A 99,156-nucleotide genomic window follows, 5' to 3' on the forward strand; every position below is an offset into this window, starting at 1 on the left:
ATCATCAAGATATAGGAATCGGAGACGGCGTTTTGGTCTGAGATTTAATTTAATCGCTGGCATTTACAACTATGAACTTGCTTTAGGCTATCATCAAGTAGCTGAATAAGACTTTTGCAGGAGGTCTAGAGAAGACTGCTCACGAATAATATCGCTCTTGGAGGGAGTCTGGCAAAAGTCTTACAGTCTCTAAACTCTAGCTCTCTTATGGGGTAAGCCTTCAAGCTATTGCTAACTAACAGAAACCCGAAATTTGAGTTTTTATTAGAAAAAAAGTTAGCGTTCCCTTGTCAAGCAAGAGTTTCAGAATCTGGATTCGGTCAGGGATTTCCGAAAGTTCCAGAAGAGCGATAATCAGTTTTTAATAACCAGATTTAGTATTACTTAGCCAAGAAAATCCTCGATCGCCTGTGCCGTCTCTTCCGGTGCTTCTTCCGGTAAAAAATGACCACTGGCGATCGCCTGTCCCGTGACTTGATTAGCTCGCTGCTGCCAAAGAGCGATCACATCGTATTGACGTGCAATGAAACCCTTTTTTCCCCAGAGAACCAAGAGGGGGGAGGAAATTTTTCGGTCTAAATCCTGACGATCATGGTCTAAATCGATGGTAGCGGCAGCCCGATAATCGGCACAGGTGGCGGTTATCGTGCTTAAATCTCGAAAACAACGCCGATATTCCCCCAAAGCTTCCTCTGTAAAAGCGCCAAAATCTCGCCCCCAACTTTGCAAGCAATGGTGCAGATAATAATCGGGATTAGCGGCGATCAGGGTTTCGGGAAAAGGGGAGGGCTGAATCAAGAAAAACCAATGATAGTAGGCAGTGGCAAAAGTTTGATCAGTAGCCTCGTACATCGCCAGCGTTGGGGCTATATCGAGTAAAACGAGTTTTTTGACCTTTTCGGGAAAATCAAGGGCGAGACGGTGGGAAACTCGCGCCCCTCGATCATGGCCGATCAGATAAAACTCCTGATAACCCAATTTTTCCATCAGCAACACCTGATCGAGGGCCATCACCCGCTTGCAATAATTGCTAGAATCCTCTAGGGGTAAGGGTTTATCGCTATCCCCGTAGCCGCGCAGATCCGTGGCGATCACCGTAAAATTAGCCGCTAATCGGGGGGCTATTTTATGCCACATTTGATGGGTTTGGGGATAACCATGGAGCAAAAGCAGCGGAAAACCGCGCCCACCTTTGACACCATTGATAGTAATGCCATTAACTTCTAGCTGAAATTTCCGAAAATTTGTCAGCATTTTTGCTTCCTGTCACCTTAGGGAGAGATAATTGCATCATCCGGCAAAAGTGACCCAATCAGTAAAGTTTTTTCACTATAGCCGCTCAAGCCGCTGCTTTTCTGGTAGATTAAAACCATTAGGTTGCTCAAAAACCAGCGAGTTAAGCAGTAATTTGATTATGATCTCGATTATCTATTCCGATGAATTTCTCGATCACGATACAGGTATTTACCATCCCGAAAAAGCGGCGCGTTTAACGGCAATTGTCGAGGCTTTAAAACAAACAGAATGGCAGTCAAAACTAACATGGCATTTACCCACACCGCTCGAAATTCGTGACGAAGTAATTCCTTTGATCAAACAAGTTCATAATCAAGATTATGTTGATAGATTGCGGCGAATTTGTCAACGGGGCGGGGGAAGATTGGATGCAGATACTCCCGTTTCTGCCCGTAGTTACGATGTGGCGTTACTAGCGGTTAGTGGCTGGTTAGATGGAGTCGATCGAGTTTTATCCACCGGCGATCCTGCCTTTATTTTAGCCCGTCCTCCCGGACATCATGCCACTTCTAATTATGGCATGGGTTTCTGTCTGTTTTCTAATGCTGCTATTGCCGCCTATTATGCTTTGGAAAACAAAAGAGTGCAAAAAGTAGCGATTCTTGATTGGGACGTACATCACGGCAATGGCACCCAGGATATAGTCGAAAATCATCCCCAGATTGCCTATTGTTCCCTCCATCAATTCCCCTTTTATCCCGGCACGGGAGAAGCGAGAGAAAAAGGTGAGTTTAATAATGTTTTGAATATTCCCTTATCGGCGGGAAGTACGATTAAAGATTATCAAGAACATTTTGAGGGGCAAGTCATACCTTTTCTGAAAGATTTTCAACCGGATTTAGTGATTGTTAGTGCTGGATATGATGCCAATCAAGCGGATCCTCTGGCGGGCATTTGTTTACACCCACAGGATTATGGAATTTTAACCAAATACCTCTTAACTCTCAATAAACCGCTGCTTTTCGGCTTAGAAGGTGGTTATGATTTAGAAACTTTAGCGGCCTCCGTCGTCGCCACCTTAGAAGCTTTGCTCTGATCCTATTCCGGGTAATCATTACATTTCTTTAAAAAGATTGCTAACAAAGCGATCTAATGCGGTAAGGTAAACGATCGATAGAAAAAACCCTTGACCTAGTTGCCTTTTAAGATTATGAACTCCCTTGCGCCACACCTCAAAGCCAAAGCTCTGAAACCCAATAGTCGTCGTCCTGCCAAAGAATTGTGTAGCGAGTGCGGACTTTGTGACACTTATTACATTCACTATGTTAAAGAAGCTTGTGCTTTTCTTAATCAACAAATCGCCGATTTAGAAGCAGCAGCACACGGCAAAAGTCGCGACTTAAATCAGGAAAATGATCTCTATTTTGGTGTTCATCAAGAGATGATGGCTGCCAAGAAAAAACAAGCTATCCCCGGGGCGCAATGGACAGGAATCGTCAGCACAATTGCCTGTGAAATGCTCGATCGTGGTTTAGTAGAAGGGGTGGTTTGTGTGCAGAATACCGCCGAGGATCGCTTTCAACCGCAACCGATTCTCGCCCGTACCACTGAAGAAATTCTCGCCGCTAAAGTTAATAAACCGACTCTTTCTCCTAATTTATCAGTCCTAGAAGAAATTGAAAAATCGGGCATGAAACGGTTATTAGTTATCGGAGTTGGTTGTCAAATTCAAGCCCTAAGAGCAGTAGAAAAAAAATTAGGCTTAGAAAAGTTATATGTCTTAGGAACTCCCTGCGTCGATAATGTCACCCGCTCAGGACTACAAAAGTTTTTAGAAACCACCAGTCGTTCCCCAGAAACTGTGGTTCACTACGAATTTATGCAGGATTTTCGGGTACACTTTCAACACGAAGACGGCTCCATCGAAATGGTTCCCTTTTTTGGCTTAAAGACTAATAAGTTAAAAGATGTTTTTGCCCCTTCCTGTATGACTTGTTTTGATTATGTTAACTCCCTTGCCGATTTAGTTGTCGGCTATATGGGCGCACCTTTTGGCTGGCAATGGATTGTCGTTCGTAATGATACGGGCAAGGAAATGTTAGAGTTAGTTAAAGATCAATTAAATACCCAAGATGTTATGTCTAGTGGTGATAGAAAACAGGCGGTACAAAATAGCATTCCTGCCTATGATAAAGGTGTAACCTTGCCGATGTGGGCGGCAAAAATGATGGGAGTAGTAATTGAAAAAATCGGGCCTAAAGGTTTAGAATATGCTCGCTTTTCCATCGATTCTCACTTTACCCGTAATTACCTTTATGTTAAACGTAATTATCCTGAAAAATTAGCGAACCATGTTCCTGAATATGCTAAAAAGATTGTGGAACAGTATAAATTGCCCGATTAATTATTCACTTGCTTGGGCGGGGTAATAGAGAAAAATTACCCCGCTTTCTTAAGATTTTTAGCTGATTTGTACCTTTCTTAAAAATAATATAATAATGCTAATATTGTTGAAGGAAGATGTTACAGAGGTTCAATAAGCATCTTTTCGATGAATACTACTCAATATGATAATAAGCATTTCCTTATCTTGAATTCTATAAATGATGCGATAATCCCCTATTCTAATTCGGTAGGTGTCATCATATCCTTTGAGTTTCTTGACTCCGCTAGGACGAGGTGTATCGGTAAGTAGTCTAATGGCAGTAATTAAGCGTTCGCGTTGTTGTTTGGGTAAGTTGTTTAGTTGTTTTTGAACTGGTTTCGGAATAATAACTCTGTAGTTCACCCTTGGGTTGCCTCATATTCTTCGAGGGTTAGATAGTCTCCTGCTTGATAAGCTGATTCAGAAGCGATTATGTTAGCTTGCTCTTCTTCTGTAATTTCTATTTCAGTATGTCGTTCTTTGATAAAGAGTAAAAAGTCAAGTAATTGAGTCAAAAGGGTGTCAGGTGTCTGCTCGATTTCTTTAATTAGTTGTTCTTTGAGTGTCATAGCTTTATCAGTTATCAGTTATCAGTTATCAGTGAGCAGTTATCAGTGATTAATTCAATTATAGTCCATCATTCAATCATTCCAATCACTGTCAATGGTGGTGGTGGGTTACTGGACTAGGTAATAGGTGTAGGGGTAATTCATGAATTACCCCTACAATAACGTTTGTCTGAATGTTGTTAAATTTTCTCTTGACAAAGGCGACTTGACAGGATATTATATTCATAATGGAAAATCCGTGCGCCTACAGACCCTATTTTCAAGTCTCAATAATCGCTTAGATAGCGATAATTTTTTTAAGGATTGATAACCATGAACCATCAAAGAGAGTTTTATGTTGTCATTGAACGAGATGAGGATGGGTATTATGTTGGGGAAGTTCCTCAACTTCGGGGTTGTTACAGTCAAGGGGAAACGATTGATGAATTGATGAAGAATATCAGGGAAGTGATTGAACTTTGCTTGGAAGATGACAATCCTGAAGATGTATCGGAGTTTGTTGGAATTGAAAAGGTGTCTATCTGATGCCAAAATTACCGGTAGTAACAGGTGATGAAGTTATCAAAGCTTTAACGAGAATAGGGTTTCAATCTATCCGACAAAAAGGAAGTCATTTGCGCTTAAAACATGAAGATGGAAGAGTTGTCACCGTACCGGTTCATCGGGGGAAAACTGTCGGGAAAGGATTACTCTTAAAAATTTTACGCGATGCTGAACTGACACAGGAAGAATTTATTCGTCTGCTGTAATTTCAATCTTGATTTAAGCTTAATGTCCCCTGGCTAAATATAATACAAAAAATCTTAGTCCCTTTTGACTAGAAACCTACTTGACAAAGGCGACTTGACATGATACTATATTCATAATGGAAAACCCGTGCGCCTACAGACCCTCTTTCCATGAATTTTCAAGGTCTAGTTTATTCGCCATAATGGGTTTTGGTACGATGAATATAGATTAACTTCTGTTCATCATTAATGGTGTAAAGTATTCTATCTTGATAACTTAAGCGAATTGAATAGAAACCCGTTAAATCTCCTACTAATTTTTTGCCACTATAGGGAGAAATACTCAGGGTATCTTGGATAATTGATTTCAGTTTTTTCTTAAGTTTAGGGGTTAGCTTATCAACATCTTTTTTAGCTTCTTTGGTAAATCTGACTTCATAAACCATTAATCAATGTCTCCCAACACTTCCTCAAGAGAATAGGTTTCATTTTCATTAATTTGCTGTAGAGATAGTTGTAAGCTTTCTCTTAAGTCGGGAATAGATAGTAATTCGATGGTTTCTTGTAAACTTTCATAGTTTTTTTGGGAAATCAAAATTACAGAATCTTCCTGATTCTCAATGGCATAAATTTTGTTATCTTCTGTAACCGATTTAACGAGACTTGGTAAATCGGTTTGAGCATCGGCGATTTTAATTTTTTTGATCATAATTAATCCTTTTTTTGATGATGAAATAATAAAAATTATTGTAGGGATTTAACAATCTCTCCTAATCACAGTCCAGACAGCATCCTCCTATAATTATCCATCATTGTAGTTCATCATTCAATCATTCCAATCACAGTCAATGGTGGTGGGTTACGACGGATTGTTAGCTTGAAGTTAAAGCAGAAATTTTTGCCGTCTAACGCACCCTACGTTTGTCTGGATGTTGTTAAATTTTCTCTTGACAAAGGCGACTTGACAGGATATTATATTCATAATGGAAAATCCGTGCGCCTACAAGCCCTCTTTTCCAACAGTCTTAACTATGATTGATGTGATTATTTGATTGACTATGATTGGTTCATTCAAGGCTCTCTTGGGTTTGGTGGGTAAATCAGTTATCAGTTATCAGTTATCAGTAATCAGTGATTAATTCAATTATAGTTCATCATTCAATCATTCCAATCACAGTCAATGGTGGTGGTGCGTTACGACGGATTGTTAGCTTGAAGTTAAAGCAGAAATTTTGGCCGTCTAACGCACCCTACGTTTGTCTGGATGTTGTTAAATTTTCTCTTGACAAAGGCGACTTGACAGGATATTATATTCATAATGGAAAATCCGTGCGCCTACAGACCCTCTTTTCCAACGGTCTTAACTATGATTGATGTGATTATTTGATTGACTATGATTGGTTCATTCAAGGCTCTCTTGGATTTGGTGGGTAAATCAGTTATCAGTTATCAGTTATCAGTGATTAATTCAATTATAGTCCATCATTTAATCATTCCAATTATAGTCAATGGTGGTGCGTTACGACGGATTGTTAGCTTGAAGTTAAAGCAGAAATTTTGGCCGTCTAACGCACCCTACGTTTTTCTAAGTTGTGATTTGAATGATTGAGTGAATGCTATGATTGTGTTGTATTTGGCAAGTCTTTATCAATGATCAATTATAGTCTATCCCATAATCCCATAAATCACAGTTAAGGCGATGGATGTTGCTGTTGTCGCATTATTTGTAAGTTTTCCCGAATTGTAACAGTATTAGGGTGATTCTCCCCTAAAGCTTGGGTAGCAATATTAATCGCTTCTAGATAGCGAGGTTCTGCTTCTGTGTACCTGCCTTGGGATTCGTACAATCCTGCTAAATTATTGAGGGAAGTTGCCACATCGGGATGATTGTCTCCTAAGAGTTGTTTTCTCAAATCTAATGCTTCTACAAGGAGAGGTTCTGCTTCTGTGTACCTGCCTTGGGAACGGTATAATTCTGCTAAATTGTTGAGGGAACTTGCCACAGAGGGATGATTGTCTCCTAAGAGTCGTTTTCTCGAATCTAATGCTTGTAGATAGAGAGGTTCTGCTTCTGTGTACCTGCCTTGGGAATCGTACAATGCTGCTAAATTGTTGAGGGAACTTGCCACATCGGGATGATTGTCTCCTAAGAGTTGTTTATGCAAATCTAATGCTTGTAGATAGAGAGGTTCCGCTTCTGTGTACCTGCCTTGGGAACGGTATAATTCTGCTAAATTGTTGAGGGAAGTTGCCACATGGGGATGATTGTCTCCTAAGAGTTGTTTTTTCAAATCTAATGCTTCTACAAGGAGAGGTTCCGCTTCTGTGTACCTGCCTTGGGAAAGGTACAATCCTGCTAAATTGTTGAGGGAACTTGCCACAGAGGGATGATTGTCTCCTAAGTGGGTTCGAGTTGCGGTTAAACAATCTTGATAGTAGGGTTCAGCAGTAGCATACAATCCTTGTCCTTGATAATACCGAGCTAAACCTGTATAGGACCAAAATAAATCCTCATCAGCAATATATTCTGAATATTCCTTGACAGATGCTTGCAGATGGGGAAGGAAAGGTTTAAATTCTTCAACTTTTTTCAGAGTCGGATTATATGGCATTTCCGCCGATTTCTTCGCCATAATCTCACAATAACGGCGTTTTGCGGGTTCTGCGTGGGGTGATGCTTCTAACTTATCCCGAAAGTAGCGACGCAACAGGGGATGAATTTCGTGCCAACCATCACGATTATCCTGAACTAAGCTCAGGTGAACTAAGCTATCGGTTAACCATTCCTCCACTGTATCCCCATCTTCATCGGGAAATAAATCCAGAATCATTTCTTTGGGAAAGGGCGCAAGAGCGAATAAACTGAGGTAAAGTGCCAAAATTTGGGCTTCTGGTGCGCTGTTCAATTCGTCCCAACTGAGATTAAAGGCAGCTTTTAACCCTCTTTCCGCAGTCATTTCCCCATGAAACTTGGGATTTTTCTCTAAGATTGGCTCATCTAAGCCGTTTTCGGCTAATTTATCGCGTATTTTGCTAATTTTCCAATCCTGTCGTCGTTTTAGCAACCTTGCCACCAATTCTAACCCTAAGGGTAAATAACCCAAATCCTGACATAATAATTTAGCTGCCTCAATTTGTGTGTCAATTCTGTTATCTGCTCTGTTATCTGCAAGGTAGGAACGCAATAAATCAAGTGCATCTTCTTCTTTTAGCACTTTTACCCGAAAAGTTGTAATTGTCGCTGATAAATATTCTTTGCGAGTGGTAATTAAAACCTGAAAGCGTTTCTCTTCTTGCGGTGGTAAATAATCCCTAATTTGCTGATAATCCCGCACATCATCAAAAATAATTAGGACATTTCCCGCTAACCAGTTTTGCCAGCAATAACGAATTTTTTCCTCTAATTCTCCCTCGTCTGGTAAAGTTAATTTGAGATATAACCGCGCAAAATCTAAAATGGAAGTACCGATATCAACGGGTTGGCGAGTTGCCACATTTAGCCAACATATACCCCCGGGATAGGCTTTTTCCTGCCATTGTTGCCAGCCAAACTGTCGGGCTAGTTCGGTTTTACCTATGCCTCCCATTCCCGTTAAGGTAGATATAGCAAGCGTTTGGGATTGTTGTAATTGAGTTTTTAAGTCAATTAATTCCTGATCCCTACCAACAAATTTAGGGATATTACTATTAGATAAATTGTGAGGATGTTGTTTAACCTGTTCCTGAACAGGCGGCTGCAGTCAGGTTTTATTGATGTTTATAGTTTCTGCTTGATAAACGTCACCAATCTCACCCTGATTCTGTAAATTTTGACCTCCAGAATTAGTCTGGTTCATACTACTATTATCCTGAATTTTTAAGGATTGAATTTCTGTTGCTAAACCCTTGACTTGTTCGGCGAAATCTGCTTCATCATTCATGGCAACTTTTAAATAATCTGCTACTTTTTCTAGATCAGTTTTTGAACCTTTGTCAGCAGCTTGTAAAGCTTTTTCAGCATTAGGATTAGCTTTAAGTTTATTCCAGATGATTTGCCGCAAAGTATTAATTTTTTCTAGAGCAGCTTCGGTAAATTTTTCTACAGTAGTCTGAAATACCAAAGCAACAATTGTCGCCACTGTTATCGGTTCCATAGATAAAATTGGGGTGATGAGGGTTAACTTACTTAACTGGTTTTTGGGGGTTAAGTTGCCAGCAATTAAACAACTCTTACCCCCATCATAGAACTTGTAATTTCATTTAGGCGGGTACTTCAATTTTACCCTGTCCAGCTAATCCAAAAGCGGCATGAACCACTTGTAGGGCCCTGACTCCATCTTCCTGATTCACCACACAACTGATTTTTATATCAGAAGTAGCAATCATCAAAATATTAATTTTCTCCTTTGCTAAAGCTTCAAAAAAGCGTGCTGCTACCCCCGGTTGTCCTTCCATTCCTGAACCAACAATGCTCACTTTGGCCACATCATTATTAACCACCACTTCCTGTAAACCCAAACTTTCCGATAGTTCTAAAAGGATTTTTTGGGCGGAATTAGCATCAGCTTGGGGTAAAGTAAAAGCGATATCCCGTCGGGGAATACCATCGACAATGCGACAGCGTTGGGATTGAATAATCATATCGACACTGACATTTTTTGCCGCTAAAACCGAGAAAATTCTCGCCGCCATCCCGGGGCGATCCGGGACGTTACGAATAGCCATTTGTGCCTGATTATTATCTAGGGCCACTCCCCTGACTGGGACTAAATTTTTAGGGATTTCGCGATTAGCAACTTTAGCAGAATACTCCACTTGAAAAGCATCACAAAGGACTTTAATTGCTTTTTCTCCGTCCGCTTCATCGATGACACAACTGACTTTTACTTCAGAAGTGGAGATCATTTCGATATTAATTGCCGCTGCGGCCAAAGTGCTAAATATTTGGGCAGCAATTCCCGGCCGGCCGATCATACCGGCGCCGGTAATGGCGATTTTAGCGGCCCCGGATTCGATAATCACTTCCGCTTCCTCTGTATTCGTGGGATGGGAACGTAAAACCGGTGCGATCGCTTCGGCCACGGATTGGGCTTTTTTCAAGGCATTTCCCATCACCGTAAAGGCGATATCGTTGCTGTCACCCTCGTGAATCGATTGAATAATTAAATCTACGTCCACCTGTTGATGGGCAATTTCCCCGAATAAACGGGCAGCAATACCGGGACGATCCGGAACCCGTAAAAGGGCGATTTTCGCCTGATTGCCCTCAAATTCCACCGCATCCACTGCTTTTGTCAATTCCAATCCTTGCAGGGTGCGCGGTTTCGGTGCCGGGGATGTCACCCAAGTACCAGGCTCATCAGTCCAACTGGAGCGGACAACCAGGGGAACCCCGAAATTTTTAGCGATTTCCACCGCTCGCGGGTGGAGAACTTTCGCCCCTAAACTGGCTAATTCGAGCATCTCATCGCAGGTAATTTCGTCTAAAAGACGCGCTTCGGGGACTAAACGGGGGTCAGTGGTGAGAATACCGGGTACATCGGTGTAAATTTCGCAAAAATCGGCTTTTAAGGCGGCTGCTAGGGCCACGGCCGAGGTATCGGAACCACCGCGCCCTAGGGTGGTAATCTCTAATTGATCACTATCGCTGACACCTTGAAAACCAGCGACCACAACTACTTTACCCTCCGATAGATGCCGGGAGAGGCGATCGGTTTTAATTTCTAAAATACGGGCCCGACTATGTTCGGATTCCGTGACAATTCCCACTTGAGCGCCGGTTAGGGAGATGGCCGGTTGTCCGATTTCCTCTAGGGCCATACTCATCAAGGCGATCGTCACCTGTTCCCCCGTGGATAATAACATATCCATCTCCCGGCGCGAGGGTTCGGCGGCGATTTGTTTGGCTAAATTGACCAATCCATCGGTGGTTTTCCCCATGGCAGAAACGACCACCACCACGGTGTTTCCTGCTATTACCGTATTTTTGACCCGTTGAGCGACCGATTGAATGCGTTCCACGGAACCTACCGATGTACCACCGTATTTTTGGACAATTACAGCCATAGTTGTCAGCGCTAGAGACTTTCTATACTTTGTTCAATCTCCAACTTATCAAACTTCCTTAACGATAAGTGGTTTTGGTTAACATTCCTTATGTTTTATCGGACGTGATCTCAGTTTGGAGCTTTTGACTGGGAAAATATCCCGCGATTGAAACATCCGGACTCGGATAAGCTGCCGACTATCTAAATTAACCTGAGTTCGGGTTAAGCAGATGGAGGTAAAAGCCAATCAAGACGAAGGCTAGGTTTTTTGGGTCGGTGACAATAAGCAATTAGTCCAGACAGAAGGTTAACCCCAAAATTCCCAGGGGAAGGATGCCTGGAATGTTCAATTTGGGAGATATTATACTAAATCCGTTGAGTATAGGCTACATATCAGGACAGGCAAAAGAGGGAATAAATAATCAGTCTTTAATAACCAGATTTAGTATTATTGAATTTATCGTTAATTATGTCAATAATCGAGCGTTTACGAGATAAAAAAGTGATGCAATTCAGACTTAAATTGGCGGTTTATCGATTACTCTACTTAAATCTTCTGTAAAACTTGGCCATAGACAAAATCGGCCAACTGTACCCCTCCACACTTTTCTATAGGGATTTAGTTCGATCATAAAATAGCAACAGATCAAGAGATTACAGGTCAAATATGCCGAAATTTGTTATCTGGGGTAGTTATTGTGAAAACCTGCTGGAAAAACGCGCACCCTATCGTCAAGCGCATCTAGAGGGGTTAAATCTGGAGAAATAACGGACAATTCTCATTAATATCGCATTAAAGGCAGATTTAAGCCAAGTTTTTGCAATTTATCAGGCAGCCAGTCAGAAGTGCGTGAATTAGACGATGGGGGTTCAGTTGTCATTATTCTTCAGTTGTAAACATCGAAAAAATGCTTACAGCGGACTATAATATAAGTCCATCCCCTCTAGATTGATCCCTAAAGAGTGAAAAAATGGTAGATAACCAAATTGATTTACGCTGGTGGCTACTGAGCAACTTGGCAAGTATTCCATCTTTGTCAATTATTTACAGAATATCGGTAATATTCACTTTTATTATCCTCATTTTTTTAGCTTTTTCTCCTCTTATATTCCCAAGAACTCCCACGAGTAAGCTCCAGAAGTTTTTATCGTCAAATCTAATATTTATTATATCTTTAGTTACTTTTATTTTAGCAGCACGCTGGCCAGGTTTCTTGTCACCAATGCTAGACCCAGACGAGGGTCTGTTTATCGCAGGTGCAATGAAACTGTTGAAAGACCCAGTTTTCTGGCGTGCGGTAGATGCCGGTTCATCTGGACCGCTCAATGTCTATCCTCTGACTCTACCAGCTTTTTTCGGGTTCAGAATTGAATATGCTAGTAGTCGTATTCTCGGCTTAATCATGATAACTGCTGCTATTGTTTGTCTTTATTATGCTTTATCCACTCTCTACGATAAGAGCCTTTCTCGTCTAGCAATAGTTCCCGTTGTTACCACTGTGGCCTTAATGAAAGAATCAGGCTATGTGCATTATACAAGTGAACATTTTTCAATTGCCATATTAAGTGTGGCTTTGTTAATTGTTTGTAAATATTATGCTGGTAATTCATCTAATCCTAATCGGCTGATATTTGCCTTGGGTTTTATCCTCGGACTTACTCCCTTTGCCAAAATGCAGTCAGTTCCTATAGCTTTCTCAATTGCTTGTATATTTTTGCACATACTCTGGCTAAAAAGCAGCGGAAGAGGTCAATTTATCAGGAGTCTTGCTGCTTTCTTTCTTGGGGTAATATTGTTCTCAGCTTTAGTCGTATTATATCTAATAATTTTCTCAATATATGATGCTTTCTGGACATCTTATATAGAACAGAATTTATTGATTTATTCTACCCATGGTTTGGAAGGAAATCTAACGCAAGTAAGCTTTTTGGCAAAAATTAACATATTTCTGGATATGTTAGTAAAAGTGCAAGATACACAGATGTTATTTTTATTAACAGCAATTGCATTGATAGTAGGAATACCATTTTTAATAATAAAGCGCTTTTTCTTAAGCCCAGATCAAGAGCAGTCTAACACATTTTGTTTTGTCTATTACAGTTTAGTTATTTTGGCTGCGTCGAGTTATTCAGTTATTAGACCAGGTAACAGTTTTCCTCATTATTTACTGTTTCTAATTATACCTAGTGGATTTCTCATCGGCGTGTTTTTAGGTGAACTTGCCAAAGTTTTACAAGTGTCAAAATTCACTCGTTCACACTTAAAATTATCTCTTTTAATAGGGGTAGTTTTTATTACAGTTGCTAGTAGTTTTTTACAATTTACTATAACAATAATATCAGATAACTTTTACCTGGATAATCGTAGAAGATTTGCTAAAAATTATCTCAGTCCAATTGCTAAAACTATTCTAAATTATGCTTCTCCTGGTGAATCTATGGCTGTTTGGGGGGTGGAACCAGAGTTATATGTTGACACAGGCCTGGTACAAGCAATAAGAGATAGTGTTTCTTTTTGGCAAATCCTACCAGGTTCACTGCAAGAATATTTTTTAAAAAGATATGCAGACGATCTTATTAATTCTAATGCTAATTTATTTGTTGATGCTGTGGCTCCAAAAATGACTAGATTTAAAGATAGAGAAACCTACGGACACGAAGTTTTTCCTGAAATTGCTAGGGTTATCAAGGAAAATTATTGGCTAGTTGATGAAGTTCAAGGAGTTCGTATTTATCTTAAAAAATAATCCTACGCTGCCTTTCCTCTTGTTCTTAGTTAGGGGCTGCTGAAAAAGTTTGTTGGTGGGGTTAAGAGTCAGGAGTCAGGAGTCAGTAGCCAGTCGTTTCAGGCTTTGTTGTCCTCTTTTTTTTGTACCAGTTTGTGTAGTTAAATAAGGATAATACAAGGTTTTTGAAGGTCTTAATCCTATTTTCGCAGCATGAACATCGGATTTTAGCAGGTCAAAAGCCTTATTTTAAAAGGGTTTTACCATTATTCAGCAAGACCTAGTTAAACAACCACTGAAGTGGTTACTACTAACCCGGAAGCTTGTAAACTGGATTTGATAACCGAATAAATATAGAATCTTTTCGCTAATTGTCTTGGAGAGATGGGTTAGTTATAATGACAAGTCTAGGATTTTCTGACGGAACTCTACTGCATAAGATTTCATTCGTTGTGCAATTTGGCTATCGTTAACGTTATACTTCATATTTATGAAAAAGGCTAGAATTTAACGAATAATCTCTTTTAACCAAAGGTTTACGGGTCATTAAAGGAGAGTTTACCAGTCATTAATCCTTGAACTCTAGGGTAGTAAAGGCATCTTCATCACTACAGTATGAGTAACGCTACCTTTACAGAAAATTTTAATACTTTTACTGGTTCGGGATTCGCCCCGATTCCGAGTCTAGGTCAGCTAGATTCCGACCTTTGGATTATTTCCGGTCTTTCCGATGGCAGCATGACCTATGGGGACACCCGTACTTCTTTAGGAGATTTTGCCAGAGGACAGACATCTAACCCTGTCACCACTGGGGGAGTTTATGCTTTCAGCGTCGCTTCGGGAAATAATGCTTTTGGGGTACAACCCACAGGAGATGATTTTACCCCCGGCGCTATCACCCTACGCTTACAGAATGTCACTAATAGCTTAGTGGATTCGATTACTCTTTCCTATATCATCCGCTTTCGCAACGACCAAAATCGGGCCAATTCTCTCAATTTTTCCTATTCTAGGGACGGAAATATTTTTACTGCTGTTAGCAGTTTAGACTTTATCACCCCGGGTAATCTGGACAGTTCCGGTTGGCAGTCGGTAACTCGTTCTATTACCCTTTCTGGATTAAGTATCGCCGCTAATAGTAATTTTTTTCTGCGTTGGACAGGAGATGATGTTAGTGGTAGCGGTAATCGCGATGAATACGCAATTGATGATATTGCCGTGACTGGTTTAGCCGCTTTCAGTACATTTGTTCTGCCCAATCCTACCCTCGTAAAAATCCATGAAATTCAAGGCACGGGTTTAGTCAGTCCAATTTTAAATCAATTGGTGACTGTAGAGGCGATCGTGGTGGGAGATTTCCAGGGTAATGCGGGATTAAGTGGTTTTTATCTCCAGGAGGAAGATAGCGACAGCGATAGTAATCCTCTGACTTCCGAAGGTTTATTTATTTTTGAAGGCAATATCCCGATTATTAACGTTACTATCGGCGATAAAGTTAGAATTACAGGAACAGTTAGTGAATTTGGTAACGCGGGGGTATCCTTAACCCAACTGAGCAGCATCACGGAAGCGTTAATTATTTCTAATAATAATCCCTTACCCACGGCCGCCACTATTAGTAATCTCTCGAACGCGAATGCTCAACCGCAAGTTTTAGAAGCTTTTGAGGGAATGCGGACAACTTTCTCCGAAAATCTCTCTTTAACCGAATATTTCCAACTTGGTCGTTTTGGTAGCGTGGTTTTATCCTCCGGGGGACGTTTACAGCAACCCACTAACGTTACCAATCCGGGGACAGATGCCAATACTTTACAAGCGAGTAATAATCTGCGACGAATTACCCTAGATGATGGTAGTAATCTCACTTTCCCGACCACTTTATTCGGACGTGTTGGCAATCCCCTCAGTACCAGTAACATTTTACGGGCCGGGGACACAGTAACGGGATTAACCGGAGTTTTAGACCAACGTTTCGGAGTCTATCGCGTCCAGAATAACCAGGGTGTTGACTTCCAAGCGGTCAATAATCGCTCAGAAACCCCCATTAATGTGGGGGGTAGGCTAAAAATTGCCAGTTATAACGTCCTTAATTACTTTACCACCATCGCCGATGGCACTAATAATGCCCGGGGTGCCAATAGTATCAACGAATTTCAGCGTCAAGAGGAGAAATTAGTCACGGCGCTTATCGGTCTTGATGCCGATGTTTTCGGGTTGATAGAATTGGAAAATAACGGCGATGGGGCGATATCTAAGCTTGTTAACGCTTTAAATGCCGTTGCAGGTGCAGGAACCTACGCTTTTATCCCCACAGGTACAATTGGCACTGATGCGATTAAGGTGGGATTGATTTATCGACCCGCTAAAGTGACCCCTGTAGGTGATTTTAAGATCTTAGACAGTAGCGTTGATCCTCGTTTCGATGATACTCGCAATCGTCCCGCCTTAGCACAAGCCTTCCAAGAAGTCAATACCGGTGCCAAATTTAATTTAGTCGTCAATCACCTAAAATCAAAAGGTCAATCGGGTTTAACTAATACAAGTGATCCTAACTTCGATCGAGGGGATGGTCAAGGTTTCTGGAATGCCAGTCGCACCAATGCGGCCTTAGCTTTAAGGGATTGGATAGCCACAGACCCCACCAATAGCGGTGATAGGGATTATTTAATTATCGGAGATCTCAATGCCTACGCCCAAGAAGACCCAATTCGAGCGCTCGAATCCGCCGGATATACAAACTTAGTCAATCAATTTGGGGGTATTAACGCTTATTCCTACGTTTTCGATGGACAAGCTGGTTATCTCGACCACGCTCTCGCTAATGCTAGTTTAGCCTCCCAGGTAACGGGAGTGACGGAATGGCACATTAACGCTGATGAACCTAGTGTTTTTGACTACGATGACAATATCGTTGACCCCGGGGAAAATCCCTCCAATCCTCCCTTAAACCCCTCTGCACTCTACCAAGTTAACCCCTATCGTACCAGCGATCATGATCCCGTTTTAATTGGTTTAGATTTAAGCACACCTCAACCCTTTAAACTGCAATTATTCCATTTTTCCGACAACGAAGGCGGAATTTCAGCCCTTGATGATGCCCCGCGCATGAGTGCGGTGTTAAATGCTTTGCGACAGCAGGACATCGATAACGATGGTGTAGCAGGTTTTGCCAATACCCTCACCCTTGCGTCTGGAGATGCCTACATTCCGGGGCTATTTTTTGGGGCCAGCGAACAGGTATTCGGGGCAGTTGGCCGCGGCGATATCCAGATTCTCAACAATTTGGGAGTACAAGCGAACGCTTTTGGTAATCATGAATTTGACCAAGGTACAGCAGTTGTCCGTAATCTAATTCTTGCCAATGGCAACTATCCGGGTACAAATTTCCCCTATCTCAGTTCTAATCTTAATTTTGCCCCCGATACCAACTTAGCCAGTTTAGTGACTGCCGATGGTCAGGAAGCGAGTACCATTGCTAATAAAATCGCTAAGAGTACGGTGATTACTCTGCCCGATGGCGAGAAAATTGGCATTGTTGGGGCAACTACCCCGATTTTACGCTCAATTTCCAGTCCGGGTAACGTGGGAGTTTCTCCTGCTAATCCAAATGACCTTGATGCTTTAGCGGCCATTATTCAAGCTTCCGTCGATGCACTTTTGGCCGCTAATCCGGGGATGAATAAGGTCGTGTTGTTAGCCCATATGCAACAATTATCGATCGAACAGGCCCTAGCGGAACGTTTACGCAATGTCGATATTATCGTTGCTGGTGGTTCCCATACTCGTTTAACCGACGAAAATGACCGTTTACGCGCCGGAGACACCTTCCAGGGCGTTTACCCCATTGTTAAAACTAACCCAGAGGGAAAACCGGTAGCGGTAGTTAATACCGATGCCAATTATAAATACGTCGGACGCTTAGTTCTCGATTTTGATAGCAGTGGTCATATCATTCCCGAAAGCTACAATCCCAATATTAGCGGTGCTTACGCCACCGATGCCCAAGGAGTGACGGAAGTGGGGGGAACAGGATTAGAAGACCCCGAAATTCGGGGGATTACCAATGCCCTCAGAGGGGTTATTAACGCTCAAGAAGGCAATTTCTTCGGTTTTACGCGAGTTTTCCTCAACGGTCAACGGTCGGGGACAGGATTAGATGGAGTTCGCCAACAGGAAACCAACCTCGGCAATATTACCGCCGATGCTAACCTAGCTGAGGCCAAAAAAACCGATGCTAACGTGGTTATTTCCCTGAAAAATGGCGGTGGTATTCGCAATAGCATTGGCAGTATCATCGTTCCCACCGGTACGGAAGCAGTACGGGTAGCACCAGAAGAAGTACCCGGAGTGAAACCGGCCGGGGGAATTTCGGAAGTAGCGATTAAAAATGCCCTCAGTTTTAATAATTCCCTCAGTCTCACCACTGTCACCGCTAGTGAATTAAAGGGGATTTTGGAGTACGGCCTGGCGGCTAGTACAAACGACCCTGCTAATTCCCAAGGACGTTTCCCGCAAGTGGGAGGAATGGCCTTCAGTTTCCACCTTGATGACCCCGCCGGCAGTCGGATAAAATCTTTGGTAATCAAGGATGAAAACGGCACAGTTATCGATGTGGTGGTGCAAAATGGCGCAATTGTCGGTGATGCTAATCGTAGCTTCCGCATGGTGACGCTTTCTTTTCTTCTTGATGGCGGAGATGGTTATACCATTCCCCAGCGCAATCGCGTCAATTTGCTAGGCAGTACACCCAACTTCACTGGAAATGCAACTTTTGCCCCCGATGGTACGGAACAGGACGCTTTTGCGGAGTATTTACGGGCGAATTTCTTCAATCAACCCTTTTTAGGGGAAGATGTGAGCAGAGAATTTGATACCCGTCTGCAAAACCTCAATTTCCGCAGCGATGAAGTTTTGCGTTCCACTCGTTCGGGTACGGCCAGCATTGATAATCTAGTGGGTACTAGCGGTGATGATGTCTTAGTCGGGTTTCAAGGTCGCGACACCCTAACTGGTTTAGGTGGTAATGATTTCTTTGTTTATGTCAGTTTGAGCGATCGCAGTGATACTATCACTGATTTTACCGTCGGCAGCGACAAAATTGTTCTCACGCAACTGCTTAATAGTTTGAATTACACCGGCAGTAATCCCATTGCTGATGGTTATATCACTTTTACTGCTCGTGGTAGTAGTACGGTTCTCAATATCGATACTGATGGTTTTGGAACTGCCGCAAGTCCTTTATCTTTTGCCCTACTCAATAACGTCAGCGTAGCGCAATTGAATAACGTCAATAATTTCCTGTTCTAGTTTTTTTTGGTGGGCTATCAATGCCCACCAAAGTTTTTTTTAAGGAGTAATTTCCATGAATAAAGTTGCTGTAATCACAGGTTTAGCCCTAGCATATTTTGCTGTCAATGTCAATAGTTTACAAGCGGCAAATATTACCTACAATTTTCAGGGTGCAATAACTTCTGGAAGTCTGACGGGGACTTATTCCGGTTGGGCCAGTTTTGATGATGCGGGGATTACAGGCGTAGGTTCTGAATCTACCCCCTTGACCAATATTAGTTTTACTCTCCTCGACCATAGCTTTAATCTCGCTTCGGCCGATGCCAACCCTGTGGCTAATTATTTCGATGGGACTTTTCTTGGCATCGATTATAGTGTCACCTCTACTAATGCCTTCTTTCCTATCGCTAATTTTGCCCTGACTAGCGGATTGTTTAACCTCAGTGAAGCGGCTTTTACCTATACTCCTCGCTTGGGTGCTGGAGGACAAGGTAGCCTAACTTTTAGCAAAGTTCCTGAACCTTCTATGCTTATCGGTTTAATTACTTTAGGAGGAATCGGTCTTGTCCTCCGCAAAAGTCCCTAACTAATTTGAGACTTCCTTAGCTAAAAACGCCTACCTCAAACTAATGAGTAGGCGCAGTTTATCGATTACTCTACCTAAACTTTCTGTAAAACTTTGGCATAGACAAAATCAGCCAACTGTGTACCAGACCAGAAACCGTGGTCACCGTCCCATTGGAAGTGAACCCCCAGATAAACACGGCTGCGTCCATTTTCCAAAGCTGCCGAACTAAAACTATTATAGGTGCGTTTAATCCCCTCGGCGTTAGGATCGTCCGTGTCGGCGGTAAAAGTGACGTTATCAGTACCAAAGAAATTACGCATAATCCCAGCGTGGGCTGCCCCAAAAGTGGCATGACCAGAAACATAGGCAGGGAAAGGGGGACTAAAACGCTGACCGGCGGTATTAATTGATAGGGGTTGCCAATTGGGATCAGCTTCGGTTAAAAGATTACCATCTTGATCGGCCAGACGGATCGCTGTTTCCGGTCGCCAGAGATTAATCGGTAGCCGGTACTTAGCATCCCAAGCGACAATAGCGGCATCACCCATGACTAAACCCACTAGGGCAAATAAACGCGCTGTTTCCAGTAGAGATAAATTTCTTTGTTGGGCGACAATTTGGGTAATGCGGAACAGATGGCCGGGGGGTTTATAGGTTCCATCCACATCATTCGCCCAGAAAAAGGCAATTCTAGTCTGTGCAGCAGTACGCGCAGAGGAATTGGCCGCCCCTAACAGTTTGACTTCGTTAAACTGGGCCGCATATTCAGGGCTACGGAGAAGGTCGATTTTATTAGCATAGTTACCCGGAAAGGGCGGCCGAAATTGACTCCCAGAAGTCATGACAAAGGGAGTCACGTCTGGCCATTGGGGGGCGACTGCATCCCCGGATCCTGTTGGTCGCCAATCCCCCGGCTGATTACCCGGTTTATACAGGGGAGGTTGGTCAGAACCGTCATTCTGACGCAGGGTGAGAATGGAATCGGCCACGGCCTGCCCAAACGTTTTACCTTTGGTATCGGCATCGGACATCTTAACCACGTTTAATCTTTGCAGGGATGTATCCAAAGCAGTATTAAAAGTCATGGTCAGATTGACATAAATCCGGCTAAGAATACGATGGGCCGCATAAACCGCCGCTATTTCAGGAGAAGTACCGGGATCAGGCTTTAACTTTAAATTGCTAGGATAGGGACTGTATAAATTCCCCGAAAGGGCATTAATGGCGTTAAACATCGCCACCTGTAACATCGCCCCCGCCCGGGCAATCGGTGTCGGACCGCCACCAATTTTCCGAATAGTTTCTAAAAAAACGTCATTCCACTCGATAATTACGTTCATATCGTTACCTCCTTTAATATCGCAACTTTGACTTAACAGCCCCAGTCTATTCAATAAGTTCAACAGTAACCATAGAAGTTTAGGCTATTAACAAGAAGTTAAGTGACGTAAATCCCACTTTAAAGCACTGGCAATTTGTCAACTACTTTTTACAAAAATTAACTATTGCAGTTATTACTTATCAGATTTGACTGTTCAGTTCACTTATGACTGTTTACTGATAACCGAAAACCCCCCTACTTCCCACTTTTCTATAGCGATTTAGTCTGATTGACGATTCGATCGTAAAATAGCAACAGATCAAGAGAGTACAGGTCAAATATGCCGAAATTTGTTGTCTGGGGTAGTTATTGTGAAAACGTGGTGGAAAAACGCGCACCCTATCGTCAAGCGCATCTAGAGGGATTAAATCAACAGAAAGAACGGGGAATTCTCGTTACTATCGGACCAACGGCAGATTTAAGCCAAGTTTTCGCAATTTATCAGGCAGCCAGCGAGTCAGAAGTGCGAGAATTAATCGAAGCGGATCCCTACTGGCAAAATGGCATCTGGACAGAGTACCAAGTCAAAGAATGGATTCAAGCCATCTAAGGGGGCTATCAGCTATATTTTTCTATAAGGGTGTTGTCATAAAATTTTCCAACTACGCAACTAATCAAACTCATCTCCGGTCAAGTCTGAGGATATTGTCAAGGATAAACCGGAGTTATCCCTTATCGATTCCAGCTGACAGCTGATAGCTTGCCTACTTTTTGCTTATTGCCATGGTTTACATCAAAAAGGTCGAACTCTCACACTTCAAATCCTTCGGGGGAACAACTCCTATACCCTTTTTACCGGGGTTTACGGTGGTTTCTGGTCCAAATGGTTCGGGAAAGTCGAATATCCTCGACGCACTGTTATTTTGCTTGGGATTAGCTACTTCCAAGGGAATGCGGGCCGAAAGATTACCGGATTTAGTCAATCATAGCTATAACAGTCAACGTCATAGCTCGGAAGCGAGTGTTTCGGTGACTTTTGATATTGCCGATATTCCTGACGCAACCGATAGGGATTGGACGGTTTCCCGACGCTTAAAAGTGGCTAAGGGTGGCAGCTATACTTCTACCTACTATATCAATGGGGAAACCTGTACGGTTAGCGAACTTCACGACCAATTAAACCGTTTACGCATCTATCCCGAAGGGTACAACGTGGTGTTACAGGGAGACGTAACCCGAATTATCAGCATGAATGCTAAGGAAAGACGGGAAATTATCGACGAATTGGCAGGAGTAGCCGAATTTGACCGCAAAATTGAGAAAACTAAGGAGAATATCGATTCGGTTAAAGAAAGGGAAGAACGCTGCCAAATTATTGCCACAGAATTGCAAAAATCTCTGGAAAAATTAGCACTCGATCGCATTAAAGCCGAAAAATACCAAAAACTCAAGGCCCAAGTCCAAGAAAAACAACAATGGGAAATTGTCCTCCATTGGCAAAATCTCCAGCAGCGCTGCCAGCAAGTACAAGGACAAATTCAAGCTGGGGAAAGGGAAAAACAGGTTTTAACGGAGACTATCGCCAATTTATCCGAACAAATCGCCCAAAATAGTCAAGAATTAGAGAAACTCAATCAACAGGTCAAAGCTTTTGGGGAAGATGAACACCTGTCCCTGACTTCCCGATTAGCGAGTCAACAGGCCAAACGACAACAACAGCAACAAAGACAAAAAGAGTTAGAAAACCTCGAAAAAGAATCTCAGGCACAGAAAACCAGACTTTCAGAGGAAATTAATCGCTATAATCTCGAATTAAACCAGATTACTGCTGAAAAAAGCCGTTTAGAAACTGAAATTTTACCCAGTCTCCTACGGACAACCCAAACCGCAAGGGAAACCCTAGAAACCCATCGTCTGCAAGCAAGTAGTCTCGCGGAAGCGTCAGAAGCTTGGGTAAAAGAACAAAGTGACCTTTCCCGCAATATTACCCGTCTTCAGGAACAATTAAACCCCTACCGTAGCCAACGGGCCCAATTGACCGAAAGATGCGATCGATTGCAAACTAATATAGTAGAAGCTGGTCAACGTCTGCAAGAATTAGAGCAAGTTATTAGCACAAAAACCGAAGAAAGTCAAGAAATATTACAAAAAATTAATCAAGCGGAACCCGATATCCAAAATTTAGCCCAAAAACTCACCATTGCCGAACAAAATCACGTTATCAGTCAGGACACCCAAAAACGTCTGCTCAAGGAACAACGGGACAAACAGAGAGAATTAGATAAACTGGAAGCGACTAAGCAAGCGCAACAGGAGGCCCAGGGAACCTATGCCACTCAAATATTATTACAGTCAGATTTGCCCGGAATCTGCGGATTAGTGGCACAATTGGGCGAAGTAGAGGAACGTTATCAAATTGCTCTTGAAATCGCCGCCGGAGGTCGTTTAGGTCATGTAGTCGTCCAAGATGATAGTGTTGCGGCTGCCGGAATTGCCTTACTAAAACAGCGTCGCATCGGTCGGGCCACTTTTTTACCCCTGAATAAAATTCGTCCCCCCCGTCCCCAAGATATTTCCTCTCTGCGTCATGCGCGGGGTTATCTGGATTTAGCGGTGAATTTGGTTAAGTTTCAATCCCAGTATCGGGAGGTTTTTAACTATATTTTTGGCAGTACGGTGGTTTTCGAGGATATAGATTCTGCCCGTTATTATATCAATCAATATCGCATTGTTACTTTGGATGGCGAGTTATTAGAGATGACTGGCGCTATGACCGGAGGCAGCCAACCGACGCGATCGGGGCTGCGTTTTGGTAAAATTTCTGCCAAGGAGTCTAGTGAAGCGGAATCTCTACGGGAAAGATTAGCAGAAATCGATCGCATTCTGACCCGCAACGAAGAAAAAATTACCCAAGTTAATCATCTTATCAGTCAGTTAACCCAACAGTTAACCGAAACCCGTCAAAGTCATCGGGAAAATCAATTATCTCTACAACAATTAAACAAGGATTTACAACGTTTAACCACAGAAAAAGAGGATTTAACCCGTCAATTATCGGGTCAGCAAGAGGAAATTACTATTTCTCGTCAACGGTTAGAAGTATTAACCAGAGAAATTCCTGAGTTAGAGTTATCCTTACAGCAAGAACAGGAGAAATTAACTGCTTTAGAGGCCAATCATACCCATAGCGAATGGCAACAGGTACAGGGAATAATTCGCGCTCAAGAATTGCAGTTACAAACCCAAGAAAATCACCTCGCGACAGTCCGCGAACAGTTAAAAGACCTACAAAATCAACAGATCAGACTAGAGGAAAAAAGTCAAGAGTCTGCGGATAGAATTACCGAGATTGAGAAAATAATCACCGATGCAGTTAATCAGAGAAATATCGGTAATCTAGAGATAGAAAAACTTGATCACAATATTTTAGAAATCAATCAAGCTTTACAGCAATTATCCCGACAACTAGGGGAAACCAAGCAAAAAAGAGACCAATTAGAGACAGTTTTGCGACAACAACAAAACCAACAACAACAGGCCATCTGGCAATCGGAAAAGTTAGTCAACAATCAAGAGGAAAGACAAGCATTACTAACCACTTTACAGACAGAAATTAGTCAATTAGAAAGCGACTTACCAAATCCCTTGCCCGAAATTCCCGAAAGCGAGAGAGATTTCGAGAAAATTCAAAGCGATATTCGACAGTTACAAAAGAAATTGGAAGCTTTAGAACCTGTGAATATGTTAGCTTTAGAAGAATACCAAAAAACTAAAGAGAGATTAGATGAACTATCAGAAAAACTGCAAACTCTAGAAGGAGAAAGAACCGAACTACTTTTGCGGATAGAAAACTTTACCACCCTCAGATTTAATGCTTTTCAGGAAGCATTTACTGCCGTTAACGAAAACTTTAAAACCATATTTGCAACCCTGTCCGATGGTGATGGTTACTTACAACTAGAAGACGAAAATGACCCCTTTAATGGTGGCTTAAATCTGGTGGCCCATCCGAAAGGAAAACCCGTACAGCGATTAAGTTCCATGTCTGGGGGTGAGAAATCTTTAACCGCTTTAAGCTTTATTTTTTCCCTACAAAGATATCGTCCTTCTCCCTTTTATGCCTTTGATGAAGTAGATATGTTTTTAGATGGGGCCAATGTAGAAAAATTGGCTAAAATGATTCAAAAACAAGCCCAACAAGCGCAGTTTATTGTCGTTAGTTTGCGTCGGCCGATGATTGAAGCTTCCGAAAGAACCATTGGTGTCACCCAAGCGCGGGGAACCCATACACAGGTACTAGGAATTAAAGTGTAGGAAAAAATTATCCTCCCATATCCTTGTCTAGTTTAGATCACTTGGGAAATTTAGATACTTAACGGCTTAAATAGTTAAGACGAACTAAAAAAAATATTCAATTATCATCTTTATTTTTAAGCCTAGCAGAGAGCTACGATGTTCTCGATATTTAGCTTCTAGAATATCTTTTACCTTTTTTACCCAGTCGATTTCTTGACACTTGACAGTATCATCAGTAATATCTTCATATCTCTTTTTTAATCTAGGGAAAAGCCATCGAATATCATGATATTTTTTGTCCGCAATTAAAACAATAAAACCTGCAAACACAGAAGTGTTGAACGTTGAGAAAAGTCAGACAAAAAATGCTATTATAGATAGAATCTAGACAACTTATTACTCTCATAATAGGGAGTTTGCCCTGATGACGAATTTCTCAAAACTCATAAAATATAGCAAAGATCGGGGTGGTTAGGACAATCAATCGCTGAAACCCTTGACCGATAAGAGTTTGAAAATTGAAAGCGTCCTAAATAACCCATTTTTTGCTATAGCTTCTCAAACCACTGCCTAAAAATGACTACCCCGCTTTAGACACTTTTACATTTTTGTCCTGTTGGATTGGTTTTGCTTTAGATAAAAGCATCGTCAGTATGAGGGACTTATGCAGTCGAATGGTACTGCAAGGAATTAATGTAAATCTATCCACATTTTCTCAGGCAAGCAAAATTAGAGAAACAAGTCCGTTTGAGAAAGTCATTGTCGAATTAAATAAGCGTTTAGTTGCCAAAAAAGGAATAGAGAATGCGCGAGCTTTATTTCCTATTGACTCAACAATAATTAGCTTAACCAGTAAACTACTATGGTCCCAGGGATGGCATCAAGTAAAACTATTCTCTGGTCTGAATAGTATCACAACAGAGGTGGTCGGAATCCTCATCCATTTTGGTCAAGGTCATGACTCAAAAGAAGGAGGAAAAACGATAGAAGCAATTCCTGTAAATGGAGTTGGCCTAATGGATAGAGGATTTACTTCTAATCAAAAAATTACCGAATTATTAGAGAGTAGTGACCAGCATTTTGTCTTGAGAGTGAAAAATAATATTAGCCTAGATATTCTCGAAAATTGCAAGTGTAAACTCGGAAAAGATAAAAGAAAAATAGAAGTAAGAGTAGTCGCTTTTTGCGACCTAGAAAGTCAAACATAAAACATAATTTCGGCTGGCGACAGATTTACTTCTATAGCAAAGATCGGGGTGGTTAGGACAATCAATCGCTGAAACCCTTGACCGATAAGAGTTTGAAAATTGAAAGCGTCCTAAATAACCCATTTTTTGCTATAGAAGGAGAAGGAGCAGTTAGCAATGAAGAAGTGGCCAAAATTTACATCCAAAGATGGCAAATAGAACTGCTGTGGAAATTTTTAAAAATGCGTCTAAAGTTGGATAATCTAATCACTAAAAACGAGAACGGAATCCGCCTACAGCTCTATAGATGCATTATCGCTTATCTGATTCTACAGCTAATAGATATTGAAGAAGGATTTGGGAAAAGCTTATTAGACAAACTGCGCTATTTACAGAGTTTCATGTGTCAACATATTAGCTATGTGCACTGGTTCCAGAGGATTGTCTATTCAACTTAAAATTTGATGTTATAGGGGTATTATGCTTGTCAATGTAAAGTTTTATTACAGGATTCAACGTTTCTGCATCTTGTATTACATAATCCAATCGCTCCGGGGGATAGTCGGGGTTGAGGGGAACATAGGCGCATCCGGCTTTCAGAATAGCCAAAAGCGCTGTCACCATTTCCGGGGAACGTTCAACAGATAAGCCAACAAGACTTTCCGATTTTAGCCCACATTTTTGTAAATAATGGGCCAGTTGATTGGCTTTTTGATTTAAGCTTTCATAGCTAATTGGCCAGTTTTCCCAATCAGCGCCATAGCTTCAGGGGTGCGTTGTACCGGCTGTTCAAATAATTGATGAATAGATTGAGTCATTGAACCTAATTTGAACTCAAGGATCATAGTTGGTTTAATTTGCTTGATCCTATTTTCCAAAGCGACGCTCGCGATTTTGAAACCAGTGGATAGCTTCTTCAATATCTGCCGGAGTTAGATCGGGAAAGAAGGTATTTGTAAAGTAGAGTTCACTATAGCGTTTTTCAGTCTGATGAGGTACAAAAGTTATGGGTTTTAGGCAAAAGGGAAGAAAAATAGGCGTACCTCACTAGCTTAGGAAACGCTATATAGCCAAATAAGGCGATGTCATCCTGAAAGTTTTTGTCTAGAATTTTCTGGTTCTGTTGTTTTAATATTCTCGATAATCACGATGTTTTGACTTGTTTAAATAGAGCAGAGAAGCTTTAATATTTAGCCTTTGACAGACAAGAGCAAAGTCAGCTTTTAGGCAAAGGGAGACAGATCTACCCCTATCCCTAGGAACATAAAAGTGCGATGTCAAAAAATAATTGTAATTATATCAAACCGGGGACTTTCCGATAGATAGAAGCGATCGATCCCCGGAATCCTACACTGGTAAATTCTACCTCATCTCCCGCTTCATAGATCTGTTCTTGCCAAACTCCCGAATCCTCGCGACGGTGACATTCAATTTTCATCTCGTTTTGATGAATAAGAATGTATTCTTTTAAGGTGGGACAGGTTTGATAATCGCTAAATTTATCACCCCTATCAAAGGATTCCGTCGATTTCGATAATACTTCAATAATCAGAACGGGATAAAGAATAAAATCATCAGTATTGTTAATCTCTCTCTCGTCACAAACCACGGCAATATCGGGATAATAATAACAATTTGCCTCCTCTAACCGGACTTTGATATCGGAAGTGAGAACAAGACAGGGACTATCATCGAGATGGATACTCAATAAAGTGGCTAGATTTGTATTTAAGACAATATGGGGCTTTTTTGCGCCTACCATCGCATAAATCCGTCCTTTTCGGTACTCGTGCTTGATCGGACTGACTCTTTCCCCTTCTAGATACACTTCTGGAGAGACATAAAAAAAATTAGGATTCGTCACCATCGTCCCCATGCTCCCTATCCTCGAATAACTGAATTATAGCCTTTGGGAATCATCGCTCTTGGACTCAATCTCGCTAGACTTATAGATCATTGATTGTCACTTGTAATATTTGTATTACAGTTATGTGACAGAATGGAGATAACGACTCTCAAAGGGACGTTATTTAGGAATGAATCCCGAAAACGATTGATATCCATAGGTTTGCCAGAATGTCCAACGCTAAAAGTTACAAAGATACCGTTAATTTGCCTCAAACTGACTTTGATATGCGAGCAAATGCCAGCAAACGTGAGCCAGAAATCCAGAAATTCTGGCAAGATGAGCAAATATACGAGAAATTAGCGCAAAATAACCCCAAAGAATTATTTATTCTCCACGATGGTCCTCCCTACGCTAACGGGTCCCTGCATATCGGTCATGCTTTAAATAAAATTCTCAAAGACATTATCAATAAATATAAACTGCTGCAAGGCTACAAAGTGCGCTATGTGCCGGGTTGGGATTGTCACGGGTTGCCGATCGAACTAAAGGTTTTACAAAGTCTCAAAAGCTCGGAAAAAGAGGGTCTAACCCCTTTAAAATTACGTCAGAAAGCCCATGATTTTGCCCTTCAAACGCAAAAAGAACAGTGTGAAGGTTTCAAAAGGTATGGAGTCTGGGGAGACTGGGAAAATCCCTATTTAACCCTAAAACCTGAATACGAGGCCGCTCAAATTGCCGTATTCGGAAAAATGGCCCTGAAAGGTTATATTTATCGGGGACTAAAACCAGTTCACTGGAGTCCTAGTTCTCAAACCGCTTTAGCTGAGGCCGAATTAGAATATCCCGAAGGTCACACTTCCAGGAGTGTCTATGTTGCTTTCCCAATTACGTCAGTTTCGACCCCGGTTTTAACGCCATTTTTGCCTAATTTATCCGTGGCTATCTGGACGACTACCCCCTGGACTTTACCCGGGAATTTGGCCGTCGCATTAAACCCAGAATTAAACTATTCAGTGGTGGAAACTAGCGAGTCTAATTATCTAATCGTAGCGACGGATTTAGTCGAAAAATTAGCCGACACTTTTAACACAACTTTGACTATTAAAGCAACGGTTAAAGGTCTGGAATTAGAACATACTAAATATCGTCATCCTTTGTTTGACAGAGAAAGTGCGATTCTCATCGGTGGGGATTATGTCACCACTGATTCCGGCACCGGATTAGTTCATACGGCCCCTGGCCATGGTCAGGAGGATTATATCGTCGGCCAACGTTACGGGTTACCGATACTTTCTCCTGTGGATGATAAGGGAAATTTCACCGCAGAAGCGGGACAATTTGCGGGTTTAAATGTCTTGAAAGATGCTAATGAAGCAATAATTTTAGCACTGACAGAAAAGGGTGCCTTACTCAAAGAAGAAGCATATCAGCATAAATATCCCTACGATTGGAGAACCAAAAAACCGACAATTTTCCGCGCAACAGAACAATGGTTTGCTTCCGTGGAAGGATTCCGGGAATTAGCTTTAGAAGCAATTGATTCGGTGCGTTGGATTCCCGCAACGGGTAAGAACCGTATTACTTCTATGGTTAGTGAAAGAAGCGATTGGTGTATCTCTCGTCAGCGCAGTTGGGGGGTTCCTATTCCTGTTTTTTATGACGAAGAAACGAATGAACCTCTGTTAACCGAGGAGACGATTAATCACGTTCAAGCTATCTTCGCAGTCAAGGGTTCTAACGCTTGGTGGGAGTTATCCGTAGAGGAATTGTTACCTCCCAGTTATCGCGACAATGGTCGCAGTTATCGCAAGGGAATGGATACTATGGATGTGTGGTTTGATTCTGGTTCTAGTTGGAATGCGGTGGCTAATGCTCGACCAGAATTAAGTTATCCTGCGGATATGTATCTAGAAGGATCGGATCAGCATCGGGGATGGTTTCAATCGAGTTTATTAACCAGTGTCGCTGCTAATGGTATTGCTCCCTATAAAACGGTGTTAACTCACGGTTTTGTTTTGGATGAACAGGGACGAAAAATGAGTAAATCTCTGGGTAATGTCATCGATCCCAATGTGATCATTAATGGGGGTAAAGACCAGAAAAAAGAACCCGCTTATGGGGTGGATGTGATTCGGTTATGGGTGTCCTCGGTGGACTATACCAATGATGTGAATATCGGTCAAAATATTCTTAAACAGTTGGTAGATATCCGTAATAAAATCCGTAACACTGCCAGGTTTTTACTGGGGAGTTTAAATGATTTTGATCCCGTTAAAGATGCGGTAGCTTATGATGATCTACCAGAGATCGATCGCTATATGTTACATCGTATCTCGGAGGTGTTTACGGAAGTTACGGCAGCTTTTGAAAGTTTCCAATTTTTCCGCTTTTTCCAGACGGTACAGAATTTTTGTGTTGTCGATTTATCTAACTTTTATATCGACATCGCTAAGGATCGTTTATACATTTCTGATCCTAATTCTTTCCGTCGTCGCAGTTGTCAAACAGTCTATGCTATTGCTTTAGAAAATCTTGCTAAAGCGATCGCTCCTGTCCTGTCTCATCTAGCGGAAGATATCTGGCAATTTCTCCCCTACAAAACTCCTTATTTATCAGTATTTGAGTCAGGATGGCTAAACATCGATCCTGCTTGGAATAATCGCGAATTGGCCGATAAATGGTCCAAATTCCGGCAGCTACGCACCGAAGTTAATAAGGTGATGGAAACTGCCAGAAATGATAAAGCGATCGGTGCTTCTTTAGAGGCAAAAGTTTTACTTTATGTTCCCGATGAAACCTTACAACAGGAGTTAGAATTATTCAACAATTGTGATAGTTTAACGGGGAATAAAGTCGATGAATTGCGTTATCTATTTCTCTCTTCTCAAGTGGAATTAGTTAGTGATATTAGCGCGATTCAAACTGCAGAATATAAGGGAGAATCGGACTTTGTTTCGGTGGGAATTGTCAAAGCAGACGGCGAAAAATGCGATCGCTGTTGGAATTATTCCACTCAAGTGGGAAAATTTGCCGATGATCCCACTATTTGCGAGCGCTGTAATGCCGCTTTAAAAGGAGAGTTCTAAGCTAAACTAAAAGGGTGCTTTATTGTCGAATAAAGTACCCTTGTTTAATCCTCAGCTAAAAACTTATTCACAGGTATTAACTCTAGGGAATAGATAATTAGGGATGGAAGATTACCAATCAGCTTTTTTACAACGTCATCAAGATACAGAAATACTTTGTAAATCTAATAGGAAAATAGCTGCTATGCACTTTGGAGGTATTACGATCGAATGTTTGCTGAAATCTATGATCTTAGCTTCGGTATCCAGTCAAGAATGGAAAACTGATTCCCATAACCCCGGACATACCATAACTAATCCAGGTCACAGTTTTACAGCTGCTCTAAAAAGTAATAATCGTCTCTATTCGAGAGTTCAAAATTGTCCAGAGGTGATAAAATGGATTAATATAGTAGAAAACCCTAGTCAAAATTTTATAAATATGCGTTATTCCAGCGGTGAACCGAATGACGATAAATACAAAGAGTGGTTATCAGCTTATACAGGTCTGAAAAGATGGCTTCAGAAACAAGCTACTCAACTTTAAGGAGATAGTTATGTCAGAAACTTGGTTAAGATCACTGAAACAAAAATTAACAGATATATATGTTCAAAAAGAAGCACAAGAATGGGTTGATCTCAATCTATCTACTGCTGGACTTTTGAATATAACTATCGTCAGTGATAAGTTTGAAAATTTATCAACAACTCAGCGAATAGAAGCAGTTAAAAATGACATAGGACAACAGCATAAATCTTTAGGTTTTATATCTTTATATACTATTCAGGAGGCAGCCTCTCTCGCTCTAAAAGCTCCACAACTTCTGGACGCAAAATCAATTCACACTTGGCAAGATTTAGCTTTGTGGTCAACTAATCCACAAAATCAATCACCGTCTTCTCCCGAACTTTGTCTTCCTAGAACCGTAACTTTTTATTCTTTTAAAGGGGGAGTAGGTAGGACAACTGCTTTAATTCATGTTGCTTGGATTTTAGCGATGCGAGGTCGTAAAGTAGTAGCTGTTGACTTGGATTTAGAAGCACCGGGGTTAAGCACAGCTTTTCCCTTAAATCCCTCACCGAAATACGGAATTGTGGACTATTTTTATGAAAAATCCTATTTACCAGAAGGTGTAAAAGCAAAGATTAATATCACTGAAATATTTGGAGAAGTTAATATTCCCGATGCAACGGGAAGACTATTTATTGTTCCTGCGGGTGATTTGAGTCTTGATTACATTACTAAAGTTGATGATCTGCGAGCAACAACAATTCTCGATAATGGGGAAACACTCTGGTCAACTTTTAGTGGAGAGATTCAAAATCAGTTAAAACCTGATCTTATCTTAGTAGATTCGCGCACTGGAATCAATGAATGGGGAGCTTTATCTTTACTACAGGCAGCCAACGAAGCAATTATTTTTTTATTTCCTAACGAACAAAATCAAAAAGGAATCGAGCTTCTTTTGCAATCTTTGACTTCTTTTGGCCGACTTTCGCTTAATTTTGTTTTTTCACCCGTTCCCGATTTAAGTGATACGGGAATAACTAAAGTTATTCATGCTTGGCAAATTTTACAAAAGGATATTGACAAAAATATAGATATAGATGAAACTACCGATCATGATTTAGATATAGATTCAGAAGACTATCTAATCATACCCTATATTCCCTCGATCGCTCTAGCAGACCGCTATCCTGTCACTGGATTACTGGATTATTATACTCGCATTGCTAACTTAATCGATGAAGATACCAATGAAATTCGCTTGCAAAACATTCTGGCCAGTTCCAAACAACGTTGGCAAGTTATTGAAAGTCTTAATTTTATGCCATTAAATGCGGGAGATATCGGTTCAAATATTAGTCTTTTATTTCAGAAAACTGCTAACTTTGATAAATTTCTTGATCAAGCAACTTGTCTGATCAGAGGTCGTAAGGGAACAGGAAAGACAGCACTTTATTTGTTACTACTCCGGCAGGAGTCTGAGGCACGAAAATTGGCCTATAGTCGTCTAGATCATGTGACTTTATTATCTGGTCATGGGAGCTATAATAATAGTCGTCCATCCCGGGATGAATTCCAGTATATAAATCAAGAATTGCTAGAAAAACAAGGTACCTGGGAAAAAGTTTGGCGAGCTTATTTGCTGATAAATGTGTTCAAAAACTTTAAAAATAGTATCTTTCCTAAAGGTAAAAATTGGGAAAAATTTCAGGCGATTAAACGAATTTTTCAAGAATTACCCCCAGAAAATTGGCAATCCGAACATACTCAAGCTTTAGTTAAATTAGCAACGGATGGAGATTTGACTCTCCTGATTAAAGATGCTTTAGATCTAGTTAATCAGAAACAATTAAAAGAGCAGCAGACTCTCTGGTTTCTTTATGATGATTTAGATGAAGATTTCCCAGAGAGAGAGGGTATTCGTCAACAAGCTCTCACCGGTTTATTTCAGTTTGTTCAAGCTTGTGATGCTCGGACACTAACAGCAATTCGTTTTAAAATATTTCTGAGAGAAGATATCTGGAAACGTCTTAACTTTGATAATAAAAGTCACTTCAATGGACGAGATTTACTTCTACAATGGACGAGAATAGATTTCTTGAGATTAGCTCTCCGTCAAGCTTTTCTATCGCCAGAATTTAAAGATTTAGTCGCTCGTTTTGCTCCCGTGGAAAGTATCGATCAAGCAACGGAAGAAGCTCTAAATCATGCCTTAGAATTACTTTGGGGCAGTCGCCGACGAAGAGGGGATAGAGCTAAATACGTTTATCGATGGGTTTATGAACGTTTAACGGATTCTAGTGGTACTACTTTTCCTCGCAGTTTAAGCGCTCTATTACAAGGAGCAAAAGCACAAGAATTAACCTACAAAGGACAGTCATCAATTCAGTCACCAACTGATCGCTTATTGCGAGCAAAATCTCTAGAAATTGGTTTAGAAAAAGCTTCTGAAGAACGCTGTGACGCTATTAGACAAGAATATCCTGACCTAGAGAATTTTTTCCGAGCTTTAGAAGGGATTTCTGCTTTACCTTCTAGGGAAGAACTCAATCAAGTGTGGGAACGTACCGCACGGTCAATAATACCTGATTTCGATAGATTTGCCGAGCTTTTAAGCGAAATTGGTCTTGCTCAATGGCGCGAAAAAGAAAAAAGATATGGATTCGCAGATATTTATGTGTATGGATTTAAGATGATTCGTACAGGTACAAAGTGAGTCATCGATCGACTTTTCTCAAACGATCGCTTAGTCAAAATTAAACCCCCTAACCGGCGAAAATTAACTACAAGCGATCGAAAAACTGGGAAAATATTCAATTGATTCAATGTCATCTTTTTTAACTATCCTGCCCATGAATAATCAGGTCATTCGTACTGATAAAGCTCCGGCCCCTGTGGGTCCCTATAATCAAGCGATCGCCGCTACTGGTCCTTTTCTCTTTGTTGCGGGACAAATTCCCCTAGATCCCGTCACGGGTGAAATCGTCTCCGGGGAAATTAGCGCCCAAACCGAACAAGTTATGGCCAATCTAGAGGGCATTTTAACCGCTGCTGGGGCTAATTGGTCAAATGTGGTGAAAACTACCGTTTTTCTCTCGGATTTAGCCAATTTCGGGGCGATGAATCAAGTTTATGCCCGTTATTTCCCCCCGGAAACCGCCCCGGCCCGGGCCTGTGTGGAAGTGGCCCGTCTTCCCAAAGATGTCCTAGTGGAAATAGAATGTATTGCCGCTTTAGCCTAAAAATTAAGGTGGGCATTGCCCACCCTAACCTAATCTCTCTCTAGACCACCAAAGCCTCTAGAATCGTCTTATTGTAGATAATTCGCCCCACTGTAGTACGCACATACTGGGAAATTATCTGACCATCCTTCTCGCGGGTTTTGCGTTCCCGATAATATTTCCAGATGCTGCCATCGGGGAGAGTTTCCGTTTCCAGGACTTCCTCATCCGGTTTATTGGTTTTCACCTTTTCTCCCACCGGCAAACGCAACCAGACAGAAGCGTGCAGGTCCACCAATCCCTGATCAAAAGCGCGAATAGCGTCATCCATGCTGGCGAAATAACGACCTCCACCCTTTTGGGCCTTGGGATTTTCGGCCGTGAGATAATAACAACCCAAAACCATATCCTGAGAAGGGGCAACAATCGGGCGACCGGTCGCCGGTGAGAGAATATTATGACAAGCTAACATCAACAATCGCGCTTCCGATTGTGCTTCCAGGGAGAGGGGAATATGTACGGCCATTTGGTCCCCGTCAAAGTCGGCGTTAAAAGCGGGACAGACGAGGGGATGTAACTGAATCGCCCGGCCCTCCACCAAGATCGGTTCAAACGCTTGAATGCCCAAACGGTGCAGGGTAGGGGCGCGGTTTAACATCACCGGGTGTCCCGTGATTACTTCATCCAAGACGTGCCAAACATTAGCATCCCCCCGTTGGATCATTTTCTTGGCTGCCTTGATATTATTGACGATGCCTAATTTAATTAAACGATGGATAACGAAGGGTTGGAACAATTCGATCGCCATTTCCCGGGGTAAACCGCATTGATAGATCTTCAATTTCGGACCGACAACGATAACCGAACGTCCCGAATAGTCCACCCGTTTACCGAGGAGATTTTGACGGAAACGCCCCTGTTTACCCTCAATAATATCCGATAAAGACTTCAGGGCGCGATTATTGGCCCCCACCACCGTGCGACCGCGACGACCGTTATCAATTAAAGCATCGACGGCCTCCTGTAACATCCGTTTTTCGTTACGGACGATAATTTCGGGGGCGAGAATTTCTTGCAGACGGGATAAACGGTTATTGCGGTTAATCACCCGACGGTAGAGATCGTTCAGGTCAGAGGTGGCAAAACGGCCGCCGTCCAACTGCACCATCGGGCGTAAATCGGGGGGAATCACGGGAATTACGCTTAAAACCATCCATTCTGCCTGAGAACCCGTGGCGACAAAGTTATCGATTACCCGGAGACGTTTAATTAATTTTGCCCGTTTTTGCCCCTTACTTTCGACAATTTCCGTCCGCAGTCTTTCCGCTTCTTCTTCCAGGTTAATTTCCTGTAAGAGTCTTTGGATAGCCTCGGCCCCGATACCCACTTCAATACCGACTAATTCCGAATCCTCTGCGTAGATTTCCTCTTCGATCTCTAACCATTGATCTTCGCTGAGGAGTTGTTTATAACTAAGATTGCCAGCATTACCCGGATCGAGAACCACATAGGCATTAAAATAGACGATTTGCTCCACGTCCCGCAGGGGCATATCGAGCAGGATACTGAGATAACTGGGAATACCTTTGAGATACCAAACGTGGGTGACGGGGGCAGCTAATTTGATAAAACCCATGCGATGACGACGTACCCGGGACTCGGTGACTTCCACCCCGCAACGTTCACAGACAATTCCCCGGTGACGGACGCGTTTGTATTTACCGCACCAACATTCCCAGTCCTTCGAGGGTCCAAAAATTTTCTCGCAGAATAACCCATCCATTTCCGGTTTGAGAGTCCGATAGTTGATCGTTTCTGGTTTGGTTACTTCTCCGACGACTTGACCGTTAGGCAGGTTTCTTTCTCCCCATTGCCGAATTCTCTCGGGGGACGCTAAACCGATTTTGACGTAATCAAATCTTTGATCTGTTGGAGTCTTCATTCTGAATTTTTTACTATGGGTAATGATTCCGGGATAAGCGATCGCTCTCGCTTTCTCGATGACAACTATTAGGCAGAAACGACGGTTAACTCAGTCACTTTTTCTTGGGGTCAAACTAGCCCGATCGAGTCCGGGACATTACATTATACAATTTTTCCAGTTCGATCGACCATTAAGTGATATTTTCCCAGATGGTGATGCTGCCGTCGGCCGCGGCCGCTGCTAGGTGGCAATAATCGGGGCTGAGAACTAAACTGGAGATCGGCGACGATCGCCCATTGTCGGTGCTGAGAATTGCGATCGCCTGTTGAGAATTGGCTAACCAGATTTTAATCTCTCCGTCGGTCCCCCCGGTAAATAACCATTGACCCTCCTCTGCAAATACCAAGCTTGTCACCTGACCATTATGGGCATTAATCACCCGAATTGGCGCAAAATGACCGCTTTTCTCCGGGTCGTATTGCCAGATTTTCACCGTCCCATCCACACAACCGGCGGCAATAATCTGACTATCGGCAGCGATCGCCAGACTTTGCACCGAAGAAACGTTACCGGATAGGACGGCGATTTTTTCTCCCGATCCCAATTGCCAGAGGGTGACAGTGCCATCACCTCCGGCTGCGGCGATAAAATCTTGATTAGGAGCCACTGCTAGGGCATAAATTGCCCCTATACTGTCATAGGAGCTAAATTCTTCGGTTTCCTGCTCTAAATTCCACTGTTTTAGGGTTTGATCGTAACTACCGCTAACCAAAAAATGCCAACGGGGGGCAAAATCCAGGCCGTGAATCGAACCGAGATGACCGAGGAAAATTTGATTTAATTCCAGACTACTGCCATCGCCGGCTAAAGTCCATAATTTAACGGTTTGATCGAATCCTCCCGTCGCTAGCTGATAATCGCCGTTTCCGGTCACTGCTAGGGCTAAAATGCCCTGATCATGAGCTTCCACGGTATTAATCAGGGTTCCTGTGGCAAAATCCCAGATTTTTAGGGTACGATCCCAACTAACGCTAATTAAAAACCTTTGATCCTCGGTAATTGCGATCGCTGTAATCATTTCCCGATGGGCGCTCAGACGACGATAATAGTGCCAATGGGGGATAGGGACGGGGGGAGAAGTGGGAGTTAAATTAAGGGCAGGTAGGGTGATTTGTGGCTCATTTTCCGCTTTTATGGCGTTAATATCTGCTGATTCTTCCTTAAGCGGCAAAATCTCTCTTTGTAAGCGACTGTAGGATTTTTCCAGATGTTCGATGCGTTCCAGCAGCCCGTTACGGTTGATATATTGAATAATTTGATTGTAGGACTGTTCGAGGACGAGAATATTCTCCTCTAATTCTGCGATCTCGCGTAGCGAGCGCGTTGCGACCGCACGGTCGTTATCCCTGGCTGCTGCAGGACTCAGGGACTGTATTTGTGCCGATAAAGCTTCTTTGTCTTCTTCCCACTGACTCTGTAAATGACCGGTTATCTCGGTTAAACGTTGAAGTTGCCTGGTTCTTTCTCGGAGACGATTGAGAATATTCAACCCGAAAGTCACGACTAGGAGGAACAAAGGCAAAAACCCCGCACCCATGGCGATAAGGGTAAGCAGGGTTAATCCTAGGGCGATATATTCCGCTAATTCTAGCCCATGGAGGCGATGGTCGGTCATTTTGCAGTTACCGGTAAAGGGATTTTGATCATCTCCTGATTTCAGACTCATGGTAACGCTAATTGCCGCCTTGGGATTGACTAAAATTAATTTTTAAGCAGGAATTAAGACTTTTTCCTTAGTTTCTATCGGTGCGGTCAAAGCGGATTCTAAATCGGCCTTCCCTAGTCTTGCTTCCAAAATTTTCAGCACTTCCCGTCCAAAATCATCGGGATTTTGTCGCCATGCTTGCAGACAAACTTCGCCAAAGAATGACCCCAAAGGTTCGGGATTCCAGAGCAGTTTTTTGGCTGTCCAGGGCATTAAACTCATGGGATCGTAGTCGGGTTTAATAATCTCTTTTTTGAAGGCGTATTCTTCTAGATGGGTGTGGGGTTGTAGTCCGATAAAAAAGATGGCTGGTTCCACTTTATCGACTCCAAAAATATTTTCTAATTCCCGATGATAGGCGATAGTTTGACGAATAGTTTCTAGAGTTTCATCAATAACATTAAAAGAATAATTGACCGAAACCAGATCATTAAAACCCGCCGCTTTTAAGTCTCGACAATTTTGCAGAACTGTCCGCAAATTATAGCCCATCCGCATTTTACGGACTAATTCCTGAGAACCACTGGTGATGCCAATTTCAAAGTAGTTCATGCCTGTTTTTACCATTAAATCGCACAGTTTTGGGGTGAGATTATCGGCGCGAATATAGGCAGCCCAATGGATATCTTTCATCCCAGCATCGAGGATTTTTTCTAATAGTTCTTCTACATCGTCGATAAATTTTCTGGCGGGGATAAATTGGGCATCGGTAAACCAGAAATTGCGAATGCCACGGTCGTATAATTGGCGTATTTCCTTAACTACTTCATCGGCGGGATTAATGCGTACTTGTTTGCCTTCAACGACGGTATAGATGCAGTAGCAGCAGTTATGGGGACAGCCGCGCTTGGTTTGCACCCCGATATAAAAGTCGTTTTCTTGGAAATAGTAGGAAAATTCTGGCCAAATACTGGCGATGTAGTCGTAGTTACAAGCGGATTTTTCTAAGGGGGTGGGGGATTCGTGGATTAAACGCGGCCGGGGTGTGGTTTCTCCGACGACATAACAACGTTCATCGCTAAAGTCCCGGCCGGAGAGGAATTTTTCTAGCAGGGTTTCCCCTTCTCCGACTGATACAATTGTTCCTGTGGGCAGTTTAGTTTTTAGTTGTTCGTAGAAAACACTGACGGCACCACCCCCGACGATAACTCGCGCTTCGGGATGGTATTTTCTGGCCCGCTGCAACCCTCGGCGAATTAGTCCCTGATTGCGCCATAATTCGCCGTAGTAGGCGGTTGTCACCTTTAAACCTCCCAAAGCACCGCGCAGCTTGATTAGGGGGTTTTTAGCGTAGTAAAATTCAAAGGCGTTTTGCAGGGGATTGCCACCGCGACCACCGACGGGGGCATATATCTGAATATCCCGCCAGGAGAATACTAGCAGGGTGGGCCGAAATTCGTCAACACAGCGATCGAGTGCCTGGTTAAAGTCTAAGGGGGGGACGGTGCCAAGGTCAAAGATTCTTTGTTCGATGTCGGGGAAGAGTTTATGAACGTGGTCGGAAAGGTAAACCACACCGATGGGGAAAATAGGGTTACAGGGGAGTCTAACGTAGAGGATGCGTTGTGCTTGTGGTTGAGTCATGAGATTTCTGAAGGGGATGGAGACGCATTCTGAGTAATCTTAATATAACTTAACTTTGTCTGGCTTGTCTGGGAGAGGTTAAACTTTATAAAACCCCAAGCACCTAAACCCAGATAGACGAACTGTCGCAGTCCTATGTAAAGGTTTTGTGCCTCCGTTTTCAAGCGTGCGTATTTTCGGGGTCGAGTCGAGAGGATTTGGTTATAAAAAAATTTTCTAGCTCTACATCTATTTTCCTTGACATAACCGAGAATTCCCAATAGTGCCGATGTAGCTCAGTGGTAGAGTAGTTGATTCGTAATCAATTGGTCGTGGGTTCAAATCCCATCATCGGCTTGTTTAGTTAAAATAGTACACATATCCTAGTGGTCGGGTTCCTGTGGATACTCGCTCAAGCATTTTTTTCAATTATTAAGTAGACTCTAGATGTTAAAAGGTTAAAATGGGTAATAGGAAAAATCCATTCTTGAAACGGTTAGTTTTTAGGAAGATATGGTAATTCTGAAAATAAATGGTTCTTCCGAACTTACACTGTAGAAAATTACTCAAGCTCCCTCTCTGCCCAGCAATACTCTAAAGTTGATAAATATCAATCTAAAAAAAACTCAAAGCTTTAGCATACACGCTTTACAAGCATGAGTTATTGATAGTTGTATCCGCTCAATAAGTAGGGGTAGTAGAGAAAAAAAGGTAAGCAAGGGACACGCAATATAATAGAATATGACAGATGACGCAAAAACTAGATTCGAGCAAGAAATCAGGAGAAGAGATACTGCAAACCATCGAGCCAAAAGGGATTGCAGACTAATCAATGCGTCGGACAGTAGAAATATTACTGAACTTAATAGAGTAACTACAAGCAGAAGTCAAAGAATTACGAGCAGAAAATCAACAGTTAAAAGACAAAAACAACCGTCTCAAAGGAGAACAAGGTAAGCCAGACATCAAAGCCAACAAGAAAGGGTTTACCAACAATCAGTCATCAGAGAAAGAGAGAAAAACTCCAAAAAAGCAAAATAAAGGCACTAAGAACGGGACTATAAAAATAGATAGAGAAGAAATAGTAAAATACCCCCAAGATAAACTGTCAGCAGACGCAGAGTTTAAAGGCTATCAAGAAGTAATCATCCAAGACATCACCCTGGCAACCGACAACATACTATTCCGGAAAGAAAAATACTACTCACCCTCAGCAGTAAAAACCTATTTATAGCGTTTTTCAGTCTGCTGATGTACAAAAGTTATGGGTTTTAGGCAAGAGGCAAAAGGGAAGAAAAATAGGTGTACCTCACTAGCTTAGGAAACGCTATATTTATTTTCCGTTTTGCATGAGTGTCTTTCCTGATATGTAGTCCATACTCAACGGATGGCTCTTCTAGGTTCTGTGTGATAAGTTTAACTTACATAGGATCGATCAATCTTTGTGTCCTTTGTGGTTCCTTCCACTCCCTCGCCAGCAGGACTGTATCTTGTGAATACATTTTACCCACCAAACCTAAGAGAGCCAACGGATTTAGTATTATACCAAATTAAATTGTATTCAGTGCAGATAGAGCATCGAGGATGAAGGGAAATCCCGTGAGAGAAGCAACCCTCTGGGGTGTCAACTTCTTAAACAATTCATCTACTTTGACTTCCAATTCCTCTAAAGTTTTAAAGCATGACCATTTGATTTCTTTTTTCAGTTCTTCCCATACTCTCTCTATTAGATTCAGTTCTGGACAATAGGAAGGTTGGAAAAACAATATTATGTTTTCGGGAATAACCAACTTCTTCCTTGTGTGAAATCTGCCATTATCCACTGGCAAAATGTTGACCCTATCTGGATAGGCTTTTGAGAACTCTTCTAAATACTTTTGATAACAATCTTTATTGACATGAGAGAACTGGTAAAAGAAACTTTCCCCTGTTAATAGCGACCCCGCCCCGTAGAGCCAAAAGGCTTTGAATAACCATTGCCATTTTCCGATGGGTTTGACTCCACATCCTGTGATCAATCTTCCTATTATTGTATTGATTCCAAAGCGACTTTCATCTTGTGCAAAGTATCGGATTTTTCTAGTTTCGTTTTTTTGTTCTTTCAGGTAATTACTCAACAACTCTAGGTTTTCTTTGAGGGTTTCTTTAAATTTCTCCCTTTTTTTATCCTGTTTATTATGCTCCGGTCTTGCTACTTTCAATTTGGCTTTGAGACGATCACGCGTCATTTGATACACTGTGTGATACTCTGCTTCTACTCCCAGTTTTTCGGCCAACCATTCCTGCACTTCCCCATAGCTCTTAAATCCATTTTCTTCGGCTTTTAAGTGCTTTTCTAGGGCTTTTTCCGCCCATTCTGGGATAACTCGCACTCTACCCTTTGATTTTTTCCTTTCTAACATTCCCTGCAAGCCTTGCTCACGATATTTACACAACCAGCTTTGCACTGTGTTTCTATCATGCCCTAAACTTTCAGCTATCACCTTGAGGGTGGGAGCTTTTTCTTGTTTTAGCCAATACAGCACTTGCAGTTTGTCTTTTTCCCTCGCGGTGGTTGCATCTTTAAGCCGTTTCCTCTGCACTTTCTTTGACTACTGTTAAGGTTACTTCTACCATGATTTTTGAATAATCTACTACCTCTTCATTCTACATCATTTGCCTTTTTCTCTATTTAATTTGGTATTAGTTGACGATCTTTCTCATAAAAATGCAGTATAACTTAAGTAGGGAGGCAAAATTATTTGTAGGAGGGGTTAGCGGTAGCGTAACCCATGCAGGCGTTGGGTTTCATGCTTCAACCGTTCGGACCTCGGCGTGAGCTCGGTCGAACGCTGAGCTCACGGCCGAAGCCCAACCTCGTTCATCTTATATTTAATTCCACCCACCCACTTAATTTGCTATCGACAACCAACTCCCCAAAGGGAAAATTTCCTACCTCATCATTAAGATAAGCTAAGACGCATTTTAACCGCCTATAACTCGGTTTATTAACGAAGAAAATAAACTATAGCGATAATAATACTCAGAATTACCACAGTCTGACGCAGATAACTAGGAGAGATAATTCTAGCTAGTTTTCCCCCCAATAAACCCCCAATTAAAGAGCCAATTGCTACCACTATCGCTGCCGACCAATATACCTGATTAGAAAAGAGAAAAAACCAAGATGCAGCCACATTAACCACCAAAGAAAGCAACTGTTTTAAAGCATTTAATCTTGTGAGATTATCCTTGAGAAATAAGCCCAAAATTGCCAACTCAATCACCCCTAAACCGGCTCCAAAATAACCACCATAAATTGAAGCGAGAGCGATGGGTAAAACCGCCAAAATTTCTGGTATATGACCATTTTCGTCCCCCTGTCGCCGCTGTAGCCAAGAGCGTAAAGTATCTTGAAAAGCCAATAAAGCCGCCGCTAAAAGAATCAGAAAAGGAATCAGGCGCTCAAATACTTTATCACTACTATTTAACAGCAAAATACCACCGATAATGCCGCCAATAACTGCCGATGGTAGTAATAACCAAATCCGTTTTTGTTGCCCGTGCAGGTCTTTTTTTTGGGCGAGGGTTGCTCCCAGATAACCGGGACATAAAGCGACGGTATTAGTCACATTTGCCATTACCGGTGGAATACCCACCGCCATCAGCGTCGGAAAAGTAATCAGACTACCGCCACCGGCAAGAGCATTAATTAAGCCGGCAGCCACGGCAGCGATTGCCAAGAAGCCATACTGAATAGGCGTGAGCATTTAGGGGTTAGGGATAGTAATTAGGGCTAAATCAATTTTTTCCTCGTCAACTTGCTTAATTTCGGCTCTAATTCCCGGGCCAAAGTATCTTTCGATTTTTTCCTGTTTTGCCAGCCACTTTTCCAGGGGTAAAAGGGGCGATTCAAATTCTAGGGTGAAACAATAGGCGGAATCAACAGCAGTTTCACGAATTCCCACTAAAGTCGGTCTTTCCTCGTCCGTGGGGCTTAATCCCAGCTTTTCTAGGGCTTCATCCAGATGCACTTCCTGTCCGTAGCGATAGCGGGTGACATCGTTGCGAAGTTTGGTTTGGGTGACAGTAGCCTGTTGTTGGCGCAATTGCAAGATTTCGGGGCTAGTGGGTTGACTGAAGGGTATCGGTTTGATTTCTGAAGCTTTTAGGGCTAAACCTCCCAATAATAACGGTAATCCGTAGAAAAACCCCGCTAAATTGACCGTGGCGTTACCTTGGGCATAACCGATGATCCCGATAACCGTTAAAATACTGCCTAAAATTAAGCCAAAGTATGATAGTCTAATTTTTCTGAGCATGAAATAATTTTTTTCTTGAGTACGCTAATCCTTTAGAGATTATACAACTCAAGAGAATCTTTTTTGCAGGGGGCTAGTGGGAAGATTTTTCAGTTATCAGTAAACAGTCATCAGTCATCAGTGAAAAGAAAGCGGCGAACTTGACACTTAATAAGTAAGCAATCTCAATTAACTGTTAGATAGTGGGATAGGTTTCAGTTTCTTTATAGTTTATCTTTAGATTGTAACCAGCTACTTAGTTGATGATAGGTGGTGCGTCAGGAATTTTTGCTGTCTAACGCACCCTGCGTTTTACTATTGCCTATGTACTCGCAATTTCTCAATTAATTTAGATAATTTCTCGTCAGAAGCGGCAGTAATAAAGTCTAATTTAAACTTTTGTCCCTGACTGAGATATTCTGCATAGCTAGACAAAAGAAAAGGACGAAACTTTTCATTATTAGCAATATAAACTTCAAAAAAAGAGACCAATAAAGCCCCAGTATAATCCTCGATTAGATTTTGATTGGGTAAAGTGATATCGACCACAGACTTTAGGGTTTTTTGCATTCCTGCATCCAATTCCGTAAAATTTACATGAGCTTGTCCCTCCACCATCGCTAGATATTTATCTGGCGTTTTTAACCAAGTAAAAGAAATCGCCTGTTCAAAAATCGGATTAGCTGCTGGGTCATAACTTCCGGAACCCAAGAGGACAGGAATCGAGATTTTACTTAAACCTTTTTCCCCAAAAATACTGCGGTTAACGGGATTAGCTGCAAAAACAGCTGCGACTCGTTCATCGCGAAAATTATAGACCTGTCTAGGCAATTCTAGGGCGCGACATTCCAGGAAAATTGCGATATTAATCCCGGAATAAGAACGGTTACAATCTTTAGCAAGATTATCAAAATCAATTTGTGCGCCAGCAACAGCTAGAGATGTATAACCCCCAAAAGAATGACCCACTACTCCCACATTAGTGAGGTCAAGTTTACCTTGAAATTGACTATCATTACGTCTTGCTAATTCATCGATGACAAAGCTAATATCTTTGGGTCGATTAATAAATTCATCTCGATCAAAAATATTGCGATAATACCCCCCTAACATTCCTTGCAGGTATTTCATATCACTGCCGGGGTGTTGCGGTGCTGCTACTAAAAATCCGTAGGAAGCTAGATGTTCAATTGCTTGGGCATAATCTTCTGGTCGAGAGGCTAATCCGTGGGAAAAAATAATTACAGGTGTTTTACCGTCTCGGAAAGTTTGGGGGATATAAACATCCACATATAAACTGCGATTGCGACTGCTATCGGTTAGGTTCCAAACTTCTTTTTTTACCTGAAAGCTACCGCGCTGACGCAAATCGGGTAAACTGGCATAATTAATCGCTGGTTTAACAGCAGCCGCTTCCTCGGCTGTCCAGAGGCGCATATCTTTAATAAATATTTCCGCCACATAAACGGCATAATCAAGGGCTTTAGCTAATCCGAGGATTTCTTCCCCCTGTAACTGGATATTATTGGGGAATTTTTTCAGGATATTTAAAAGGGTTAATCCCCCCGGTTCAAAAGCGGCACTAACAATCGCACCCCGCAGGGCATATTTACCATTAATTCCCCCTTGAATGGTGATGCTTTTGCCCAAACGAGAGAGCATATCAGCACCCATAACACTATTAAAAAAACGAGATAGTAAAACAGGATCGATGTCAATTTTTGTTAATAAAGCTTCACGAAACTGCTCTCTTGCTTCAGGAGTTGCTCTGGCTAAAAATTGTTTTAAATTAGCGTCGATTTTGCCTTCTTTAGCAAAGGTTTCTAGGGATGCTACCGATACAGAAAAGACGAGGGGAGTATAGACAAATTCAACTTCTTCGGCGGCTTTTAGGGGTAAAGCAGTCATAGTGGCGGCGAAAAGACCTAAAATAAAAGCTCGCAGCCGACGGGTGTAATTATTTCTAGGAAAACGATTTTGTAAACTGGTGATAATCATGGAATTTTTAGTTAGGGTAGATGACAGCAATTAAAGGAAAAAACTCGCACGGAGATTGATGTCTAAGTTCAACAAACATCGATAAAGTACCAAGCAAATTAGAACCAAAAAGCAGAAGGAAAACCTCGATAGATTAATCTGAGCGATTTCGATTCTAGATTATTGAGTATTTTCTGAACATATTACCTAGTATGGATTTTATATTAAAATTGTTTTTTTGTCAAGATACTGGTTATTAATGAAAAAATAAATATATGAATTTCATAAGTAAAAGTGATATATTTGGAGATGAAAATAATCAGATAAGATTTTTGACCAAGATAAGTACCTAAGCAAAATTAACTAGACATTTTGATAAAGCTTTTCAACCAATCAATTAATTTTGCGTGACTAATTAAATTGCTAATTATCGCGAATATGAATATCTTGCTGCGGAAAGGGAATCTCGATATCCTGTTGAGTAAACCTATCAAGAATAACACAATTAACATCACTAATTACTCGCTTTTTCCTGTTAACATCATCTAACCAGAACTTTAATTCAAAGTTTAAACTAGAATCACCAAAATTAATAAAAAAGGCTACTGGTTGCGGGTTTTTAAGTATGTTAGGATGATGATCAGCAATGTCTAGCAATAAATTCATCACCTGTTGTGCGTTAGAATTATAACCAACTCCGATAACAATTGAACAATAAATCAAGTTATCACTACCCGTATAGGTGGTGACATCCTCAGTAAAAAACTTTTGATTGGGGATAATTTTTTCGGAATTATCCGTGAGGATTTGCACTGTTGTCGCTCGAATACCTAGCTTTTTTACCTGAGAAGTTTGCCCTTCAATATTAATGATATCACCAGGTTTAAGAACTTTTTCAAATAATAGTAAAATACCGCTAATAAAATTACTGACCACTTGCTGCATACCGAAACCAATACCCACCGATAAACCACCAGTAATTGCCGCTATTGCCGTTGCATTAACTCCCACATACCCTAAGATGATGATAAAACCTAAGACAATGAAAAAATAACGTCCTAACAGTAAAGTTGCTTCAATTTCACCGCGACTAGCTTGCTGATTTAAATTAGTAATACTCAAAATTATAGTCTCTATAAGATCGACAACAATTACTAGAAAATAGGGAGCTATTATCAAAATAAATATGCTTCCCAATGTGATCGGACTATTGAATAAATTGAAAGGAGATACTTTGGCGATTTCCTGAATATTATTGTAGAAACCAATCATGATCCTCAGGAGAAATAACACCAATAAAGGTGCTAAAAGCCGGAAATGATAATATTTAATTGTATTGACGGAAAACTTGGCGTATAGTCCAGCTAATAAACCACGATAAACTAAATAAAACCACAGGAGTTTTATAGATAAATTAATCATTCCTCTTGTCCAATTTTGACTGAAAAAAATTAGATAATTTAAGTCAAGTAAAATTATACTAATAACTGGAAAATTAAGAAACTCTATCAGGATAGCAAAATATTGACGGATGGTTAATTTTCTATCACTATGGATAAAAGTGGTGACGTGAGGAAATCTTTTTTCTAAGTAAGACCATAACCATTTTGACAATAACCAAGCAAGAATTAAACAAAGAAAAATAATCATTAATTGATTTTGAACATTTCTGCGTCCTAAAAATAATAATTGGTTAGCAATTATTTCCGAAAGAGATGGGATATTGTTGTTCATATTAATTTATTTTTCTGACTTCCTGATCAAGACCTGATTGAATATAAAGTGTCAGTTGGTGGGCTGCTGTTGAGGAAGATATTTCACCAGCGATCGCTCTTTCATACCAAAATTCTCCCTCTTCTAAAATTTTATTCAACTTTTCCCAATCATCCAGAGGAACTGCCACGGCATTGTGAGATTGTTGTAATAATACTGATTCGATCGGTAGTAAATTTCCTTCGATCTGTACCCGTCGATTAGTGGGAATAAAACTTTCTGTTTGGATGATTGCTTGCAATTGTTGTTCGGGATTGGTGAGAAATTTTCCTAAAGCTAATCCCAAACTATTTTCATTATCACTATTATTACGATTAAATACCATCACCCGTGTATAGAGAATTGGTGCTGCTTTACCTTGAGTGCCTTGGGGAAGTAAAGCGACTCTGAGATCATCTTGGAGACTGTTTTTTAAATCGGCAATTTCAATAGAATTACAAACATAATAGGTTAAGCGACCTCTAGCAAAGGCCTCATGAAGTAATTCCCGTTGACGATTGAGGATAAAATTAGGCTGTGACGAGGCAAATTTTAGCCATTCTAGCCATTTTGCCCAACCATCCAAGCGAGGTTGCAGCCTACCCTGATCATCCCACAAATAGCTGCCAAAAATTGCCATTCCCCAAAAAGTATCTTCAAAAGAGGACACCATCCCCACAGAATAACCTTTGCGGGCACGTTCCACTAATCCCTCTAAACTGGTGGGAGGTTGCTTCAGCAGCGGATCGGTACTAACTTGTAATTTTTTTTGATTGTAACACAGTACACGAGTACGAGAACCTAAGGGAATGCCATAGATTTTTCCTTGATAGCTAACTTGTTTCAGGGTTGGAGGATTATAGATAGATAAATCTAGATTTTTCCGGTCAATTTCCCCCAGTACTCCTTCAGATACTAATCTGGGTATATTTCCCGAAAAAATTAGAATAACACTCGCACCCAATCCGCTTTGAGATTGTTTAAAAAAACGTTCGGGTATCTCATCGATAGGAATAGCTTGTTCAAGAATTGTCACCTGCGGATTTAATTTTTCAAACTCTTGGAAACCGAGACCTAGTACTTCAGTTAAATTGCCCTCTTCTGGATACCAAACAAAAAGGGTTCCTTGCCGTTGCTCCGATGATTGGTTAGGAAGATCACTAAAACAAGCATAAAGAAAAATTGGCATCAAGATAAAAAGCAATAGGAACGATATAATCGTCCTTGCTTTTTTGCTTCTCCAAGCAGTTTTAACTCTGAGCCTTAGGGATTGCATCGCTCGTGATCCTTCAAAAATATTGCCATAGATCCATAGTACATGAAAAGGTGACTAATAATCCTCATCAGAAAAATAATTAACATGATCTTGTCTCCATAGCCACCAGTATAGCAACAATCCCAGTTAAAAATTTGTGCGAGTTAAACTGCTGACGTATCTAAATTACTGCTTAAAACAAAGGGAAAGAGCGAGTTTTATAGTTGGTTTTATAACACTATAAAACCCAGTTTAAATGGGCAATAGCTTAGGAAAACTGTGCTTAGTATGAGTGAGATTTCTGTTATTAATAGTTATTTCATGGCGAGGGAGTGATACCCGCCTTAACTTTACTGTACCAACCAAGAACCCACCGAAGCAATCTTTACTGTATAATCATGGTATAAGAAACTGGCACCCCAAATATTGTATTTCAACCCAAACACCAAAGGAGTTAAATATGACTGAACCTTTAAGCGCGATTGTGTTGGTAACGTTGGCAATTTAGGAGTTTGTTAAATCAGGTACAGGAGATTTGGCCAAGCGTTTTACTGCGGAGGCTGTGGCGAAAATTCCTGTATTATGGGGAAAGATTAGGGATCGGTTAACGGGAAAATCGCTCAAGGTCAATGAAGCATTAGCTAAATTAGAAAGTGGGGACAGTACGGCCATTGAAACTATCACTAAAAATTTGGATGTGATTTTAGACGAAGATTCTCTTTTTGCTGAAGAGTTACGAATTTGGGGACAGGAAATTTAAGCAGGGAGAATCAGCCAAATTGGTTTAGATAACTTGGAAGCGGGAGAAATAGATGCTGAAATTGAGCAACCGGTAAAAGGAAAAACAACGACTAAAACAGAACAAATTGGTACAACAGAGGTAAGAGTTATAGGAAAAGCAACTATTAAAATTAACTAAAAGATTGATTAGGAGACAAAAATGTTAGAAAATCAAGCCCAAGCACTCAAGTTTATTGTTAAAGAGGTTCTGCATGGGTTATTATTGCAGGAACGGGAAACTCTAACAGATGTAATTTATGAAGTGATAGAGGATATGGTTCTAGCCAAAGCAATAGAAGAAGGTCTTGATGATGAAAATGTCAGTCGAGAAGAATTTTTTTGGTTACATCGAGTAAGTTTATGACTACGAAGATTTGGGATGTCATTAAGTTATTAGAAAAAGATGGCTGGTTTCTCGTTAATACAGTCGGTAGTCATCGCCAATATGAGCATCCAACAAAAAGGGGAAAGGTGACTGTTGCTGGCAAATTAAGTGATGATGTTCGTAAAGGAACTTTAGCTAGTGTTCTTAAACAAGCAGGGTTAAAATGATCGACAAATATCTAATTGTTCTCGAAAAAAGTGAGACGGGATTTTCAGCTTATTCACCCGATGTATTGGGGTGTGTAGCAACAGGTGCGACTCTAGAAGAAACAACGGAGCAAATGCGATCGGCTTTGGCTTTGCATTTGGCAGATGTTGAAAACTTGCCCCAACCACGAGGGATTGATTCCTATTTAGAAGCTTTGCGAGATTCCGAAGGAGAAGCATTTTTTTTAACTCATATTCCCATAGATCAAGTGTTAGTCAAACCTTAGTTTTATCAAGGAAAATGAACAACAAACTTTAGCAAACTGGAATTAAAGCTTTTACTTTAATCTGATCAAAGATCAAGTACAGAAACCAGAAGCCTGTTCCACGGGGTAGGCATTTTGCCAGTTTATAGGCTATAATCTTATTAAAGATAAAACACAGATTAGGAGACAAAAATGTTAGAAGATCAAGCCCAAGCACTCAAGCCTATTGTTAAAGAGGTTCTGCATGAGTTATTATTGCAGGAACGGGAAACTTTAACAGACGTAATTTATGAAGTGATAGAGGATATGGCTCTAGCCAAAGCAATAGAAGAAGGTCTTCATGATGAAAATGTCAGTCGAGAAGAAATTTTTTCTTTATTAGCAGAGTAAATCATGCAAGTTGAATTTCGTCGCCTTTTTTTTCGAGATTTAGGTGCTATCAAGGATCGTAAGCTACGACAACGAATTGAATCTGTCATTGTGGAGGTAGAAGCGTCCAATAATCTAGCTGAGTTAAGAAATATCAAAGCTATTGAAGGCCACCCCAGTTACTATCGGATAAGAATAGGAGATTACCGCATAGGTATTTATGTTGAGGAGAATATGATTGCTTTTGTACGAGTTTTACATCGTAAAGAAATGTACCGTTATTTTCCCTAAGCCATGAACGACAAACTCAAGCAAACTAGAATTAAAGGTTATACGTTAATCTTATCAAAGATCAGGTACAAGAACTAGAAGCCTGTTCCACGGGGTAGGCATTTTGTTATTTCACAGGCTATAATCTTATTAAAGATAAAACACAAGAACCAGAAGCCTGTTACACTATCTAACAATTAATTAAGTGCCATTTATTAGCAAGGAGTTGTATCATGGAACCTTTAACGCTATTGGCTACAGGAGTCACGATTATTTTAGGGGGAGCGTTGGCTCGTGTGGGGGAGCTTGTCTTAGATGGTTCCCTTGAAAAACTGATAAATTTAATCGAAGCTAAGTCTCCTGATACTTTAAAAAAGTTGCAATCGGCTAATCAAAATCCTGATTTGTTACCTGAAACGATTGAGGTAATGGCGACTTTACTGGAAGATCCAGAAATGCGAAGAGTTGCAGAACAAGCGGTCAAGGAAAATGAATCTAATCCTTACGTTATTAATCAGTTTACTGACTTAGAAAAAATTCTTAACTTTGCTAATCGGGATATTAATATTGATAAACAAATTAATAATTTTTGACTACAGCCGCCTGTAGGGGAGCAGGTCAAACAAAACCTTCACAATTTACCCAATAGTGGGGTCGAGAAATTTGTTGGACGTGATGAAGTTTTAAGCCAATTAGCAACCCAATTACAGGAAGCTAACCGCGTGGCGATTTCGACGTTGACGGGGATGAGTGGCATTGGTAAATCGGAATTAGCGTTACAGTATAGTTGGCGGGAATGGGAAAACAAAACCTATTTAGGGGGGATTCTTTGGTTAAATGTAGCAGAAAGCGATCCGGGTTTGAGTATTTTAACTTTTGCTCAGATTCATTTAGGATTAATTTTACCGACGGAAGGGGAATTGGTAGAGCGGATTCGTTTTTGTTGGCATAATTGGTTCAAGAATGAGCAGGATCAAGCCTTAATTATTTTTGATGATGTGCGTCGCTATGAACAAATAAAAGACTATTTACCGCCTCAAGGTGAAAAGCGGTTTAAGGTGATTATTACGACTCGTAATGAACAGATTGCTCGTAATTTTAATCCGATTGATTTAGAAGTCTTAAGTCCTGATGCGGCGGTAGAATTGTTAGCTGTCTTTTTACCTAATGCGGTAGTAAATAATCCAGAAAAAGCCAGAGAATTAGTCAGATGGTTGGGGTATTTACCGTTAGGAATTGAGTTGGTGGGACGCTATGGACAGTATATGAGTTGTGAGTTAACAAAACTTTTATCACAGTTACAGGCGCAAAAATTAAAGGATGAGAGTTTACAATTTCCCCAAAATGCTTTTATGACGGCTCAAAGGGGGGTAGCAGCGGCGTTTGAGTTGAGTTGGGGGGAGTTGAGTGAGAGTTCTCGATTAGCAGGAGAATGGCTCAGTTTATTTGCGGAAAGTCGGATTAATGAAAAGTTAATTTTGTCTTTGTTTGAGGTAGCAAAAACAAAACCTCTTTCTGCAAAACCGACAGATGGTATCAGTGCAAAAATCGAGAAACTTTTCCCGACATTTTCACGCTGGTTTGGTCTATCTAAATCAGTTTCCGAGTCTATTGATCCCCCTGATTTACCGATACCGACTAGGACTGATTTACGACATTTGGTAAATTTAAATTTGCTAAATGATGTTGATAGTCAGAACTATGAGTTGCATACTTTAATTCGGATGTATTTGCGCGATAAGTTAGAAGCATCGGCGTTTAAGGAAGAAGCAAAGCGAGCCTATTGTCAGGTGATGGTTGGGATTGCGAAAACTATTAAGAGGACTTTGACCTTAAAAGACATTGATAACTTGGAGCCAGATATTGAGCATCTAAAAGTTGTTGCAGAGGAATTAGATCAATGGTTAGATAATGAAGATTTAACTAGGCCTTTTACTGGCTTAGGTCGTTTTTATGAAGAGCAGGGACTTTATCAGCAAGCGGTTCTTTATTGTGAACGCTGTTTAACCCTGAGTGAGCAACGCTTAGGCAAAAATCATCGTGAAGTTGCTAAAAGTCTCAACAATCTGGCAAATCTTTATAAGTCTCAAGGGAAATACGCAAAAGCGGAACCTCTCTATTTGCGAGCGCTGGTGATTCGGGAAAAGCAATTAGGAGCAGAGCATCCTGCTGTGGCCAGCAGTCTCAACAATCTGGCGGAACTTTATCGCGATCAAGGGAAATACGCAGAAGCGGAACCTCACTACAAGCGATCACTGGCAATTGTTGAAAAGCAATTAGTCGCAGAGCATTCTCTTGTGGCGACCATTCTCAACAATCTGGCGTTACTTTATAAGTCTCAAGGGAAATATACAGAAGCCGAATCTTTTATGGTGCTAGCGCTGACTATTGACGAAAAATTTTATGTAGAAAACCATCCTCATGTGGCGACCAGTCTCAACAATTTGGCAGAACTTTATCGCGATCAAGGGAAATACGCAGAAGCCGAACCTCTCTTATTGCGAGCGCTGGCGATTAGGGAAAAGCAATTAGGAAAAGAGCATCCTGATGTGGCGACCAGTCTCAACAATCTGGCGTTACTTTATAAATCTCAAGGGAAATACGCAGAAGCAGAACCTCTCTTTTTGCGATCACTGGCTATTGATGAAAAAGTTTATGGGGAAAACCATCCATACATTGCAAATGACATCGACAATCTGGCCAGTCTTTATTATTCTCAAGGGAAATACGCAGAAGCAGAACCTCTCCATTTGCGCTCGCTGGCGATTACAGAAAAGCAATTAGGAAAAGAGCATCCTGATGTGGCGACCAGTCTCAACGGTCTGGCGAATCTTTATTATTCTCAAGGGAAATACGCAGAAGCAGAACCTCTCTATTTGCGAGCGCTGGCGATTACAGAAAAGCAATTAGGAGCAGAGCATCCTGATGTGGCCACCAGTCTCAACAATCTGGCGGGTCTTTATCAATCTCAAGGGAAATACGCAGAATCCAAACCTCTCCATTTGCGCTCGCTGGCGATTACAGAAAAGCAATTAGGAAAAGAGCATCCTGATGTGGCGTACAGTCTTGGTGGTCTGGCGGGTCTTTATCAATCTCAAGGGAAATACGCAGAAGCAGAACCTCTCTTATTGCGAGCGCTGGCGATTAGGGAAAAGCAATTAGGAAAAGAGCATCCTGCTGTGGCGACCAGTCTCAACAATCTGGCGAATCTTTATCAATCTCAAGGGAAATACGCAGAAGCAGAACCTCTCTATTTGCGATCACTCTCGATTCAGGAAAAGCAATTAGGAAAAGAGCATTCTGATGTGGCGACCATTCTCAACAATCTGGCGGGTCTTTATCAATCTCAAGGGAAATACGCAGAAGCCGAACCTCTCTTATTGCGAGCGCTGGCGATTAGGGAAAAGCAATTAGGAAAAGAGCATCCTGATGTGGCCACCAGTCTCAACAATCTGGCGAATCTTTATCACAATCAAGGGAAATACGCAGAAGCCGAACCTCTCTATTTGCAAGCGCTGGCGATTGGGGAAAAGCAATTAGGAGCAGAGCATCCTCATGTGGCCAACAGTCTCAACAATCTGGCGGATCTTTATCAGTCTCAAGGGAAATACACAGAAGCAGAATCTCTCTATCAAAGAGCGATTGCTATTTGTTCGGAAAAATTAGGAGAAAATCACCCCAACACTCAAACAGTAATGATGAATTATTTGCAGATGCTTTCTCAACTTCCTGATGAGGAATTAAGCCAACGCTTTCCCCCCGAAATGGTGGAATATATCCAATCACTCCGTCATTCCTAGATTCTTTGTAATACCTTAATAATGCTCAAACTGCAATAAAATTACTCCAGCAGATAGCAAATGCCTAAAAAAATACGAGAACTCAAGTCTATACTTCTGAAAGCAGGGTTTACCTATCGCCCCGGTAAAGGTAGTCATACCATTTGGAGCCATCCCCGTTTAGAATATAGCTTGACCCTGTCAGGCAAAGATAGTAGTGATGCTAATCGCTACCAGGAAAAAGACGTAAGAAATGCACTTCAGGAACTAGCAAACTTAAATCAAGGAGACAACCCATGAATTATCACTATAGTATTTTTATTCAATGGTCAGAAGAAGACAACAAATTTATCGCCCACCTCCCTGAATTTGGCCCCTATGCTCATACCCATGGTGAAACCTACCATGCAGCCCTGCAAAATGCTCTTGAAGTCCTAGACCTCCTTATAGAAGACTACACTGCACGAGGCAAATCTCTCCCACCTCTCCGGGCTATTTCCGCATAGCCCAAATATTCTCAGTTCAGTAATATCTCCTAGTATTTAACCGTTCATAGAACATTTTATACCATGATCTCGGAAAAGCCAAAATAAACATTATGCAAGTTACGGCTTAGATCATTACTAAAGTTGTCATATCGCCTTCTTCTCGATCAGAACCGAAAAGCCCAAAATAAATCATGAAAACATCTTTTGCTTTGTTATAAGAGTAATCCCCACAAACCGTAAGCGATTTATGTATCAAGTCACCGTTGATTACGCCAAAGCCAACCTAGAAGAACTCTGCGATCGCACTGAAAAAGAACCCGATGGAGTAGTGATCGTTCGTGAAAATCGCAGTTATATTCTCATTACTCAAGAAGAATGGGAATCCTTAGCTGAAACCTCCGAACTCATGCAAGATTCCAAACTATTACAACATATTGCATCAGCACGACGAGAATATGCCGCAGGAGAAACCCTGATAATGGAACAAGTATTTGGATGACAACCTACACAATTGTCTTTTCTAAACAAGCGCGAAAAGATACCGACGAACTCACCCAAAAACAAAAAGTCAAACTTCAATAAATTTTAACTAACATAATTGCAATTAATCCCTATATTGGCAAATCCTTAAAAGGCGATTTAGAAGGCTTGTATTCCTATCGCCTAAATAGAAAAGATCGTCTGCTTTATGAAATTTATGAAGACGATCAAACTATTCTGATTATTCGTACCAAAACACACTATAGCGGTTTTCAGTCTGCTGAGGTACAAAAGTTATGGGTTTTAGGCAAAGGGCAAGAGGCAAAAGCCAAAAGGGAAGAAAAATAGGTGTACCTCACTAGCTTAGGAAACGCTATAGGGAGATTAGGTAAGAGCGGTCATAACGCCTGAAGTCATCCCCGTTTAGAATATATAGCGGTGTGCAGTCGTATGAGGTACAGTGTCACGAGCTATAAACCATGCTAGGCAAAGCTTGGTTTGTATCTCACTCAAGCGCTTACCGCTATAAGTACCTAAGCAAAATTAATTACACATATCTAACCCCCCCTTTGCCTCTTGCATGAGTGCCTTTCTTCACTAGGAAATTTATTTTGCACGACTACCTACTTATTTCACATTTATTCAGCCAACCCTAGTTAAATAATCTTTGCAGAAAAGTGCTTTGATCCCGCAGGAAAACCTGAGCGCAATTACGCCCCGGCATTCCCGAAATTGAGCCGCCGGGGTGAGTTCCTGCCCCAGTTAAATAAAGGTTTTTAATGGGGGTTTTGTAGTTAGCTATTTCTGGTAAAGGACGCAGGAAAATCATCTGATCTAAGGTCATATCAAGATGATAGTAATTACCTTTATAGGAACCCAAACGATTAGCTAATTCGGCTGGACTTTCCACCCGACGGGCAATGATCGAAGATTTGAGATTGGGAGCATAATCGGCCAGTTTATCAAGAACTCGATCGGCCACGCGATTTTTTAATTCTTCCGTCCATCCCGTGCCGTTTAATCCCGTTCCTTCGGCGCCGGCAATCTGATAGGGGGCAAAAAATTCGATCCAGAGGGTATGCTTGCCCTGGGGAGCCATAGACGGATCGAGAATGGTGGGGACATCTAGGTACATCGAGGGATTTTCGTCGGGAATCTGCCCCAAAATCGTTAAAGCGTGGGCTTGTTCAACGTGACGCACGGAATCGGCGATGAGAATCGTTCCCTGTAAATACTCCTCTTTGTGATCGTAAGCCTCGAACCTTGGTGCTTCCGCGAGGGCGCAATCAATTTTAAGAATTGTTTCATTGTTATTGACAATTCGCCGTTCTACCCTTTCTCGCAATTCTGGATCGGCGGCATCCACATCGGCGGGAGCGACTAACTGTAAAAAAACTCGTCTAGCGTCAATATTAGAGATAACACCCGCTTTTGCTAGATATTCCTGTCCAGAGTCCACCCTAACCCCGATCGCTTGTCCTTCCTCAATTAGAATCTGTTTAACTTTCTGCTCGGTTAAAATCACCCCACCGAGACTGACAACACATTTCACCAGAGCCTCGGTTAGTGCGCCTGTACCACCACGAGGGCGAGCCACCCCGGGGGAGTGACGCATCGCCATCATCATCATCCCGGAGGTAATGCCTTTTTGGGAGGGAGGAGCGCCAATTTCTGCCGCTAGACGAGCCAGGGGTGCTTTGACAAATTCGCTCTCAAACCACTCATTGAGGACATCTTCGGGGGAAGTAATCATCGTGCGGATGAAGTCGAGCAGTTTCTTTTTCGAGCCGATCGCTTTCCAGACACTAGCTAAGGCACTAGAGTTATAATTGCGGGCGATTCTGAGCAAATCTTGGGGGGGAGCGTTAAACCAAGGACCGATCGCATTCATCAACTGTCCCCAATAGTCGATAAACTGAAGGTAGCGATCGGCATCTCGCGGACAAAACTGGGCAATTGCGGCGTGAGTTTTTTCCAGAGAGCGATAGGAAAGAAAATATTGGCCAGAGGGATGGGGACAGAAAACGGTAGGATCGAAGAATAAATACTCTAATCCGTGGCGTTTTAGCTCTAATTCCTCAATTACTGGTCCTAAAAAGATAAATTCGTGATCGATCGCACAGAGATTAAACTTAAAATCGGGGGCTAGATCTGGGATAACCGCTTCTGTGGTAGCCGCTCCTCCCGGTACGCTACGCTGTTCGAGAAGGAGGACGCGATAACCGGCTTTGAGGAGATAGGCGGCACAAACTAAACCATTATGCCCGGCACCGATGAGGATGACATCGTAACTTTCCATGCAGTTTCAAAAATTCCTATTTTTAATTTTGCGCTTTTCTTGACCCTAATATGTTAAAAATAGTTAAAGATTGGCTGCTGTCAGCAGATTTCAGCGAGCAGTTATCAGTGAGCAGGTAGAAAACATTTAATTTTTCCTTTTTTTTATGAGTTCTGCGATTAAAGTTATTCAACCATCCGGTATTTTAGATGGCAACCAAGCCAGCGAATTTCGCCAAGAAATTGCCGAAGCCGTGCAGGGAGGTTCAGAGGTTATTATCGTTGATTTCAAGGATGTCACCTTTATGGATAGTTCTGGTTTAGGGGCGTTAGTTTTATCCTTAAAAACCGTGCGTTCTGCGGGGGGTAAACTATTGATCTGCTCGATTAATGAGCAGATAAAAATGTTATTTGAATTGACTGATATGGATCGAGTTTTTGAAATTTTTAATAACCGAGAAGAATTAGAACAAAAAATTTTAGGAAGTTAAGTCAGCGAAAATCCACCTGCATAATCGAAAGATCATCCTTAAAATTGCCATCAAATTGTAAAGCTTGAATTTCTTCAATAAAATTATCGAGATTTTTGGCGTAATTACAGTGATAATTTCGTAAAGATTGAATAAAGTTTTCTAGTCCCCACATTCTCCCATCAGCACAATCGATCTCGTAAATTCCATCACTAAAAAGATAAAGGCTACTGGGTAAATTCAGGCATTTAACCTGATTAATATATTCCGCTTCTGGAAACATCCCGATGGGAAAACCGGGAGCTTTCAGTCTGGTTTCAATCATCTGGCCAAAAGGTTTTTGAGTCAGGAGAACTGCTGGGGGATGACCAGCGCTGGCATAGGTTAACTGTTGTTGTTTCCGATCATAAATCCCGTACCAAATAGTAAAATATTTATCATTCTTAGGACTGATTTGATAAACTTGATTTAACCCTTGTAAAACCTGATTAGGTTCATAGTAATTCACCTGACTTAAACCACGGGAACGGAGTAAATTAATCACCGAAAGGGAAGGTAAAGCCGCTCGTAAACCATGGCCCGCCACATCTAAAAGATATAACATCAAATGGTCATTATCTAACCAATAATAATCAAAACCATCGCCCCCCAATCGACGAGAAGGAAGGAAGCGAAAATCGATAGCAAGTTTTGGAGAAATAAAAGGTTCGGGTAACAGCGATCGCACATAGTCCGCCGCCTCCGCTAACTCCATTTCTAGTAATTGTTTTTGTGCTTGCAGATCATGACTTAATTGATGCAAACGCATTCCCGCTCGCACACGCGCTTTTAACTCATTAATTTCGATCGGTTTGCATAAAAAATCATCAGCCCCCGCATCCAATCCCTTCACCCGATCCTCCACCGATCCCAAAGAAGTTAAGAGGATAAAAAAAGTCGTTGACAGTTGGGGATTGAGCTTAATTTGCCGGCAAACTTCCAACCCATCGATCCCCGGCATCATCCAATCACAAATAATCATCGCCGGTTTTAGTTGCCCCGCTTGCTTTAATCCTTCTTCCCCATCACTGGCAACAAAAACCTCGTATTCCTTCTGCAATGCTCGTCTCAGGAACGTTTGAATTACTCCATCATCATCAATTACTAGAATTCGTACCATCTTTTTTGTAACTCGACTATCTTAATCTTACTGCTTACCCCCGACCCTCTAACAGATGACTTTGCTTATACCTCAAGATAAGATTAAATCCAGAATCGAGCTAACACATCAGTCATAGTTTTGGAAAAATGGTATTGTAAAGTTTCAATACAAATATAGTCAGACATAGTCAGACATGGTAATATATAGATATGAAACTATCAGACTATGCAAAAAAAACAGGAATAAGTTATCGAACGGCTTGGAGATGGTGGAAACAAGGGAATTTAACAGGTTATCAATTGCCTTCTGGTACAATTATCATAACGGATGACAACCATTCAAAACCCGACTTGATAGCTTGCATTTATGCAAGAGTTTCCAGTGCCGAAAATAAAGACAATCTAGATAGACAAGCTGACCGATTAAAAGATTATGCTGTTGCCAGAGGCTACAAAATCTACAAAGTTGTCAAAGAAGTAGGCAGTGGATTAAACGATAATCGCCAACAATTAGCCAAAATTCTAGTTGACCCCAATTATAATGTTTTAATTGTTGAACACAAAGAGCGTCTAGCCAGATTTGGGACTAATTATCTAGAAATCTTGTTAAAAGAACTAGATAAAAAACTGGAGATTGTCAATGAAAGTGAGGATGAGCAAGATGAGTTGATGTCAGATTTAATAGCCATTATTACCTCTTTTTGTTCTCGAATTTACGGATTAAGAAGGTCGAAAACAAAGACAGAAAAGATTATAGCTGAGTTAAAAGACAACGGACAATAATGTTAGTAGCAGAAAGACACATTATCAAGAAAGGACATAGATTTTTGGCTGAGATAGATAATTTATCTTGGCAGTCTAAAAATCTCTACAACTCAGCCAATTATTTAATCCGACAAAACTTCATTTATGGTTATGGCTATTTGACCTATAATCAGATGGCCTCTCTGATGAAAAAGACAGAACAGTATCAAGCTTTACCCGCTAAAGTTTCCCAACAAGTTTTAAGAGGATTAGACAAAAACTGGCAATCATTTTTTGCCGCTTCATCGGAGTTTAAAAGTCACCCCGATAAATTTCTAGTAAAACCCAAAATTCCTGGCTATAAGGAGCCAAAAAAAGGAAGAAATCTCTTAGTTTACACGATTCAAGCCCTAAGCAAAGTAGGTCTTCGGCAAGGGTTAGTAAAACTATCCCTTCGACGTAGCTCAGGGCAAGCAGGGACTTCAATTACCTTGCCGACGAGAGTAGCGGAGCGCATAGCAGAAGCTAGAATAGTTCCTAAATGTGATTGTTATGTAATCGAGGTAATTTATGAGAAAACCGAACAGTTCTTAGCTCCTAATGAAAAGATAGCTGCGATAGATTTAGGCATAGATAATTTGATGGCTGTAACTTCAAATCAACCAGACTTTATCCCTTTGTTGATTAATGGCAGACCGTTAAAAAGCCTGAATCAATTTTATAACCAACGTCGGGCTAAGTTGCAATCTCTGTTAAAAGGCAATCGTCAAAGTTCCCAGAGGATGCGCCGTTTAACCCGTTGCCGTAATCAGAAGATAGATAATTATCTTCACCGAGCTAGTCGTTATTTAGTCAATCTCTTAGTTGACCAAGAGATAACAACTTTAGTAATTGGGAAAAATGACGGTTGGAAACAAGGAGTGAACTTAGGAAAAGTCAACAATCAAAAATTTGTGACCATCCCTCATGCTCGATTAATTGACATGATTATTTATACATGTCGATTAATAGGAATCTCTGTGATTATTCAAGAAGAATCCTATACCTCCGTTGCTAATTTTTTGAATTTAGAGCTGCTACCAGTGTATGGACAAACAACTGAAAGGCCGGTGTTTTCAGGAAACTGAATTTCGCGAGGGTTATATCGTACAGATAAGGGGATTCTGATTCAATCTGATGTCATGGGTTCCTACAACATTTTGCGAAAAGCATTCCCAAATGCGTTTAACCGCTATGGGATAGAGAGGTGCGTAGTTCACCCAAGGAGAATCAATCTCTCGAAGTAAAAGTGAAGGGAATTTCTGAAATGGAATTCAGTCTGTCTATATTTGACTATACTTTTACTAACTATAACTTCTAGCGTAAGGCATTGCAGAGGTAAACCGGGGGTGAAGATTTCTTTTCAGGTAGATAGCGATCTCAAGTCCTTAGATACCGTTTTAAAGTATTTTGAGCAACTTGAACCAGTGGGCATTCCCCAAAAAGACTGGCTCCAGTGTCAGCTTGCTCTTGCCGAAGGTTTTACCAATGCTGTCCGTCACGCTCACCGACACCTACCCCCCGAAATTCCGATCGAGATCGAGATCGAGATTGTTCCCCACCAGATGGAAATTCGCATCTGGGATCGGGGTTCCGTCTTCGATTTAGAGAGCTTTATCGAGAAAAATGCCCATCGTGACCATGGTTTCTCCGGTCATGGGCAAGGACTGCCGATCCTCCAAAAAATCGCCGATCAACTCAGTTATACTCGCAGCGAAGATCAGCGCAACTGTCTATTAATTATTAAACAATTTTCCCGCCATGAATCCGATCGCACCCCTAGTTTCTCCTAGTTGGTTAGTAACTAATCTCGATCGCCCCGATCTGATGGTTATTGACTGTCGTTTTCAATTAAACAATCCCGATCTCGGTTATCAAGATTATTTAGCCAATCATATTCAAAATGCCTTCTATTTGGACCTCGATCGCGATTTATCGGCTCCCATTGCCCGTCATGGCGGCCGTCATCCTTTACCGAATCCGCAGACGATAGCCGCTAAATTAAGCTCTTTAGGGGTGATTTCTGGTCAAACCCATGTTATCGCCTACGATTCCTCCCGTTTTGCCTTTGCCAGTCGTCTCTGGTGGTTATTACGTTATCTCGGTCATGAACGAGTTAGTATTCTCGATGGTGGTTGGCAAAATTGGTTAAATGCCGGTTATCCCGTCTCTAATCAGATACCTGTGCCGAAAACCGGCGCTTTTCTCCCCCAAGTTCAACAGGATTGGGTAGTGACGATCGAGGAGGTAAAAAGGGAAAAAGAGCAAGGGGGAGTGGTGTTAATTGATGCCAGGGAAAGCGATCGCTATCGGGGTGAAAGGGAACCGATCGATCCGATCGCCGGTCACATCGAGGGGGCGCTTAATTATCCCTGGTTGGAAGTCACCGATAGTCAGGGTTTTTGTCAACCCCTGGCCCAGCAAACACAACGTTGGCAAGAGCGGCAAGGCGATCGAGAAATTATCCTCTACTGTGGTTCAGGAGTGACAGCCTGTGTTAATATCTTTTCCCTGACCCTAGCCGGATACGAGAATGTTAAGCTATATTCTGGAGGTTGGAGTGATTGGTGTTCCTACCTGATCTAACCGGCCTTGTTGATGCTCATCTATCGAGAAAGATTATCAAAATGACCTAATTACTGTACAATCCCCCTATTATCACTTTTAATTATTCCGAAACTATTATCTAATTTGTCTCCTAGACAAAAAAGCTAATTTTTATTTTAGTTGCTATCCTTTTGCTCTCAAATCACCGCTATTCCTCAAAGAATAGTCGTTTTCCCCCGTAAAATTACTAAAAAGTAATTTTATAGTTAAACTCTATAAAAAATTAGGTATGTATTTTGTATGACAGAAGCCGGTCTTTGTCATTGTAATGGTGGCACCCGTCCGAAAGATCGCCTTTCGATTTTTGTGGATGGCAATAATATGTTTTATGCTCAACAAAAAAATGGTTGGTTTTTTGACCCGCGCAAGGTGTTAAATTACTTCACCAACGACCCGAATATTATGTTAATTAATGCCTTTTGGTACACGGGTTTAAAAGATTCCCAAGATCAAAGAGGTTTTCGCGATGCTTTAATTAGTTTGGGTTATACGGTGAGAACAAAAATTTTGAAAGAATATTATGATGATAGTTCTGGTCGTTTTTCCCAGAAAGCTAATTTAGACATCGAAATTGTCGTCGATATGTTTAATACCGTCGATCAATACGATCGAGTGATTTTATTTAGCGGTGATGGCGATTTTGAACGAGCGATCGAACTATTGCGCTCTAAAAATACTCATATTACCGTAGTTTCTACGGAAGGGATGATCGCTAGGGAATTACGCAACGCTACCGATCGCTATATTGACCTGAATGATATTCGCAAAGATATCGAAAAAAGTGATTATTAATCGGCCGTTTTGTCTTTAAACCGACTATTGATCCCATTTTTCTTTATTGGTAGTCCTCACCCCAAACCTTCTCCCAGAAGGTTTGGGGTGAGGCAATTAACCATCTCTTGTTTATTTTTCCTTGAGTCGAAATAGTAAAAACTGATTGACCTGATTCGGATTAAAATTATCATCACTGACCAAAATCAAAGAGCGACTACCATCAGCTAATCTTGGACCGAGGGTCATTCCTTCCAAATTATCTAAATCAATCCCCAAAGTCCCTAAATCTAGTAATAATTTTTTCCGCAAGGGTTGCACCTGTAAAGCTTCTAATTCCCCCGGTATTCTGGCGATTTTCGAGGTATCAGTGGCACTCCCATTAACTACCTGAAATAGTTTCGCTCCAAAACCTTCTAAACCAAAAGTTCGCTCTAAACTGAGAAAATAACCCTCTTTTTCTAAAGCTAATAATTCCGTTAAACCGTAGTATCTCGCACCGCTGGGTGGCTCATCTAACACATACAACTGTTCCGATACTAACACAGGCGCACCAATCGGATCAATCACATAATGAAGAAGTCGCACTCTGAGATTTTCTTCCCTTTTTCCCGTGGGACTATCTTGAATTAAAGCGTTTTCTGTGGCAGTAAACAAACGAAAAGGATCGTCTTTGAGGGTGCTGGTAATCCCTAAAGTTAAGGATTCAAACCCTAAATTATCCTGTATTCCTTTTTGATTGCTATTATCCGGTAAAAAGCGATTAGGAATTAACAAAGACTCCTTTAATTGTCCCTGTAAATCAAATTCAGCAATAAAAGGAGCAATTCCCTCTTTAACCGCACCTTCACTGGAAATAAACAAAGTTTGTCGGGGCGAAAAAGCGATACCTTCCGGGTCGATAGATCCCTTTTTAAACGTTTCTCCATTGCCATCTTTTAGGAACGTGACCGCCTCTAAATTCACTTTTTCGATTTTTTCATCATTTATCTGCAAACTAGCCGTATAAAAGCGGGCTGGAGCTTTCTGAGAACGATCATCACTGAGGAGATAAAAGCGGTTATTGGTGCGATCATAGGTAATTGCCGATAATCCCCCCACCCTTGTGTCTTGATAATCCGCTTGTGGTAATTGATATTCTCCCAAAAACTCGATCGAGAGGGGTAGAAACATTCGTTGTTCTGCCAAAACTTGCGGGGAGACACCACAGGCAGCCAGACTAAAGGTTACAATTAAACTAGCAATTAAACCCAAAATTGGGAAACGGTAATTTTCGGCAGTCAGTCTCTTATAGAATCGATCGATCACAAAATATCATCCTCTACTACGCTCTTATCAATCTATTATGCTACGTTTTTCTCTCAGTTTATGGCTCTGTTTGATCGGTACTTCCCTTCCTCTCCTAGCACAAACAGAAACTCCTGTACCCAATCCCCTCGAAACTCCCCTAAAAAGTCCTTTATTACCCGCAATCGATCGCCCTTTAACTCCCTTGGAGCGTCGTCAACTGTTATTATACATCGATCAACGCGATGCCGAAGCTCAAGCTAAATACGATGCGGGATTAAATGAAGAAGCTTTTCCTATCTGGTATGAAGTGATTAAATTAAATCGTTATTTAGGAGCCAAAGAAGAAGTAAAATCTTTGGGAAAAGTGGGGTTAGCAGCTTGGAATCGAGATCGAACCGAGGATGTTAAATTAATTACTGCTCGTTTAAAAACTGTGCAACAAACCGCAGAAACTAACCAGACAATGGACGGGGAATTATTAGCATTACTAGGTACATCCTATCAACAGGTACGAGCATTTAATGAGGCGATAATCATCTATGATAAAATCCTAGCTAATGCCAGACAATCTGGAGATAATGTGGCAGTAGAAGCCACTTTAAATCAACTTGGTCAAATTCATTTATCTCGTTTTGATTATCAAAAAGCTGCCCCAGTTTACGAAGAATTATTAACTATTTCTAAGGCGCAGAATAATTCTTTAACTCAAGGAATTTATCTGCAAAGACTAGCAGAAATTTATCGAGAATCTTTGCAACCAGCTAACGCAGTAAAAATTAAAGAAGAAATAGCTGAAACCGAGATCAGAAATCAGCAAATACAGTTAATTCCCGATCTAAAAATTCAAATTGGTTTAGATTATCAAGCTTTAAAAGATGCCAATAAAGCCAGCCAAAACTTTCAAGAAGCCTATTCTCTCGCTTTTGCTTTACAACAGTACGGCACCGCAGGAGAAGCTTTAAATAAGTTAGCCGAACTCTATAAAAGTTATCAACAGGTGGATTATGCTTTACAAATCTATCAAGAATTAATTAAAGTCCATGAATTGGGTTATAATTACTACGGTTTAATGAACACCTACGATCAAATCGGTCAAATTTATCTAGAGAGAAAAAATTATCCCCAAGCTTTACTAGCTTTCCAAAAAGGTGCGGAATTAGCCCAAGCTATCCGTTATCGTGAACAATATTTTCAAACCCAAATTACCCAAATTAATCAAGCGATAAATAATCCTGAACAGTAAGTAACTTGAAACCGTCAGCCATCAGCTAGATAGAAGTAATATTCACCAGAAAAATCGCTGATTAATGACAAAACAAAAACCTGATAACTGATAACTGATAACTGATAAATGGAAAATTCCTATTCTGAATTAACCGAAGACTTGCTGAAATTGCTGCAACGCTTGCCGCAGTCGAAAGATAGTAAATGGATTCAAAGATCTCTGGAAGCAATAGTCAGAATTGCCGGGGAGGAAATCGATCGCCTCGATTGGAAAATTTTAACCTATGCGATCGAAGATCTAGAAAAGGGATTTCAGGTATTTTACCCCTACCGTCACATTCGTAAACTGACCATTTTTGGCTCGGCACGCATCAAACCCGAGAGCAGTGAATATCGTCTCGCAGTAGAGTTTGCACGTCGTATCAGTCAATACGGTTTTATGGTGTTAACCGGCGCTGGTGGCGGTATCATGCAAGCGGGGAACGAAGGCGCCGGACGGGAAAATTCCTTCGGATTAAATATTCAGCTACCCTTTGAACAGGGGGCTAATCCCTATATCATAAATGATGCCAAATTAATCGACTTTAAATATTTCTTTACCAGAAAACTATTTTTTCTGCGGGAAAGTGACGCAGTAGCTTTATTCCCCGGTGGTTTCGGCACCCAAGATGAAGCCTTCGAGACGCTTACCCTCTGTCAAACCGGTAAATACGGACCTGCACCCCTAGTATTAATTGATGAGCCTGATGGGGACTACTGGCAAACTTGGCAAGCACAAATTAGTGAAAATCTGCAAAAAAGAGGACTGATATCCGCCGAAGATCGGAATTTTTATACTATTACCAACGATCTCGACCACGCTTGTCAAACAATTCGCCACTTCTATCGGGTGTATCACTCCAGCCGTTTTGTGGGAGAATCCTTTGTTATTCGCCTTAATCACGAACTAAGCGGGGAACAGATCGAACAAATTAACCAAAACTTCGGCGATATCGTAGTTAAGGGCAAAATCGCACCTAGTCAAATTCTAGAACGAGAGAATCGGGATTCCAGCCACCATTTACCCCGTCTAGTTTTTTACTTCAACGGCAAGAGTTACGGACGCTTGTATCAATTAATAGATCACATCAACGATTTAAGTCCTGTAGTTGCCCTTGAAGAGCATCCCGAGAAAAAATAAACCCTAGGCTAGAGTTTCCGGACAGTATCCTAAACCCTTAGTAAATTGTTGCCGAAAAGCCTCTATATCTTGCTGATCCGGGGTACCATGGGACACGATCGCCACTTGGTAACGACGCATGACATCAATGGGAGATTGTCCCGTTTCCAAACTCCAAAAAACCATCTGGAGACGCATTTCCGGTTGATAGGGAATCCCTAACTCATTCATGTAGGCGCGAAAATCCCCGTGTTGGCAAGGAGTAAGCATTTGATTAAACTTTACCTTGACCACCCAACCGTTAATCTGATGAATGACCGTCATGACGGAGGAGGGTAGATGAGTCATCGATCGCAGATATTCGGTGACTCGTAGCGTTAAACTAGCGTTAGCAAGAAAATAGAGATAGTCCATATGTGGCCGCTGGGATGTTGGCTAACAGTCACGATTAGTGTTATATCTCTAGTCTGACGATAAACTGTTCCAGATACCAAGGGGAGAAATCCCCGATTTAGTGAAGTTCGCCTGGGTAGAATTACCCAACTTTTGCGAAGATCTTTATGATGATAACGACGATGATCCCTGACCAATCACTCTCCAGCTACGATTATCACCTTCCTCCGGAGTTAATTGCCCAAAATCCCGCAGAACCCCGAGACAGTTCCCGTCTTTTGGTGGTAGATTCTCCCAATAGTCATAATTTGGCTATTTTTCGGGATTTACCCACTTGGTTAGAGCCGGGGGATTTGTTGGTTCTCAACGATACCCGCGTGATTCCGGCCCGTTTATTTGGTCGTAAAACCACCGGCGCACCCATAGAAATATTACTATTGGAAGAACAAGATGACCATCGTTGGTTATCCCTAGTGAAACCAGGAAAACGCTTTAAAGTCGGTTCAGAAGTCCTTTTTTATCCGAAAACAGGGCGAACGGAAGACAAAGAAAAATTATGGTTAGCGAAAGTAATCGATCGAGATCTGAACACCAGTGGTCGTCTGCTGGAATTTCAACGTCATCCCGGACGCAGTTTTTGGGATATGTTGGAGGAGTACGGTCATATTCCTTTCCCCCCCTACGTCACCGAATCGGAGGCGGAAGAAGACCGTTATCAAACAGTTTACGCTGATAAACAGGGTTCTGTGGCCGCTCCCACGGCCGGATTACATTTTACTCCCGAATTATTCCATAAGCTCGCCCAGAAGGGTATAGATACCACCTATATCACCCTTCATGTGGGAGTGGGAACCTTTCGTCCCGTGGAGGTGGAAAATATTACAGAACACCTAATGCACCGGGAATTTTTAGAGATTTCCGCCGAAACTGCCGAAAAAATTGCCCAAACAAAGGCTAGAGGTGGCCGGGTTATCGCCGTAGGAACCACGGTAGCTCGCGCCTTGGAAGGGGCAATTAAAGAAACTAAGAGCGATAAATTAACCGCTTTTCAGGGAAAAACCAATTTATTTGTCTATCCGGGTTATCAATGGCGAGTTATCGACGGCATGATCACTAATTTTCACCTACCCAAGTCCAGTTTGATGATGTTAGTCAGTGCCTTAGTCGGACGGGAAAGACTACTGGCATTGTATCAAGCAGCTATCCAAGAGCGTTTCCGTTTCTATTCCTTCGGTGACGCTATGTTAATCCTACCCAGCGCTTGCAGCAGTAATCAGTAAGTAGGGTTTGCGGCAAAATTACATCCACACCCCAGAAAGAAGGAGGGCTAGAACTGCGGAAAGGGCAACAGGAAGAAGGTAAAAATATGTGTAAGCGGCCCGCGCATCTAAATTGGTCTAGGTCGATTATCGAACCACCTGTAGCCTGTTGTCTATCCTAACCAAGAAATGAAAAGAAAAGATATTAAAATTGGTCGCCGCTATTCTGGCAAACCCCTGCAAATATTTTTAATTATTGCCTTCATCGTCGCCGCTCCCTTTGCTATTTTTTATCTTATTGCCTTGGCCTATCTCTGGCAAGGCGATCAACTTTTGGCCGCGGGGGAGAAGGAATCGGCTCTGTCTGCTTACCGAACAGTTTTATCTTTTGACGAAAATTCAGTCCAAGCCCATATAAAAATCGCTCAGGTCTTGCAAAGTCAAAAACGCTATTCTGAAGCCTTAGAAGCCTATGATCGTGGCTTTATCGTTAATGATAAACCACCGATGGAACCCTCCCAAAGTAATTATTTAGTGGCTTTGGGGGATATCTTCGCGCAGGAGGAAAAATGGTCAGAGGCGATCGATGCTTACCGAAAAGCAATTATCATTAAACCAACTTTTAAAGCGCAATTTCAGCTAGGAAAAGCCCTCTATAGTTTACAACGTTGGGATGAGGCGGCGAAAGCTCTGCAAGCAGCGGTTTTTCTCGATCCTACTCAGGGAAAGGCCTATTTTTATCTGGGAAAGGCCTACAGTGAACAGCAACTCTGGCCAGAGGCCAGTTATGCCTATCAGCAAGCTCTAGAATTGATACCTAATCAGGGTGAAACCTACAAAAAATTAGGAGAAACCCTAGCAAAACAGGGAAAATGGCAGGAAGCAGAGCAAATATATCGACAGGCTTTAATTTACGCTCCTAAAGATGGGGATATTTATAATTATCTCGGCAAAGCTTTAGCGGAACAGGGAAAAATAGGGGAAGCGATGGCACTTTTTCAACAGGCGCGGCAAATTAGCCCCAAAAATGCCAATATTTACGAAAATCTTTGTTATACCTATATCGATAGTGGTCAGATCGATCAGGGTCTAAATTGGTGTCGGCAGGCCGTAGAAATTGATCCCAATTTATCAGAAGTTAGATTTATTTTACAGGAAATCCAACGGGGGCGATTAATTCACGATAATCCCGAATTATTAAAAATGCCAGAGATAATTCCCAGTGTTAAGAGTGATCCTCTGGTGAATTTAAAACGCTCAATTGTTAAAATTATCGTGCGCGGCAAAAATAACAATAGTATCGGCACTGGTTGGTTATTAAAACGAGATAAAGATAGAGCTTGGATCGTGACTAACCGCCATGTTGTGACGAATTCTCGTCAAGAAATCGATGCAGGATCCCGCATTTTTGTGGAATATTATAGCCAACCACCCCAGGGAAAAATTCGCAAGCGTTCAAAAGCTAAAATTATCCACACTACCCCCTCTGACGACTGGCTCGATTTAGCAGTCTTAGAGGTAAAAAATCCCCCCCCAGATTTAAAACCTTTAGCTTTAGCACCCCTACCAATTGGCCCTAATCAACCAGTAATCTCGATCGGTAATCCTTTTAATCAAAAAGATTGGACTGTCAGCAAAGGTACGGTTAATGATAATGATGAAAAATCCTTAAGTTTATCCATGTTTGTCGTTTCTGGACAGTCGGGAAGTCCAGTTTTAAACGATAAAAATCAAGTGGTGGGAGTGATTTCCCAAGCGAGTTTATTTTGTGATAATCCTTCAACTCCTAAACCCCTAGAAAATGCCGTTAGATTGGGCTGCGGTTTAGCGATTCCCATTGATAGAGTGCGAGAAAGGTTAAGAGAGTGGGGAACTTTTTCAGTTATCAGTAATCAGTTATCAGTAATCAGTGGATAGTAGTTAGTAGTTAGTAGTTAGTGGATAGTGGATAGTGGATAGTAGTTAGTGGATAGTGGATAGTGGATAGTAGTTAGTGGATAGTGGATAGTGATCGATCACTGTTTACTGGTCACTGGTCACTAATAACTAATAACTGATAACTAATAACTGATAACTGATAACTGATAACTGATAACTGGTCACTGATAACTAATAACTGATAACTGATAACTGATAACTGATAACTGGTCACTGATAACTGGTCACTGATAACTGATAACTGCTATGCTACTCTAGGCAGAAAACCATTCGATCGAGAACACCGTGGCTAACCAAGAAGCAACTTCCCCCGCTATTCGTACCCCCTTATACGAGCTAATTGCCCAACAAACCAGCAAATTTACCCCTTTTGCGGGTTGGGAGATGCCGATACAGTTTAGCGGCCTAAAAATCGAACATAATGCTGTCCGCAACGGTGTCGGGATGTTTGACATCTCCCACATGGGCAAATTTATCTTAACTGGAGATAATCTGGTTCAATCTCTCCAAACCCTAGTTCCCTCTAATTTAGCCCGTTTAAGGGCAGGAAAAGCGCAATATAGCGTTTTACTTAACCCAGAAGGTGGCATAATCGATGATATTATCTTTTACTACCAAAGCGAAAGCCAGGGCGTATTAATTGTTAATGCCTCAACCACCGATAAAGATCGAGAATGGATTTTAGGCAATTTAGAGGGTTCGGGGGTCAAATTAAAGGATTTATCGCGAGAAAGGGTCTTAATTGCCCTGCAAGGACCCAAGGCAGCCACAATTTTACAGCCCTTGATCGGGGAAAAATTAAGCGATTTTGGCCTATTTAATCACTGGGAAAGCCAGCTTTTCGGGGAAAAAGTTTTTATCGCTAGGACCGGTTACACGGGAGAAGATGGTTTTGAAATTATGGCCACCCCTGAAATCGGGCAGCAACTTTGGACAGAATTCTTAAATTTAGGGGTGACTCCCTGCGGTTTAGGGTCCCGGGATACCCTGCGTTTAGAGGCAGCTTTAGCCCTTTATGGACAGGATATCGACGATAGCACGAGTCCCCTAGAGGCTGGCTTAAATTGGTTGGTTCATCTGCCAGAAAAAGGCGATTTTATCGGTCGTGATGTCCTGGAAGACCAAAAACTTAATGGTGTCAATCGGCTCTTGGTGGGATTGCAGATGTCCGGCAAACATATCGCCCGTCACGATTATCCGGTAGTATTCGCCGGGGAAGTGGTGGGTAAAGTCACCAGTGGCACTTTATCACCAACTTTAAACACAGCGATCGCTTTAGCCTATCTTCCCACACCTTTCGCCTCGATCGGACAGGCGATCGAAGTGGAAATCCGCGGCAGCACCTACCCCGCTACCGTAGTCAAAAAACCCTTTTACAAAAGTAAAAAGTAGGGTGCGTTAGCGCAGCGTAACGCACCAACTTAACGCACCGAGAAAAAAGGATCAATAATTTGGTGGGTTACGGCGAACACAAAATCAATACTAAACTGTAGCAGTTACCGTCGCCTAACCCACCCTACAGCTGAATCCTGAAAATGCAATCCCTAGACTTTACCACCCTCAGCGCCACTTGTGCCGAAATTGCCGCCACTTGGCTACCAGCCAGACTAGAACAAGTGTATCAAATTGATCGCCAAACGATCGCCCTCTATTTACGAACCTTCGATCGCAAGGGATGGTTAATTATTTCTTGGCATCCCCAAGGAGCGCGGCTGCATATTGGCGCTCCACCGCCGAAAGTCCCTGATACCTTCACTTTTAGCGATCAATTGCGTCATCAACTCAATGGTTTTGCGCTGACAAAATTAGCATTTGTTGCCCCGTGGGAAAGAGTCATCGATCTGCAATTTGCCCAACGTCCCGATGATCCGGCCCTGTGGCATTTGTATATAGAAATTATGGGCAAATATAGCAATGTCATTTTAACTGCGGCTGACAATCAAATTGTCACCGTTGCCCATCAAGTCAATGCCACCCAGTCTAGTGTTCGCACCGTACAAACGGGACAAATCTATCAACTACCCCCCGTTTTATTGGCAACAGACCCCAGTTTAGAAGAATCCTTGAGCAGTTGGCAAGCGAGAGTTAGTTTAATCCCTAAAACTATCGAAAAACAGTTAGTTAGTACCTATCGTGGGGTTAGTCCAGTCATCGCTCGATCACTCTTGCAAAAAGCCAAGATTAACCCGAAATTAAACACGGATCAGTTAGATAATAATGATTGGGAAAAGCTCTTTTCAGCTTGGCAAGAATGGTTAACAATCCTTGAAAATAAAACCTTTCAACCGGGATGGACAAGCGAAGGTTATACAGTGATCGGTGGGGAAATGCTGGCAGCGGCTAAAAATGTCCAAGAATTATTAAACCTTTATTATAGCGACCAAATTAATCAAGAAAGCTTTCGACAACTACAGCAAAAATTAAGCCAAAAAATCACCTCTTTACTGACTAAACTGCAAACCAAAGCGGCGGGATTTCAAACAAGACTAGCAGAATCTGCTCATGCTGATCGCTATAAAGATCAGGGGGATTTATTAATGGCCCATCTGCAACAAATACAGCAGGGAATGACTAGCATTAGTTTGGCGGATTTCGAGACAGGAAAACCTGTAATTATTCCTCTCGATCCCGAAAGAAATCCCGTGCAGAATGCCCAATATTTTTATAAACAACATCAGAAATTAAAAAGAGCGCGGTTAGCGGTGGAACCTTTATTAGAAGAAGTGGTCAGTGAAATTAATTATCTCGAACAAGTGCGATCGAGTTTAAGTCAACTAGAAAATTATAGCAGCAGCGAAGATTTACAGACCTTAGACGAGATACAAGAAGAATTAATCCAACAGAAGTATCTAGAAAGCAATTACCAGCGTAATCGGGCGAATAATAAAGAATCCGAACCCATGCGCTTTATTACTCCCTCTGGAATAGAATTATGGATTGGCAGAAATAACCGTCAAAATGATCGGCTAACTTTTCGTAGTGCCAGCGATTACGATATCTGGTTTCATAGTCAAGAAATCGCCGGTAGTCACGTTTTGCTCCGTTTAAGCCCCGGTACAGTTCCAGAAGCCGCAGATCTGCAATTTGCCGCCGATTACGCCGCTTATTATAGCCGCGCTCGCCATAGTGAACAGGTTCCCGTCGTCTATACCCGTCCCAAATACGTCTATAAACCCAAAGGCGCCAAGCCCGGTATGGTGGTTTACAAACAGGAAACGGTAATCTGGGGCTGTCCTCAGAGGGTTGAGGATTACCGCAAAAAATAATTTTTTACCAAATTGTTTACTTTTTTTTACACAAAATGGGTATTGTCTGTTACAATTGTTACTAGAGAGACAAATGCAGTTCAGGCGCTTGGGAACGCAAGAACTATATTTCCTCAGATTACAACAACAAACAAAAGCAAACCAGTGGTAGCAGCCGATAGTCTGGTGAAAGACACAAAAAACCGACTATTTAGGTGGTATTGAAGCAACCACTGGTATTTTATATTTATTAACCAGATTTAGTATGAACAGTAAACAGTAATCAGTCAACTGATAACTCACATCTGATAACTGATTCAAGGCTGTCTCCTGTTTCCTGACTTAGCCCTTCAGCAATAAATCGCCAATTTCCGACTGACAATGACCAATTAAACGATTAATCGCTGTTTTTCCTTGTTTACCTTGATAATCTGAGCGATCGCTTTCAGTAATTCCGTAGGGACGACCGATCGCCACCTTGACACGATGATAAAATACAACAGGATGCCAACCATCTTGATCGAATAAAGGTTCTGTGCTATCTAATAAGCGCAGCAAACGCACGGGAAAAGGACTAATAGCAGTTTCCGACTCGGAGAGAATAGCCACAGGTAAGACCGATAGATTCTCCACGGGACAACGCAGAGCTAAATGGGCAAATCCGCTTTGAAAACGGCTAATTTGACGAGGAGGAGTCAAATTTAACATCGGCGATCCACCTTCCGGAAATAAACCGATCCATCGTCCAGACTGTAAAAAATCCGTTGCTTGCCGAAAAAAAGTCCGGTGGCGTTTTTCCGGGGTATCAAAGGGAAAACAGCCCAATTCTCCGATTAATTCCCGCAAAAGCGGCGTTTTTCCCATGTAGTGATGACAGGCGATCGGGAGAGTTTTGCCCAAAGCTTGAATTAAAATCGGCGCATCTAAAAAGCTACGATGGTTACTTACCACGATCGCCACTCCTTGGCTGGGTAGATTTTCTTGACCGACGGTAAACAGACTCGTGCGTGTGGTATCAAGAATTAAACGAGAGGTAGATAGGGGGGTAAGCAGCGTCATGGAGAAAAAAAATCGGCCTTAAGATTGTTTTTATTGACTTAGACCACAATTAAAGGATAAAAGGGAATTAGAGGATCATAAAATATGGACATTATGTCCCAATCATCTACGGATCAGCCTTGCGGCGGCCTCGTCTATTTAAGAAAATAAATTTCATGAATGATTTGAATGAGCGAAAAACATTTGCTTTGACAACACCTCTTTATTATGTCAACGATATCCCTCACATCGGTAGTGCTTACACGACGATCGTAGCGGATGTTATGGCACGATGGAAGCGGTTACAGGGCAATTCTGTTCTCCTAATTACAGGAACCGACGAACACGGACAGAAAATCGAACGAACCGCAGCAGCCAAAGGACTCAATCCCCAGGAACACTGCGATCGCATTGCCACCAGTTTTGCCAATCTCTGGGCAAAGCTACATATCCAGTATGATCGCTTTAGTCGTACCACTGCCCCCCGTCATCAGGCAATTGTTAACGAATTTTTTGAAAGAGTCTGGGAAAAAGGCGATATCTATCTTGATCGCCAACAGGGTTGGTATTGCGTCGCCTGTGAAGAATTTAAGGAAAAAAGAGAACTGTTAGATAATGGCTGTTGTCCCATTCATACTAACCTGGCCGCCGAATGGCGCGACGAGGAAAACTATTTTTTCCGTCTCTCTAAATACCAAGCACAACTAGAACAATTTTACCAAGAGCAGCTCGATTTTATTCAACCAGAAAGCCGACGTAATGAGGTTCTCAACTTCGTCAACCAAGGACTACAGGATTTCTCTATTTCTAGGGTTAATGTGGCTTGGGGGTTTCCCATTCCCCACAATGGTCAGCATACCATCTACGTCTGGTTTGATGCCCTTCTTGGCTATGTTACCGCCCTTCTCGACCCCGAAGACGAACCCACCCTAGAAAATGCCTTGGCCAAATGGTGGCCGATCGATCTGCATCTGATCGGTAAAGATATATTAAGATTCCATGCCATTTATTGGCCGGCTATGCTCATGTCGGCCGGTTTACCCTTGCCTAAAAGAGTGTTCGGCCACGGCTTTTTGACCAAAGACGGGCGGAAAATGGGCAAAAGTCTCGGTAATACCCTCGATCCCTTCGATTTGGTTGCTCGCTATGGGGCCGATGCCGTCCGTTACTATTTCGTTAAAGAGATTGAATTAGGACAGGATGGCGATTTTCAGGAAACCAGATTTGTTAATATTCTTAACGCGGATTTAGCCAACGATTTAGGCAACCTCCTCAATCGCACCCTAGGCATGGTCAAAAAATACTGCCAAAATATCCCCCCCCAGTTGACTGGCGTAGATATCCCCAACGACAATCATCTTAAGAATATGGGGACTAATCTAGGGGTTATTGTTGAACAGAAGTATGATGCGCTACAATTTAATCAAGCCTGTGAAGAAATATTGGCGTTAATTCGCGCTAGTAACAAGTTTATCGATGAGAGTGCGCCCTGGAGTTTATTTAAACAGAAACAACAAGCAGCGTTAGAACAAGTCCTCTACGCGGTTTTGGAATCAGTAAGACTCTCTGCCTACCTACTCTCACCGATAATACCGACCTTGAGCAGTAAAATTTATCAACAACTAGGTTTTGTTATTGATTTTAATACTTTCAGGTCGGAGGATGGAGAAAACTCCCCTGATAGTGTCTCTTTTTCCCAACACTGTCAATGGGGATTACCCACAAATCCACAACTAGGAACACCTGAACCGATCTTTTCTAAACTAGAACTGCCGTTAAACGATTCCTAAAGGAATTTTTTAATAACTCTATTTTTTAAGGTCTGTTGTCCTTTGGGATACAACTGGCAAACACCCAACACTAAACTTTTAACAAACGAGGAAAAATAAAATGTTTGATGATTATGACACAGCCCCAGTCTTCACCCCCGAACAAGTGCTAGAAAATCGCGGTCGTGTGGCGATTTTCATCGATGGTTCTAATTTATTTTATGCGGCTCTGCAATTAGGTATCGAAATTGACTACACCAAACTACTTTGTCGTTTAACTGCTGGTTCTCGTCTCTTGCGGGCCTTCTTTTATACTGGAGTTGATCGCACTAACGAAAAACAGCAGGGATTTCTCCTCTGGATGCGTCGCAACGGTTATCGAGTCATCGCTAAAGATCTAGTACAATTGCCCGATGGTTCCAAAAAAGCCAATCTCGACGTGGAAATCGCCGTGGATTTAATGGCCCTAGTGGGTTCCTATGATACCGCAGTTATTGTCAGTGGTGATGGGGATTTAGCCTATGCTGCCGATTCCGTCAGTTACCGTGGTGCGCGAGTGGAAGTGGTTAGTTTGCGATCGATGACCAGTGATAGTTTAATTAATGTAGCCGATCGCTATGTTGATCTAGATCAAATTAAAGAAGAAATTCAAAAAACTAGCAAACATCACGTTAGTTATAATAATTTCCCCGTCAGCGTCTTAGACCAAGATCGTAGCAGTCGCTAGACAAATTCAGCAAAAATCAAGTTTAAGGTGGGTAATTCCCACCTTTTTCAGTTATCAGTGACCAGTTATCAGTGACCACTCCCCATCCGCTGCCTCCTCAATTAAGCGATACTACTGCGTTTTCTCGCTTCCTTATAAGATGTTCCCACATCCTGTAAACCGACTTTAATCATCTGTTGTTCCAAAAGGGCAAAAAAACGCAAGCGATCGCCACCTTTAATCACCGCTAAATTGTGCGCTTCCGCTAAGGCGATCGGATAACCATAACCTTTTAACACCTGGGCCAGTAAAATACTCAAAGAGCGATCGAGTAATTCTCCCTCCTCCACCACCCAAGCAGGAACCTCTACCCTAGCGATTTCCGTCCCCACATGGAGATAACAGAAGTAAATGCGATGTTCATCCCCATAAAGATCGAGTATCTTCAAAGAACTGCGCCAAAAAGGACTTCTTTGCCCCGGTTCCAATAAATAACCCCAAAGAGAAGCATCCCGGAGAGGATCGACAACGCGACAAGGGGTTTTTTCTGGGTCTAAATCACCGCAATTGATCAAGCAATTGGGAGTATCATGGGGACAAGATTGTAAACGCAGGAAATTTAAGCTTTCCGTGCTACGAGAAGCACTAATATAACCCATAAGCGGGATTCTAGCTGATTTTAAATCGTCCCAAGACTGAAAAATCGGCGGCAAAATTAAATCTTTTGCTTCCGGGGGGAGACTATCGATAAACCAATAGATCAAAGAACCATCCACGAGGGCTAAATTTGGTTCATAATGGGCGCCGGGGGGTTTTACCCAACGAGTAGCCATTTCTGCTAACATTTGGCTTTCTAATACCGTCCGACGATAACTCATCCACTCATCGACGCGAATACCCCACTGTTTAGAAATGTACAGGTCTTCTGATTTGTAATAGACTTCGGGAATGCTATCGAGGAGCGGGTGCAAATTTTGGCCATAGTGCAACATGATCCTACCGATATTAATTAGATAACAGTAGGCGATTTCGTGGTGAGAAGGGGCAATTTGGGAACCATCCGTGGCAAAAACGCTATGACTTTCGGGAGCGGGAAGGATAGTAACGCGGGTGTCGAGAGGTTCGATCGGTAGCGCTACGGAGAAAATTAGGCGATCGTGCCAGTTATGATAGAGTTCTAGCAGTTTTTCCTGTTGCTGTTGAGCCTGTTCTAAAAGAATTTTAGCCCGTTGCACTCGCTCGCGACTAGCTGTCACTTCCTGTTGAAAATGTTGACTGATCCCTGGCATTTTTGCCGCTAATTTCGCAAGATCGAGCATAGCTATCTTTTACCTGACTTTTTTTGATTTTATCGCAATTTTGTCAGTTATTGCCAAATTTATCCATAATATCTGCGGTTGCGTCCTTTCCTATCACAGCCATCAAGATTTGGCTATCTAGCCAAAAAGACAATCTCTAACCTCTAAACCGGAGAAAAGCACAATCCCCGACTTGACAACAAGAGCAACAATTTGGTATAATGACCTTTTGTCAACGATTTGACCTTCGGTAATAGGAGTTCAGAGTAACCTTAGATACAGCCCTATCATGCCCACCATTCAGCAATTAATACGCGACGAAAGATTCAAAGCGAAAAGAAAAACCAAATCTCCCGCCCTCAAACAATGCCCCCAACGTCGGGGAGTTTGCACAAGAGTATATACCACCACACCGAAAAAACCCAACTCAGCCCTACGGAAAGTGGCTAGGGTACGTTTGACCTCTGGATTTGAGGTGACAGCCTACATCCCGGGCATCGGTCATAACCTGCAAGAACACTCGGTCGTCCTCATTCGGGGCGGTCGGGTCAAAGATCTACCCGGAGTCAGATATCACATCATTCGCGGCACCCTCGATGCCACTGGGGTGAAAAACCGTCAACAGGCGCGCTCCAAGTACGGAACCAAACGCCCCAAACCCGCCGCTAAATAAACAGGGAATTGATTAACCAAAAAAATACTCCCACCGAGTCGGTCAAAGTTAACCCAAGAGACTGAAAACTCGCAGGAGAGGGTTTGAGATGGGCTGTAATCATCCGACTGTCAAGCAAAAGTTAAAGTTAACCTAGAAAATTCAGGAATATTCCGATGTCTCGCCGTAAAAACGTCAAAAAACGTCCTATTCCCCCCGATCCCGTTTACAATAGCTGTTTAGTCAGCATGACTATCCGCCGGATCATGCGATCAGGCAAAAAATCCCTAGCCGCTAACATCGTTTACGATGCCCTGAAAACCGTCGGCGAACGTACCGGTCAAGAACCCCTAGAAGTATTTGAAAAAGCCGTTAAAAACGCCACTCCCCTGGTGGAAGTGAAAGCCCGCCGGGTCGGTGGAGCCACCTATCAAGTCCCGATGGAAGTGCGCAGCAACCGTGGTAGCACATTGGCACTACGTTGGTTAGTCCATTATGCCAGAACCAGAGGCGGCAAAACCATGGCAGGTAAACTAGCTAACGAGATCATGGATGCGGCCAACGAAACCGGCGGCACGATCAAAAAACGGGAAGAAACCCACCGGATGGCAGAGGCAAACAAAGCCTTTGCCCACTATCGTTACTAAAAAGATACTTTAAAGATACTTTAAGGGCGGTGGACTACACTGCTGCCGCCAAAAAACTGTCAAGAAAAGTATAGAATTGTAAATAGTGTAAAAAATCCTAGAACAAAACCCCATCACTGGCAAGCAAAGCAAGGAGGTTGCTGTGGCACGGACTATCCCGCTAGAGAGAGTGCGAAACATCGGAATCGCCGCTCACATAGACGCGGGCAAAACAACGACAACAGAAAGAATCCTGTTCTACACGGGAGTCGCCCATAAACTGGGCGAAGTCCACGACGGAACGGCAATTACCGACTGGATGGAACAGGAACGGGAGCGAGGAATCACCATCACCGCCGCCGCCATCAGTACCAGTTGGCAAGATCATCGCATCAACATCATTGACACCCCCGGCCACGTCGATTTCACCATTGAAGTGGAACGTTCCATGCGGGTACTTGATGGAGTAGTGGCGGTTTTCTGCTCTGTTGGTGGTGTACAACCCCAATCGGAAACCGTCTGGAGACAAGCCGATCGGTACAAAGTACCCCGGATTGCCTTTATCAACAAAATGGACAGAACGGGAGCGAACTTCTTCAAAGTTTACGAACAATTAAGAGATCGCCTTAGAGCTAACGCCGTTCCCATCCAAATGCCGATCGGCGCAGAAAGCGAACTGAGCGGGATCATCGATCTCGTCAAGATGCGCGCCTATATATATAAGGACGATCTGGGCAAAGACATAGAAGAAACCGACATTCCCGAAGACTTATTGAAAAAGGCCGAAGAATTCCGCGTGCAGCTGGTGGAAGCTGTAGCGGAAGCGGATGAAGAACTCCTAGAAAAATATCTAGAAGGTGAAGAACTCACCGAAGCCGAAATCAAACGCGGTCTCAGGGAAGGGACAATCGCTGGTACAATTGTTCCCGTCCTCTGCGGCTCGGCTTTCAAAAACAAAGGGGTACAACTGCTCCTCGATGCCGTGGTAGATTACCTACCCTCACCCTCGGAAGTAGCCGCCGTTAAAGGGATTCTCCCCGATGGTAGCGAGGCAATCCGGGAAGCTAAGGACGATGCGCCCTTCTCGGCCCTGGCCTTCAAAATCATGGCAGATCCTTTCGGTCGTTTAACCTTCCTGCGGGTCTATTCCGGTGTACTAGCCAAAGGCAGCTACGCCTACAATTCCACCAAAGGAACCAAAGAACGGATCGCTCGCCTGATCGTCCTCAAATCCAACGAACGGATCGAAGTGGATGAACTGCGCGCCGGAGATCTAGGAGCGGCGATCGGACTGAAAAACACCATTACCGGGGATACCCTCTGTGATGAGAAAAACCCGATTATCCTAGAATCCCTCTTTATCCCCGAACCGGTTATCTCCGTGGCGGTGGAACCGAAAACCAAACAGGACATCGAGAAACTCAGCAAAGCCCTGCAAGCCCTCTCCGATGAGGATCCCACCTTCCGGGTCAAAGTTGATCCCGAAACCAATCAAACGGTAATCGCCGGGATGGGAGAACTGCACCTAGAGATCCTGGTTGATCGAATGCTGCGGGAATACAAAGTCGAAGCAACCGTGGGCGCTCCCCAAGTTGCCTATCGGGAAACCGTCCGCAAACCCGTGCGGGCCGAGGGTAAATTTATCCGTCAAAGTGGCGGTAAAGGACAGTACGGCCACGTCGTCATCGAACTGGAACCGGGTGAACCGGGTTCGGGCTTTGTCTTCGTCTCCAAAATTGTCGGTGGTGCTATCCCCAAAGAATACATCAACCCGTCAGAACAGGGGATGAAAGAAGCTTGCGAATCGGGGATCGTAGCGGGTTATCCTGTTATCGACCTGAAAGCAACCCTGGTAGATGGTTCTTTCCACGATGTGGATTCCTCCGAGATGGCCTTTAAGATTGCCGGTTCCATGGCAATCAAAGAAGCGGTGATGAAAGCTGGTCCCGTTCTCCTAGAACCGATGATGAAAGTCGAAGTGGAAGTACCCGAAGACTTCATCGGTAACGTCATCGGTGATCTTAACTCCCGTCGGGGACAAATCGAAGGTCAAGAAACCGAGACTGGTATCGCCAAAGTCTCCGCTAAAGTTCCCCTAGCGGAAATGTTTGGTTACGCCACTGATATTCGCTCCAAAACCCAAGGACGGGGCATCTTCACCATGGAATTTAGCCATTACGAAGAAGTCCCCCGCAATGTGGCTGAGGCGATTATCACCAAAAGTAAAGGGAACGGTTAATCAGTGACCAGTGACCAGTGAGCAGTGGGAATAAACCGATCATTTAAATTCGATCGGTCAACCCTAATAACTGCTAACTTAAAACTGATCTCCGGTAACTGATTACTGTTCACCCACCTGAAGAAGAAAAAAAACAAAGGAACAGAAAGTAAATGGCACGCGACAAATTTGAACGGACGAAACCCCACGTTAACATCGGTACTATCGGTCACGTTGACCACGGCAAAACTACCCTCACCGCCGCTATTACTATGACCCTAGCAGCCCTGGGTAATGCCAAAGCTAAAAAATACGATGAAATCGATGCCGCTCCCGAAGAAAAGGCTCGCGGGATCACAATCAACACCGCTCACGTTGAGTACGAAACCGCCATTCGCCACTATGCACACGTGGACTGCCCTGGCCACGCCGACTATGTAAAAAACATGATCACTGGTGCGGCACAGATGGACGGTGGTATTCTCGTGGTCTCGGCCGCTGATGGCCCGATGCCCCAAACCCGGGAACATATCTTGCTGGCTCGTCAGGTGGGTGTACCTAACCTGGTGGTCTTCCTCAACAAAAAAGATATGGTGGACGATGAGGAATTACTAGAACTGGTAGAACTGGAAGTGCGCGAACTTCTCAGCAGTTACGACTTCCCCGGGGACGATATACCCATTATTGCCGGTTCTGCGAAAGAAGCCCTCGACTACATGACCAAAAATCCCAAGGCCCAAAAAGGCGAAAACGAGTGGGTAGATGCGATCTATGAATTAATGGACGCGGTGGATGGCTATATCCCCACCCCCGAACGGGCGATCGATAAACCCTTCCTGATGGCGGTAGAAGACGTATTCTCGATTACTGGTCGGGGGACAGTGGCTACCGGTCGGATCGAACGCGGTATTGTGAAAGTGGGTGATAACGTGGAATTGGTCGGGATCAGAGCAACTCGCCCCACCACCGTTACTGGGATCGAAATGTTCAAGAAAAGTCTCGACCAAGGGATGGCCGGTGACAACGCTGGTATCCTCCTGCGTGGTATCCAAAAAACCGACATCGAGCGCGGCATGGTGATCGCTAAACCGGGTACAATCAAACCCCACACCCAGTTTGAAGGTGAGGTGTATGTGTTAACTGCAGGAGAAGGTGGTCGTCACACTCCTTTCTTTAAAAACTATCGTCCTCAGTTTTATGTGCGGACAACCGACGTAACTGGCACTATCCAAGACTACACCGCCGACGATGGCAGCAGCGTAGAAATGGTCATGCCGGGAGACCGGATCAAAATGACCGTGGAACTGATCAACCCGATCGCGATTGAAGAGGGTATGCGCTTCGCTATTCGCGAAGGTGGTCGTACCATCGGTTCTGGCGTTATTTCCAAAATTATTAAGTAGGCTAATCTACTAATTAACGGGGCAGTTAATGACAAAAAACTGCTCCGTTACTGTCTTGATCTTGTACCTTGACAATTGCAATAGGTGAAATTATGGCTACGTTACAACAACAAAAAATTCGCATTCGTTTGAAAGCTTTTGACCGGCGCCTACTCGATACTTCCTGTGAGAAGATTGTCGATACTGCCAATAGAACTAACGCCACGGCGATCGGACCGATTCCCCTACCGACAAAAAGAAAGATTTATTGTGTCCTGCGTTCCCCTCACGTTGATAAGGACTCCCGTGAACATTTTGAAACCCGCACCCATCGCCGCATTATTGATATTTACCAACCCTCTTCTAAGACAATCGATGCTTTAATGAAATTAGATTTACCCGCAGGGGTTGATATTGAAGTTAAATTGTAAAAAATGCCAAAAAGATGTTATCGCTAACATCTTTTTTTCTTAGAGACTCTTTGTTATGGTGTTTCTCGTCTAGTTTTTGTGGACGAGAATCGCTATTAAATACCCCAGCAGCCCATCAAGGTGGCGGTTGCTCTTTAAATATTGATACTATTGGGGATGCGAGAGGGTTTCAGGAAAATATAAGGCGTAAATCGGGTTAAATTGCGCCGATCAATCTCATTTTCGATCGCCTTTAATTTAGCTTGGAAAACCGCCAAAATCGGGTAAGTGCGTTGATCTGGGAAAGCACTGCGGGATGGATAACCAAAACGGTTAAATTGAAAAGCTGTTAAAGTCTGCATAATTTCCAATTGATAAGCGGCCTGGGCCTGGGGCGGCAAAAGACGGAGAATATAATCTATATCCACCTCCTCAGCTGCTTTGGGAGGAGATTGATAACCCGCTAGGGGAATATTCGGGCAAAAGGCGAGATAATCGTATTGAGGATAATTAACCGCCGCGTGTTGTGGTCCGGCCACAAAAATTATCTGGGTGACAACTTCGACTAATTTGGCTAAAGTGTCTAATTGTCCGTCAGAAACTAATTTTTTGATGCCTCCACCTTCAGGTGACATCAATTTTCGCACCCAAGCTTGTAATTCTGTATCCTCGTTTACGTCCGCGTCGGAAGTATAGTAAAGACTTAGGTAATCTTTGACATAGGTTTCCGTTGCTTGCCAAAGTAAGAGAGCATCGTCTCGGTAGGGGTAATCTGGTAGTAGCGAGGTATCCTGGACTTGGCGCAATTCTAATTGCTTTGGTAGGGCATAATCGGCGAAATTATCTAATCTTTGACGATAGGAACTCTTAATTAGCTCGATCGATGCTTCTAGCGTCCCCGCTAATAGACGATCAACGAATCCGCCGGGGTTAATTAACTCGCTCTCGGCTAAACTATTAATGGCGAGGGTAAATTGAAAATGAGGTCTTAATAGAATCGCCAGAGGATGATTGAGTGCTAACTCGGTAGCTGTGGCTAAAACAAAAGCTTCCGCTACTAAATGGGTATGGCTGAGGTGACTAACTAATTCATGGTGATTTCCGTCGGCAATTTGCACGAAAATCTTCGCCATTAACCAATTAAGTCCGTCATCGGGGGTATAGATGCGCTGATTAGGTTGGGTAGGATCCTGATATAATTGAATGGCAACAGGTACTAATCCCCCTTGACCGCGTAAACCTCTAGCACGCCAACAGAAAAGGACAAGAGGTGCTGTCACAGTTTTCATCCCTCTTTGATAACTGCCTAAAGTTAGGTTGTTTAGGGGGGCATAATCTGCTAGAAATAAGTTACCCTTAGCGGCCTCCGAGGCAATGGTTTTATCAGGTCCCATGGCTTTTTGGAAGATAGCATCGCTGACGGGGAAATTATCCGGTAAGCTGCTAATCCCGCGAATTACCATGGGATTTGCTCCCGCTAATCTTTGGTAGGCAAAACCTGTGTTAGATTGCCAAGTTTTAATGCTTGTGGGTTTGGGAAGGATAGGAAAAAGTTCTTCGTAATCTTCTAATTTATCAAAGGGATCAAAGACATTTTCTATTCTCGTGGCTACGCCATTGGCAATTAAAGCACTGAAACCTTTACCCCGCATTACTTGATAGGAAATAGAAAAGTTTTCGTGGGTAGGTAAATCTTTGACGAGGGTGATACCATTAACGGAATCATAGATGTACACTTGTTTTTGTCGTCTTAATAGATCTTGTCTTTTGACTGGATCAGGATCATTTTTGGGTAGCGATGGTGTCAGCAAAATAACTCCTTGTCTAAAAAATTAGAACTTAAAAAGTTTAGTCTTTTTCATGGCACGAATAGGCTAGTCAAGTAAGGAATTACCTCTGAGAAAAGGGTCTTTTGAGGTAAATTACTGGCTAGATATAGTGCCATCTATTATATACAGTTATAACTGGGTTAGATTCCCGAAATATTGCCTCTGTTTGCAAAACTTAATAGATTAATTCTCGCACTGATGAGGTGCAAAGTTACTGGTTTGAGGTTGGGGAGACTTTATCAGTAAACAGTAAACAGTGAACTGAAAACTCGCATCTGATAAGTACCTAAGCAAAATTAATTACACATATCTAACCACCTCTTGCCTCTTGCCTCTTGCCTATCTTCACCAGGAAATTAATTTTGCACGACTACTTAACTGATTGCTAAACCGTTTGTAGGGGAAAACCTAAAGCTTCTCGTTGCTGTAAATACAATTGAGCAACCTGTCGAGCTAAATTGCGAATTATGCCGATATAACGGGTTCTTTCAGCTACAGCAATCACACCTCTAGCATCGAGTAAATTAAAAGTATGGGAACATTTAAGAACATAATCTAGACTGGGAATCACCAGAGAACGCTCAATTAATTGTTTAGCTTCCTGTTCATATAAACTGAATAAACTAAATAATAACTCAGGATTGGAAGCCTCAAAATTGTAGGTACATTGTTCGATTTCATTTTGTAGAAAAATGTCACCGTAGAGGATATTTTCATTCCATTTAATTTTATTAATTGCCTCCACATCTTGCAGATACATGGCTAATCTTTCTAAACCGTAGGTAATTTCGATCGCCACGGGACGACAATCAATACCCCCACACTGTTGAAAGTAAGTAAACTGAGTGATTTCCATACCATCTAACCACACTTCCCAACCCACACCCCAAGCGCCGAGGGTGGGAGATTCCCAGTTATCTTCCACGAAGCGAATATCGTGATCTTCTGGGTTAATTCCTAACACCCGCAGGGAGTCTAAATAGATTTCCTGAATATTATCGGGAGAGGGTTTAATTAGAACTTGATATTGATAGTAATGCTGAAAACGATTGGGATTTTCGCCATAACGGCCATCCGTAGGACGACGACAGGGTTCCACATAGGCAACGGCCCAAGGTTCCGGACCAATTGCCCTTAAAAAGGTATGGGGACTCATGGTTCCTGCACCTTTTTCGGTATCATAGGGTTGAGCAACTAAACAACCGCGATCGGCCCAAAATTCATTTAATTTAGCGATAACAGCCTGGAAAGTTAAAGACATGGGAAAAAGTAAAAAAGCGGATTAGGGGAATTATAAATTATAAATTATAAATTATAAATTATGAATTGGGAAGTGGGAATTATAAATTATAAATTATGAAGTGGGGAAGTGGGGAGCTTTTCAGTTATCAGTTTACTGATCACTGATAACTGATAACTGATAACTGTCTCCTGACTCCTGAAGGTTAAATTCATTGACTTAATTTTAACTGTAAGCGAAAGTGGACGGGGTTAGAAGACTGGGGGAGAATAACTAATTCATAAAATCCCTCCTCGGATAATTGACTGGACCATTGCCGATCGCTAGACTTGTCTAAAAGGGTAATATTACCCGTGGGAGAGTAGAAAGATAGTAAAACTTCGCCTTCCGCCTCTAAATTTAAGTTTAACCGATCACTGGAACGCAATTTTATTGCATAGGCTTTTCCTTGTCCCTGGCTGAGAATTGCCTCGATAACTTCCTCTCCCCCTGCGTCTAAACTTTCGATCGCTTGGTAGGATAGGCCAGACTGTAAAGATTGTAACTGATTCCAGGCCAAACCACTCCATAGTTGACCTAGGCTTGTATCAAAACTTGGTCTTTCTGTCAATTCAGGGAATAGCTGAAAAAAGGCAGTATCAGTCAGTAAATTAAGGACTCTACCGCTTAAACGTAACTGATTCACTTGTTCTCGCCATTTTTCTCGTTGTTGCTCGTCGTAGCTACCTAATGCTTCTCTAGTGCCAGAATCGAGAAGTTCTAAGCGATCGAGTATTTCTGCTGCTAAAATATCTCTTTGTTCCTGTTTCTGTTTTTCCTCTTTGATATCCCCATAGCGGAGGTTAAACAATTCATTGACGAGATTTTTAAAAAACTGACCATCAACTCCCAACTCTAGACGGCGCTTTCTCATCTCGGCTTTCCGTTGCCATGCCGTATCTGTGGCAGAATTAAAATTATTTTCTTCTGTGGCAAAAACGGGTTTAACGGTTTGGGGTTGATTGCTGTGTTTAACCCACTGTTTCCCGATTAACCAGCCTATTGCCGCCGATAATAACATCAAGAGGCAAAAAATAGCGATTCTGCCAGAACAGCCGAGAAAAACGGGCGATTTATTCCGAGAATTAGCGGCCATTGTCTTCTTAGACCATTTAGGGTTTTGATCTGTAAAGATGAGATTAACACATAATAATAGGCTAAGACGCATTTTAACCGCCTATCCTTAGATTAGCTGAATCTTAGCCAATACCTTTACTGTTGCCCCTTGTCTCATCTCAACAAGCAGTTTAAATACACGGACAGCTTATTATTCATAGCAGATAACCATGACTACGACTCAACCCCTATCCCCTAGCCAAACCGCCCAAAAAGATGAGATAATCTTCCCCAAGGGCGAATTTTGGAGTGATGAACCGCCATTGGAAAGTAATTTACATCTAACTCAGATTATTTTGTTGATAAAATGCCTAGAATGGTTATGGCAAGATAGAGAAGATTACTTTGCAACCGGGAATTTAACCATCTACTACAGTCCCAATCAGAAAAAATCAGAATACTTTAGAGGACCCGACTTTTTTGTAGTATTGGGAACAACTAGAAACCAAAACCGGAAAAGTTGGGTAGTATGGCAAGAAGAGGGAAAATATCCTAATGTGATTATAGAAATCCTCTCAGAAAGTACCGCTAAGACTGATAGGGAAGAAAAGAAAGAAATTTATCAAAATACATTTAGGACTCCTGATTATTTCTGGTTTGACCCCTATAGTTTAGAGTTTGAAGGATATACGTTAATTAGGGGAAAATATCAACCGATTGAACCCAATCAGCAAGGTTGGTTATGGAGTGAAGAATTGGGCTTATATTTAGGGATCTACGCCGATAAATTGCGTTATTTTAGTCCTAGGGGTCAGTTAATCCCAACACCTGAGGAAGCCGCTCTTCTGGAGAAACAGGCCAAAGAATCTGAACGTCAACAAAAAGAACTGGCTTTACAGCAACAAGAATACGAACGTCAACAAAAAGAACTGGCTTTACAAAAAATTGAGCAATTAACGGCAAGATTAAGAGAATTAGGCATTAATCCCGATGAAACCTTGTAGGGGTGCAAGATGGTCAGTGGCATCTCTTGGGTTTGGTGGGTAAAATGTATTCTAAGATACAGTCTTAGGGCAGTGAGTGGAAGGAACCACAGAGACACAGAGGACACAAAGATCGATCGCTCTTATATAATTTAAATTTATCACACAAAGTCGAGAAGAGCCAGACGTAGGGATAATTAATGAATTTTACTCCGAAAATGTAGGGACAATTCATGGATTTTACTCCAAAAAACTAGGAATAATTAATAAAATTTACTCCGAAAATGTAGGGACAATTCATGATTTATACTCCGAAAATGTAGGGATAGTTCATGATTTATACTCCGAAAATGTAGGGACAATTCATGAATTGTCCCTATCAAGGGTTTCAGATTTTGCCGGTAGCTATCAAGTAAATCGAAGAATAAAGTAGGTGGGGTTAAACGATAGTGAAACCCGACATTTAAGTAATTGGGTTGGGTTTCGTCAAATAAATTCCTGTAAAATAGCTTCGATTTGTCCTTTTAGAGCAGGAATATCATTTTCAACAATATCCCAAATAATCTCTAGATTAATACAAAAGTATTCATGAATAGTTAAGTTTCTTAGATCGCTGGCATCTCCCCGTTGTTCAAACACGGTTTTTCCCGGTCGAGCATACTTTTCTACACGCTCAATTGCTTCTAAAATATCTCGCAAGCGTTCGGGATCATCTCTCATAGTGGTAAGTAGTCGTGCAAAATTAATTTCTTAGTGAAGATAGGCAAAAGGCAAGAGGCAAAAGGCAAGAGGGGGTTAGATATGTGTAATTAATTTTGCTTAGGTACTTACCAAGAAGTTTCATGTTGAATGTTACCGTTCGGGAGAGGTCGAATCAACAGTTAAATTTGCAAAATATTTGCGAAACGAGTATAAAGATAAAAGAATGATTTTTATTGGGGATGGAGCAGGTTATCATAAATTTGCATAGTTCAAAGAGTTCTTAGAAGAAATAAATAAGGGAAAGAAAGCTAATGAATGGCCAATTACTTGTATTTTATTGGCACCGAATGCTCCACAACAAAATCTAGTGGAAGATGTTTGGTTGCAAGGGAAAAACTTTTTAAGAAAATACTGGTATTTATGCAAGTCTTTTAAGATTGTCAAATTTTTATTTGAATTTTGTATTGATGATCATAAATTTGATTTTCCTAAAATTAATCAATACAGTTGTTTTTAGAAAATGTGGTTCTTCCGAACTTACACTGTAGAAAATTCCCCAAGCTCCCTCTCTGTCGAACAATGCTCTAAAGTTGATAAATATCAATCTAACAAAAACTCAAAGCCCTATTGTACAAACTTTACAAGCATGAGTTGTTAATAGTTTTGCATGACAGGTTCGGTAGAGCCGAAAATGTTTAGGATTGCTATATCTGAGAAAATGTGTAATTAACTAATTCAGCTTTGTTATTCTTGACTGACCAAATAAAAATTTCTTGCACCACACCCTTAGAAAATTGAGTTATGTATCGAGTCAAAATATAATTTTCTGGATGAGGCGGTTGTATCCATGTGTCGATCACTTGAGTTGATTTTCGAGAACCAAAAATACGAGATGTTGTTTCGCATAGCTTTAACACATCGTTAAGAGAATTGCTTTTTCTTAATAACTCACTCGCTCGATTATAGATTTCTTCGCACTTACCTCTATCTAGTTGAGCGTGGAATTCCTGAACCGCTTTCTCGACTATATCTTTATGATTTTCTATTTCATCAATATAGTCGGACATAACCCGTTCTCTCTCGATCGGATGACCGAACATTAAGTAAAAATTTCCTAATCTCATAAGAATTCCACCCCCGAAAAAGATCGAGCCGATGACAATAAAGATAACTAAACTTCCTAAACATCCCAAACAACTGAATTTTTGATTAGACATATCGATGATTCACCTAGGTTTAGTTTTAAGGTTTGTTAATCGTCTATAAGAGGTTTTTCTTGCCAAATCTGATCATATCATAATCGTATCTAATTTGTCTTCTAATCTCTTAAATATTTAATCTTTGCTTAAGACCGCAATTGGCGAGATCATACTAAAGATACGCTCACTAATGATTGCAGACGCAGAGCTTTCTCGATCGATAGCTAAAACTTGAAGAAACAGAAGAATTTAGGCTTACTTTCGATACTGGGAAAAAATAATTTACAGCACTTCTGGCTTCATCAAGACAGGCAGGAGCTGCCAGATACTTGATTAAGCTTGGAGGTGTACTTGCTCAAACTGAAAAATGCTGTAGAGCGAGCGTTTTAATGAACTCTTAGAGAAAAGTATCGCTATAGGACGATTTTTTTTCTCTCGCTAAAAATCATCGCGATTCTTTTTTCTCGATACGCCGCTTCGTTCACGAATACGGGATGAACAGTGGCTTGTTCTCGATAGAAAAATGTTTCACCTGAAAACGAAATAAAGAGTGGGTCACCGAAATTTAACGGCTCGTAATCTTTCAATCTCTCGTGAACCATCGCGTCGATCTCTCCCGATGGATCTCTTGGAAAATCGATCGCTTTAAGAGTTTGATAGACCGTGACGCTAGAAGAACCTGCGAGCGAGCGTCCCCGATTTCTCGCGTCGAGATAATCGAGGATTTTATGGACAATCACTTCGGTTCGCTCTACAATCCGCGCATCCAAGACACCTTGCGCTACCGGACCAACTTCCACGGTACAACCTAATCGAGAGAGCGATCGCAATCTCGACGAATCTTGCCGATCTCCTAAACAGATCTGCGCCGAGGGATCTTGTTGTTGCAAATAAGCCGCTAGCTGTAAGTTAAAAGCATCTTCGTTCGACGGGATAATCGTCATTCCCATACTCGCAGTCGTGCTGTGTAGATCGATAATAAAATCCACGCCCGAGCCATGGGTAGGATGTAAGATAGCCTTGATTTCCTTGGCCCGTTTCTCTTCGTAACCCGTCAAACCCGGATCGCTCAATTCGTGAACGGCGAAACAACGATTTAAATCTCGATCGATGTAGCGACGGTTTTCAGCGATCGCTCGCGGGTTCGCAAGGAGCGCAAGCACCTCTAAACTCTCCCGTCGGATCAGTTCAGGAAAGCGCTCGAATTTTTTCACTAACGCGACTCCCGTTAACTCGTTGCCATGGGTTCCCCCGACGATGGCGACCTTCCGAATCGATTCCAAAGTCATAGATAATCTCCTTGCTTTCATTGGCTAACTTTCAATTTTTCGAGCGACGGTCTCTGCATTTTTTCGCCGATCGCTATTTCTTTTCCCCGCTACTTTCTAGATTAAAGAAACCTTTAGTATATGTCAAATATTAATTTAATTAAGCTAGTATATTTTATATGTATAGTAGAATTCTATGGAACTCCGTCACCTCCGTTATTTCGTCGCCGTAGCGGACGAATTGAGCTTTAGCCGAGCGGCGCAACGGTTACAGATCGCCCAACCTCCCCTTAGTCAGCAGATTCAAGCGCTAGAAAAGGAATTAGAGGTCAAACTATTCGATCGCCAAAGTCGTCCGCTTCGACTGACCACCGCGGGACAAGCATTTTTAGAAGAGGCGCGCACCACCTTACTACAGTTAGAGCGAGCGGTCTATAAGACCCGATCGATCGATAAAGGACAATCGGGAACTTTAACGATCGGCTTTACTGGCTCGATCGCCAATAGTATTTTTACCGAGATATTGCTCGCTTTCCGCCAAGAGAATCCCGACATTAAATTAATTATGCACGAGGAAAAAACCGCCCTAATCTTGCAAAAATTGCGCGAAAGGCAAATGGATATAATTTTTCTCTATAGCTATCGGGAAGCTTGGGAAGATACTTCCTTCCAGATGACGATCCTCGATCGGGAACCGCTCGTCTTGGTTTTACCGAAAAACCATCCATTAGCGGAACGATCTGCCCTTTCCCTAAACGATTTAAAAGAGGAAGAATTTATCCTACCCCTGCATAATGTTTCTGGTGGCTTATCCGAACAGATCTATTTTCTCTGCTCTCAAGCGAAATTCGAGCCGAAAGTGTCTCAAACCGCCCTTTTTATGGTCACGATCTTGGGATTAGTCGCAGGAGGAACTGGGATTAGTATTCTTCCCGCAAGTGTCCGAAATCTCCAACGCCATGGGGTGATCTATCGCTCGCTTCTCGAACAGAACCAGACCTGTAATTTAATGGCGGTCTGGCCTGACAATGATTCCTCGAAAGTATTACCGGTATTTCTGGATTTTATCCACTCCTACAGACAACTGGAGAGCGATGCTCTAGAGTAACTCCCTCGCGAAAATCAGTGATTGCCAGAACAATCGATCCCACGCGAGGCGAATTGCATTCGCCCTCTTTTAATAACTTCTGTTCATCACCCATCACTCCATTTCCCTAAAAATATTAAGAGATGTAACTATTTACCCCTAGCCTAGAAAGTGATTACTCAACAGGGGTGAGATCAGGATAGTCTAGATCGAGCAGTCAGATAGATGTTTAGTTAAATTCCTACTTCAGATATGTCCGTTTCTAGTCCTCCTCGTTCCCTGCGTATCGGTTCGCGTAAAAGTCAGTTAGCCCTAGTACAAACCTATTGGGTACAGGCAGAATTGAGTAAACACCACCCCCATCGACAGTTTGAGGTGGAGACGATGAGTACCCAAGGCGATAAAATTCTCGATGTGGCCCTGGCGAAAATCGGTGATAAGGGTTTATTTACCAAAGAATTAGAAGTGGGAATGTTGGATAGATCGATCGATCTTGCCGTCCATTCTCTCAAGGATCTGCCCACTAATTTGCCCGAAGGCTTAATCTTGGGTTGCGTCACCGAAAGAGTTAATCCGGCCGATGCTTTGGTGGTAAATAGCCAAAATCAAGACTATCAATTAGACACTTTACCAGAAGGTGCGGTGGTGGGGACTTCTTCCCTGCGGCGATTGGCCCAGTTGCGTTACCATTATCCCCATCTGACTTTTAAGGATGTGCGCGGCAATGTTAACACCCGTCTGGCAAAACTGGACGCGGGAGAATACGACGCGATTATTCTGGCAGTAGCGGGATTGGAAAGGTTAGGATTAGGCGATCGAGTTCATCAGGTTATCCCGGCAGCAATTTCTCTCCATGCGGTGGGACAGGGTGCTTTAGGGATAGAATGCCGCGATGCTGATCCGGAGGTTTTGCAAGTCCTAAAAGTGTTGGAACACGCCCCTAGTCGCGATAGATGCTATGCTGAACGCGCTTTTTTACGCGAGTTGGAGGGGGGTTGTCAAGTTCCCATCGGAGTCAATACGGCGATCGAGGATGGTATCCTAACTTTAACGGGTATGGTGGCTAGTCTCGACGGTAAGCGCCTGATTAAGGACTCGGTTAGCGGTGATCCTAGCCATGGGGAGGTCTTAGGACGAGATTTAGCCCATAAAGTGCGCGAGGCTGGTGCTGGGGAGATTTTAGCCGAGATTTTCGCTGAAGTGGGCCGATAATCAGTTATCAGTGATCAGTTATCAGTCTTAAGTAGGGTTGGCTGAATAAATCTAACCTTTTCCGCCGGGATGATAGAATTGCCTTTCGGAGTCAGGAAATTGTACAGGATATGACGATTTTGAATTAAAACTAAAGTTGCGATCGCTAAGAGAAAATAACCAAAACCTTTTTGTAACTGTTTTGCGGACACAAACTGTCCCAGATAGGAACCGATAAGAGTACCGAGGGCAGCCGCAAAAGCAAAGGATAGGGTTAACTGCCAATCGACGCTAATATGTCCTAAATAGCCCAGTAATCCAGCTACAGAATTGAGGAAAATAATCAGCAGGGAAGTGGCGATCGCTTGAACCATGGGGATTTTGCCCAATAATACCAGCGCGGGAACAATAGCGAAGCCTCCCCCAACCCCAACTAATCCCGTCAGGACACCCACAGCGATTCCTTCGCTCATTAACCAGAGCCAGCAATATCGGCACACTGGTTGGGGGTAGAGAGTCAGATTTTTTTGCCGATCGCGGGCTTTATAATCAGGATTATCTATCTGTGCTGATCTGCGGATCATAAAGGCTGCCGCTAGGAGCATTAGTGTCGCAAACAGGAGCATCTGGAAGGTGGCAGTGACAAAGGGTAATGTGGCTAATCTTGCTCCCAAAAAAGCCCCTACCATCGTGGCAGAACCGAAGATAAAAGCGGTTTTTAAGTTAATGTTGCCTTTTTTCCAGTGGGGAATCGTGCCGAGTAAACTGACACTACCGATGACTAGAAGCGTCATAGCGATCGCCGATTTGGTCGGTACCCCCATCACATAGACTAGAATCGGTAATGCTAGTACAGAACCTCCTCCTCCCAGCAATCCCAGACTAATCCCCGTACAAACGGCTAATAAATGTCCAATTAACCAAGTCATTTCAGTTATCAGTGATTTTAGCTATCGGTCCTCAGGAGGCAGGAGATACGGTGATAGGGTGTTAGGGTGTTGGGGTTTTAGTTGAAATTCCCCCACTTCCCCACTTCCCAATTCATAATTTATAATTCCCACACCCCACACCCAACCCCCTATTTCCCCCGATGGGGTTGATTATAGGGAAGTTTAGCCAGAAGCATAGCTAAAGCACAGGTATTACTAATCCCCGCAAAAACTAGACCAGAACCGACAAAACCGCTTAAAATCAGGAACCAAGGCGAGATAAAGGCTCCTAATACTGTTCCGAGGACTACTAGGGAACCAGCAACGATCTGCACCTGACGAAATAGGCTAATTGGGGCATTTTGGTCTTTTTCGGTGGCATAACCCGCACTTTTCCAAGTATTTAAGCCGTTTTTTAGCTGGGCAACTTGGCTAAATCCTGCCGCAATTAGTTTTTGTGCTGCTAAAGTGGACCTGCTGCCAGAATTACAATAGAGAACTAGGGTTTGATTGGGGTCAAAAGCGATCGAATTAGGGTTAAAACTGGAAAGTGGTACTAATTTCGCCCCTGGAATGCGATCGCTGGCGTACTCCCCCGGTTCTCGCACGTCAATTAAGCAAACTTCTCGGCGCTCAATTAAGTTTTTTAAAGTATGGGCATCAAATTCTAGTAATTTTGCTTGATTTGTGGTATGGGTCATCGTTAATCTCCTGAATAGATCTTTAAGCTAAAACAACTCCTAAATTACCGCAGCCTTGGTTAGCGGGAACTGCCTCCATGATCTTTTTGGGATCGGGTAAATTAAGACTGTTCATAAACTCGATAAATTGTCTGCGGTTACGTCCGACAAAACGGGGATTGTATTGTTTTTCTTCGGCAATGGTGGAGACAGTTAAACCGCGATAGTCGTGGCCAGGATAAACTAGGGTACTATCGGGGAGAGTGAAAAGTTTTTGCGTGACCGAATCAAAGAGAGTACCAGCATCGCCGCTTTGGAAGTCGGTACGACCGCAACCCCGGATAAATAGGGCATCTCCTGTCAAAATATGACTGTTATTGACTAAATAGGCTAGATGACTATCGGTGTGGCCGGGAGTAGCGATCGCTTTGATGGTGATATTTCCTAGTAACAATTCCTCTCCATCCGTCAGATGGCGATCAGCACAGGCTACTTGGGCATTTTCGGGAACTATACCCAGACAGCCTGTGATTTGCCTTAATTTTCCAGTTCCTGTGACGTGATCGGCGTGAATATGGGTTTCTAAACAGTATTTTAGCGTTAATCCTAGCTCCCGTAATTGCCGATCATCCCTTTCCACCTGTTCCCGCACTGGATCCACCAATACCGCTTCCTTGCTGACGGGATCGGCAATCAAATAAGTATAAGTGCTGGTTTCGGGATCGAACATCTGACGGAATAGCATGATCTCTGACTCCCTTTGTATAACTTTATAACTATACTACCGTATAATTATGAACTTGGAGGAAACCTCTAGCAGGATTAATTTTTTGGCTGTATCTCACTGTCGAGTCAAGAGGCAAAAATACAAATAAAGCGAGAACTGTCGCTCTTACAGTTCCCGCTCTATTATTGTTGTATTGTTGGAGTATCTAACCCCCAAATATTGAGTTAAATTAGTACAACTCTTCTTCTTTGTGGGTGACGATCACACAGTCAGAAGTAGGATAGGCGACACAGGTGAGGACATAACCCGCTTTAATTTGATCGTCATCTAAGAAGGATTGATCGGATTGATCAACGCTACCAGATTCGATTTGACCAGCACAACTAGAGCAAGCACCAGCACGGCAAGAAAAGGGTAAATCTAATCCTTGTTCTTCTGCTGCCTCGAGAATATATTCATTATCGGGAACATCAATTGTATGGTCGCCATCGGGTGTTTTCAGGGTGACTTTATAAGTGGTTGTCTTTGTTTTCTTTGCCATAGGTTGTTCCTCAGCCTCAAAATGCCTTTTCTCGCCGTTTAAACTGAACGGGTCGAATGAGTTTCCTTTCTGATACTACGCGAAAATTTACCCAGCTTAACTTAGCATTAGTAATCACAGCCTTAAATAAACTTAAAATAATATTTACTTATCACTTTAGCAGATTAGCTGTTTAATTAAAAGTTGATAAGTAGTCGTGCAAAATTAATTTCCTAGTCGAGACTCCGAGACTCCGAGACTCCGAGACGGGAGACGGGAGATAGCTATTAGGTATCGGATCAGAAGTGTTGAACGTTGAGAAAAGTCAGACAAAAAATGCTATTATAGATAGAATCTAGACAACTTATTCACCTCACAATAGGTAGTTTGCCCTGATGACGAATTTCTCAAAACTCATAAAAGAGCTTCTCAAACCACTGCCTAAAAATGACTACCCCGCTTTAGACACTTTTACATTTTTGTCCTGTTGGATTGGTTTTGCTTTAGATAAAAGCATCGTCAGTATGAGGGACTTATGCAGTCGAATGGTACTGCAAG

83 protein-coding genes, 1 tRNA gene and 6 pseudogenes are annotated in these 99,156 nt (G+C 42.2%); 51 read left to right on the forward strand and 39 right to left on the reverse strand.

The genetic code is table 11. From position 1 onward, the window contains the following. A pseudogene (locus IQ234_RS00480) lies at positions 1–109 on the forward strand (IS5/IS1182 family transposase); the annotation flags it as partial. Positions 110–384: 275 nt separating this feature from the next. Here the strand turns inward: IQ234_RS00480 and IQ234_RS00485 are convergent. Beyond that, positions 385–1,254 (reverse strand): alpha/beta fold hydrolase, encoded by an 870-nt coding sequence (locus IQ234_RS00485; RefSeq protein ID WP_193955619.1) that lies wholly within the window; start codon positions 1,252–1,254, stop codon positions 385–387. Positions 1,255–1,414: 160 nt separating this feature from the next. Between IQ234_RS00485 and IQ234_RS00490 the strand changes: the two genes are divergently transcribed. Beyond that, positions 1,415–2,332, forward strand: a complete 918-nt coding sequence (locus tag IQ234_RS00490) for a histone deacetylase family protein (RefSeq protein WP_193955620.1) — start codon at positions 1,415–1,417, stop codon at positions 2,330–2,332. Positions 2,333–2,446: 114 nt separating this feature from the next. After that, positions 2,447–3,640, forward strand: a complete 1,194-nt coding sequence (locus tag IQ234_RS00495; RefSeq protein ID WP_193955621.1) for a Coenzyme F420 hydrogenase/dehydrogenase, beta subunit C-terminal domain — start codon at positions 2,447–2,449, stop codon at positions 3,638–3,640. 129 nt (positions 3,641–3,769) lie between these two features. Here IQ234_RS00495 and IQ234_RS00500 read toward each other — a convergent pair whose 3' ends face one another. Beyond that, on the reverse strand, positions 3,770–4,024 hold the full coding sequence (locus tag IQ234_RS00500; RefSeq protein WP_002748711.1) for a type II toxin-antitoxin system RelE family toxin: 255 nt from the start codon (positions 4,022–4,024) through the stop codon (positions 3,770–3,772). Beyond that, positions 4,021–4,230, reverse strand: coding sequence for a hypothetical protein (locus IQ234_RS00505; protein WP_002748710.1), 210 nt, complete (start codon positions 4,228–4,230; stop codon positions 4,021–4,023). Before IQ234_RS00505 ends, IQ234_RS00500 begins: the two co-directional genes overlap by 4 nt. A gap of 312 nt (positions 4,231–4,542) precedes the next feature. On the opposite strand from IQ234_RS00505, the gene IQ234_RS00510 reads away from it, so the two are divergent. Both IQ234_RS00510 and IQ234_RS00515 read left to right on the forward strand, forming a co-directional pair. Continuing rightward, the gene (locus IQ234_RS00510) at positions 4,543–4,755 is read left to right on the forward strand and encodes a type II toxin-antitoxin system HicB family antitoxin (protein ID WP_002749012.1); all 213 of its coding nucleotides are present in this window, start codon (positions 4,543–4,545) and stop codon (positions 4,753–4,755) included. Continuing rightward, positions 4,755–4,979, forward strand: coding sequence for a type II toxin-antitoxin system HicA family toxin (locus IQ234_RS00515; protein WP_002748708.1), 225 nt, complete (start codon positions 4,755–4,757; stop codon positions 4,977–4,979). Before IQ234_RS00510 ends, IQ234_RS00515 begins: the two co-directional genes overlap by 1 nt. A gap of 170 nt (positions 4,980–5,149) precedes the next feature. Here IQ234_RS00515 and IQ234_RS00520 read toward each other — a convergent pair whose 3' ends face one another. The 6 genes and pseudogenes from IQ234_RS00520 to IQ234_RS20875 all read right to left on the reverse strand — a co-directional run. Continuing rightward, positions 5,150–5,404 (reverse strand): type II toxin-antitoxin system RelE family toxin, encoded by a 255-nt coding sequence (locus tag IQ234_RS00520; protein ID WP_052276585.1) that lies wholly within the window; start codon positions 5,402–5,404, stop codon positions 5,150–5,152. Continuing rightward, complete coding sequence (locus IQ234_RS00525; protein ID WP_002756068.1) at positions 5,404–5,667, reverse strand: type II toxin-antitoxin system Phd/YefM family antitoxin; 264 nt, start codon at positions 5,665–5,667, stop codon at positions 5,404–5,406. The genes IQ234_RS00520 and IQ234_RS00525 overlap by 1 nt, the downstream gene beginning before the upstream one ends. A 982-nt stretch (positions 5,668–6,649) precedes the next feature. After that, positions 6,650–8,563 (reverse strand): tetratricopeptide repeat protein, encoded by a 1,914-nt coding sequence (locus IQ234_RS00530; RefSeq protein ID WP_416209663.1) that lies wholly within the window; start codon positions 8,561–8,563, stop codon positions 6,650–6,652. A 135-nt stretch (positions 8,564–8,698) separates the two neighbouring features. After that, entirely contained in the window at positions 8,699–9,091 is a 393-nt protein-coding gene (locus IQ234_RS00535) for a hypothetical protein (protein ID WP_193955622.1), read from the reverse strand. A 106-nt stretch (positions 9,092–9,197) separates the two neighbouring features. After that, on the reverse strand, positions 9,198–11,003 hold the full coding sequence (locus tag IQ234_RS00540) for an aspartate kinase (protein ID WP_185241367.1): 1,806 nt from the start codon (positions 11,001–11,003) through the stop codon (positions 9,198–9,200). 203 nt (positions 11,004–11,206) lie between these two features. Next, positions 11,207–11,347 (reverse strand): annotated as a pseudogene (locus IQ234_RS20875) (IS982 family transposase); the annotation flags it as partial. A 608-nt stretch (positions 11,348–11,955) separates the two neighbouring features. Between IQ234_RS20875 and IQ234_RS00545 the strand changes: the two are divergent. The 3 genes from IQ234_RS00545 (at position 11,956) to IQ234_RS00555 (ending at position 19,585) form a co-directional block, all read left to right on the forward strand. Then, positions 11,956–13,731: a hypothetical protein gene (locus IQ234_RS00545; RefSeq protein WP_193955623.1), complete on the forward strand. Its 1,776-nt coding sequence runs from the start codon at positions 11,956–11,958 to the stop codon at positions 13,729–13,731. A 594-nt stretch (positions 13,732–14,325) separates the two neighbouring features. After that, positions 14,326–19,017, forward strand: a complete 4,692-nt coding sequence (locus tag IQ234_RS00550; RefSeq protein ID WP_193955624.1) for an ExeM/NucH family extracellular endonuclease — start codon at positions 14,326–14,328, stop codon at positions 19,015–19,017. A gap of 55 nt (positions 19,018–19,072) precedes the next feature. Beyond that, the gene (locus IQ234_RS00555) at positions 19,073–19,585 is read left to right on the forward strand and encodes a PEP-CTERM sorting domain-containing protein (RefSeq protein WP_193955625.1); all 513 of its coding nucleotides are present in this window, start codon (positions 19,073–19,075) and stop codon (positions 19,583–19,585) included. A 74-nt stretch (positions 19,586–19,659) separates the two neighbouring features. Here the strand turns inward: IQ234_RS00555 and IQ234_RS00560 are convergent, their stop codons facing one another. Then, positions 19,660–20,907 (reverse strand): vanadium-dependent haloperoxidase, encoded by a 1,248-nt coding sequence (locus IQ234_RS00560; RefSeq protein WP_193955626.1) that lies wholly within the window; start codon positions 20,905–20,907, stop codon positions 19,660–19,662. Positions 20,908–21,228: 321 nt separating this feature from the next. On the opposite strand from IQ234_RS00560, the gene IQ234_RS00565 reads away from it, so the two are divergent. Beyond that, positions 21,229–21,498 (forward strand): YciI family protein, encoded by a 270-nt coding sequence (locus IQ234_RS00565; protein WP_193955627.1) that lies wholly within the window; start codon positions 21,229–21,231, stop codon positions 21,496–21,498. Between the two features lie 173 nt (positions 21,499–21,671). Next, positions 21,672–25,202 (forward strand): chromosome segregation protein SMC, encoded by a 3,531-nt coding sequence (gene smc, locus IQ234_RS00570; protein ID WP_193955628.1) that lies wholly within the window; start codon positions 21,672–21,674, stop codon positions 25,200–25,202. A gap of 84 nt (positions 25,203–25,286) precedes the next feature. Here smc and IQ234_RS00575 read toward each other — a convergent pair whose 3' ends face one another. Continuing rightward, a complete protein-coding gene (locus IQ234_RS00575) occupies positions 25,287–25,514 on the reverse strand; it encodes a hypothetical protein (RefSeq protein ID WP_193955629.1) in 228 nt (75 codons plus the stop codon). A 236-nt stretch (positions 25,515–25,750) separates the two neighbouring features. Here IQ234_RS00575 and IQ234_RS21875 point away from each other — a divergent pair. After that, positions 25,751–26,829 (forward strand): annotated as a pseudogene (locus IQ234_RS21875) (IS4 family transposase). Between the two features lie 61 nt (positions 26,830–26,890). On the opposite strand, the pseudogene IQ234_RS21880 reads toward IQ234_RS21875, so the two are convergent. The 3 genes and pseudogenes from IQ234_RS21880 to IQ234_RS00600 form a co-directional block, all read right to left on the reverse strand. Next, a pseudogene (locus tag IQ234_RS21880) lies at positions 26,891–27,249 on the reverse strand (AMP-binding protein); the annotation flags it as partial. After that, positions 27,239–27,406, reverse strand: a complete 168-nt coding sequence (locus IQ234_RS21885; protein ID WP_416209664.1) for an undecaprenyl diphosphate synthase family protein — start codon at positions 27,404–27,406, stop codon at positions 27,239–27,241. The gene IQ234_RS21885 and the pseudogene IQ234_RS21880, both read right to left, overlap by 11 nt. Positions 27,407–27,665: 259 nt before the next feature. Next, positions 27,666–28,238 carry a Uma2 family endonuclease gene (locus IQ234_RS00600; protein WP_193955630.1) on the reverse strand — a complete coding sequence of 191 codons (573 nt, stop codon included), beginning with the start codon at positions 28,236–28,238 and terminating at the stop codon, positions 27,666–27,668. 209 nt (positions 28,239–28,447) lie between these two features. Between IQ234_RS00600 and ileS the strand changes: the two genes are divergently transcribed. The 4 genes from ileS (at position 28,448) to IQ234_RS00620 (ending at position 35,035) form a co-directional block, all read left to right on the forward strand. After that, positions 28,448–31,306, forward strand: a complete 2,859-nt coding sequence (gene ileS / locus IQ234_RS00605) for an isoleucine--tRNA ligase (protein WP_193955631.1) — start codon at positions 28,448–28,450, stop codon at positions 31,304–31,306. Positions 31,307–31,409: 103 nt separating this feature from the next. Next, entirely contained in the window at positions 31,410–31,832 is a 423-nt protein-coding gene (locus tag IQ234_RS00610; protein WP_193955632.1) for a hypothetical protein, read from the forward strand. A gap of 10 nt (positions 31,833–31,842) precedes the next feature. After that, the gene (locus IQ234_RS00615) at positions 31,843–34,509 is read left to right on the forward strand and encodes a ParA family protein (RefSeq protein WP_193955633.1); all 2,667 of its coding nucleotides are present in this window, start codon (positions 31,843–31,845) and stop codon (positions 34,507–34,509) included. Between the two features lie 136 nt (positions 34,510–34,645). After that, positions 34,646–35,035: a RidA family protein gene (locus IQ234_RS00620; RefSeq protein WP_043996983.1), complete on the forward strand. Its 390-nt coding sequence runs from the start codon at positions 34,646–34,648 to the stop codon at positions 35,033–35,035. 40 nt (positions 35,036–35,075) lie between these two features. Here IQ234_RS00620 and IQ234_RS00625 read toward each other — a convergent pair whose 3' ends face one another. The 3 genes from IQ234_RS00625 to IQ234_RS00635 all read right to left on the reverse strand — a co-directional run bounded on the left by IQ234_RS00625 (position 35,076) and on the right by IQ234_RS00635 (position 40,287). Then, positions 35,076–36,956 carry a DNA-directed RNA polymerase subunit gamma gene (locus tag IQ234_RS00625; protein WP_002762768.1) on the reverse strand — a complete coding sequence of 627 codons (1,881 nt, stop codon included), beginning with the start codon at positions 36,954–36,956 and terminating at the stop codon, positions 35,076–35,078. Between the two features lie 172 nt (positions 36,957–37,128). Then, a complete protein-coding gene (locus tag IQ234_RS00630) occupies positions 37,129–38,664 on the reverse strand; it encodes a WD40 repeat domain-containing protein (RefSeq protein WP_193955634.1) in 1,536 nt (511 codons plus the stop codon). 42 nt (positions 38,665–38,706) lie between these two features. Next, a complete protein-coding gene (locus IQ234_RS00635; protein WP_110578127.1) occupies positions 38,707–40,287 on the reverse strand; it encodes a photosystem II high light acclimation radical SAM protein in 1,581 nt (526 codons plus the stop codon). 264 nt (positions 40,288–40,551) lie between these two features. Between IQ234_RS00635 and IQ234_RS00640 the strand changes: the two genes are divergently transcribed. Beyond that, positions 40,552–40,623, forward strand: a tRNA-Thr gene (locus IQ234_RS00640). A 1,193-nt stretch (positions 40,624–41,816) separates the two neighbouring features. Here IQ234_RS00640 and IQ234_RS00645 read toward each other — a convergent pair. The 6 genes from IQ234_RS00645 to IQ234_RS00670 all read right to left on the reverse strand — a co-directional run bounded on the left by IQ234_RS00645 (position 41,817) and on the right by IQ234_RS00670 (position 49,551). Next, entirely contained in the window at positions 41,817–42,848 is a 1,032-nt protein-coding gene (locus IQ234_RS00645) for an IS630 family transposase (RefSeq protein WP_193955635.1), read from the reverse strand. Between the two features lie 405 nt (positions 42,849–43,253). After that, positions 43,254–44,015, reverse strand: coding sequence for a sulfite exporter TauE/SafE family protein (locus IQ234_RS00650; protein ID WP_193955636.1), 762 nt, complete (start codon positions 44,013–44,015; stop codon positions 43,254–43,256). Then, entirely contained in the window at positions 44,016–44,567 is a 552-nt protein-coding gene (locus tag IQ234_RS00655; RefSeq protein ID WP_193955637.1) for a DUF2854 domain-containing protein, read from the reverse strand. Between the two features lie 294 nt (positions 44,568–44,861). Further along, a complete protein-coding gene (locus IQ234_RS00660) occupies positions 44,862–46,544 on the reverse strand; it encodes an alpha/beta hydrolase (RefSeq protein ID WP_193955638.1) in 1,683 nt (560 codons plus the stop codon). Positions 46,545–46,946: 402 nt separating this feature from the next. Further along, complete coding sequence (locus IQ234_RS00665; RefSeq protein WP_193955639.1) at positions 46,947–48,257, reverse strand: mechanosensitive ion channel family protein; 1,311 nt, start codon at positions 48,255–48,257, stop codon at positions 46,947–46,949. A gap of 1 nt (position 48,258) precedes the next feature. Continuing rightward, entirely contained in the window at positions 48,259–49,551 is a 1,293-nt protein-coding gene (locus IQ234_RS00670) for a sugar ABC transporter substrate-binding protein (protein WP_193955640.1), read from the reverse strand. A gap of 514 nt (positions 49,552–50,065) precedes the next feature. On the opposite strand from IQ234_RS00670, the gene IQ234_RS00675 reads away from it, so the two are divergent. The 13 genes and pseudogenes from IQ234_RS00675 to IQ234_RS21895 all read left to right on the forward strand — a co-directional run bounded on the left by IQ234_RS00675 (position 50,066) and on the right by IQ234_RS21895 (position 56,841). Further along, positions 50,066–50,290: a hypothetical protein gene (locus IQ234_RS00675; RefSeq protein WP_228008301.1), complete on the forward strand. Its 225-nt coding sequence runs from the start codon at positions 50,066–50,068 to the stop codon at positions 50,288–50,290. 33 nt (positions 50,291–50,323) lie between these two features. Beyond that, positions 50,324–50,449: a hypothetical protein gene (locus tag IQ234_RS21490; RefSeq protein ID WP_265578451.1), complete on the forward strand. Its 126-nt coding sequence runs from the start codon at positions 50,324–50,326 to the stop codon at positions 50,447–50,449. A gap of 21 nt (positions 50,450–50,470) precedes the next feature. After that, entirely contained in the window at positions 50,471–50,674 is a 204-nt protein-coding gene (locus IQ234_RS00680; protein WP_193955641.1) for a hypothetical protein, read from the forward strand. Then, on the forward strand, positions 50,671–50,862 hold the full coding sequence (locus IQ234_RS00685; RefSeq protein ID WP_193955642.1) for a type II toxin-antitoxin system HicA family toxin: 192 nt from the start codon (positions 50,671–50,673) through the stop codon (positions 50,860–50,862). The genes IQ234_RS00680 and IQ234_RS00685 overlap by 4 nt, the downstream gene beginning before the upstream one ends. Continuing rightward, positions 50,859–51,128 (forward strand): type II toxin-antitoxin system HicB family antitoxin, encoded by a 270-nt coding sequence (locus tag IQ234_RS00690; protein ID WP_193955643.1) that lies wholly within the window; start codon positions 50,859–50,861, stop codon positions 51,126–51,128. Before IQ234_RS00685 ends, IQ234_RS00690 begins: the two co-directional genes overlap by 4 nt. A 171-nt stretch (positions 51,129–51,299) precedes the next feature. Beyond that, positions 51,300–51,497: a hypothetical protein gene (locus IQ234_RS00695; protein ID WP_002786733.1), complete on the forward strand. Its 198-nt coding sequence runs from the start codon at positions 51,300–51,302 to the stop codon at positions 51,495–51,497. Positions 51,498–51,500: 3 nt separating this feature from the next. Then, complete coding sequence (locus IQ234_RS00700) at positions 51,501–51,767, forward strand: type II toxin-antitoxin system RelE family toxin (RefSeq protein ID WP_193955644.1); 267 nt, start codon at positions 51,501–51,503, stop codon at positions 51,765–51,767. Between the two features lie 212 nt (positions 51,768–51,979). Continuing rightward, positions 51,980–52,339 carry a hypothetical protein gene (locus IQ234_RS00705; RefSeq protein WP_193955645.1) on the forward strand — a complete coding sequence of 120 codons (360 nt, stop codon included), beginning with the start codon at positions 51,980–51,982 and terminating at the stop codon, positions 52,337–52,339. A gap of 96 nt (positions 52,340–52,435) precedes the next feature. After that, positions 52,436–55,546 (forward strand): annotated as a pseudogene (locus IQ234_RS21890) (tetratricopeptide repeat protein); the annotation flags it as partial. A gap of 60 nt (positions 55,547–55,606) precedes the next feature. Further along, a complete protein-coding gene (locus tag IQ234_RS00720; protein WP_193955646.1) occupies positions 55,607–55,825 on the forward strand; it encodes a type II toxin-antitoxin system HicA family toxin in 219 nt (72 codons plus the stop codon). Further along, positions 55,822–56,031: a type II toxin-antitoxin system HicB family antitoxin gene (locus IQ234_RS00725; protein WP_008206452.1), complete on the forward strand. Its 210-nt coding sequence runs from the start codon at positions 55,822–55,824 to the stop codon at positions 56,029–56,031. Before IQ234_RS00720 ends, IQ234_RS00725 begins: the two co-directional genes overlap by 4 nt. Positions 56,032–56,260: 229 nt before the next feature. Beyond that, positions 56,261–56,512 (forward strand): type II toxin-antitoxin system Phd/YefM family antitoxin, encoded by a 252-nt coding sequence (locus tag IQ234_RS00730; protein WP_002802114.1) that lies wholly within the window; start codon positions 56,261–56,263, stop codon positions 56,510–56,512. A 149-nt stretch (positions 56,513–56,661) separates the two neighbouring features. Then, positions 56,662–56,841 carry a hypothetical protein gene (locus IQ234_RS21895; RefSeq protein WP_416209662.1) on the forward strand — a complete coding sequence of 60 codons (180 nt, stop codon included), beginning with the start codon at positions 56,662–56,664 and terminating at the stop codon, positions 56,839–56,841. Positions 56,842–57,145: 304 nt separating this feature from the next. Here the strand turns inward: IQ234_RS21895 and crtO are convergent, their stop codons facing one another. Then, the gene (gene crtO / locus IQ234_RS00740; protein ID WP_193955647.1) at positions 57,146–58,792 is read right to left on the reverse strand and encodes a beta-carotene ketolase CrtO; all 1,647 of its coding nucleotides are present in this window, start codon (positions 58,790–58,792) and stop codon (positions 57,146–57,148) included. A 145-nt stretch (positions 58,793–58,937) separates the two neighbouring features. Here crtO and IQ234_RS00745 point away from each other — a divergent pair, with 145 nt between their 5' ends. Beyond that, positions 58,938–59,261: an STAS domain-containing protein gene (locus IQ234_RS00745; protein WP_193955648.1), complete on the forward strand. Its 324-nt coding sequence runs from the start codon at positions 58,938–58,940 to the stop codon at positions 59,259–59,261. Position 59,262: 1 nt separating this feature from the next. Here IQ234_RS00745 and IQ234_RS00750 read toward each other — a convergent pair whose 3' ends face one another. Beyond that, entirely contained in the window at positions 59,263–60,399 is a 1,137-nt protein-coding gene (locus tag IQ234_RS00750) for a SpoIIE family protein phosphatase (protein ID WP_193955649.1), read from the reverse strand. 191 nt (positions 60,400–60,590) lie between these two features. Here IQ234_RS00750 and IQ234_RS00755 point away from each other — a divergent pair, with 191 nt between their 5' ends. The 5 genes and pseudogenes from IQ234_RS00755 (at position 60,591) to IQ234_RS00775 (ending at position 64,562) form a co-directional block, all read left to right on the forward strand. Further along, positions 60,591–61,163, forward strand: coding sequence for an IS607 family transposase (locus tag IQ234_RS00755; protein WP_193955650.1), 573 nt, complete (start codon positions 60,591–60,593; stop codon positions 61,161–61,163). Further along, positions 61,163–62,410 (forward strand): annotated as a pseudogene (locus IQ234_RS00760) (RNA-guided endonuclease InsQ/TnpB family protein). Before IQ234_RS00755 ends, IQ234_RS00760 begins: the two are co-directional and overlap by 1 nt. Before the next feature lie 102 nt (positions 62,411–62,512). Then, positions 62,513–62,956, forward strand: coding sequence for an ATP-binding protein (locus tag IQ234_RS00765; protein WP_193955652.1), 444 nt, complete (start codon positions 62,513–62,515; stop codon positions 62,954–62,956). Further along, positions 62,925–63,749, forward strand: coding sequence for a sulfurtransferase (locus IQ234_RS00770; protein ID WP_193955653.1), 825 nt, complete (start codon positions 62,925–62,927; stop codon positions 63,747–63,749). Before IQ234_RS00765 ends, IQ234_RS00770 begins: the two co-directional genes overlap by 32 nt. 261 nt (positions 63,750–64,010) lie before the next feature. Further along, entirely contained in the window at positions 64,011–64,562 is a 552-nt protein-coding gene (locus IQ234_RS00775) for an NYN domain-containing protein (RefSeq protein ID WP_002751943.1), read from the forward strand. Positions 64,563–64,673: 111 nt separating this feature from the next. Here the strand turns inward: IQ234_RS00775 and IQ234_RS00780 are convergent, their stop codons facing one another. Then, on the reverse strand, positions 64,674–65,849 hold the full coding sequence (locus IQ234_RS00780; RefSeq protein ID WP_193955654.1) for an esterase-like activity of phytase family protein: 1,176 nt from the start codon (positions 65,847–65,849) through the stop codon (positions 64,674–64,676). Positions 65,850–65,886: 37 nt separating this feature from the next. Between IQ234_RS00780 and IQ234_RS00785 the strand changes: the two genes are divergently transcribed. Next, complete coding sequence (locus tag IQ234_RS00785) at positions 65,887–67,074, forward strand: tetratricopeptide repeat protein (RefSeq protein WP_193955655.1); 1,188 nt, start codon at positions 65,887–65,889, stop codon at positions 67,072–67,074. Between the two features lie 108 nt (positions 67,075–67,182). Next, positions 67,183–68,235 (forward strand): LOG family protein, encoded by a 1,053-nt coding sequence (locus tag IQ234_RS00790; protein WP_110578110.1) that lies wholly within the window; start codon positions 67,183–67,185, stop codon positions 68,233–68,235. A 3-nt stretch (positions 68,236–68,238) separates the two neighbouring features. Here the strand turns inward: IQ234_RS00790 and IQ234_RS00795 are convergent, their stop codons facing one another. Further along, the gene (locus IQ234_RS00795; RefSeq protein ID WP_002733765.1) at positions 68,239–68,628 is read right to left on the reverse strand and encodes a hypothetical protein; all 390 of its coding nucleotides are present in this window, start codon (positions 68,626–68,628) and stop codon (positions 68,239–68,241) included. Between the two features lie 161 nt (positions 68,629–68,789). Here IQ234_RS00795 and queA point away from each other — a divergent pair, with 161 nt between their 5' ends. The 4 genes from queA (at position 68,790) to IQ234_RS00815 (ending at position 75,070) form a co-directional block, all read left to right on the forward strand. Continuing rightward, entirely contained in the window at positions 68,790–69,887 is a 1,098-nt protein-coding gene (queA, locus tag IQ234_RS00800) for a tRNA preQ1(34) S-adenosylmethionine ribosyltransferase-isomerase QueA (RefSeq protein ID WP_193955676.1), read from the forward strand. 168 nt (positions 69,888–70,055) lie between these two features. Then, a complete protein-coding gene (locus tag IQ234_RS00805; protein WP_193955656.1) occupies positions 70,056–71,783 on the forward strand; it encodes a serine protease in 1,728 nt (575 codons plus the stop codon). Positions 71,784–72,089: 306 nt separating this feature from the next. After that, on the forward strand, positions 72,090–73,196 hold the full coding sequence (gene gcvT / locus IQ234_RS00810; protein ID WP_193955657.1) for a glycine cleavage system aminomethyltransferase GcvT: 1,107 nt from the start codon (positions 72,090–72,092) through the stop codon (positions 73,194–73,196). Between the two features lie 143 nt (positions 73,197–73,339). Beyond that, positions 73,340–75,070, forward strand: coding sequence for an Rqc2 family fibronectin-binding protein (locus IQ234_RS00815; RefSeq protein ID WP_193955658.1), 1,731 nt, complete (start codon positions 73,340–73,342; stop codon positions 75,068–75,070). Between the two features lie 321 nt (positions 75,071–75,391). Here the strand turns inward: IQ234_RS00815 and IQ234_RS00820 are convergent, their stop codons facing one another. Then, positions 75,392–76,108 (reverse strand): lysophospholipid acyltransferase family protein, encoded by a 717-nt coding sequence (locus IQ234_RS00820; RefSeq protein WP_193955659.1) that lies wholly within the window; start codon positions 76,106–76,108, stop codon positions 75,392–75,394. Between the two features lie 155 nt (positions 76,109–76,263). Here IQ234_RS00820 and metG point away from each other — a divergent pair, with 155 nt between their 5' ends. Continuing rightward, positions 76,264–77,877: a methionine--tRNA ligase gene (gene metG, locus IQ234_RS00825; RefSeq protein WP_193955660.1), complete on the forward strand. Its 1,614-nt coding sequence runs from the start codon at positions 76,264–76,266 to the stop codon at positions 77,875–77,877. Between the two features lie 100 nt (positions 77,878–77,977). Then, complete coding sequence (locus IQ234_RS00830) at positions 77,978–78,583, forward strand: NYN domain-containing protein (protein ID WP_002743578.1); 606 nt, start codon at positions 77,978–77,980, stop codon at positions 78,581–78,583. A 101-nt stretch (positions 78,584–78,684) separates the two neighbouring features. On the opposite strand, the gene IQ234_RS00835 is transcribed toward IQ234_RS00830, so the two are convergent. After that, on the reverse strand, positions 78,685–79,881 hold the full coding sequence (locus IQ234_RS00835; RefSeq protein ID WP_193955661.1) for a DNA double-strand break repair nuclease NurA: 1,197 nt from the start codon (positions 79,879–79,881) through the stop codon (positions 78,685–78,687). Positions 79,882–80,149: 268 nt separating this feature from the next. Between IQ234_RS00835 and rpsL the strand changes: the two genes are divergently transcribed. From rpsL to rpsJ, 5 genes are all read left to right on the forward strand, one after another. Continuing rightward, positions 80,150–80,533 carry a 30S ribosomal protein S12 gene (gene rpsL / locus IQ234_RS00840; RefSeq protein ID WP_193955662.1) on the forward strand — a complete coding sequence of 128 codons (384 nt, stop codon included), beginning with the start codon at positions 80,150–80,152 and terminating at the stop codon, positions 80,531–80,533. Positions 80,534–80,688: 155 nt separating this feature from the next. Continuing rightward, the gene (rpsG, locus tag IQ234_RS00845; protein ID WP_002758831.1) at positions 80,689–81,159 is read left to right on the forward strand and encodes a 30S ribosomal protein S7; all 471 of its coding nucleotides are present in this window, start codon (positions 80,689–80,691) and stop codon (positions 81,157–81,159) included. Between the two features lie 142 nt (positions 81,160–81,301). Next, a complete protein-coding gene (fusA, locus tag IQ234_RS00850) occupies positions 81,302–83,377 on the forward strand; it encodes an elongation factor G (RefSeq protein ID WP_110578594.1) in 2,076 nt (691 codons plus the stop codon). 152 nt (positions 83,378–83,529) lie between these two features. Continuing rightward, positions 83,530–84,759: an elongation factor Tu gene (gene tuf, locus IQ234_RS00855; protein WP_193955663.1), complete on the forward strand. Its 1,230-nt coding sequence runs from the start codon at positions 83,530–83,532 to the stop codon at positions 84,757–84,759. A 92-nt stretch (positions 84,760–84,851) separates the two neighbouring features. Then, entirely contained in the window at positions 84,852–85,169 is a 318-nt protein-coding gene (gene rpsJ, locus IQ234_RS00860; RefSeq protein ID WP_002800099.1) for a 30S ribosomal protein S10, read from the forward strand. Between the two features lie 134 nt (positions 85,170–85,303). On the opposite strand, the gene IQ234_RS00865 is transcribed toward rpsJ, so the two are convergent. The 3 genes from IQ234_RS00865 to IQ234_RS00875 form a co-directional block, all read right to left on the reverse strand. After that, on the reverse strand, positions 85,304–86,959 hold the full coding sequence (locus IQ234_RS00865; protein WP_193955664.1) for a lipoxygenase family protein: 1,656 nt from the start codon (positions 86,957–86,959) through the stop codon (positions 85,304–85,306). Between the two features lie 403 nt (positions 86,960–87,362). Beyond that, positions 87,363–88,238: a glycine--tRNA ligase subunit alpha gene (glyQ, locus tag IQ234_RS00870; RefSeq protein ID WP_193955665.1), complete on the reverse strand. Its 876-nt coding sequence runs from the start codon at positions 88,236–88,238 to the stop codon at positions 87,363–87,365. A 190-nt stretch (positions 88,239–88,428) separates the two neighbouring features. Beyond that, positions 88,429–89,352 carry a serine/threonine protein kinase gene (locus tag IQ234_RS00875; RefSeq protein ID WP_193955666.1) on the reverse strand — a complete coding sequence of 308 codons (924 nt, stop codon included), beginning with the start codon at positions 89,350–89,352 and terminating at the stop codon, positions 88,429–88,431. Positions 89,353–89,542: 190 nt separating this feature from the next. Here IQ234_RS00875 and IQ234_RS00880 point away from each other — a divergent pair, with 190 nt between their 5' ends. Then, positions 89,543–90,316 carry a Uma2 family endonuclease gene (locus IQ234_RS00880; protein WP_193955667.1) on the forward strand — a complete coding sequence of 258 codons (774 nt, stop codon included), beginning with the start codon at positions 89,543–89,545 and terminating at the stop codon, positions 90,314–90,316. 465 nt (positions 90,317–90,781) lie between these two features. Here IQ234_RS00880 and IQ234_RS00885 read toward each other — a convergent pair whose 3' ends face one another. From IQ234_RS00885 to IQ234_RS00895, 3 genes are all read right to left on the reverse strand, one after another. Continuing rightward, entirely contained in the window at positions 90,782–91,015 is a 234-nt protein-coding gene (locus IQ234_RS00885; protein WP_193955668.1) for a DUF86 domain-containing protein, read from the reverse strand. A gap of 686 nt (positions 91,016–91,701) precedes the next feature. Further along, on the reverse strand, positions 91,702–92,214 hold the full coding sequence (locus tag IQ234_RS00890) for a hypothetical protein (RefSeq protein WP_193955669.1): 513 nt from the start codon (positions 92,212–92,214) through the stop codon (positions 91,702–91,704). Between the two features lie 395 nt (positions 92,215–92,609). Then, a complete protein-coding gene (locus tag IQ234_RS00895; RefSeq protein WP_004162854.1) occupies positions 92,610–93,485 on the reverse strand; it encodes an aspartoacylase in 876 nt (291 codons plus the stop codon). A 175-nt stretch (positions 93,486–93,660) separates the two neighbouring features. Between IQ234_RS00895 and IQ234_RS00900 the strand changes: the two genes are divergently transcribed. Then, positions 93,661–94,572 carry a LysR family transcriptional regulator gene (locus IQ234_RS00900; protein WP_004162856.1) on the forward strand — a complete coding sequence of 304 codons (912 nt, stop codon included), beginning with the start codon at positions 93,661–93,663 and terminating at the stop codon, positions 94,570–94,572. 231 nt (positions 94,573–94,803) lie between these two features. After that, a complete protein-coding gene (hemC, locus tag IQ234_RS00905) occupies positions 94,804–95,763 on the forward strand; it encodes a hydroxymethylbilane synthase (RefSeq protein WP_193955670.1) in 960 nt (319 codons plus the stop codon). Positions 95,764–95,777: 14 nt separating this feature from the next. Here hemC and IQ234_RS00910 read toward each other — a convergent pair whose 3' ends face one another. From IQ234_RS00910 to IQ234_RS00925, 4 genes are all read right to left on the reverse strand, one after another. Then, positions 95,778–96,671, reverse strand: coding sequence for a sulfite exporter TauE/SafE family protein (locus tag IQ234_RS00910; RefSeq protein WP_193955671.1), 894 nt, complete (start codon positions 96,669–96,671; stop codon positions 95,778–95,780). A gap of 149 nt (positions 96,672–96,820) precedes the next feature. After that, positions 96,821–97,372 (reverse strand): rhodanese-like domain-containing protein, encoded by a 552-nt coding sequence (locus tag IQ234_RS00915; RefSeq protein ID WP_193955672.1) that lies wholly within the window; start codon positions 97,370–97,372, stop codon positions 96,821–96,823. A gap of 22 nt (positions 97,373–97,394) precedes the next feature. Further along, positions 97,395–98,096, reverse strand: a complete 702-nt coding sequence (locus IQ234_RS00920; protein WP_193955673.1) for an MBL fold metallo-hydrolase — start codon at positions 98,094–98,096, stop codon at positions 97,395–97,397. Positions 98,097–98,307: 211 nt separating this feature from the next. Next, positions 98,308–98,619, reverse strand: a complete 312-nt coding sequence (locus IQ234_RS00925) for a 2Fe-2S iron-sulfur cluster-binding protein (RefSeq protein WP_110578603.1) — start codon at positions 98,617–98,619, stop codon at positions 98,308–98,310. Between the last annotated feature and the right edge of the window lie 537 nt (positions 98,620–99,156).

Origin of the sequence: Microcystis aeruginosa LEGE 91341 (assembly GCF_015206885.1) — a bacterium.
Lineage (GTDB): Bacteria > Cyanobacteriota > Cyanobacteriia > Cyanobacteriales > Microcystaceae > Microcystis > Microcystis aeruginosa_H.

Bases quoted from the DNA above. Each gene is read 5' to 3' on its own strand.
- IQ234_RS00485 (WP_193955619.1), bottom strand. From the start codon at position 1,254: ATGCTGACAAATTTTCGGAAATTTCAGCTAGAAGTTAATGGCATTACT.
- IQ234_RS00490 (WP_193955620.1), top strand. From the start codon at position 1,415: ATGATCTCGATTATCTATTCCGATGAATTTCTCGATCACGATACAGGT.
- IQ234_RS00495 (WP_193955621.1), top strand. From the start codon at position 2,447: ATGAACTCCCTTGCGCCACACCTCAAAGCCAAAGCTCTGAAACCCAAT.
- IQ234_RS00505 (WP_002748710.1), bottom strand. From the start codon at position 4,230: ATGACACTCAAAGAACAACTAATTAAAGAAATCGAGCAGACACCTGAC.
- IQ234_RS00510 (WP_002749012.1), top strand. From the start codon at position 4,543: ATGAACCATCAAAGAGAGTTTTATGTTGTCATTGAACGAGATGAGGAT.
- IQ234_RS00515 (WP_002748708.1), top strand. From the start codon at position 4,755: ATGCCAAAATTACCGGTAGTAACAGGTGATGAAGTTATCAAAGCTTTA.
- IQ234_RS00520 (WP_052276585.1), bottom strand. From the start codon at position 5,404: ATGGTTTATGAAGTCAGATTTACCAAAGAAGCTAAAAAAGATGTTGAT.
- IQ234_RS00525 (WP_002756068.1), bottom strand. From the start codon at position 5,667: ATGATCAAAAAAATTAAAATCGCCGATGCTCAAACCGATTTACCAAGT.
- IQ234_RS00535 (WP_193955622.1), bottom strand. From the start codon at position 9,091: ATGGAACCGATAACAGTGGCGACAATTGTTGCTTTGGTATTTCAGACT.
- IQ234_RS00540 (WP_185241367.1), bottom strand. From the start codon at position 11,003: ATGGCTGTAATTGTCCAAAAATACGGTGGTACATCGGTAGGTTCCGTG.
- IQ234_RS00545 (WP_193955623.1), top strand. From the start codon at position 11,956: ATGGTAGATAACCAAATTGATTTACGCTGGTGGCTACTGAGCAACTTG.
- IQ234_RS00550 (WP_193955624.1), top strand. From the start codon at position 14,326: ATGAGTAACGCTACCTTTACAGAAAATTTTAATACTTTTACTGGTTCG.
- IQ234_RS00555 (WP_193955625.1), top strand. From the start codon at position 19,073: ATGAATAAAGTTGCTGTAATCACAGGTTTAGCCCTAGCATATTTTGCT.
- IQ234_RS00560 (WP_193955626.1), bottom strand. From the start codon at position 20,907: ATGAACGTAATTATCGAGTGGAATGACGTTTTTTTAGAAACTATTCGG.
- IQ234_RS00565 (WP_193955627.1), top strand. From the start codon at position 21,229: ATGCCGAAATTTGTTGTCTGGGGTAGTTATTGTGAAAACGTGGTGGAA.
- smc (WP_193955628.1), top strand. From the start codon at position 21,672: ATGGTTTACATCAAAAAGGTCGAACTCTCACACTTCAAATCCTTCGGG.
- IQ234_RS00600 (WP_193955630.1), bottom strand. From the start codon at position 28,238: ATGGTGACGAATCCTAATTTTTTTTATGTCTCTCCAGAAGTGTATCTA.
- ileS (WP_193955631.1), top strand. From the start codon at position 28,448: ATGTCCAACGCTAAAAGTTACAAAGATACCGTTAATTTGCCTCAAACT.
- IQ234_RS00610 (WP_193955632.1), top strand. From the start codon at position 31,410: ATGGAAGATTACCAATCAGCTTTTTTACAACGTCATCAAGATACAGAA.
- IQ234_RS00615 (WP_193955633.1), top strand. From the start codon at position 31,843: ATGTCAGAAACTTGGTTAAGATCACTGAAACAAAAATTAACAGATATA.
- IQ234_RS00620 (WP_043996983.1), top strand. From the start codon at position 34,646: ATGAATAATCAGGTCATTCGTACTGATAAAGCTCCGGCCCCTGTGGGT.
- IQ234_RS00625 (WP_002762768.1), bottom strand. From the start codon at position 36,956: ATGAAGACTCCAACAGATCAAAGATTTGATTACGTCAAAATCGGTTTA.
- IQ234_RS00630 (WP_193955634.1), bottom strand. From the start codon at position 38,664: ATGAGTCTGAAATCAGGAGATGATCAAAATCCCTTTACCGGTAACTGC.
- IQ234_RS00635 (WP_110578127.1), bottom strand. From the start codon at position 40,287: ATGACTCAACCACAAGCACAACGCATCCTCTACGTTAGACTCCCCTGT.
- IQ234_RS00650 (WP_193955636.1), bottom strand. From the start codon at position 44,015: ATGCTCACGCCTATTCAGTATGGCTTCTTGGCAATCGCTGCCGTGGCT.
- IQ234_RS00655 (WP_193955637.1), bottom strand. From the start codon at position 44,567: ATGCTCAGAAAAATTAGACTATCATACTTTGGCTTAATTTTAGGCAGT.
- IQ234_RS00660 (WP_193955638.1), bottom strand. From the start codon at position 46,544: ATGATTATCACCAGTTTACAAAATCGTTTTCCTAGAAATAATTACACC.
- IQ234_RS00665 (WP_193955639.1), bottom strand. From the start codon at position 48,257: ATGAACAACAATATCCCATCTCTTTCGGAAATAATTGCTAACCAATTA.
- IQ234_RS00670 (WP_193955640.1), bottom strand. From the start codon at position 49,551: ATGCAATCCCTAAGGCTCAGAGTTAAAACTGCTTGGAGAAGCAAAAAA.
- IQ234_RS00680 (WP_193955641.1), top strand. From the start codon at position 50,471: ATGTTAGAAAATCAAGCCCAAGCACTCAAGTTTATTGTTAAAGAGGTT.
- IQ234_RS00685 (WP_193955642.1), top strand. From the start codon at position 50,671: ATGACTACGAAGATTTGGGATGTCATTAAGTTATTAGAAAAAGATGGC.
- IQ234_RS00690 (WP_193955643.1), top strand. From the start codon at position 50,859: ATGATCGACAAATATCTAATTGTTCTCGAAAAAAGTGAGACGGGATTT.
- IQ234_RS00695 (WP_002786733.1), top strand. From the start codon at position 51,300: ATGTTAGAAGATCAAGCCCAAGCACTCAAGCCTATTGTTAAAGAGGTT.
- IQ234_RS00700 (WP_193955644.1), top strand. From the start codon at position 51,501: ATGCAAGTTGAATTTCGTCGCCTTTTTTTTCGAGATTTAGGTGCTATC.
- IQ234_RS00705 (WP_193955645.1), top strand. From the start codon at position 51,980: ATGGAACCTTTAACGCTATTGGCTACAGGAGTCACGATTATTTTAGGG.
- IQ234_RS00720 (WP_193955646.1), top strand. From the start codon at position 55,607: ATGCCTAAAAAAATACGAGAACTCAAGTCTATACTTCTGAAAGCAGGG.
- IQ234_RS00725 (WP_008206452.1), top strand. From the start codon at position 55,822: ATGAATTATCACTATAGTATTTTTATTCAATGGTCAGAAGAAGACAAC.
- IQ234_RS00730 (WP_002802114.1), top strand. From the start codon at position 56,261: ATGTATCAAGTCACCGTTGATTACGCCAAAGCCAACCTAGAAGAACTC.
- crtO (WP_193955647.1), bottom strand. From the start codon at position 58,792: ATGGAAAGTTACGATGTCATCCTCATCGGTGCCGGGCATAATGGTTTA.
- IQ234_RS00745 (WP_193955648.1), top strand. From the start codon at position 58,938: ATGAGTTCTGCGATTAAAGTTATTCAACCATCCGGTATTTTAGATGGC.
- IQ234_RS00750 (WP_193955649.1), bottom strand. From the start codon at position 60,399: ATGGTACGAATTCTAGTAATTGATGATGATGGAGTAATTCAAACGTTC.
- IQ234_RS00755 (WP_193955650.1), top strand. From the start codon at position 60,591: ATGAAACTATCAGACTATGCAAAAAAAACAGGAATAAGTTATCGAACG.
- IQ234_RS00770 (WP_193955653.1), top strand. From the start codon at position 62,925: ATGAATCCGATCGCACCCCTAGTTTCTCCTAGTTGGTTAGTAACTAAT.
- IQ234_RS00775 (WP_002751943.1), top strand. From the start codon at position 64,011: ATGACAGAAGCCGGTCTTTGTCATTGTAATGGTGGCACCCGTCCGAAA.
- IQ234_RS00785 (WP_193955655.1), top strand. From the start codon at position 65,887: ATGCTACGTTTTTCTCTCAGTTTATGGCTCTGTTTGATCGGTACTTCC.
- IQ234_RS00790 (WP_110578110.1), top strand. From the start codon at position 67,183: ATGGAAAATTCCTATTCTGAATTAACCGAAGACTTGCTGAAATTGCTG.
- IQ234_RS00795 (WP_002733765.1), bottom strand. From the start codon at position 68,628: ATGGACTATCTCTATTTTCTTGCTAACGCTAGTTTAACGCTACGAGTC.
- queA (WP_193955676.1), top strand. From the start codon at position 68,790: ATGATCCCTGACCAATCACTCTCCAGCTACGATTATCACCTTCCTCCG.
- IQ234_RS00805 (WP_193955656.1), top strand. From the start codon at position 70,056: ATGAAAAGAAAAGATATTAAAATTGGTCGCCGCTATTCTGGCAAACCC.
- IQ234_RS00815 (WP_193955658.1), top strand. From the start codon at position 73,340: ATGCAATCCCTAGACTTTACCACCCTCAGCGCCACTTGTGCCGAAATT.
- IQ234_RS00820 (WP_193955659.1), bottom strand. From the start codon at position 76,108: ATGACGCTGCTTACCCCCCTATCTACCTCTCGTTTAATTCTTGATACC.
- metG (WP_193955660.1), top strand. From the start codon at position 76,264: ATGAATGATTTGAATGAGCGAAAAACATTTGCTTTGACAACACCTCTT.
- IQ234_RS00830 (WP_002743578.1), top strand. From the start codon at position 77,978: ATGTTTGATGATTATGACACAGCCCCAGTCTTCACCCCCGAACAAGTG.
- IQ234_RS00835 (WP_193955661.1), bottom strand. From the start codon at position 79,881: ATGCTCGATCTTGCGAAATTAGCGGCAAAAATGCCAGGGATCAGTCAA.
- rpsL (WP_193955662.1), top strand. From the start codon at position 80,150: ATGCCCACCATTCAGCAATTAATACGCGACGAAAGATTCAAAGCGAAA.
- rpsG (WP_002758831.1), top strand. From the start codon at position 80,689: ATGTCTCGCCGTAAAAACGTCAAAAAACGTCCTATTCCCCCCGATCCC.
- tuf (WP_193955663.1), top strand. From the start codon at position 83,530: ATGGCACGCGACAAATTTGAACGGACGAAACCCCACGTTAACATCGGT.
- rpsJ (WP_002800099.1), top strand. From the start codon at position 84,852: ATGGCTACGTTACAACAACAAAAAATTCGCATTCGTTTGAAAGCTTTT.
- glyQ (WP_193955665.1), bottom strand. From the start codon at position 88,238: ATGTCTTTAACTTTCCAGGCTGTTATCGCTAAATTAAATGAATTTTGG.
- IQ234_RS00875 (WP_193955666.1), bottom strand. From the start codon at position 89,352: ATGGCCGCTAATTCTCGGAATAAATCGCCCGTTTTTCTCGGCTGTTCT.
- IQ234_RS00880 (WP_193955667.1), top strand. From the start codon at position 89,543: ATGACTACGACTCAACCCCTATCCCCTAGCCAAACCGCCCAAAAAGAT.
- IQ234_RS00885 (WP_193955668.1), bottom strand. From the start codon at position 91,015: ATGAGAGATGATCCCGAACGCTTGCGAGATATTTTAGAAGCAATTGAG.
- IQ234_RS00890 (WP_193955669.1), bottom strand. From the start codon at position 92,214: ATGTCTAATCAAAAATTCAGTTGTTTGGGATGTTTAGGAAGTTTAGTT.
- IQ234_RS00895 (WP_004162854.1), bottom strand. From the start codon at position 93,485: ATGACTTTGGAATCGATTCGGAAGGTCGCCATCGTCGGGGGAACCCAT.
- IQ234_RS00900 (WP_004162856.1), top strand. From the start codon at position 93,661: ATGGAACTCCGTCACCTCCGTTATTTCGTCGCCGTAGCGGACGAATTG.
- hemC (WP_193955670.1), top strand. From the start codon at position 94,804: ATGTCCGTTTCTAGTCCTCCTCGTTCCCTGCGTATCGGTTCGCGTAAA.
- IQ234_RS00910 (WP_193955671.1), bottom strand. From the start codon at position 96,671: ATGACTTGGTTAATTGGACATTTATTAGCCGTTTGTACGGGGATTAGT.
- IQ234_RS00915 (WP_193955672.1), bottom strand. From the start codon at position 97,372: ATGACCCATACCACAAATCAAGCAAAATTACTAGAATTTGATGCCCAT.
- IQ234_RS00920 (WP_193955673.1), bottom strand. From the start codon at position 98,096: ATGCTATTCCGTCAGATGTTCGATCCCGAAACCAGCACTTATACTTAT.
- IQ234_RS00925 (WP_110578603.1), bottom strand. From the start codon at position 98,619: ATGGCAAAGAAAACAAAGACAACCACTTATAAAGTCACCCTGAAAACA.